This window comes from Micromonospora sp. NPDC049282 (assembly GCF_043197045.1).
Taxonomy (GTDB): Bacteria; Actinomycetota; Actinomycetes; order Mycobacteriales; family Micromonosporaceae; genus Micromonospora.
Genome location: NZ_JBICSL010000001.1, coordinates 624,282 through 738,040, shown reverse-complemented (window position 1 = coordinate 738,040; position 113,759 = coordinate 624,282). Strand labels below are relative to the sequence as shown.

General features: G+C 72.9%; 103 protein-coding genes, 1 tRNA gene, 1 other RNA gene and 2 pseudogenes (2 of these 107 cut by a window edge). 65 read left to right on the top strand and 42 right to left on the bottom strand.

Annotated elements, in window-relative coordinates:
• On the bottom strand, window positions 1-3,213 hold the 5' portion of the coding sequence (locus tag ACGFI2_RS03415; RefSeq protein WP_393509852.1) for an SCO7613 C-terminal domain-containing membrane protein. It extends 1,701 nt beyond the left edge of the window; 3,213 of the gene's 4,914 nt are visible here — the first part of the coding sequence; it begins with the start codon at window positions 3,211-3,213; the stop codon falls past the left edge of the window.
• Between the two features lie 162 nt (window positions 3,214-3,375).
• On the bottom strand, window positions 3,376-4,803 hold the full coding sequence (locus ACGFI2_RS03410; RefSeq protein ID WP_393509849.1) for a UDP-glucose dehydrogenase family protein: 1,428 nt from the start codon (window positions 4,801-4,803) through the stop codon (window positions 3,376-3,378).
• A 245-nt stretch (window positions 4,804-5,048) separates the two neighbouring features.
• On the opposite strand from ACGFI2_RS03410, the gene ACGFI2_RS03405 reads away from it, so the two are divergent.
• Window positions 5,049-6,212, top strand: a complete 1,164-nt coding sequence (locus tag ACGFI2_RS03405; RefSeq protein WP_393509846.1) for an acyl-CoA dehydrogenase family protein — start codon at window positions 5,049-5,051, stop codon at window positions 6,210-6,212.
• A 238-nt stretch (window positions 6,213-6,450) separates the two neighbouring features.
• Here ACGFI2_RS03405 and ACGFI2_RS03400 read toward each other — a convergent pair whose 3' ends face one another.
• Window positions 6,451-7,104, bottom strand: a complete 654-nt coding sequence (locus ACGFI2_RS03400; protein WP_393509843.1) for a hypothetical protein — start codon at window positions 7,102-7,104, stop codon at window positions 6,451-6,453.
• A gap of 23 nt (window positions 7,105-7,127) precedes the next feature.
• Here ACGFI2_RS03400 and ACGFI2_RS03395 point away from each other — a divergent pair, with 23 nt between their 5' ends.
• The gene (locus ACGFI2_RS03395; RefSeq protein WP_091060500.1) at window positions 7,128-7,643 is read left to right on the top strand and encodes an acyl-CoA thioesterase; all 516 of its coding nucleotides are present in this window, start codon (window positions 7,128-7,130) and stop codon (window positions 7,641-7,643) included.
• 169 nt (window positions 7,644-7,812) lie between these two features.
• A complete protein-coding gene (locus ACGFI2_RS03390) occupies window positions 7,813-9,801 on the top strand; it encodes an acetoacetate--CoA ligase (RefSeq protein WP_393509840.1) in 1,989 nt (662 codons plus the stop codon).
• 99 nt (window positions 9,802-9,900) lie between these two features.
• On the opposite strand, the gene ACGFI2_RS03385 is transcribed toward ACGFI2_RS03390, so the two are convergent.
• Window positions 9,901-10,590: a TIGR03089 family protein gene (locus tag ACGFI2_RS03385; protein WP_393509837.1), complete on the bottom strand. Its 690-nt coding sequence runs from the start codon at window positions 10,588-10,590 to the stop codon at window positions 9,901-9,903.
• Window positions 10,591-10,740: 150 nt separating this feature from the next.
• Between ACGFI2_RS03385 and ACGFI2_RS03380 the strand changes: the two genes are divergently transcribed.
• Both ACGFI2_RS03380 and ACGFI2_RS03375 read left to right on the top strand, forming a co-directional pair.
• The gene (locus tag ACGFI2_RS03380; protein WP_393509834.1) at window positions 10,741-11,886 is read left to right on the top strand and encodes a glycosyltransferase family 4 protein; all 1,146 of its coding nucleotides are present in this window, start codon (window positions 10,741-10,743) and stop codon (window positions 11,884-11,886) included.
• A gap of 64 nt (window positions 11,887-11,950) precedes the next feature.
• The gene (locus ACGFI2_RS03375; protein ID WP_393509832.1) at window positions 11,951-13,042 is read left to right on the top strand and encodes a mannose-1-phosphate guanylyltransferase; all 1,092 of its coding nucleotides are present in this window, start codon (window positions 11,951-11,953) and stop codon (window positions 13,040-13,042) included.
• Between the two features lie 30 nt (window positions 13,043-13,072).
• Here ACGFI2_RS03375 and ACGFI2_RS03370 read toward each other — a convergent pair whose 3' ends face one another.
• Window positions 13,073-13,651: an NUDIX hydrolase gene (locus tag ACGFI2_RS03370; protein WP_393509829.1), complete on the bottom strand. Its 579-nt coding sequence runs from the start codon at window positions 13,649-13,651 to the stop codon at window positions 13,073-13,075.
• A 91-nt stretch (window positions 13,652-13,742) separates the two neighbouring features.
• Between ACGFI2_RS03370 and ACGFI2_RS03365 the strand changes: the two are divergent.
• Both ACGFI2_RS03365 and ACGFI2_RS03360 read left to right on the top strand, forming a co-directional pair.
• Window positions 13,743-14,462: pseudogene (locus ACGFI2_RS03365) on the top strand (hypothetical protein); the annotation flags it as partial.
• Window positions 14,463-14,704: 242 nt separating this feature from the next.
• Complete coding sequence (locus ACGFI2_RS03360) at window positions 14,705-15,703, top strand: ArsR/SmtB family transcription factor (RefSeq protein ID WP_393509826.1); 999 nt, start codon at window positions 14,705-14,707, stop codon at window positions 15,701-15,703.
• A 55-nt stretch (window positions 15,704-15,758) separates the two neighbouring features.
• Here ACGFI2_RS03360 and ACGFI2_RS03355 read toward each other — a convergent pair whose 3' ends face one another.
• Window positions 15,759-16,844 carry a coenzyme F420-0:L-glutamate ligase gene (locus ACGFI2_RS03355; RefSeq protein WP_393509823.1) on the bottom strand — a complete coding sequence of 362 codons (1,086 nt, stop codon included), beginning with the start codon at window positions 16,842-16,844 and terminating at the stop codon, window positions 15,759-15,761.
• Window positions 16,841-17,788 (bottom strand): 2-phospho-L-lactate transferase, encoded by a 948-nt coding sequence (cofD, locus tag ACGFI2_RS03350; RefSeq protein WP_393509820.1) that lies wholly within the window; start codon window positions 17,786-17,788, stop codon window positions 16,841-16,843. Before cofD ends, ACGFI2_RS03355 begins: the two co-directional genes overlap by 4 nt.
• A gap of 99 nt (window positions 17,789-17,887) precedes the next feature.
• Here cofD and ACGFI2_RS03345 point away from each other — a divergent pair, with 99 nt between their 5' ends.
• The 6 genes from ACGFI2_RS03345 (at window position 17,888) to ACGFI2_RS03320 (ending at window position 24,587) form a co-directional block, all read left to right on the top strand.
• Entirely contained in the window at window positions 17,888-18,922 is a 1,035-nt protein-coding gene (locus ACGFI2_RS03345; protein ID WP_393509817.1) for a hypothetical protein, read from the top strand.
• Between the two features lie 143 nt (window positions 18,923-19,065).
• Window positions 19,066-21,600 carry a bifunctional FO biosynthesis protein CofGH gene (locus ACGFI2_RS03340; RefSeq protein WP_393509814.1) on the top strand — a complete coding sequence of 845 codons (2,535 nt, stop codon included), beginning with the start codon at window positions 19,066-19,068 and terminating at the stop codon, window positions 21,598-21,600.
• 150 nt (window positions 21,601-21,750) lie between these two features.
• Window positions 21,751-22,041, top strand: a complete 291-nt coding sequence (locus ACGFI2_RS03335) for a hypothetical protein (RefSeq protein ID WP_269693697.1) — start codon at window positions 21,751-21,753, stop codon at window positions 22,039-22,041.
• 71 nt (window positions 22,042-22,112) lie between these two features.
• Window positions 22,113-23,510, top strand: a complete 1,398-nt coding sequence (locus tag ACGFI2_RS03330; RefSeq protein WP_393509811.1) for a DUF4331 domain-containing protein — start codon at window positions 22,113-22,115, stop codon at window positions 23,508-23,510.
• A gap of 63 nt (window positions 23,511-23,573) precedes the next feature.
• A complete protein-coding gene (locus tag ACGFI2_RS03325) occupies window positions 23,574-23,867 on the top strand; it encodes a phospholipase (RefSeq protein ID WP_393510086.1) in 294 nt (97 codons plus the stop codon).
• Between the two features lie 459 nt (window positions 23,868-24,326).
• Window positions 24,327-24,587 carry a WhiB family transcriptional regulator gene (locus tag ACGFI2_RS03320; protein WP_013284161.1) on the top strand — a complete coding sequence of 87 codons (261 nt, stop codon included), beginning with the start codon at window positions 24,327-24,329 and terminating at the stop codon, window positions 24,585-24,587.
• Window positions 24,588-24,646: 59 nt separating this feature from the next.
• Here ACGFI2_RS03320 and ACGFI2_RS03315 read toward each other — a convergent pair whose 3' ends face one another.
• Entirely contained in the window at window positions 24,647-25,096 is a 450-nt protein-coding gene (locus ACGFI2_RS03315; protein ID WP_018787548.1) for a metallopeptidase family protein, read from the bottom strand.
• A gap of 154 nt (window positions 25,097-25,250) precedes the next feature.
• Here ACGFI2_RS03315 and ACGFI2_RS03310 point away from each other — a divergent pair, with 154 nt between their 5' ends.
• Complete coding sequence (locus tag ACGFI2_RS03310; RefSeq protein ID WP_393509808.1) at window positions 25,251-25,628, top strand: DUF3499 domain-containing protein; 378 nt, start codon at window positions 25,251-25,253, stop codon at window positions 25,626-25,628.
• Window positions 25,629-25,647: 19 nt separating this feature from the next.
• On the opposite strand, the gene ACGFI2_RS03305 is transcribed toward ACGFI2_RS03310, so the two are convergent.
• On the bottom strand, window positions 25,648-26,994 hold the full coding sequence (locus tag ACGFI2_RS03305; protein WP_393509805.1) for an aspartate aminotransferase family protein: 1,347 nt from the start codon (window positions 26,992-26,994) through the stop codon (window positions 25,648-25,650).
• A gap of 739 nt (window positions 26,995-27,733) precedes the next feature.
• Here ACGFI2_RS03305 and ACGFI2_RS03300 point away from each other — a divergent pair.
• Together ACGFI2_RS03300 and ACGFI2_RS03295 are read left to right on the top strand one after the other, a co-directional pair.
• Window positions 27,734-27,877 (top strand): hypothetical protein, encoded by a 144-nt coding sequence (locus ACGFI2_RS03300; protein ID WP_393509802.1) that lies wholly within the window; start codon window positions 27,734-27,736, stop codon window positions 27,875-27,877.
• A 21-nt stretch (window positions 27,878-27,898) separates the two neighbouring features.
• Window positions 27,899-28,102 (top strand): DUF397 domain-containing protein, encoded by a 204-nt coding sequence (locus tag ACGFI2_RS03295; RefSeq protein ID WP_393509799.1) that lies wholly within the window; start codon window positions 27,899-27,901, stop codon window positions 28,100-28,102.
• Here the strand turns inward: ACGFI2_RS03295 and ACGFI2_RS03290 are convergent.
• Window positions 28,081-28,593, bottom strand: coding sequence for an Lrp/AsnC family transcriptional regulator (locus ACGFI2_RS03290; RefSeq protein ID WP_393509797.1), 513 nt, complete (start codon window positions 28,591-28,593; stop codon window positions 28,081-28,083). The two genes, ACGFI2_RS03295 and ACGFI2_RS03290, sit on opposite strands and share 22 nt — an antisense overlap.
• 206 nt (window positions 28,594-28,799) lie before the next feature.
• Here ACGFI2_RS03290 and ACGFI2_RS03285 point away from each other — a divergent pair, with 206 nt between their 5' ends.
• Genes ACGFI2_RS03285 through ACGFI2_RS03245 form a run of 9 tightly spaced genes read left to right on the top strand, consistent with a single transcriptional unit; the run spans window position 28,800 to window position 37,256 of the window.
• Complete coding sequence (locus tag ACGFI2_RS03285) at window positions 28,800-29,984, top strand: extracellular solute-binding protein (protein WP_393509794.1); 1,185 nt, start codon at window positions 28,800-28,802, stop codon at window positions 29,982-29,984.
• 5 nt (window positions 29,985-29,989) lie between these two features.
• Window positions 29,990-31,210, top strand: a complete 1,221-nt coding sequence (locus ACGFI2_RS03280; RefSeq protein ID WP_393509791.1) for an ABC transporter ATP-binding protein — start codon at window positions 29,990-29,992, stop codon at window positions 31,208-31,210.
• On the top strand, window positions 31,207-32,118 hold the full coding sequence (locus ACGFI2_RS03275) for an ABC transporter permease (protein ID WP_393509788.1): 912 nt from the start codon (window positions 31,207-31,209) through the stop codon (window positions 32,116-32,118). The genes ACGFI2_RS03280 and ACGFI2_RS03275 overlap by 4 nt, the downstream gene beginning before the upstream one ends.
• Window positions 32,115-32,948: an ABC transporter permease gene (locus tag ACGFI2_RS03270; RefSeq protein WP_393509785.1), complete on the top strand. Its 834-nt coding sequence runs from the start codon at window positions 32,115-32,117 to the stop codon at window positions 32,946-32,948. Before ACGFI2_RS03275 ends, ACGFI2_RS03270 begins: the two co-directional genes overlap by 4 nt.
• Complete coding sequence (locus ACGFI2_RS03265) at window positions 32,945-34,366, top strand: NAD(P)/FAD-dependent oxidoreductase (protein WP_393509782.1); 1,422 nt, start codon at window positions 32,945-32,947, stop codon at window positions 34,364-34,366. The genes ACGFI2_RS03270 and ACGFI2_RS03265 overlap by 4 nt, the downstream gene beginning before the upstream one ends.
• Window positions 34,366-35,568, top strand: coding sequence for a saccharopine dehydrogenase family protein (locus ACGFI2_RS03260; protein ID WP_393509779.1), 1,203 nt, complete (start codon window positions 34,366-34,368; stop codon window positions 35,566-35,568). The genes ACGFI2_RS03265 and ACGFI2_RS03260 overlap by 1 nt, the downstream gene beginning before the upstream one ends.
• On the top strand, window positions 35,565-36,578 hold the full coding sequence (speB, locus tag ACGFI2_RS03255; protein WP_393509777.1) for an agmatinase: 1,014 nt from the start codon (window positions 35,565-35,567) through the stop codon (window positions 36,576-36,578). The genes ACGFI2_RS03260 and speB overlap by 4 nt, the downstream gene beginning before the upstream one ends.
• A 39-nt stretch (window positions 36,579-36,617) precedes the next feature.
• Window positions 36,618-36,923, top strand: coding sequence for a hypothetical protein (locus ACGFI2_RS03250; RefSeq protein WP_393509775.1), 306 nt, complete (start codon window positions 36,618-36,620; stop codon window positions 36,921-36,923).
• A 21-nt stretch (window positions 36,924-36,944) separates the two neighbouring features.
• Window positions 36,945-37,256, top strand: coding sequence for a helix-turn-helix domain-containing protein (locus ACGFI2_RS03245; RefSeq protein ID WP_393509772.1), 312 nt, complete (start codon window positions 36,945-36,947; stop codon window positions 37,254-37,256).
• Here the strand turns inward: ACGFI2_RS03245 and ACGFI2_RS03240 are convergent, their stop codons facing one another.
• The 4 genes from ACGFI2_RS03240 to ACGFI2_RS03225 form a co-directional block, all read right to left on the bottom strand.
• Window positions 37,257-37,709 (bottom strand): hypothetical protein, encoded by a 453-nt coding sequence (locus ACGFI2_RS03240; RefSeq protein ID WP_393509769.1) that lies wholly within the window; start codon window positions 37,707-37,709, stop codon window positions 37,257-37,259.
• A 100-nt stretch (window positions 37,710-37,809) separates the two neighbouring features.
• Complete coding sequence (locus ACGFI2_RS03235) at window positions 37,810-38,157, bottom strand: DUF779 domain-containing protein (RefSeq protein WP_393509766.1); 348 nt, start codon at window positions 38,155-38,157, stop codon at window positions 37,810-37,812.
• Window positions 38,157-39,662 (bottom strand): aldehyde dehydrogenase, encoded by a 1,506-nt coding sequence (gene adh / locus ACGFI2_RS03230; RefSeq protein ID WP_393509763.1) that lies wholly within the window; start codon window positions 39,660-39,662, stop codon window positions 38,157-38,159. The genes ACGFI2_RS03235 and adh overlap by 1 nt, the downstream gene beginning before the upstream one ends.
• A gap of 40 nt (window positions 39,663-39,702) precedes the next feature.
• Window positions 39,703-40,986, bottom strand: coding sequence for a transcriptional regulator (locus ACGFI2_RS03225; RefSeq protein ID WP_393509760.1), 1,284 nt, complete (start codon window positions 40,984-40,986; stop codon window positions 39,703-39,705).
• Window positions 40,987-41,142: 156 nt separating this feature from the next.
• Here ACGFI2_RS03225 and ACGFI2_RS03220 point away from each other — a divergent pair, with 156 nt between their 5' ends.
• Window positions 41,143-41,802 (top strand): hypothetical protein, encoded by a 660-nt coding sequence (locus ACGFI2_RS03220; protein ID WP_393509757.1) that lies wholly within the window; start codon window positions 41,143-41,145, stop codon window positions 41,800-41,802.
• A 63-nt stretch (window positions 41,803-41,865) separates the two neighbouring features.
• Here ACGFI2_RS03220 and gabT read toward each other — a convergent pair whose 3' ends face one another.
• Together gabT and ACGFI2_RS03210 are read right to left on the bottom strand one after the other, a co-directional pair.
• Window positions 41,866-43,155 (bottom strand): 4-aminobutyrate--2-oxoglutarate transaminase, encoded by a 1,290-nt coding sequence (gene gabT, locus ACGFI2_RS03215; RefSeq protein ID WP_393509754.1) that lies wholly within the window; start codon window positions 43,153-43,155, stop codon window positions 41,866-41,868.
• A gap of 62 nt (window positions 43,156-43,217) precedes the next feature.
• Complete coding sequence (locus tag ACGFI2_RS03210) at window positions 43,218-44,657, bottom strand: gamma-aminobutyraldehyde dehydrogenase (protein ID WP_393509751.1); 1,440 nt, start codon at window positions 44,655-44,657, stop codon at window positions 43,218-43,220.
• 142 nt (window positions 44,658-44,799) lie between these two features.
• On the opposite strand from ACGFI2_RS03210, the gene ACGFI2_RS03205 reads away from it, so the two are divergent.
• Window positions 44,800-46,239 (top strand): aldehyde dehydrogenase family protein, encoded by a 1,440-nt coding sequence (locus tag ACGFI2_RS03205; RefSeq protein WP_393509748.1) that lies wholly within the window; start codon window positions 44,800-44,802, stop codon window positions 46,237-46,239.
• Between the two features lie 6 nt (window positions 46,240-46,245).
• Here the strand turns inward: ACGFI2_RS03205 and ACGFI2_RS03200 are convergent, their stop codons facing one another.
• Window positions 46,246-47,481, bottom strand: a complete 1,236-nt coding sequence (locus ACGFI2_RS03200; RefSeq protein WP_393509745.1) for an SUKH-3 domain-containing protein — start codon at window positions 47,479-47,481, stop codon at window positions 46,246-46,248.
• A 78-nt stretch (window positions 47,482-47,559) separates the two neighbouring features.
• Here ACGFI2_RS03200 and ACGFI2_RS03195 point away from each other — a divergent pair, with 78 nt between their 5' ends.
• The 14 genes from ACGFI2_RS03195 (at window position 47,560) to efeB (ending at window position 64,126) form a co-directional block, all read left to right on the top strand.
• The gene (locus ACGFI2_RS03195; RefSeq protein ID WP_393509742.1) at window positions 47,560-47,973 is read left to right on the top strand and encodes a YbaB/EbfC family nucleoid-associated protein; all 414 of its coding nucleotides are present in this window, start codon (window positions 47,560-47,562) and stop codon (window positions 47,971-47,973) included.
• A complete protein-coding gene (locus ACGFI2_RS03190; RefSeq protein ID WP_393509739.1) occupies window positions 47,963-48,334 on the top strand; it encodes a hypothetical protein in 372 nt (123 codons plus the stop codon). The genes ACGFI2_RS03195 and ACGFI2_RS03190 overlap by 11 nt, the downstream gene beginning before the upstream one ends.
• 18 nt (window positions 48,335-48,352) lie before the next feature.
• Window positions 48,353-52,633, top strand: coding sequence for a toxin glutamine deamidase domain-containing protein (locus ACGFI2_RS03185; protein WP_393509736.1), 4,281 nt, complete (start codon window positions 48,353-48,355; stop codon window positions 52,631-52,633).
• Window positions 52,630-53,097 (top strand): hypothetical protein, encoded by a 468-nt coding sequence (locus ACGFI2_RS03180; RefSeq protein WP_393509733.1) that lies wholly within the window; start codon window positions 52,630-52,632, stop codon window positions 53,095-53,097. Before ACGFI2_RS03185 ends, ACGFI2_RS03180 begins: the two co-directional genes overlap by 4 nt.
• Before the next feature lie 33 nt (window positions 53,098-53,130).
• Window positions 53,131-53,784, top strand: coding sequence for a deoxyribonuclease V (gene nfi, locus ACGFI2_RS03175; RefSeq protein WP_393509730.1), 654 nt, complete (start codon window positions 53,131-53,133; stop codon window positions 53,782-53,784).
• Between the two features lie 113 nt (window positions 53,785-53,897).
• Window positions 53,898-54,851, top strand: coding sequence for a hypothetical protein (locus ACGFI2_RS03170; protein ID WP_393509727.1), 954 nt, complete (start codon window positions 53,898-53,900; stop codon window positions 54,849-54,851).
• A 182-nt stretch (window positions 54,852-55,033) separates the two neighbouring features.
• Window positions 55,034-55,240, top strand: coding sequence for a Trm112 family protein (locus ACGFI2_RS03165; protein ID WP_393509724.1), 207 nt, complete (start codon window positions 55,034-55,036; stop codon window positions 55,238-55,240).
• Window positions 55,237-56,433: an SIS domain-containing protein gene (locus tag ACGFI2_RS03160; RefSeq protein WP_393509721.1), complete on the top strand. Its 1,197-nt coding sequence runs from the start codon at window positions 55,237-55,239 to the stop codon at window positions 56,431-56,433. The genes ACGFI2_RS03165 and ACGFI2_RS03160 overlap by 4 nt, the downstream gene beginning before the upstream one ends.
• A 28-nt stretch (window positions 56,434-56,461) precedes the next feature.
• Window positions 56,462-57,502 carry a cation diffusion facilitator family transporter gene (locus ACGFI2_RS03155; RefSeq protein ID WP_393509718.1) on the top strand — a complete coding sequence of 347 codons (1,041 nt, stop codon included), beginning with the start codon at window positions 56,462-56,464 and terminating at the stop codon, window positions 57,500-57,502.
• A 3-nt stretch (window positions 57,503-57,505) separates the two neighbouring features.
• On the top strand, window positions 57,506-58,666 hold the full coding sequence (gene manA / locus ACGFI2_RS03150) for a mannose-6-phosphate isomerase, class I (RefSeq protein ID WP_393509715.1): 1,161 nt from the start codon (window positions 57,506-57,508) through the stop codon (window positions 58,664-58,666).
• A 278-nt stretch (window positions 58,667-58,944) separates the two neighbouring features.
• Window positions 58,945-60,444, top strand: a complete 1,500-nt coding sequence (ahcY, locus tag ACGFI2_RS03145) for an adenosylhomocysteinase (protein WP_393509712.1) — start codon at window positions 58,945-58,947, stop codon at window positions 60,442-60,444.
• Window positions 60,445-60,635: 191 nt separating this feature from the next.
• Window positions 60,636-61,646 (top strand): iron uptake transporter permease EfeU, encoded by a 1,011-nt coding sequence (gene efeU / locus ACGFI2_RS03140; protein WP_393509709.1) that lies wholly within the window; start codon window positions 60,636-60,638, stop codon window positions 61,644-61,646.
• A 30-nt stretch (window positions 61,647-61,676) separates the two neighbouring features.
• Complete coding sequence (gene efeO, locus ACGFI2_RS03135) at window positions 61,677-62,807, top strand: iron uptake system protein EfeO (RefSeq protein WP_393509706.1); 1,131 nt, start codon at window positions 61,677-61,679, stop codon at window positions 62,805-62,807.
• Window positions 62,804-64,126, top strand: coding sequence for an iron uptake transporter deferrochelatase/peroxidase subunit (gene efeB / locus ACGFI2_RS03130; protein WP_393509703.1), 1,323 nt, complete (start codon window positions 62,804-62,806; stop codon window positions 64,124-64,126). Before efeO ends, efeB begins: the two co-directional genes overlap by 4 nt.
• Before the next feature lie 16 nt (window positions 64,127-64,142).
• Here efeB and ACGFI2_RS03125 read toward each other — a convergent pair whose 3' ends face one another.
• Window positions 64,143-65,090 carry an RDD family protein gene (locus tag ACGFI2_RS03125; protein ID WP_393509700.1) on the bottom strand — a complete coding sequence of 316 codons (948 nt, stop codon included), beginning with the start codon at window positions 65,088-65,090 and terminating at the stop codon, window positions 64,143-64,145.
• Window positions 65,091-65,096: 6 nt separating this feature from the next.
• Between ACGFI2_RS03125 and ACGFI2_RS03120 the strand changes: the two genes are divergently transcribed.
• The gene (locus ACGFI2_RS03120) at window positions 65,097-66,068 is read left to right on the top strand and encodes a stage II sporulation protein M (protein ID WP_393509697.1); all 972 of its coding nucleotides are present in this window, start codon (window positions 65,097-65,099) and stop codon (window positions 66,066-66,068) included.
• Between the two features lie 83 nt (window positions 66,069-66,151).
• Here ACGFI2_RS03120 and ACGFI2_RS03115 read toward each other — a convergent pair whose 3' ends face one another.
• The 5 genes from ACGFI2_RS03115 to ACGFI2_RS03095 are packed head-to-tail and all read right to left on the bottom strand — an operon-like array spanning window position 66,152 to window position 71,181.
• Window positions 66,152-67,462, bottom strand: coding sequence for a DUF58 domain-containing protein (locus ACGFI2_RS03115; RefSeq protein ID WP_393509694.1), 1,311 nt, complete (start codon window positions 67,460-67,462; stop codon window positions 66,152-66,154).
• The gene (locus tag ACGFI2_RS03110) at window positions 67,459-68,448 is read right to left on the bottom strand and encodes an AAA family ATPase (protein WP_393509691.1); all 990 of its coding nucleotides are present in this window, start codon (window positions 68,446-68,448) and stop codon (window positions 67,459-67,461) included. The genes ACGFI2_RS03115 and ACGFI2_RS03110 overlap by 4 nt, the downstream gene beginning before the upstream one ends.
• Window positions 68,445-69,713, bottom strand: a complete 1,269-nt coding sequence (locus ACGFI2_RS03105; RefSeq protein WP_393509688.1) for a DUF4350 domain-containing protein — start codon at window positions 69,711-69,713, stop codon at window positions 68,445-68,447. Before ACGFI2_RS03105 ends, ACGFI2_RS03110 begins: the two co-directional genes overlap by 4 nt.
• On the bottom strand, window positions 69,710-70,342 hold the full coding sequence (locus tag ACGFI2_RS03100; protein WP_393509685.1) for a DUF4129 domain-containing protein: 633 nt from the start codon (window positions 70,340-70,342) through the stop codon (window positions 69,710-69,712). Before ACGFI2_RS03100 ends, ACGFI2_RS03105 begins: the two co-directional genes overlap by 4 nt.
• Window positions 70,339-71,181, bottom strand: a complete 843-nt coding sequence (locus ACGFI2_RS03095) for a hypothetical protein (protein WP_393509682.1) — start codon at window positions 71,179-71,181, stop codon at window positions 70,339-70,341. Before ACGFI2_RS03095 ends, ACGFI2_RS03100 begins: the two co-directional genes overlap by 4 nt.
• A gap of 211 nt (window positions 71,182-71,392) precedes the next feature.
• Here ACGFI2_RS03095 and mtrA point away from each other — a divergent pair, with 211 nt between their 5' ends.
• From mtrA to hpf, 5 genes are all read left to right on the top strand, one after another.
• Window positions 71,393-72,082, top strand: a complete 690-nt coding sequence (gene mtrA / locus ACGFI2_RS03090) for an MtrAB system response regulator MtrA (protein WP_091060316.1) — start codon at window positions 71,393-71,395, stop codon at window positions 72,080-72,082.
• A gap of 13 nt (window positions 72,083-72,095) precedes the next feature.
• Window positions 72,096-73,850, top strand: a complete 1,755-nt coding sequence (mtrB, locus tag ACGFI2_RS03085; protein ID WP_393509677.1) for an MtrAB system histidine kinase MtrB — start codon at window positions 72,096-72,098, stop codon at window positions 73,848-73,850.
• 20 nt (window positions 73,851-73,870) lie between these two features.
• Window positions 73,871-75,673 carry an LpqB family beta-propeller domain-containing protein gene (locus ACGFI2_RS03080; protein ID WP_393509674.1) on the top strand — a complete coding sequence of 601 codons (1,803 nt, stop codon included), beginning with the start codon at window positions 73,871-73,873 and terminating at the stop codon, window positions 75,671-75,673.
• A 49-nt stretch (window positions 75,674-75,722) separates the two neighbouring features.
• On the top strand, window positions 75,723-76,382 hold the full coding sequence (locus tag ACGFI2_RS03075) for a ComF family protein (protein WP_393510083.1): 660 nt from the start codon (window positions 75,723-75,725) through the stop codon (window positions 76,380-76,382).
• A gap of 250 nt (window positions 76,383-76,632) precedes the next feature.
• On the top strand, window positions 76,633-77,277 hold the full coding sequence (hpf, locus tag ACGFI2_RS03070) for a ribosome hibernation-promoting factor, HPF/YfiA family (protein ID WP_393509671.1): 645 nt from the start codon (window positions 76,633-76,635) through the stop codon (window positions 77,275-77,277).
• A 48-nt stretch (window positions 77,278-77,325) separates the two neighbouring features.
• Here the strand turns inward: hpf and ACGFI2_RS03065 are convergent, their stop codons facing one another.
• Entirely contained in the window at window positions 77,326-78,432 is a 1,107-nt protein-coding gene (locus ACGFI2_RS03065) for a GNAT family N-acetyltransferase (RefSeq protein ID WP_393509668.1), read from the bottom strand.
• Entirely contained in the window at window positions 78,429-79,586 is a 1,158-nt protein-coding gene (locus ACGFI2_RS03060; RefSeq protein WP_393509664.1) for a GNAT family N-acetyltransferase, read from the bottom strand. The genes ACGFI2_RS03065 and ACGFI2_RS03060 overlap by 4 nt, the downstream gene beginning before the upstream one ends.
• A gap of 170 nt (window positions 79,587-79,756) precedes the next feature.
• Here ACGFI2_RS03060 and secA point away from each other — a divergent pair, with 170 nt between their 5' ends.
• Window positions 79,757-82,654 carry a preprotein translocase subunit SecA gene (secA, locus tag ACGFI2_RS03055; RefSeq protein ID WP_393509661.1) on the top strand — a complete coding sequence of 966 codons (2,898 nt, stop codon included), beginning with the start codon at window positions 79,757-79,759 and terminating at the stop codon, window positions 82,652-82,654.
• 235 nt (window positions 82,655-82,889) lie between these two features.
• On the opposite strand, the gene ACGFI2_RS03050 is transcribed toward secA, so the two are convergent.
• Together ACGFI2_RS03050 and ACGFI2_RS03045 are read right to left on the bottom strand one after the other, a co-directional pair.
• Window positions 82,890-83,561: an Rv3235 family protein gene (locus ACGFI2_RS03050; RefSeq protein WP_393509658.1), complete on the bottom strand. Its 672-nt coding sequence runs from the start codon at window positions 83,559-83,561 to the stop codon at window positions 82,890-82,892.
• Window positions 83,562-83,663: 102 nt separating this feature from the next.
• Window positions 83,664-83,891, bottom strand: coding sequence for a helix-turn-helix domain-containing protein (locus ACGFI2_RS03045; RefSeq protein WP_114919504.1), 228 nt, complete (start codon window positions 83,889-83,891; stop codon window positions 83,664-83,666).
• A gap of 197 nt (window positions 83,892-84,088) precedes the next feature.
• Here ACGFI2_RS03045 and ACGFI2_RS03040 point away from each other — a divergent pair, with 197 nt between their 5' ends.
• Complete coding sequence (locus ACGFI2_RS03040; RefSeq protein ID WP_393509655.1) at window positions 84,089-84,598, top strand: DUF6912 family protein; 510 nt, start codon at window positions 84,089-84,091, stop codon at window positions 84,596-84,598.
• A 12-nt stretch (window positions 84,599-84,610) separates the two neighbouring features.
• Here ACGFI2_RS03040 and ACGFI2_RS03035 read toward each other — a convergent pair whose 3' ends face one another.
• Complete coding sequence (locus tag ACGFI2_RS03035; protein WP_393509652.1) at window positions 84,611-85,621, bottom strand: hypothetical protein; 1,011 nt, start codon at window positions 85,619-85,621, stop codon at window positions 84,611-84,613.
• A 539-nt stretch (window positions 85,622-86,160) separates the two neighbouring features.
• Between ACGFI2_RS03035 and pruA the strand changes: the two genes are divergently transcribed.
• The 9 genes from pruA (at window position 86,161) to ACGFI2_RS02990 (ending at window position 94,048) form a co-directional block, all read left to right on the top strand.
• Entirely contained in the window at window positions 86,161-87,789 is a 1,629-nt protein-coding gene (pruA, locus tag ACGFI2_RS03030; RefSeq protein ID WP_393509649.1) for an L-glutamate gamma-semialdehyde dehydrogenase, read from the top strand.
• Between the two features lie 133 nt (window positions 87,790-87,922).
• The gene (locus tag ACGFI2_RS03025) at window positions 87,923-88,438 is read left to right on the top strand and encodes a PadR family transcriptional regulator (RefSeq protein WP_393509646.1); all 516 of its coding nucleotides are present in this window, start codon (window positions 87,923-87,925) and stop codon (window positions 88,436-88,438) included.
• A gap of 45 nt (window positions 88,439-88,483) precedes the next feature.
• Window positions 88,484-89,605: a peptide chain release factor 2 gene (prfB, locus tag ACGFI2_RS03020; protein WP_393509643.1), complete on the top strand. Its 1,122-nt coding sequence runs from the start codon at window positions 88,484-88,486 to the stop codon at window positions 89,603-89,605.
• A 118-nt stretch (window positions 89,606-89,723) separates the two neighbouring features.
• The gene (gene ftsE / locus ACGFI2_RS03015; RefSeq protein WP_013284225.1) at window positions 89,724-90,404 is read left to right on the top strand and encodes a cell division ATP-binding protein FtsE; all 681 of its coding nucleotides are present in this window, start codon (window positions 89,724-89,726) and stop codon (window positions 90,402-90,404) included.
• A 66-nt stretch (window positions 90,405-90,470) separates the two neighbouring features.
• The gene (gene ftsX / locus ACGFI2_RS03010; protein WP_393509640.1) at window positions 90,471-91,346 is read left to right on the top strand and encodes a permease-like cell division protein FtsX; all 876 of its coding nucleotides are present in this window, start codon (window positions 90,471-90,473) and stop codon (window positions 91,344-91,346) included.
• A gap of 131 nt (window positions 91,347-91,477) precedes the next feature.
• Window positions 91,478-91,957, top strand: coding sequence for an SsrA-binding protein SmpB (gene smpB, locus ACGFI2_RS03005; RefSeq protein ID WP_393509637.1), 480 nt, complete (start codon window positions 91,478-91,480; stop codon window positions 91,955-91,957).
• Window positions 91,958-92,063: 106 nt separating this feature from the next.
• Window positions 92,064-92,439: a transfer-messenger RNA gene (gene ssrA / locus ACGFI2_RS03000) on the top strand.
• Between the two features lie 202 nt (window positions 92,440-92,641).
• A complete protein-coding gene (locus ACGFI2_RS02995; protein WP_393509634.1) occupies window positions 92,642-93,040 on the top strand; it encodes a hypothetical protein in 399 nt (132 codons plus the stop codon).
• A 42-nt stretch (window positions 93,041-93,082) separates the two neighbouring features.
• The gene (locus ACGFI2_RS02990) at window positions 93,083-94,048 is read left to right on the top strand and encodes a hypothetical protein (protein ID WP_393509631.1); all 966 of its coding nucleotides are present in this window, start codon (window positions 93,083-93,085) and stop codon (window positions 94,046-94,048) included.
• 1 nt (window position 94,049) lies between these two features.
• Here the strand turns inward: ACGFI2_RS02990 and mdlC are convergent, their stop codons facing one another.
• Window positions 94,050-95,645 carry a benzoylformate decarboxylase gene (gene mdlC, locus ACGFI2_RS02985; protein WP_393509628.1) on the bottom strand — a complete coding sequence of 532 codons (1,596 nt, stop codon included), beginning with the start codon at window positions 95,643-95,645 and terminating at the stop codon, window positions 94,050-94,052.
• 50 nt (window positions 95,646-95,695) lie between these two features.
• On the bottom strand, window positions 95,696-96,496 hold the full coding sequence (locus ACGFI2_RS02980) for an S-methyl-5'-thioadenosine phosphorylase (protein ID WP_393509625.1): 801 nt from the start codon (window positions 96,494-96,496) through the stop codon (window positions 95,696-95,698).
• A gap of 149 nt (window positions 96,497-96,645) precedes the next feature.
• On the opposite strand from ACGFI2_RS02980, the gene ACGFI2_RS02975 reads away from it, so the two are divergent.
• Window positions 96,646-97,236: a YqgE/AlgH family protein gene (locus tag ACGFI2_RS02975; protein ID WP_393510080.1), complete on the top strand. Its 591-nt coding sequence runs from the start codon at window positions 96,646-96,648 to the stop codon at window positions 97,234-97,236.
• An 88-nt stretch (window positions 97,237-97,324) separates the two neighbouring features.
• Window positions 97,325-97,397: transfer RNA gene (locus ACGFI2_RS02970), tRNA-Ala, on the top strand.
• 761 nt (window positions 97,398-98,158) lie between these two features.
• Here ACGFI2_RS02970 and ACGFI2_RS02965 read toward each other — a convergent pair.
• The 3 genes and pseudogenes from ACGFI2_RS02965 to ACGFI2_RS02955 form a co-directional block, all read right to left on the bottom strand.
• Window positions 98,159-98,320: pseudogene (locus ACGFI2_RS02965) on the bottom strand (IS630 family transposase); the annotation flags it as partial.
• A 274-nt stretch (window positions 98,321-98,594) separates the two neighbouring features.
• A complete protein-coding gene (locus ACGFI2_RS02960) occupies window positions 98,595-98,849 on the bottom strand; it encodes a Txe/YoeB family addiction module toxin (protein WP_393509622.1) in 255 nt (84 codons plus the stop codon).
• Window positions 98,846-99,130: a type II toxin-antitoxin system Phd/YefM family antitoxin gene (locus ACGFI2_RS02955; protein WP_018787151.1), complete on the bottom strand. Its 285-nt coding sequence runs from the start codon at window positions 99,128-99,130 to the stop codon at window positions 98,846-98,848. The genes ACGFI2_RS02960 and ACGFI2_RS02955 overlap by 4 nt, the downstream gene beginning before the upstream one ends.
• Window positions 99,131-99,810: 680 nt before the next feature.
• Between ACGFI2_RS02955 and ACGFI2_RS02950 the strand changes: the two genes are divergently transcribed.
• Window positions 99,811-100,266, top strand: coding sequence for a DUF3592 domain-containing protein (locus ACGFI2_RS02950; protein ID WP_393509618.1), 456 nt, complete (start codon window positions 99,811-99,813; stop codon window positions 100,264-100,266).
• A 327-nt stretch (window positions 100,267-100,593) separates the two neighbouring features.
• On the opposite strand, the gene ACGFI2_RS02945 is transcribed toward ACGFI2_RS02950, so the two are convergent.
• From ACGFI2_RS02945 to ACGFI2_RS02910, 8 genes are all read right to left on the bottom strand, one after another.
• Complete coding sequence (locus ACGFI2_RS02945) at window positions 100,594-101,334, bottom strand: hypothetical protein (RefSeq protein ID WP_393509615.1); 741 nt, start codon at window positions 101,332-101,334, stop codon at window positions 100,594-100,596.
• Window positions 101,327-101,839: a SigE family RNA polymerase sigma factor gene (locus ACGFI2_RS02940; protein ID WP_393509612.1), complete on the bottom strand. Its 513-nt coding sequence runs from the start codon at window positions 101,837-101,839 to the stop codon at window positions 101,327-101,329. The genes ACGFI2_RS02945 and ACGFI2_RS02940 overlap by 8 nt, the downstream gene beginning before the upstream one ends.
• A gap of 94 nt (window positions 101,840-101,933) precedes the next feature.
• Window positions 101,934-102,446, bottom strand: a complete 513-nt coding sequence (locus ACGFI2_RS02935; protein ID WP_393509609.1) for a hypothetical protein — start codon at window positions 102,444-102,446, stop codon at window positions 101,934-101,936.
• A 54-nt stretch (window positions 102,447-102,500) separates the two neighbouring features.
• Window positions 102,501-102,689, bottom strand: a complete 189-nt coding sequence (locus ACGFI2_RS02930) for a hypothetical protein (protein WP_393509606.1) — start codon at window positions 102,687-102,689, stop codon at window positions 102,501-102,503.
• 6 nt (window positions 102,690-102,695) lie between these two features.
• Window positions 102,696-103,247 carry a hypothetical protein gene (locus tag ACGFI2_RS02925; protein WP_393509604.1) on the bottom strand — a complete coding sequence of 184 codons (552 nt, stop codon included), beginning with the start codon at window positions 103,245-103,247 and terminating at the stop codon, window positions 102,696-102,698.
• A gap of 33 nt (window positions 103,248-103,280) precedes the next feature.
• A complete protein-coding gene (locus tag ACGFI2_RS02920) occupies window positions 103,281-103,766 on the bottom strand; it encodes a hypothetical protein (RefSeq protein ID WP_393509601.1) in 486 nt (161 codons plus the stop codon).
• Window positions 103,767-104,471, bottom strand: a complete 705-nt coding sequence (locus ACGFI2_RS02915; RefSeq protein WP_393509598.1) for a hypothetical protein — start codon at window positions 104,469-104,471, stop codon at window positions 103,767-103,769.
• 211 nt (window positions 104,472-104,682) lie between these two features.
• A complete protein-coding gene (locus ACGFI2_RS02910; protein WP_393509595.1) occupies window positions 104,683-105,171 on the bottom strand; it encodes a DUF1772 domain-containing protein in 489 nt (162 codons plus the stop codon).
• Between the two features lie 71 nt (window positions 105,172-105,242).
• Between ACGFI2_RS02910 and ACGFI2_RS02905 the strand changes: the two genes are divergently transcribed.
• A complete protein-coding gene (locus ACGFI2_RS02905; RefSeq protein ID WP_393509592.1) occupies window positions 105,243-106,205 on the top strand; it encodes an AraC family transcriptional regulator in 963 nt (320 codons plus the stop codon).
• 63 nt (window positions 106,206-106,268) lie between these two features.
• On the opposite strand, the gene ACGFI2_RS02900 is transcribed toward ACGFI2_RS02905, so the two are convergent.
• Complete coding sequence (locus ACGFI2_RS02900; protein ID WP_393509589.1) at window positions 106,269-108,434, bottom strand: DUF4153 domain-containing protein; 2,166 nt, start codon at window positions 108,432-108,434, stop codon at window positions 106,269-106,271.
• A gap of 163 nt (window positions 108,435-108,597) precedes the next feature.
• On the opposite strand from ACGFI2_RS02900, the gene ACGFI2_RS02895 reads away from it, so the two are divergent.
• The 3 genes from ACGFI2_RS02895 to ACGFI2_RS02885 all read left to right on the top strand — a co-directional run.
• The gene (locus ACGFI2_RS02895) at window positions 108,598-109,515 is read left to right on the top strand and encodes a lytic polysaccharide monooxygenase (RefSeq protein ID WP_393509586.1); all 918 of its coding nucleotides are present in this window, start codon (window positions 108,598-108,600) and stop codon (window positions 109,513-109,515) included.
• Window positions 109,516-109,619: 104 nt separating this feature from the next.
• Entirely contained in the window at window positions 109,620-110,930 is a 1,311-nt protein-coding gene (locus ACGFI2_RS02890; RefSeq protein ID WP_393509583.1) for a hypothetical protein, read from the top strand.
• Window positions 110,931-111,361: 431 nt separating this feature from the next.
• Window positions 111,362-113,759 carry the 5' portion of a glycosyltransferase gene (locus ACGFI2_RS02885; protein WP_393509580.1) on the top strand. Its footprint extends 53 nt past the window's final position, so only the first 2,398 of its 2,451 coding nucleotides appear in the window; the start codon lies at window positions 111,362-111,364; its stop codon lies beyond the right edge, outside the window.

The window sequence follows — 113,759 nt, the reverse complement described above, 5'->3', positions numbered from 1 at the left end:
GGCCAGCGCGGCGGTGAGCACCACCTGGGCGGGACGGCCGAACTCGACGGACAGCGCGGCCACCGCGCCGGGCAGGGCGAGCAGGGCCGCCCCCGCGGCCGCGCCGCCCACCTGAACCAGATGCGGCGGCATGCCCTCGGCGCGGACGTCCTCCACCAGGTTCGGCGCGAACGACCGGGCCAGGGCCGCCACCGTCACCCCGATCAACGCGATGCTGCCCAGCGCCAGCGCGGTGGTCCAGGGCCGGACCAGTCCGGCGCCGGTGGCGTGCAGCGCCACCACCCCGGCCACGGTGGCCCGGGACAGCGCGGCCCTCGGGTCCGCGGCGGCCACCGCCGCCATCCCGTAGACCGTGGCCACCATGGCGCCGACCAGCACCGGCGACCACCAGGGCAGGTCGAACGCGGCCGGCGCGCCCACCGTGGCGAGCACCGCGGCCACCCCCGAGACGTCGTACTTCCACGGTGGCGGGAGCAGGATGGCGGCGGTCACCGCCAGCAGCGCCAGTGCCACCGGCGCCTGCCAGGTCGTCCCACCGGTGGGCGCGGCCGGCCAGCCGCTCAGGTCCCCGGCCCAGATCGGTCCGGGAGTGGCCAGCACGCCGACACCGCCGCGCAGGGCGCTCCAGGCGGCGATGAGCCCGATCAGGGTGCCGCCGGCCGCGATGCCGAGGATCGGCCCGCGTCGCCACTCCACCGGCAGGGCCCGGGCCGCGACCGCCACCACCAGCACCAACGCGGCCGCCACCACGAGCTGGCCACCCGGCGCGAGCACCGCGGCGATCCGGGCCAGCGTGGCGACCAGCGCCACCGTGCTGGCGGCGAGGGCCAGGTCCGACCCGTCGAGCGACATGTCGGCGCGGCGCCCGGCGTCGATCCGCGGGGCCAGCGCCAGCAGCGCGGCGCTGATCAGCAGCAGACCACCCACCCAGGCGTCGGCCGAGGTGGCGCCGGGCGCGCCGAACCCGGCGGCGGCGACCGCCACCGCGCCGAGCACCGTGCCGAGCGCGTGCGGCATGCTCAGCTGCCGCTGCGCCACCTGGACCAGGGCGGCGTAGGCAAGCGTCACGCAGACGGCGAGGAAGCTGGCGGCGAGGATCGGGACGGTGATCTCGCGCAGGTTGGCCGGGGTGGGCGCCGGTGGCGTCGGCACGGTGGCGGCGACGAACGCGGCCACCGCGCCGGGCAGGGCGAACGCCGCGCCGCCGGCGGCCCAGGCGCAGACCGGGTCCGTCGCGGCGGCGGCGATACGGACCCGGGGCGCGAGCGAGACCAGCGCCCCGGCCAGGAAGAGCAGGGTCAGCGCGGCGGCGGTGAGCGCGGGCCGGGCGAGCGCGGCTCCGGCCCCGACCAACCCCAGCCCGGCCGCGGTCGCCGCGTGCACCACGGCGGCGCGTTCGGTGCCGGCGGTGAGCCCGAGCACCCCGACGGCGACCGCGGTCAGCAGCATCGGCCAGCAGGCCGCCGCCCAGCCCAGACCGAGCGAGGCCGGCACGGCGAGCGCGGTGAGCGCCGCGCCGACCACCGCGAACTCGCGCCGGATCGTGATCGGCAGCGCGACCACGGCGGCGACGGTGAGCAGCAACGCGCTGGCGGCGAGCTGCCAACCGGTCGGGCCGACCGCCCGGGCCAGCTCGGCGTGCCATCCGCTCAGGTCGGCCGACCAGGCCGGCAACGCCGCCCGGACCGGGGCCAGCCCGGCCCGCAGCGCCCCGCCGGCGACCACCAGGCCGCTGACCGTGAGCGCCACCGCGGACGCGAGTTGCGGGCCCCGGCGGGCCGCCTCCGGCATCGCCCGGACGGCGAACCCGGTGAGCGCGATGACCGCGGCGATCAGCAGCAGGGACCGGCCGGGCAGGGCCACCGAGGCGACCCGGCCGAGCGCGCCGATCACCGCGAGCGTGACGATGCCGGCGCCCACGTCGGGCAGCGGCGGCCGGCGCAGCATCAGCGTGCCGGCCAACGCGGTCAGCGCGGCCAGCAGCAGCACCGTGCCGGCGGCCGCGGCGCCCGGCACGGTCGCGGAGCGCAGCAGGGCGGTGACCGCGTACGCCAGGGCGACCGCGACCGCCGCGCCGTGCAGCAGCCAGGTCAGCTCGCGTAGCCACGGCACCGGTCGGGCCGCCGCGGCGGTGTCCGGGCCGGCCGGCGGCTCCGCGCCGAGCACCTCGGCGGACTCCTCCGGCGCGGACTCGGGCCGGTCGTCGTCGGCGCGCGGCCGGGGCGGGGCCGGAACCCGCGGCGCGGTGGTGGGCAGATCGAACCGGACCGGCCGCTCCAGCACCACCGCGGAGCGGGCCAGCGCCAGGTCCAGCACGGCCACCGCGGTGAGCACCAGGGCCCAGCCGGCCGGCCCGGTGATCCGCTCGTACGCCAGCAGCGGCAGCACCGGCTGGGCGGCCAGCACGGTGGCGAAGCGGGGCGCGCGCAGCCCCGTGCCGTACGCGTAACCGACCGCGACCACGGTGGTGACCAGGAAGATCGACCCGGCGAACGCGGCCCCCGAGGTGCCGCCGCCGATCCGGTCGACGGCCCAGACCGCGTACCCGGCCAGCGGCACCAGCAGCAGCCCGACCGCGGCGATGGTCTCGGCGGTCGAGGTGAGGCCGCGGCGGGCCAGCACCGGCGGGGCGAGCAGCATCAGCACGGTGGCGACCAGCAGCACGCCGAGCCGGGCCAACGCGTCCATCGAGCTGGTGGCGACGGCGGCGAAGACCACCGCCGCGACGCCGAGCAGCAGCGCGCCGAGCCCGAGGGGGATGTTCTGCACCTCGCGCGAGGACGCCTCCGGCGGGTGCTCCGGGTCGTCCGCGTCGAGCCACTGCGGGCGACCGCGGGGCGGCGACGGGGGCAGATCGTCGGGCGCGGGTGGTGGGTTGCCCTGCCGGGGCACCCGGGGCGGGGCGCCGGTGGCGGCGGTGGGCGGGCGACGCCCCGGACGCCGGCGCAGCACCTTGCGGGGCCGGGTGGCCTGCTTGATCCGCTCCTCACCGGCGTGCGCCAGGATGTCGCGCTGGAAGAGGGCCGCCTGCATCTTGGCGGCGATCTGCCGCTGCTCGCGGGCGATCTCGGCGTCGCGGGCCTTCATCTCGGCGATCGAGCGTTCGATGTCGGCCAGGTGCTCGGCCCACTGTGGCTGTCCCGCGCCGCAGTGCGGGCAGACGGCGGCGGGTTTGATCTCCCGCCCGCACGCGGCGCACCTGAAGCTCTCCACGACAGTCTCCCGTCCGCCCGCGCCCCCGCACTGTGGACCTCTCAGAGGCAGCATGCCTTGACCGGGCCGGGATTTCGACAGTTGCCGGCGCGTTCCGGACAACAAAAAGGGCCGGCCTGCCGGGGAGCTGGTCCCCGGCCGGCCGGCCCGATGTCGATCGGGTCAGGGGCGGCCCAGGCCGCGGTACTCCCAGCCGGCCTGCGTCCACAGTGTGGAGTCCAGGCAGTTGCGCCCGTCGACGACCTTGCGGCCGTTGACCAGCTCGCCCATGGCCACCGGGTCGGCGTTGCGGAACTCGGCCCACTCGGTGAGCACGCAGACCAGGTCGGCGCCCTGGACGGCGTCGTTCATGGTCTCCTCGTAGGCCAGGCCGGGCACCGCGCGGCGGGCGTTCTCGATCCCCTGCGGGTCGAAGACGTGCACGTCGGCGCCGGCCTTGCCGAGCAGCGCGGCGACCGCGAGGGCGGGCGCGTCGCGTACGTCGTCGGTGTTGGGCTTGAAGGTGGCGCCCAGCACCGCGACCCGGGTGCCGGAGAGGTCCGGGCCCGCCGGGCCGGAGCGGCGGCCGAGCAGCTCGGCGGCGAGCTGCACCACCCGGGTACGCCGGCGCATGTTGATCAGGTCGACCTCGTGCAGGAACCGCAGCGCCTCACCGGCGCCGAGCTCCTGGGCGCGGGCCTGGAAGGCGCGGATGTCCTTGGGCAGGCAGGCGCCGCCGAAGCCGAGCCCGGCCTGCAGAAAGCGGTTGCCGATCCGCGGGTCGTAGCCGATCGAGCGGGCGAGCTGGGTGACGTCGCCGCCGGCGGCCTCGCAGACCTCGGCCATCGCGTTGATGAAGGAGATCTTGGTGGCCAGGAACGCGTTCGCGGCGACCTTGACCAGCTCGGCGGTGGCGAAGTCGGTGACCACCAGGGGCACCTCGCGGTCCTCGGTGGCGGCCAGGTCGAAGACGCCCTTGTGGGCGGCGAAGAGCATGCCGTTGGCCCACTCGCTCTTGACCCCGACCACGATCCGGTTGGGGCGCAGCACGTCGTCGACGGCGAACCCCTCCTGCAGGAACTCGGGGCTCCACGCCACCTCGACGCCGAGGTCCGTCGGGGTGTGCTTGCCGACCAGCTGCTCCACCCACTCGGCGGTGCCCACCGGCACGGTGGACTTGCCGACGATCAGCGCCTTGCGGGTCAGGTGCTGGGCCAGGCTGGTCACCGACGCCTCGACGTACGACAGGTCGGCGCCCATGCCGTCGGCCCGCTGCGGGGTGCCGACGCAGATGAAGTGCACGTCGCCGAAGTCGGCGGTCTCCTGGATGTCGGTGCTGAACCGCAGCCGGCCGGCGGCCAGGTTGCGCCGCAGCAGCTCGTCGAGGCCGGGCTCGTGGATCGGCACCTCACCGGCGTTCAGCTTGGCGATCTTGTCCGCGTCGACGTCGAAGCCGAGCACCTCGTAACCCAGCTCGGCGTAGCAGATGGCGTACGTCGCGCCGAGGTAGCCGGTGCCGAGGAAGGTCACCCGGGGCCGGGCCGAGCCGGAGGGCGGGGTGACCGCGGCGATGGCGGGCATCGGCTGGGAGTTCGGGTACGGGATCGTCACGCCTGTCTTCTCCGCTCGCGCTGGCGGCGCATCCTCGCGTCGCATCTGCTGGGGCGCCTAGGCCGGGCACCGAGGGGACTGATTCTGGTGTGAGGGTAGTGGGTCGGGTGGGCGACGCTCGGCCGCGAGCCTACCCGCCGGTAGGGTTCGGTCCGAGCCTGGTGGCTATTCTTCAGTCTGCGGCAGTCGGCGGCCCCCGGGCGGCACAGACTGCGCATGATAGCGGTGAAAAGGGGAGGGCCGACATGGCCGCAGAGCAGTCGTTCGACGTCTACCGGTTGCCGGAGGAGCACGAGGCGATCCGGGAGGCGGTCCGTGAGGTCTGTACGGCCAAGGTGGCTCCGCATGCCGCTGAGGCGGACGAGACAGGTGAGTTCCCGAAGGCGTCCTACGACGCGCTGCGGGCGGCCGACTTCCACGCCCCGCACGTCCCGGTGGAGTACGGCGGCGCCGGCGCGGACGCGCTCGCCACGGCCATCGTGATCGAGGAGGTGGCCCGGGCCTGCGCCTCGTCCTCGCTCATCCCGGCCGTGAACAAGCTGGGCACCATGCCGCTGCTGCTGGCCGGCTCCGAGGAGCTGAAGCGGAAATACCTGACCCCGGTCGCCTCGGGCGACGCGATGTTCTCCTACTGCCTCTCCGAGCCGGAGGCGGGCAGCGACGCGGCCTCGATGACCACCAGGGCGGTGCGTGACGGCGACCACTGGGTGCTCAACGGCGTGAAGCGCTGGATCACCAACGCGGGCATCTCCGAGTTCTACACCGTCTTCGCCGTGACCGACCCCACAGCTCGCTCGAAGGGCATCTCGGCCTTCGTGGTGGAGAAGTCCGACCCGGGCGTGAGCTTCGGCGCCCCGGAGAAGAAGCTCGGCATCAAGGGCTCGCCGACCCGCGAGGTCTACCTCGACAACGTCCGGATCCCGGCCGACCGGATGATCGGCGCGGAGGGCACCGGCTTCGCCACCGCCATGCGCACGCTGGACCACACCCGGGTCACCATCGCCGCCCAGGCGATCGGCATCGCCCAGGGCGCGCTGGACTACGCCAAGGGCTACGTCCAGGAGCGCAAGCAGTTCGGCAAGGCGGTCGCCGAGTTCCAGGGCATCCAGTTCATGCTCGCCGACATGGGCATGAAGCTGGAGGCGGCACGGCAGCTCACGTACGCCGCCGCCGGCAAGTCCGAGCGGGGTGACGCGGACCTGACCTACTTCGGCGCGGCCGCGAAGTGCTTCGCCTCGGACGCCGCCATGGAGATCACCACCGACGCGGTCCAGCTGCTCGGCGGCTACGGCTACACCCGCGACTATCCGGTCGAGCGGATGATGCGGGACGCCAAGATCACCCAGATCTACGAGGGCACCAACCAGGTGCAGCGCATCGTCGTGGCCCGCCAGCTGCTCAAGGGCTGACCGGCCGGCGCCCGGCCGGCGCGGTCAACCGGACGGTCGTCCGGCGGACCGTGCCGACCGAAGGGCGACATGCCGCAGCGGTCGTACTTCCAGCCGGTCGAGGCCACGCTTGCCGCCGCGGGCGTGGGGATCTGGGGGTCGGCTGACCGGACCGGTCGGCGCGACGGCAGCCGGGTTCGACCGGGCCGGCGCGGACGACCGGGGCGGGCGGGCCGATGCCGGCCCGCCCGCGGCCGTCTCAGCGGTCGTCGGTGGGGTGGTCGGAGCCGTACCGGGGCGGGGCGGACCACGGCGACTCGCCGCCGGTGCGGCGGGGCAGGGGTTCGGTGGGGGTTTCCGGATAGGCGAGCGTGAGCGGGGCCGTGTCCGGGTCCTTCGGCGGGCCGGGCGGGGGCCAGTCGGTGGGCGCGGGCCGCTGCTCGGCCGGCGTGACGGCCGGGGTCAGCTCCGCCCCGTCCGTCCGCGGCGCGGGTCCACGCCGCCACCGCCCGGCGCTGAACACGGCCATCAGCAGCAGCATGCCGATGAGGAACAGCGTGCCGTTGTCCAGCGGCTGGCGCAGCGGCAGCGGATCACCCAACAGCTTCAGATCGCCGGGGACCCGGTCCCGCACGCTGAACGGCGCGACGAACAGCCCGACGTAGGGGACCACCAGCAGCAGCCCCGCCACGAGCGGGCCGAGCGGTGAGAAACGCAGCGTGCCGAGCAGGCCGAGCAGGACGCCGGCGACGCCGAGGTAGACGGCCGGCTCGATCAGGTTCGGGGTGCTGTACGTACCGATCTCCACCCAGCGGTTGACGGTCCGCCCAGATCCGTCCTGACCGAGGGTGACGAGCACCCAGGTGACGGGTGCCACCACCAACCCGGCGAGGAAGCTCCAGAGATGTCGCATCCGCGCACCGTACCGTTTCCGGCATGACAGATCATCCCGCGGTCCCGCCGGGTAAGCCGACCTCGTACTCCCGCGTCACGCTGAGTCGCATCATGACCGCCGTCGATGTCAATCTGTACGGGACCGTGCACGGTGGGGTACTGATGAAGTTCGTCGACGACGTGGCGGGCGCGGCGGCGGCCCGGCACAGCGGCGGCACCGCGGTCACCGCCTCCATCGACGAGATCGTCTTCTCCGAGCCGGTCCGGGTGGGGGATCTGGTGCACGCGCACGCCCAGGTCAACTGGACCGGCAACACCTCCATGGAGGTCGGCGTGCGGGTGGTCGGCGAGCGCTGGGACTCGGCCGAGGACGAGCCGGTGCGGGTCGCCACCGCGTACCTGGTCTTCGTGGGGGTGGACGTCGGCGGCGCGCCCCGCGCGGTGCGCCCGGTGCTGCCCGAGACGCCCGAGGACGAGCGCCGCTTCCGGGAGGCGGAGATCCGACGCGCCCACCGGCTGGCCCGCCGCCGTGCCATCCAGGCCCACCGCGCCGCCTGAGGTGTAAGGAGGGGCCCCTCCTTACACCCACATGGGGAGGGGGCGGGGGGTGTGGGGTGGGCACGCCCCGTAGCCGGCGCCCGGTGCGGAGAATGGCGGCACGAGGTAGGGCAAGATGGCGCCACGGCCCATGCACAGTGTCGTGCCGGGCCCCAGGGAGGGTGGAACTGTGGGTGACGTGCTCTGGACGCCGCCGGCCGACGTGCGTGAACGGTCCCGGATCGGTGACTACCTGCGCTGGCTGACCGAGCACCGGGGGCTGGAGTTCGTCGACTACGACGCGCTGTGGCAGTGGTCGGTGACCGACCTGGACGCGTTCTGGCGCTCGATCTGGGACTACTTCCAGGTGCTCGCGCACACCCCGCCGACCGCCACGCTCGCCGGGCGGGCCATGCCCGGCGCCCGCTGGTTCCCCGGCGCGACGCTCAACTACGCGGAGAACGTGCTGCGCATGCCCGGGCTCGGCGACGACGACCCGGCGGTGATCGCACACGGGCAGACCCGCGCGCCGGAGACGCTCACCGTGGCGGAGCTGCGCGACCGGGTCCGCCGGGTGGCCGCCGGCCTGCGCCGGCTCGGCGTGGGCCCCGGCGACCGGGTGGCCGCGTACGCGCCGAACATCCCGGAGACCTACGTCCTGCTGCTCGCCACCGCGAGCCTGGGCGCGATCTTCTCCTCCTGCGCGCCCGAGTTCGGCACCCGCAGCGTCACCGACCGCTGGCAGCAGATCGAGCCGTCGGTGCTGGTCGCGGTGGACGGCTACCGGTACGGCGACAAGCCGGTCGACCGGCGCGCCGAGGTGGCCGCCATCCGGGCCGCGCTGCCGTCGCTGCGGCACACCGTCGCCGTCGCGTACCTCGATCCGGCCGGTGACGCGCCGGAGGCCGCGATCTCCTGGGCGGAGCTGGCGGCGGAGACGGACGAGCCACTGTCGTTCACCCCGGTACCGTTCGACCATCCGCTCTACGTGCTCTACTCCTCCGGCACCACCGGCCTGCCGAAGCCGATCGTGCACGGCCACGGCGGCATCCTGCTGGAGCACCTGAAGATGCTGGCGTTGCACCACGACCTGGGCCCGGCGGACCGGTTCCTGTGGTTCACCACCACCGGCTGGATGATGTGGAACTTCCTGGTGTCCGGGCCGGCGGTGGGCGCGGCGATCGTGCTCTTCGACGGCAACCCGGGCCACCCGGACCTGGGCGCGCTGTGGCGGACGGCGGCGGAGACCGGCACCACGTACTTCGGCACCTCGGCCCCGTTCCTGCTGGCCTGCCGCAAGGCCGGGCTGGTGCCGCGGGACGTCGCCGACCTGTCCGCGCTGCGCGGCCTCGGCTCGACCGGCGCGCCGCTGCCCGCCGAGGGCTTCACCTGGGTGTACGAGAACGTCAACGACCGCCTTCAGCTCCAGTCGCTCTCCGGCGGCACGGACGTCTGCACCGGTTTCGTCGGCGGGGTGCCGCTGCTGCCGGTGCACGCCGGTGAGATCGCCTGCCGGGCGCTCGGCGCGAAGGTGGAGGCCCGCTCCGCCGACGGTTCCGCGGTCATCGGCCAGCTCGGCGAGCTGGTGATCACCGAGCCGATGCCGAGCATGCCGGTCGGGTTCTGGAACGACCCGGACGGCGCCCGCTACCGGGAGGCGTACTTCGAGGTCTATCCCGGGGTGTGGCGGCACGGCGACTGGATCACCGTGAACGAGCGCGGTGGCTGCGTCATCACCGGCCGGTCCGACGCCACGCTCAACCGGGGCGGGGTACGGCTCGGCACGGCCGAGTTCTACTCCGTGGTGGAGGGGCTCGACGAGGTGGTCGACTCGGTGGTGGTGCACCTGGAGGACGACGAGGGCGGCGCGGGGGAGCTGCTGCTGTTCGTGGTGCTCGCCGACGGTCTGGAGCTGGACGACGCGATGCGGAGGAAGATCTGCCGCGAGCTGCGTACCGCCCTGTCGCCGCGGCACGTGCCGGACGAGATCCACCAGGTCCGCGCCGTGCCGCGCACGCTGAGCGCGAAGAAGCTGGAGGTGCCGGTCAAGAAGATCCTCACCGGCACCCCGGTCGACCGCGCGGCGGCGAAGGGCGCCCTGGCCAACCCCGAGTCCCTCACGGCGTTCGCCACCCTGGCCCAGCGCCGCGCCACCCCCGACGCCCCCACCCCGGCCTGAGCCCTCCGGCTCCTGCGACCGTGCACTGTCCGCCCCGACGAAAGGGGCGAATGCCCCGGCTCCGGACCGTAGGCGCACGATCGCGGGGCAGCGGGCGGGTCAGGGCAGGGTGTGGGTGGTTTTTTCGGTCCCGGCGCGGGAGTTGAGGCGGGTCGGGTCGGTGTTGGCGCAGGCCACGATGCTGGCGCGGGCGGTCAGCGGGGCCAGCAGCCAGTCGACCGGGTCGGGGTGCCGGGTCACGTCGACCAGGAGGCGGTCACCGGGGGTGAGGCCCAGCTCCGCGGCGCGGGCCTCCGCGCGGGCCAGCAGCGCCGCGTCCGCCTCACCGGCGGAGGGGTACGGGGTGAAGTGGTCGCCGTGGGCGCGTACCGCACCGACGAAGTCGGCGCACCCGGCCGGCACCTGACGCATCGGCAGCGCGAACGGGTCCAGCGCCAGCGCGTACCGCTCGCCGGCCGGCCACCGGCTCGCCTCGTCGACCCGGTCGACGGCGGTGAACAGCACCTCCACCGGACCCGGGGAATCGACCACGGTGAGTTTCGCCGACCAGCAGCCGAGCAGCACCGCGGCGGTCTGCCAGTGCGGCGGCAGCAGCACGGCGGCCGGATCGCCGGGCGCGCAGCCGACCTCGTCCACGAGCAGGTTGGCGGTCTTCGCCACCCAGTTCGCCAGCGTCGCGCCGGAGAGTTCGGTGCGTTCGCCGGTGGCGTCGTCGTACCAGGTCAGCAGCGGTCGGGTGGGGTCGCTCGCGATCGCGGCGGCGAACACCCGGGCAATGTTGTCGGCCATCGGCGCGAACGATACGCGCTCCGGGTGCGTACTCGATGACAACGACAAGTCGGCGTACCGTCGGGTCGCAGTCAGCGTCGGACACCCCGCCCGGCGTAGGCTTGCCGACAGTGTTCTTCCCCACATCCGCGCCACCTGAGGAGTTGCCCCGTGACCGCCGGTCGCCCGCCCCGCGTTCTCATCGACGCCACGAGTGTCCCCGCCGATCGCGGCGGCGTCGGTAGATACGTCGACGGCCTGCTCGGCGCGCTCGGCCGGGTCTGCGGCGACGGCGTCGACCTGGCCGTGGTGAGCCTCCGCACCGACCTGGAGCGCTACACTCGGATGCTGCCCGGTGCCGAGATCATCCCCGCGCCGGCGGCGGTGGCGCACCGGCCGGCGCGCCTCGCCTGGGAGCAGACCGGCCTGCCGCTGCTGGCCCAGCAGGTCGGCGCGGAGGTGCTGCACTCGCCGTTCTACACCTGCCCGCTGCGGGCCGGGTGTCCGGTGACGGTGACCGTGCACGACGCGACGTTCTTCACCGAGCCGGAGCACTACGACAAGTCGCGCCGGACGTTCTTCCGCAGCGCGATCAAGACCTCGCTGCGCCGCGCCGCCCGGGTGATCGTGCCGAGCAAGGCCACCCGGGACGAGCTGATCCGGCTGCTGGACGCCGACCCGACCCGGATCGACGTGGCCTACCACGGCGTCGACCAGGCCGCCTTCCACGCGCCGGGCGACGAGGAGAAGGCCCGGGTCCGGGCCCGCCTGGGGCTGGGCGACAACAGCTACGTCGCGTTCCTGGGTGCCAAGGAGCCGCGCAAGAACGTACCCAACCTGATCCGGGGCTGGGCCCGGGCGGTGGCCGACCGAACCGACCCGCCGGTGCTGGTGGTGGCCGGCGGCCAGGGGCACGACGACGACATCGACCGCGCGGTGGCCGAGGTCCCGTCGCACCTGCGGCTGCTCCGCCCCGGCTACCTGCGCTACGCCGACCTGCCCGGTTTCCTCGGCGGCGCGCTGGTGGCCGCCTACCCGTCCTACGGCGAGGGCTTCGGGCTGCCGATCCTGGAGGCGATGGCGTGCGCGGCGCCGGTGCTCACCACGCCGCGACTGTCCCTGCCCGAGGTGGGCGGCGACGCCGTGGCGTACACCAGCGAGGACCCGGACCAGATCGCCACCGACCTGGCCGCCCTGCTCGACGACGAGCAGCGGCGGCTCTCCCTGGCCAAGGCCGGCTTCGACCGGGCCAAGGAGTTCACCTGGGAGTCCAGCGCGGAGGTGCACATCGCCGCCTGGCGGCGGGCACGTTCCTGAGCGTCCGTCGCGGCGCGCCGCCGACGCACCGTGGCGGCTCGCCCGCTTCGGGCATGATGTGCTGATGTTCTACGCCGTCATCCCGGCGGGCGGCAGCGGCACAAGGTTGTGGCCGCTGTCCCGCGCCGGCCATCCCAAGTTCCTCCACCCGCTGACCGGCACCCCCGCCTCGCTGTTGCAGGCCACGGTCGACCGGTTGGCGCCGCTGACCACACCGGAGCGCACGCTCGTGGTCACCGGAGCCGCGCACGCCGCGGCGGTGGCCCGGCAACTGGCTGGCCTGCCGGAGGAGAACGTCCTGGTGGAGCCCTCTCCGCGGGACTCCTGCGCGGCCATCGCGCTGGCCGCCGCGGTGATCGCCCAGCGCGCCCCCGACGCGGTGATGGGCTCGTTCGCGGCCGACCACCTGATCGGCGACCCGGACCGCCTGACCGAGGTGGTGCGGCAGGCGATCCGCGGCGCCGAGCAGGGGCTGTTGGTGACGGTGGGCATCACCCCGACCCGGCCGGAGACCGGCTACGGCTACCTGGAGACCGGCGACCCGGTGGGCGACGGGCCGCTGCGACCGGTACGCGAGTTCAAGGAGAAGCCCGCGGCCGAGGTGGCCGAGGGTTACCTCCGCTCCGGCCGGCACCTCTGGAACGCCAGCATGTTCGTCTGGCGGGTGGACGTCTTCCTGACCGAGCTGGCCCGCCAGCAGCCGGCGTTGCACGCCGGGATCACCGCCATCGCGGCGGCCTGGGGCACCTCGGAGCAGGACGACGTGCTCGGCAGGGTGTGGCCGACGCTGCCGAAGATCTCGGTCGACTACGCGGTGATGGAGGGCGCGGCGACCGCCGGCCGGGTGGCGACCGTGCCGGGCGACTTCGGCTGGAACGACGTCGGCGACTTCCACACCCTCGGCGAGGTGCTCCCGGCCGATGCCGCCGGCAACGTGGTGCTCGGCGGCGACGCGAAGCCCGGCGTGCTGCTGCACGACACCACCGGCACCGTGGTGGTGCCGCACTCCGGTCGGCTCGTCGCCACGGTCGGCCTGCACGACCTGATCGTGGTGGACACGCCGGACGCGGTGCTGGTCTGTCCCCGCGACCGGGCGCAGGACGTCAAGAAGATCGTCGACCAGCTCAAGGAGCGTGGCGAGGAGGGCCTGGTCTGACCGGGCGCCCGCCGGGCCGTCGGCGTGTCCTCAGCCGGCGGCGCGGCGGGCCAGCGCGGCCAGCGCCGGCGCCACCAGCTGGGCGGTCGCGTGGGCGAGCGGCTCCGGCAGGCGGTCCGGCGGGAACCAGCCCAACGCCTCGGACTCGTCGCTGACCCGCTCGGTCGCCCCGGTCGGCGCGAACACGGCGTACCGGACGTCGTGGTGCAGCGAGCCGCCCTGGCAGGCGACCGGGTGGATGTCCACGTCGATCGGAACCGGGTCCAGGGTCAGGCCGGGGATCCCGGACTCCTCGGTCGCCTCCCGCAGCGCGGCGGCAGCGAGGCTCCGGTCGCCGGGCTCGCAGTGCCCGCCCAACTGCACCCACCGGCGCATCTTGCCGTGCAGGCAGAGCAGCACCCGGTCGCCGGTCGGGTCGAGGACCAGCGCGCTGGCGGTGACGTGCCCGGGCCGGTGCGCGCGGCTCATCGCCACCGGCCCGGCGGCCAGCAACGCCAGGGTGCGGTCGCGGTTGGTGGCGGTGGCGGGGCTGGTCGCCGTCCAGCGGCTCAGCTCCGCGACGGCGTCGGCGTGCAGGTCGGCGTACGTGGTGCGGGAGGTGTCGGGCACCCGGACACTGTACGAGCGCCGCCTCCGTACCCTGGCCCGGTGACCCTGCGACTCGTCGAGTTCCTGGTGGCCGGCAACGAGGCGAGCGACCTGCTGCGCGCGGTTCCGGGAGGACGACGCGGCGACCGGGCCGCTCGCCGTGCGGGTGGTCCGCAACCGTTTCCGGCTGCACCGGGCGGTCAACGACGCGCTCGTCGCCACCCCGCTGCCGCTGCTGCCGCCGGGCGAGGAGGTCCGGCGACGGTTCATCGTGGCGACCCGGGACCGGGGCGCCGCCCGGGCCAAGGGTTGGGTGACCCGGCTGGCGGACGACGACCTGCCGCTCAACGTCGAGGCGGCGGCGTTCACCCCGGCCGGCACCGCGCTGCTCGGCCTGCGGTTCCCGGTGACCGCCGACGGTGAGCCGATCTACGTCGAGCTGGCCGGGGTGGCGGAGATGTTCGACGACAGCGGCCCGGCGGGCTGGCCGCGGGCGCTCGGGGCGTACGCGCTCAGCGGGGTGACGCCGGCCGGCGCGCTGGCCGGTTTCCGCGCGATCACCCCGACCGGCGACGGTGGCTACGCGGCGGTGATCGGCTCGATCGACGCGCTGGGCAAGGGTTCGGTGCTGCTCGACGACCACCCGCACGGCGGTGAGGTGACGTCGCGGCACGTGCGGTTCCACCACGTCCCCGGCGGCGGCGCCCGGGTGGACGCCGAGCTGGTGGCCGAGTTGGCGCCGTTCCACCAGGTGGAAGGGCTGGCCGAGGTGGCGGGAGGCTGGTGCTACGTGACCGACGAGGACCACCGGGTGGCGCTCTGGATCGGATGAGCGAGGGCCGGACGGCACCCCTGCGGAGCGAATCCGCAGACCCTCGTGGTGCCGTCCGGCCACGCCCGTCGGCCGGCAACCGGGTCGACACTGCGCCCCGGCGTCGGCGGGCAATCCAGAGTCTGCCGAACCGCCGTCCTGGCGTCGAGGTCTTTCACGTCACGCTTAAAGATGGAGATTAGTGCCGGCGGGTAAAGTGCCAGGGGTGGCGGGCACCTCCGCCGTCCACCCGGGAGCGCTCCATGTTGAAGATCATTTTCTCGAGCGAGGACATTCTGCGGACCCGGGTCGCCCCGGCCGCGGACCCGCTCTGGGAGTTGGTCCTCAGCCTGCACCTGCTCCAGGGGCGCAGCCGTGACCCGCTGTCGAACACCTGGCGGCGTGGCGTCGCGCGGGGCCTGCGGACCGACACCGGTGCCGAGCGCTACCGGCTGCTCCTCGCGCTCAACCCGCCGCGCGGCTACTTCCCCGACTTCCTCACCCCGTCCGCCAGCCGGGACGGGTTCGAGGCCGGGCTGGAAGCGGTGCGGGGCACCCCGCTCGGCATGCTGCGCCGTGACCTGACCGTGCTCGCCGGGGAGACCCCGCTGCCACCGTCGGCGACGGCGCTCGCCCGGGGCGAACCCGAGGTGTTGCAGGACCTCACCGACACCATGGCGCGCTACCAGTCGCTGGCGGTGACGCCGTACTGGGCCCGGGTCCAGGCCGCCGTCGAGGCGGACCGGGCCCGCCGTGCCCGGGCCATGCTCGACGGCGGCGCGGAAGGGTTGCTGGCCAGCCTCAAGCCCACCATGCGCTGGGCCGACGGGGTGCTCGAGGTGCTCGACTACCCGGATACCCGGGAGCTGCACCTGGACGGCCGGGGCCTGCTGCTCGTCCCGTCGTTCTTCTGCTCCCGCACCCCGGTGGCGCTGCTCGATCCGAGCCTGCCCCCGGTGCTGGTCTATCCGGTCGACCGGCTCGGCGGCCTCACCCCCGAGACCGGCGGCGGCCGGGAGAGCGACGCCGCCCAGCGGGAGGCGCTCGCCGCGCTGCTCGGGCGCACCCGCGCGGCCGTGCTCCAGGTCGCCGACGAGGGCTGCACCACCGGCGAGATGGCCCGGCGGCTGCACATCTCCGCCGCCGCGGCCAGCCAGCACACCACCGTGCTCCGCAACGCCGGGCTGCTGGTCAGCCACCGCGACCGCAACCGGGTGCTGCACACGCTGACGCCGCTGGGCCGCGCGGTCCTCGACGCCTGACCCGCCGGCCCGGCGAGCGGCCGGATCGTCCGCCCGGGACCGGCCCGGGGTGCGGTCAGAGGGCCAGGGTGGCGCTGGCGGTGGTGCCCACCGGAGGCGGCAGCAGGGTCGAACCGACACCCTCGGCGGCCAGCGCGGTGCGCAGGCGTTGCAGGTCCGCGCCGAACCGGACCAGATCCGCCCGGTCGACCGGGGTCGGCGCCGCGCCCAGCACCAGATCGGTGGCCGTGGCGGGCCAGCCGGGCACGTTGGCGGCGAGTCCGGCGCGTACCTCCTGGTCGGTGACGTGGGTGAAGACGGTGCCGGGGGCGATCACCTCGGCGACCGCGGCGATCGCCCGTTCCACCGCGGCCGGGTCGGCGGGCTCCGGGCCGATGCCGTCGGCGAGGGTGGCCGCCGCACGCAGGCCGGCGGCGCGCGCCTCGGCGGTGCCCAGCGAGAAGAGGTCCAGCGAGGCGTCCCGTACCAGCGTCCGGGCGCCCTCGTCGTCGTCCCGGGTCGCGTCGAGATAACCGCGGACGACCGCGACGGGCACCTGGTCGCACTTGCCCTTGATCAGCTCGCCGGCGCCGGCCAGCTCGTCGACCACGGCCATCTGGGTGAGATGGAGTTCGTTGCCGTACGGATCGACCTCGCCCCGGTGGTCGCGGATCGCCGGCATGCCCGCCACCCCGAGCGCCACGTCGGTGAGGCCGTTGCGCCACGGGCGGCCCATGGTGTCGCTGACGACGACCGCGACGTCGACGCCGTACCGGTCGCGCAGCGCGGCCCGCAGCGCCCGGGCGGAGGCGTCCGGGTCCACCGGCAGCAGCACCAGCCGGGTCTTGTCCACGTTTGACGCGTCGATGCCGGCGGACGCCATCACGAACCCGTGGTGGGTCTGCACGATCCGGGTCGTGCCCCGGGTGGCGACCACCCGGGCGGTCTCGCCGGCCAGCACCCGGTCCCGCTCGGCGAGGCGTTCCGGGCCGTCCGCCGGCACGTCGACCAGCCGGCCCTCCGCCTTCGACACGATCTTGCTGGTGACCACCAGCACGTCGCCGTCGCGCAGCCACGGAGCCGCGCCGGCGATCAGCGCCGCCAGGTCGTCGCCCTCGGTCACGTGGCCGATGCCCGGCACCGGCAGGATCTCCAGCCTCACATCAACTCCAGCGCGGCGCGCACCATCGCGGCGGCGGCCGCCTCGTCGGTCATCCGCAGCGGCGCCGGAGCGACCACCACGTCCGGCACCACCGTCCCCGCGTCCTCCGGCGCGACCAGCCAGCCGTCGAGCAGCCCGCCGCCCGAGCGGCCGCCGTAGAGGCCGCCCACCCCGGCCGCGCTGCACTCGACACCGAGCACGGCCAGGCAGCGGTCGGCCATGCCGCGTACCGGCGCGCCGCCGATGATCGGCGACACCCCGACGACCGGGGCCGGGCCGCCGGCCACCGCGTCGCGCAGGCCGGGTACGGCCAGCACGGGGGCGATGCTGACCACCGGGTTGCTCGGCGCGATCAGCACCACGTCCGCGGCGGTGATCGCCTCGACCACGCCGGGAGCGGGCTTCGCCGCGTCCGCGCCGACGAAGACGAACTGGTGCGTCGGTACGTCGGCCCGGTACCGCACCCACCACTCCTGGAAGTGGATCGCCCGCCGCCCCTGTTCGTCGGAGATGACGACGTGGGTCTCCAGGCGCTCGTCGGTGGCCGGCAGCAGACGTACGCCGGGCTGCCAGCGGGCGGCCAGCGCCTCGGTGACCTGGGACAGCGGGTAGCCGGCGTTGATCATCGTGGTGCGCACCAGATGGGTGGCGAGGTCCTTGTCGCCGAGGCCGAACCAGCTCGGCTCCGCCCCGTACGCGGCCAGCTCGGCCTTGACCGTCCAGGTCTCGCCGACCCGACCCCAGCCACGGTCCGGGTCGGCGCCGCCACCGAGCGTGTAGAGCACGCTGTCCAGGTCGGGGCAGACCTTCAGGCCGTGCAGCAACAGGTCGTCGCCGACGTTGACCACTGCGGTCACCTCGGCGCCCACCTCCCGGGCGTACGCCCGGACGCCGAGCAGGAAGCGGGCGCCCCCGATGCCGCCGGTCAGTACCACGATGCGCATGCCGTCCATCCTTCCGCACGTGCCGCCGTCGATCGCCCGGTGGCCGGAGAGACTAGGCTCACTTCGCCAACTGTCCGCTTTCGTCCCCTGGGGGAGTCCGTGACCAGCCCCGCCGAGCCCGCGTCCGGTGACGCCGCGCAGGCCAGCCAACTGACCAAACCGCTACGCGAACTGGCCGCGCTCGTCCTGCTCGGCGCGAACGCCGTGCTGCTCTTCGTGGCCCTGCTGCGCCTGCTGGTGCCGGCCGACGACTACAGCACGTTCAGCGGCCGGGCCGGGAGCGCCTTCTTCGCCTTCGTCGGGCTGGAGGCGACCGTCCTGCCGCTGCTGGCCGTCCTGCTCGCCACGCACGTCCGTCCGGTGCTGCCGAGGGCGAAACTGATCACCCAGGTGGCGTTGGTCGAGTACGCGGTCTCCGCCGTCTTCGGCGCGCTGACGTTCCTGTCCTGGCTGGTCGGCCGGCTCGCCGACGGCGAGGTGCTGGACGCGTTCCTCGGGCTGCTCACCCGGGTGGCCTGGCTGGCGATCTTCGCGGTCGCCGGGTACGTGGTGTTCAAGATCTGGCGCACGCTCTACTACGTGCCGAGGCCCAAGCCGCAGCCCGGCGTCTACGGCCAGGCCCAGCCCGGCTGGCCGCAGCAGCCCGGTCAGCCCGGCGGCTACCCGGCCCCGGGCGGCTACCCGCCGGCCGGTGTGCCCCCGCAGCCCGGCCAGCCCCCGGCGGGTTATCCGCACGCGGGCGCGCCGCCGCAGCCCGGCTGGCCGCAGGCCGGCCCGTACGGGCAGCCGCAGTCGGCCCCGCCGTTCAACACCGCGCCGCCGCACGCCCCGCAGTCGGCCCCGCCGTTCGGGTCCCCGCAGCCGGGTTCGCAGCCCGGCCCGCAGTTCGGCGCCCCGTCGGCCGGCGGGCAGCCCGGCGGCCCGCAGTTCGACGCTCCGTCGGCCGGCGGCCCGCAGGCCGGCACCCCGCAGTTCGGCTCGCCGTCCCCGGCGCCGCCGTTCGGCCAGCCGCCGTCGGCCGACCCGACCCAGGCGATCCCGCGCCAGCCCGCCGAGCCGGGTCGGCCGGCGTCTCCGGCCGACGAGGAGCGCACCCAGCGCTTCGACCGCGAGGACCCGAACCAGCCCCGGTGACCCGGTCGGCGGGCGGCGGACCACCACCACCGCCCGCCACCGCGTTCCGTGCCGGGGCGCGGTGTCAAGCGGGGCCCCTTCCTCTACCGGAGGCGTTGACAGGGGGCCCCGCCTTGCGTCTGGGGAGCGCATAGGCTGGGCCGATGGTTGATCGCAGCGACTCCGTCCCGACCGAGGCGAGCGTGCGGCGGGCGCTCGGCCGCGCCGCCACCGGTCGAGCGCTGGACGCGGACGAGGCGGCCACGCTGCTCACCGCGCGCGGCCCGGCGCTCGACGAGCTGCTCCGGGTCGCCGGCGACATCCGCGACGCCGGATTGCGCGACGCCGGCCGTCCCGGCGTGGTCACGTACTCCAAGAAGGTCTTCATCCCGCTGACCCGGCTCTGCCGGGACCGCTGCCACTACTGCACGTTCGCCACCGTGCCGCACCGGCTGCCCGCCGCCTACCTGGAGCGCGACGAGGTGCTGGCGATCGCCCGCGAGGGTGCCGCGCAGGGCTGCAAGGAGGCGCTCTTCACGCTCGGCGACCGCCCCGAGGAACGGTGGCCGGCGGCCCGGCGGTGGCTGGACGAGCGGGGGTACGACTCGACGCTCGACTACCTGCGCGCCTGCGCGGTGGCGGTGCTGGAGGAGACCGGCCTGCTGCCGCACCTCAACCCGGGCGTGCTCTCCTGGTCGGAGTTGCAGCGGCTCAAGCCGGTCGCGCCGAGCATGGGCATGATGCTGGAGACCACCGCGACGCGGCTCTGGTCGGAGCCGGGCGGCCCGCACTTCGGCTCACCGGACAAGGAGCCCGCGGTGCGGCTGCGGGTGCTCGACGACGCCGGCCGGGTCGGCGTGCCGTTCACCACCGGCATCCTGATCGGCATCGGCGAGAACCGGGCCGAGCGGGTCGACGCGCTCTTCGCGGTCCGTCGCGCCATGCGGGAGTACGGCCACCTCCAGGAGGTGATCGTGCAGAACTTCCGCGCCAAGCCGGACACCGCGATGCGCGGCATGCCGGACGCGGAGCTGCACGACCTGGCCGCCACCGTCGCGGTGGCCCGGGTGCTGCTCGGCCCGAGGGCCCGCATCCAGGCGCCGCCGAACCTGATCGCCGGCGAGTACGACCTGCTGCTGCGCGCCGGCATCGACGACTGGGGCGGGGTCTCGCCGGTGACGCCCGACCACGTCAACCCGGAGCGGCCCTGGCCACAGCTGGACGAGCTGGCGGCCCGTACCGCGGGCGCGGGGTTCACGCTGCGCGAGCGGTTGACCGTCTACCCGGAGTACGTGCGGGCCGGCGGTCCGTGGCTGGACCCGCGCCTGCTGCCGCACGTCACCGCGCTCGCCGACCCGGTCACCGGGCTGGCGGTCGAGGAGGCCCGCCCGGTGGGGCGGCCCTGGCAGGAGCCGGACGAGGTCTACGGCGGCCGGACCGACCTGCACGCCACGATCGACGTCACCGGCCGGACGGAGGACCGGCGGGGCGACTTCGACAGCGTCTACGGCGACTGGTCCGAGGTGGCCGGCAAGGTGACCGCGGAGGCGCGCGCGGTGCGCGCCGGCGTACCCGGGACCGGCGTCGCGGACGGCGACCTGCGCGCGGGGCTGCGGCTGGCGGCGGACGACCCGGCCGCGTTGCTGGCGCCGGCGCACGAGGCGAAGGCGCTGGCGTTGTTCGGCGCGGACGGGCCGGCGCTGGACGAGCTGTGCCGGATCGCCGACGACGCGCGTCGCGACGCGGTCGGCGACGACGTGACCTACGTGGTCAACCGGAACATCAACTTCACAAACGTCTGCTACGTGGGCTGCCGGTTCTGCGCGTTCGCCCAGCGGGAAAGCGACGCGGACGCGTTCCGGCTCTCCCTGGAGCAGGTGGCCGACCGGGCCGAGGAGGCGTGGACGGCGGGTGCCACCGAGGTCTGCCTCCAGGGCGGCATCGACCCGAAGATGCCGGTGACCGGGTACGCCGACATCGTCCGCGCGATCAAGGCGCGGGTGCCGGGGATGCACGTGCACGCGTTCTCCCCGATGGAGATCGTCACCGCGGCGGCGAAGGCCGGCGTGCCGGTGCGGGAGTGGCTGAGCCGTCTGCGCGAGGCGGGCCTGGACACCATCCCGGGCACCGCCGCCGAGATCCTCGACGACGACGTGCGCTGGGTGCTCACCAAGGGCAAACTGCCGGCCGCCGCCTGGGTCGACGTGGTCAGCACGGCCCACGAGCTTGGCATCCGGTCCAGCTCCACGATGATGTACGGCCACGTCGACCACCCCGGCCAGTGGCTGGCCCACTTCCGGGTGCTGGCCGGGGTGCAGGACCGCACCGGCGGGTTCACCGAGTTCGTGGCGCTGCCGTTCGTGCACACCAACGCGCCGATCTACCTGGCCGGCATCGCCCGGCCGGGGCCGACCTGGCGGGAGAACCGGGTGGTGCACGCGATGGCCCGGTTGCTGCTGCACGGCCGGATCGACAACATCCAGTGCTCCTGGGTGAAGCTCGGCGACGCGGGCACGGTGGAGATGCTGCGCGGCGGCTGCAACGATCTCGGCGGCACGCTGATGGAGGAGACCATCTCCCGGATGGCCGGGTCGGGCAACGGTTCGGCCCGGACCGAGGAGCAGTTGCGGGCGATCGCCGCCGCGGCCGGGCGACCGTTCCGCAAGCGGACGACCGCGTACGGTCACGTCGGCGCCTGACGTCGAACCTTTCCCCGCGCCGCGCCGTACCTGTGGATGCCGGCGGCGGTTGCGGCGAGGACCGCCGCCGGTGACCCCAGCCCGGGGACCCGGCGGCGTCCGGGTGCCCGGCTCCCGCGGCGCTGCGGCGCCGGTCCGGAAAGGTTGCCGATGAGCACTGACGAGACCACCGACGCGCCGAAGCGGCGGGCCTGGCCCCGGTTGACCCGCCGGCAGACGTTGACCGCCGCCGCGAGCGCCACCCTCGGCGCGGCCGCACTCACCGTGCCGGGTCTGTCCGCCGCGCAGAACGCCCCGTCCGCGAGCCGGCGCGACGAGCCGATCGTGGTCCATCTCCGCGACGCCGCCACCGGCACGATGGACGTCTTCGTCGGCACGACCCGGGTCGAGGTACGCGACCGCGGTCTGGCCGACCGCCTGGTACGCGCCGCCCGTCGCTGATCCCCGCCCCTCCCGGCGCGGGCTCCCGACGCCGGTCCGTCAAACGTTTCCCGACGAAGGTGTGGTCCGCCATGTCCTCTCACCGCGAGGCCCCGGAGATCGCCAAGGATCCGGTCGCCGACAGTTCCGACCTGTACGCGTTCGTCAGCCCGAGCCGGCCCGACACGGTCACGTTGATCGCCAACTACGTGCCGGTGCAGCTCCCGTCCGGCGGCCCCAACTTCTTCGAGTTCGGCGACGACGTCCGGTACGAGATCCACGTCGACAACGACGGCGACGGTTACCCGGACGTCACCTATCGTTTCGAATTCACCACCGAGATCACGAATCAGAACAGCTTTCTCTACAACACCGGCCCGATCGAGTCGCTGGACAGCAAGAACTGGAACCGGCGCCAGTTCTACCGGCTGACCCGGGTGGCGGACGGTCGCGAGCACGTGCTGGCGACGAAGCTGCCCTGCCCGCCGTGCAACGTGGGTCCGCTGTCCACCCCGAACTACCAGAACCTGGTGAAGCAGGCGACGTTCAAGCTGTCCACCGGGGAGAAGGTGTTCGCCGGCCAGCGGGCCGACGGCTTCTTCGTGGACCTGGGCGCGGTGTTCGACCTGGGCACGCTGCGGCCGTTCCAGCAGCTGCACGTGGCCGGGAAGAAGCTGTTCAAGACCGAGGGCGAGCCGGTCAACGCGCTGGACCGGCTGAACGTGCACAGCATCGCCATCCAGGTGCCGTTGGCCAAGGTGCGCCGCAAGGCCGGCCGGTACGGCTACGCCGACCGCGCGTCGACCATCGGCGTCTGGACCAGCGCGTCCCGCCAGCAGGTGCGGGTGCTCGGGGACCGGGTGTCGGCGGACGTCGCCACCGGCCCGTTCACGCAGGTGTCGCGGCTCGGCAACCCGTTGTTCAACGAGGTGATCGTGCCGATGTCCAAGAAGGACCTGTGGAACGCGTTGCCGCCGTCGGAGGACAAGCGGTTCGCCGGGTTCGTCGAGCGCCCCGAGCTGGCCGCGCTGCTGCCGGTGCTCTACCCGGGCGTCTTTCCCGCTCTGGACGCGTTGAACAAGGCGAAGAAGCCCCGCGCGGACCTGGTGGCGATCCTGCTCACCGGCGTACCGGCCGGGTTGATCGACGGATTCGCGAACACCACCGGCGACACCCAGGCCGACATGCTGCGGCTGAACACGGCGATCCGGCCCAGCGCCAAGCCGGACCGGTTCGGGGTGCTCGGCGGCGACCTGGCCGGCTTCCCCAACGGCCGGCGAATCGGTGACGACGTGGTGACCATCGCGTTGCGCGCGATCGCCGGGCTCACCGTGCCGTTGGTGGACAAGACGTTCAAGCCGGACGCCGCGGCGGCCGCCGTCACGCCGGGTCTGGACGCCACCGACGTGACCGCGCCGTTCCTCGCCGACTTCCCCTTCCTCGGCACCCCGTACGACGGGTTCAACAACCCGCCGGCGAAGAAGTCCTGACGGGAGCGCGGCGTGCAACAGCACCAGCACCACGACCTCGGCCCGTCGTACCGCGGCACCGTCATGCTCGACCTCGGCGGCGACTGTGGCGCGCTGATCATCCACACCGGTCGGGACCTGCACGGACGAGAGATCGAGATCAGCCGCGCGGACCGGGACGCCCCCCGCACCCACTCGGCGGTACGTGAGCGGCACGTCCTGGACGGCGTCTTCCACAGTGCCGTCTACCCGGACCTGGAAGCGGGCGTGTATACCGTCTGGTGGGACGAGGACACGCCGGCCGGCACGATCTCCGTCACCGGCGGGTCGATCACCGAGTTCGTCTGGCCGACCAGCTCACCGTCGCGAAACGACTGACCGGCCACGCCGGCCGACCGACGCGCCCCGTCCACATGTTGGACGGGGCGCGATCGGCGTTGACCGCCTCGACGGGCGGTACCGCGCCGGGCGCGTTACCCTTTGCCCCACCATTGGTGATCTTGGACGACGGCCGGCGGGGGCGCCCGGCCGGCCCGTCCGGCGTCGCGCCACGGCAGAAAACTTGGGGCAACTCGCCGGGGAGGGCGTTACTCGTCCGGGGTCTGAATCGATAGGGCAGGTTGCGAGGCTACGGGCGGCCGCGGCGGCTGTCCCGGACGTGTCGGGAGGGCGACTCCATTATCAAGTTTGGCTTGACGGCGCACGCATTACACGCGTGTAATTTGAATGGGGTTGTTCGCACGGAAGCGCACCAATTGGGCCCGTACGAACAAGCACGCCTTTCGCGTGGGGGGTTGCAGCGGCGAATGACGCCGGTGCGCGACAAGGAGGCAATCGATGGACGGCCAGCTCGAGGTGGCCGACCTGCTCGGGAACGCGCCGGAGTGGCAGGAGCGGGCGCTCTGCTCGCAGACCGACCCGGAGGCGTTCTTTCCCGAGAAGGGCGGCTCGACCCGCGAGGCGAAGCGCATCTGCTCGCGGTGTGAAGTGAAGACCGAATGTCTGGAGTACGCGCTCGGCCACGACGAGCGATTCGGGATCTGGGGCGGCCTCTCCGAGCGGGAGCGGCGCAAGCTCAAGCGGCGGGTCGCCGCCTGACCCGCGTACGGGCCGGGGCGGTGGGGGCCGCCCGGCCCGTGGGGTACGACGTGCGGCGCTCAGGCCAGTTCGTCGGGGTCGACCCCGAGCAGGTTCGCCACCTGCTCGATGATCACGTCGTGCACGAGATCCGCCAGGTCCTCCCGGTCCATCGCGCGGAACTCCAGCGGCCGCCGGTAGAGCACGATCCGCGGCGGCACCTCCTGACGGCCGGGCCGGCCCGGCAGGAGCCGGGCGAGCGGCACCTCGCCGTCCTCCAGCACGTCGGAGTCGTAGACGTTCAGGTCCGGCGGGACGTCCTCGACGGCGAACTCCACCCCGGCCAGCTCCTTGGCGAACCGGCGTTCGAGCGTCTCCACGGTGTCGAGCACCAGGTCGTCGAAGACCTCGGCCTTGGTCCGGGCCAGCGGCACGGTGGCCGGCACCAGCCGCCCGCGCAGCCCCCGACCGTGCCGGTCGCGATGGGTGCGCCGGCCGGAGCCGGGGCGGCGGTTCTGCGGGCTCGTCATGACGGACAGGGTAGCCCGGTGACCGGGCCCCACCGCCGTCGCGCGGTCGCCCGGCGTGCCGGTGCGCCGATCGGGCGAATTGTGATCATCATGACGGGCGTGTCGTAACGCGAAGCGGTGCGCCGGACCCGGTAATGGGGATACCCTGCCGCACGTGAGGTCACCACGGCGCTGCTCCCGTAACGGCTGCCCCCGGCAAGCGGTCGCCACATTGACCTATGTCTACAACGAGTCGACGGCGGTGGTGGGCCCGCTCGCGGCGTTCGCCGAGCCGCACACGTACGACCTGTGTGAGCAGCACGCCCGCAGCCTGACCGCCCCGCGCGGCTGGGACGTGGTGCGGCACGAGGGCGAGTTCGAGCCGCCGCCGCCCACCACGGACGATCTGGTCGCGCTGGCCGAGGCGGTCCGCGAGGCCGCCCGGCCGGCCCCGCCGCGCCCGCCCGAGGACGACCAGTCCCGCCCCCAGTCCCAGCCCCCGCACCAGCAGGGCCGCCGGGGCCACCTCCGGGTGATCCCGCCCAACCACTGACGGCCTCTCGCCGCTGCGGTCAGAGTTGGGACCAGGCCTCGGTCAGCACGGCGCGCAGGATCTGCTCGATCTCGTCGAACTGCTGCTGCTCGGCGATCAGCGGCGGGGCGAGCTGGATCACCGGGTCGCCGCGGTCGTCGGCGCGGCAGTAGAGGCCGGCGGCGAAGAGCGCGGTGGACAGGAAGCCGCGCAGCAGCCGCTCGGACTCCGCCTCGTCGAACGTCTCCCGGGTCGTCTTGTCCTTGACCAGTTCGATGCCGTAGAAGTAGCCGTCGCCCCGCACGTCGCCGACGATCGGCAGGTCGTGCAGCTTCTCCAGGGTGGACCGGAACGCGTCCTCGTTGGTCCGCACGTGCCCGACCAGATCCTCGCGGGCGAAGACCTCCAGGTTGGCCAGGGCCACCGCGCAGGAGACCGGGTGCCCGCCGAACGTCACGCCGTGGGCGAACATGCCGGTCTCGGTGAGGAACGGCTCCATCAGCCGGTCGCTGGCGATCATCGCACCGAGCGGGGCGTAGCCGGAGGTGATGCCCTTGGCGGTGGTGATGATGTCCGGCTGGTAGCCGTAGCGGGTGGCGCCGAAGTACTCGCCGAGCCGACCCCAGGAACAGATCACCTCGTCGCTGACCAGCAGCACGTCGTACGCGTCGCAGATCTCGCGGACCCGCTCGAAGTAGCCGGGCGGTGGCGGGAAGCAGCCGCCGGAGTTCTGCACCGGCTCCAGGAACACCGCGGCGACCGTGTCCGGCCCCTCCCGCTCGATCGCCCGGCCGATCTCGTCGGCGGCCCACCGGCCGAACGCCTCGGGGTCGTCGCCGTGTTCCGGGGCCCGGTAGAAGTTGGTGTTCGGCACCTTGATCCCGCCGGGCACCAGCGGCTCGAAGTCGCTCTTGATGCCGGGCAGTCCGGTGATCGACAGCGCGCCCATCGAGGTGCCGTGGTAGGCGATGTAGCGGCTGACCACCTTGTACTTGTTCGGCCGGCCGGTGCGCTTGTAGTAGGCCCGGGCGAGTTTCCACGCCGCCTCGACGGCCTCCGAGCCGCCGGTGGTGAAGAAGACCCGGTTCAGGTCGCCCGGGGTGAGCGCGGCGATCCGCTCGGCCAGCTCGACCGCGCTCGGGTGGGCGTACGACCAGAGTGGGAAGTAGGCCAGCTCGCCGGCCTGCTTGGCGGCGGCCTCGGCCAGCTCGGTCCGGCCGTGGCCGGCATTGACGACGAAGAGCCCGGCGAGTCCGTCGAGGTAGCGGCGGCCCTGCGCGTCCCAGATGTACGCGCCCTCGCCCCGCACGATGGTCGGGACCTCGCCGGCGGAGTAGCTGGCCATCCGGGTGAAGTGCATCCAGAGGTGGTCGGTGGCGTTGGCCATGTCAGCCCCATCGGGTCGCGGGCCGGTCCGGGGTGACACCGGCCGCTCTGCCCACGGTTATCCCACAGCCGGTGCCGATATGGCAAGTGAGTGAGTGTTTACGCGACGGATTCAGCGACACCTGTTTGCATCTGCGACGGATTTCGCGGCCCTTGCGGTGGGGTCCTTCCGGGCGGGCAGGTGGGATCGGACTCCCTTTAGAGCTGAGTCGTTGGTGATATCGCGCAGGCGGCACGTAGCGGCACCGCTCTCGCCCGTGCCGTCGTCCGGTCCGCCGTCCCGCCGCCTGCCCGCCGCCTCTTCCGCCGTCCGGCCCGCCGCCGGAGCCGGCCTCCAGGCCGCCGCGTCGATCGCAAGTTCCGCCACCTCGCGCTCACAGGCTCTGAGTCGTTTGCGATATCAGCTCTAAAGGCTCGCTCGGGAGGACGTGGACCTCGGCCGGTGAGGACACCTCGGGGGCCTTTCCGGGGCACCGGTCGCCGACCTCCGATGTCGGCAAGAGATCCGGGCACGACACGCCGGGTGAGTGCGGACATCGATACGGAGCGTCGTTACGGTGCCGCCCATGGGTGACCGGACAGGAGGCGCGGATGGCGAACGAGGTGCTGCGGGTGGCGATGGCGGAGCGAGGGGAGACGGTCGAGTCGCTCGCCGCGAAGGTGCGGGTCGACCCGAAGATGGCGGCGCGCTGGCGGCCGGCCGCATCCCGCATCCGCATCCCCGGGTCGCGGTCGCCGAGGTGCTGGGCCGCGCGGTTGCCGAGCTGTGGCCGGAGCCGTCGCGCCGCCGCGACCTGCCGTGGTTCCGCCCGTGGGCCGAGCTGGAGCAGGACGCCGTCTCGATCCGCTCCTACCAGCCGCTGCTGGTGCCGGGCCTGCTTTAGACCGACGGGTACGCCCGCGCGGTGCTGGGCACGGGCGCGCTGCTCGCCCCCGCCGAGGTGGACGAGATCGTGGCGAGCGGCGGCGACTGTGTCGAGGTGGCCGACAACCTGCCCGGTCGGGTGCTGGTGCGCGACAGCAAGGACCGGGCCGGCGGCGCGCTCAGCTTCACCCCGGCCGCCTGGCGGACCTTCGTCGGCCAGGCTCAGGCCGTGCCCCAGGTGTAGGTCTGCTTGCGCAGCTTCAGGTAGACGAACGCCTCGGTGGAGAGCACCCCGGGCACCCCGCGCAGCTTCTGCAGGATCTCCAGCAGGTGCGCGTCGTTGCGGCAGACCACCTCGGCCAGCAGGTCGAACGAGCCGGCGGTGATCACCACGTAGTCGATCTCCTCGAACTCGGCGAGCCGGTCGGCCACCGGCTCCAGGTCACCGTCGGTGCGCAGTCCGATCATGGCCTGGCGGGGGAAGCCGAGCTGGAGCGGGTCGGTCACCGCGACGATCTGCATGACGCCGGCGTCGAGCAGGCGCTGCACCCGCTGGCGGACCGCCGCCTCGGAGAGGCCGACCGCCTTGCCGATGCTCGCGTACGGGCGCCGACCGTCCTCCTGGAGCTGCTCGATGATCTGCTTGGCCACGTCGTCGAGCAGAGCGTGATTGGAGCCGTCACGCACGGTGACCCGGCGGGTGCCGTTGCCGTTCTCCGGTTGTCGGTTGGCCATCGCCGCTCCCCATGTCCGATTCTCTGTGCTGAGCGTAGTGCCCCGGCGCAGTCTGGCGTATTTCGTGGCGCTTAGCTATTTCGGCAACGGAATCCCTTGTAAGGGAGGGTTTCTCATGTCAGGATCAGTGCCCCATCGCCACTGACCCTCCCGCCGGCGAGCCGCCCCCGTCCCGCCGCCGACGATGCCCCCCAAGGAGTCGTCACATGCGTAGTCCCCTCCGGACGCTCACCCGGCGTGGTCTGCTCACCGGGACCCTCGGCTCGGCCGCGCTGCTCGCCACCGTGGGCACGCTCGCCGGCTGCGGTACCAAGGGCGCCCAGCAGACCGAGGCCGGGTGCAAGAGCGACGACCTGTCCGCCACCGAGAAGAAGCTGGCGTTCTCGAACTGGCCGCAGTACATGGACACCGACGAGAAGAACGCGGCCAAGCGCCCCACGCTGGACGCCTTCGTCGCCGCCTCCGGCATCCAGGTGACCTACACCGAGGACGTCAACGACAATAACGAGTTCTTCGGCAAGGTGCAGAACCAGCTCGCCGGCTGCCAGAGCACCGGCCGGGACATCATGATCCTCACCGACTGGATGGCCGCCCGGATGATCCGGCTCGGCTGGATCCAGAAGCTGGACAAGTCGAAGATCGGAAACGTCGAGGCGAACCTGCTGCCGTCGCTGCGCGGTCGCTCCTTCGACAAGGACACCCAGCTCGCCGTCCCCTGGCAGTCCGGTCTGGCCGGCCTGGCCTACAACGCCAAGGTGACCAAGGAGATCCGCACCGTCGACGAGCTGCTCACCCGCGCCGACCTCAAGGGCAAGGTGACCGTGCTGTCGGAGATGCGCGACACCATGGGCCTGCTGCTCCAGGCCGGCGGCCACGACCCGGCCAACTTCACCCCGGCCCAGTTCGACGACGCTTTGAACAAGCTCAGGAAGGCCGTGGACAGCAAGCAGATCCGGCGCTTCACCGGCAACGACTACGCCCCCGACCTGGCCAAGGGCGACATCGCCGCGTGCATCGGCTGGTCCGGCGACGTGATCCAGCTCGGCTTCGAGGACGCCAAGATCAAATTCGTGGTGCCGGAGTCCGGCGTGATGCTCTGGTCGGACAACATGCTGGTGCCGAACAAGGCCACCCACCGGGCCAACGCCGAGGCGCTGATGAACCACTACTACGAGCCGGCGGTGGCGGCGAAGCTCGCCGCGTACGTCAACTACATCTGCCCGGTCCAGGGCGCGCAGGCCGAGATGGAGAAGATCGACCCGGACCTGGCCAAGAACCCGCTCATCTTCCCCGACGACGCGATCCTGGCGAAGTCGAAGGTCTTCATGGCGCTGGACGAGCAGCGCGAGAAGGAGTACGAGACCAAGTTCCAGCAGGTCATCGGGGCGTGAGGCAGATGGCGCAGGAAGCACCGGCCGGCGATCTGCGACTGGCCGACCTCACCAAGCGGTTCGGCGTCTTCACCGCCGTCGACGACCTCAGCCTCACCGTCCCGCAGGGCTCGTTCTTCGCCCTGCTCGGCGCGTCCGGCTGCGGCAAGACCACCACGCTGCGGATGATCGCCGGGCTGGAGGCGCCGACCAGCGGGCGGGTGCTGCTCGGTGACCGCGACATCACCGGGCTGCGGCCGTACAAGCGGCCGGTCAACACCGTGTTCCAGAGCTACGCGCTCTTCCCGCACCTCGACATCCACGAGAACGTCGCCTTCGGGCTGCGCCGCCGCGGCATCCGCAAGGTGGCCGAGCAGGTCGAGCGGATGCTCGCGCTGGTCCAGCTCGAAGGGTACGGCCGGCGCCGGCCGGCCCAGCTCTCCGGCGGCCAGCAGCAGCGCGTGGCGCTGGCCCGGGCGCTCATCAACCACCCGCAGATGCTGCTGCTCGACGAGCCGCTCGGCGCGCTCGACCTGAAGCTGCGCCGGCAGATGCAGATCGAGCTGAAGCGGATCCAGGCCGAGGTCGGCATCACCTTCCTGCACGTCACGCACGACCAGGAAGAGGCGATGTGGATGGCCGACACGGTCGCGGTCATGAACGCCGGGCGGATCGAGCAGCTCGGCGCGCCCGCCGACATCTACGAATACCCGGCCAGCCCGTTCGTGGCCAACTTCCTCGGCCAGTCCAACCTCATCGAGGCCGAGGTCAGCGGCCACGACACGGACGACCTGCTGGTCACCGGGCACGGCACCCGGTTCACCACCCCGCTCGACCGGGCCCGGTCCCGCCAGGGCCCGGTCTGGCTCGGCGTACGGCCGGAGAAGCTGCGACTGGTCGCCGACCGCACCCGGGTCCCGGACGGCCGCAACGCGGTCAGCGGCGTGCTGACCGACATCTGCTACGCCGGCGTGAGCACCGAGTTCCTGCTCCGCACCCCCTGGGGGCAGGAGATGTCGGTGTTCACCGCCAACAGCGACCCGGACGCCCGGCTGGTGCCCGGCGCCGAGGTCACCGCCCACTGGCATCCGCGGCACTCCTTCGTCCTGCCCCGCGACGACTCCGCCCGCGACGACCCCGAGGACAGCGCCACCCGGGCCGGAGCCACCGGCGGCGGCCAAGCGCCCGGCGGTCCGGCGGACGGTGATGTCGGCGCGCCACCGCAGCGTCTCGAAGCCGCGACATGACGGCGCTGGCCCACCTCGGCGGGGCGCCGCCCACCACGCCTGCCGCGCCCGAACCCGAGCGGAGACGGCGGCGCCTCCTGCCGTACCTGCTGCTGCTGCCGGGCGCCGCCTGGCTGCTGGTCTTCTTCGCGCTGCCGCTGCTCCAGCTCGCCGCGGCCAGCCTCTACGACCCGGCCGGCTCGCTCTCCACCGGCTACGCGATGACCTGGGCGGTCGGCAACTACCCGGACGCGTTGCAGGCGTACTGGCCGCAGTTCGTCAGGTCCTTCCGCTACTCGGCGATCGCGCTCGTGCTCGCGCTGGTGATGGGCTACCCGCTTGCGTACGCGATCGCGCAGAAGGCCGGCCGGTGGAAGAACCTGCTGCTGGTGGCCGTGGTCGCGCCGATGTTCACCAGCTTCCTGGTACGCACGCTGGCCTGGAAGACCATCCTGTCGGACAACGGCGCGCTGGTCGGGCTGCTGCGTGACGTGCACCTGCTCGGCCCGGACGGCCGGCTGCTGGCCACCCCGGTCGCGGTGGTGCTCGGCCTGACGTACAACTTCCTGCCGTTCCTGGTGCTGCCGCTGTACGCGAGCCTGGAGCGGCTCGATCCCCGGCTGCTGGAGGCGGCGAGCGACCTCTACGCGAGCCCGCTGCGCGCGTTCGGCAAGGTCACCCTCCCGCTGTCGATGCCCGGCCTGATCGCCGGCACGCTGCTCTTCTTCATCCCGGCCACCGGCGACTACATCAACGCCGAACTGCTCGGCACCCCGAACGAATACATGATCGGCAACGTCATCGACTCGGCGTTCCTGGTCCGGCTCGACTACCCGCAGGGCGCGGCGCTGTCGTTCCTGCTGATGGCCGCGATCCTGGCGATCGTCTTCACCTACCTGCGCAAGGCCGGCACCGAGGAGGTCCTGTGACGGAAGTCAGGCGCTGGCTCGCCGACCGGTGGGTGATGGGCGTGGCCCTGCTCGTCCTCGGCTACCTCACGCTGCCGATCGTGGTGGTCGCCGGGCTCTCCTTCAACCGCCCCTCCAGCCGGCTCTCCTACGACTTCGACGAGTTCACGCTGGACAACTGGGCCCGCCCCTGCGCCACCGCCGACATGTGCGACGCGGTGGTGCGCAGCATGGAGATCGGCCTGATCGCCACCGTGGTCTCCACCGTGCTCGGCACGCTGATGGCGTTCGCCCTGGTCCGGCACGGCTTCCGGGGGCGGTCCGGGATCAACGGCCTGATCTTCCTGCCGATGGCCACCCCGGAACTGGTGATGGGCACCTCGCTGCTCGCCCTCTTCGTCGCCGCCGGGGTGCCGCAGGGCTTCTGGACCATCGTCATCGCGCACGTGATGTTCTGCGTCTCGTTCGTGGTGGTCACCGTGAAGGCCCGGCTCGCCGGCATGGACCGGCGGCTGGAGGAGGCCGCGATGGACCTCTACGCCAGCGAGTGGCAGACGTTCCGCCGGATCACGCTGCCGCTGGTGCTGCCCGGCATCGTGGCCGCCTCGCTGCTCGCCTTCTCGCTCAGCTTCGACGACTTCATCATCACGAACTTCAACGCCGGCACCACGGTCACCTTCCCGATGTACGTCTGGGGCGCCGCCCAGCGGGGCATCCCGCCGCAGGTCAACGTCATCGGCACGGCCATGTTCGCGATCGCGCTGCTGCTGGTCGGGGCCAGCTCGCTGCGCGGCCGGCGAGCCCGTCGGGCCGCCCTCGCGGTGATCGCCACCCCGGCGGGGAAGCCGTGACCCTCCCGCATCCCGGCCGGGCGCTGGCCGACGCCGCGCCCGTCCCCTACTGGCTGGACCGCCCGGTTCGCCCCGACCCGCGGCCCTCGTTGACCGGCGCGCACACCGCCGACCTGCTGGTGATCGGTGGGGGGTACGCCGGGCTGTGGACCGCGCTGCTGGCCAAGGAGGCCGACCCGGACCGCGACGTGCTCCTGGTGGACGCCGGCACCTGCGGCTGGGCGGCCTCCGGGCGCAACGGCGGGTTCTGCGCGGCGTCGCTCACCCACGGCCTGGCCAACGGCGTCGAGCGGTTCCCCGGTGAGATCGGCGAGCTGGAACGGCTCGGCCGGGAGAACCTGGACGCGATCGCCGCCACGGTGGCGCGGCACGGCATCGACTGCGACCTCGAGCGCACCGGGGAACTGGCGGTGGCGGTCGAGCCGTACCAGCTCGACGGGCTCGCCGCCGACGCCGAGCTGGCCCGCCGGTACGGCCGCGACGTGCGGCTGCTCGACCGCGACGAGGTACGCGCCGAGGTGGCCTCACCGACGTACCTCGGCGGGATGTGGGATCGGGACCGGACGGCGCTGCTCGACCCGGCGAAGCTGGCCTGGGGACTGCGCCGGGCCGCGCTCGGCCTGGGCGTCCGGATCCACGAGCACACCCGGGTCACCGGGCTGGCCGCCGACGGCGCCGCGCTGCGCGCCACCACGGCCGGCGGCGCGGACGCCGCGCCCGGCGCGGTGCGGGCCGCCCGGGTGGCGCTGGCCACCAACGCGTTCCCGCCGCTGCTGCGCCGGCTGCGCGCCTGGACCGTGCCGGTCTACGACTACGCGCTGATGACCGAGCCGTTGAGCCCGGCCCAGCGGGACGCGATCGGCTGGCACAACCGGCAGGGGCTGGCGGACACCGGCAACCAGTTCCACTACTACCGGCTCACCGCGGACAACCGGATCCTGTTCGGCGGCTACGACGCGGTCTACCACTACGGCAACCGGATGGCCCCCGAGCTGGAGCGGCGGGAGGCCACCTACCGCATCCTGGCCGCGCACTTCTTCCACACCTTCCCGCAGTTGGAGGGGCTGCGCTTCAGCCACCGCTGGGGCGGCGTGATCGACACCTGCACCCGGTTCTGCGCGTTCTTCGGCACCGCGCACCGGGGGCGGCTGGCGTACGCGGCCGGGTACACCGGGCTCGGTGTCGGGGCGACCCGGTTCGGCGCGCGCGTGACGCTCGACCTGCTCGACGGCGCGGACACCCCGCTGACCCGCCTCGACCTGGTGCGGCGCAAGCCGCTGCCGTTCCCGCCGGAGCCGTTCCGGGCCGCCGGCATCAACCTCACCCGCTGGTCGCTCGCCCGTGCCGACGCGCGGGACGGGCGGCGCAACCTCTGGCTCCGTACTCTCGACCGCTCTGGACTGGGGTTCGACTCCTGATGCGTATCCTGCTCGTCGGCGCCGGTGGCGTCGGCTCCGCCGCCGTATCCATCGCCGCCCGCCGCTCCTTCTTCGAGACCATGGTGGTCGCCGACCACGACCCGGCGCGCGCCGCCCGGGCGGTCGCCGGTCACGGCGACCGGTTCGTCGCCGCCACCGTCGACGCGTCCTCCGCCGACGCGGTCACCGCGCTCTGCCGGGAACACCGGATCACCCACGTGCTCAACGCGGTCGACCCGCGCTTCGTCATGCCGATCTTCGACGGCGCGTTCGCCGCCGGGACCGACTACCTCGACATGGCCATGTCGCTGTCCCGACCGCACCCCGAGCGCCCCTACGCCGAGCCCGGGGTCAAGCTCGGCGACGAGCAGTTCGCCGTCTCGGCGCGGTGGGCGGACGCCGGCCGGCTCGCGCTCTGCGGCATCGGCGTCGAACCCGGCCTCTCCGACGTGTTCGCCCGCTACGCCGCCGACGAGCTGTTCACCGAGATCGACGAGATCGGGGTACGCGACGGCGCGAACCTCACCGTCGCCGGTTACGGGTTCGCCCCCTCGTTCTCCATCTGGACCACGATCGAGGAGTGCCTCAATCCGCCGGTGATCTGGGAGGCCGATCGCGGCTGGTTCACCACCGAACCGTTCAGCGAGCCGGAGGTCTTCGACTTTCCGGCCGGCATCGGCCCGGTCGAGTGCGTCAACGTGGAGCACGAGGAGGTGCTGCTGATCCCGCGCTGGGTTTCGGCGAAGCGGGTCACGTTCAAGTACGGCCTCGGCGCCGAGTTCATCGAGGTCCTGCGCACGCTGCACAAGCTCGGCCTGGACTCCACCGCCCCGGTCCGGGTGCGCGGCGTCGACGTGTCGCCGCGCGACCTGGTGGCCGCCGCCCTGCCCGACCCGGCCACGCTCGGCGACCGGATGAGCGGAAAGACCTGCGCCGGCACCTGGGTCACCGGCACCGGGCCGGACGGCCGGCCCCGCCGGGTCTACCTGTACCACGTGGTCGACAACGAGTGGTCGATGGCCGAGTACGGCCACCAGGCGGTGGTCTGGCAGACCGCGGTCAACCCGGTCGTGGCGCTGGAGCTGCTGGCCACCGGCGCCTGGTCGGGCGCGGGTGTGCTCGGCCCCGAGGCGTTGCCGCCGACGCCCTTCCTCGACCTGCTCGCCGGCTACGGCTCGCCGTGGGGGATGGAGGAGCGATGACCCGGTACGGCCCGATGTACGGACCGGACGTCACGTTCCTCGGCGTGCCGCCGTGCACGGTCGAGGAGCCGGTCACCTACGCCGACGCCGACGTGGTGGTGATCGGCGCGCCGTTCGACGGCGGCACCTCGCACCGGCCCGGCACCCGGTTCGGCCCGTCCGCCATCCGGCAGGCCTGCTACCTGCCGCACGACGGCTCCCGCCCGTCCCTGGCGCTGCGCGTGGACGCGCTGAAGGACCTGTGCGTCCACGACGCCGGGGACGTGGAGATGTTCGGCGGCGACATCGAGCGTTCGCTGGCCGCCCTGGAGACCGCCGTGCACGCGGTCGCCGCCGCGGGGGCGATCCCGGTGGTGCTCGGCGGCGACCACTCGATCGCGTTGCCGGACGCCACCGGGGTGGCCCGGCACCACGGGCTCGGCCGCGTGTCGTTGGTGCACTTCGACGCGCACGCCGACACCGGGGACCTCGAGTTCGGCTCGCTGCACGGGCACGGCCAGCCGATGCGGCGGCTCATCGAGTCCGGCGCGGTACGCGGCGACCGCTTCCTCCAGATCGGCCTGCGCGGCTACTGGCCCGGCCCCGACACGCTGGCCTGGATGGCGGAGCAGCGGATGCGCTCCTACGAGATGACCGAGATCGTGGCGCGCGGGCTGGACACCTGCCTCACCGAGGCGTTCGGCATCGCGACCGACGGGTGCGAGGGCGTCTTCCTCTCCGTCGACGTGGACGTGGTGGACCCCGGCATGGCGCCCGGCACCGGTACGCCCGAACCGGGCGGGCTGACCTCCCGCGAGCTGCTCGACGCGGTCCGCCGGGTCTGCTACGAGCTGCCGGTGGTCGGCCTGGACGTGGTCGAGGTCGCGCCGCCCTACGACCACGCCGACATCACCGCCTACCTGGCCAACCGCGTGGTGCTGGAGGCCCTGTCCGCGATCGCCCGCCGCCGCCGCGACGCCGCCGGCGGCCCCCCGTGGAACCCCACCCAACCCCTCCTCGACGCGCGCTGAACCTGGTCCGTCGGGTTTAGTCCGAGCTATAGTCGAGGCATGGGTGCGGACGGGAAGCGTTGGTCGGTCAGGGTCACCGGCGAAGTCCGGCACTGGCTGCGCGACCTGCGGCACGACGATCCGGCGTCGTACGAGAGCGTGCGCGTGGCAGTGGACAAGCTGGCTGAGGTCGGGCCGGGGTTGGGGCGTCCGCTCGTGGATACGTTGCGCGGGAGCAACCTCCGCAACCTCAAGGAGTTACGGCCCCGCTCGGGTCGCGGGCAACAAGGCGGGCAACTGGAGCCGCTGGTACCAGCGAAACATCCCGGCGGCGGAGATTGCCTACAAGGCCTGGCTCGACAATGAGCGTGAGCGAAGGGGGGAGTCGTGACGGAGTTCCACGACTGGGACGAGGTCCGCGCCGAGCTCGGCGGTGACGACGAGGCGTACGAGCAGGAGCGCGCCCGGACCGAGGCGTGGGTGAGCGCCTTCCACCTGGCCGAGGAGCGCAAGCGGTTGGGGCTCACCCAGCGGCAGGTGGCCGAGATCATGGGGGTCACGGCGGGTCGGGTGAGCCAGATCGAGAACGGCGATCTCGACGTCAACGAGGTGGCCACGCTGAGCCGGTACGCCAACGCGCTCGGCGCCCGGTTGCGGATCATCTTCGACTACGGCGACGACCTCCGGCAGATTGCCTGATCAGGGGCGAGGGCAGTAGGACCGCAGGCGAACGGGCTCGGTGGTTTCGGTGAGGGAGTTGGGCTCGACGACCAGGCGGGCGGTCGTCGTCGCGCGCCCGGGACGGAAGGCGCCCGCGTCGGCGGGGACGGTGGCGGTCCAGGTGCCGGCGGTACGCCCGTCGGTGCACGCGCCGATCACGCCGAACCCGAAGCCCGTGACCGAGGTGCGCCGCAACCGCTGACCGAGGTGCACCTCGATGTACGCCAGGCCGCGCTCGTCGCCGCACTCGAACCGGCCGCGCACGGTGGCGGTGTGGGCGCGGACGTCGGCGGCGCCGAACCAGTCGACCGAGATGGCCGGGGCCGAGGCCGCCGGGGCGGCGACGGCGGCACCCGGCGCGAGCCCGAGCGTGGCGGCGGTGGCGGCGGTGGCGAGGCCGGCGGCGAGCAGGGTCGGGCGGACCGGGCGCATGGGCGGGCTCCTGTCGGACGGTGGTGGGACGCGGCTCCGATGTGGACGGCGTCAGCATCCCACCGCCGCGATGTCCGTGAGCTGCAAGATCTTGGACAGGTCAGCGGGCGAGCCGGGAGCGGATGAGGAAACGGACGCCCTCCGGGGCCTCCAGCGAGAATCCGCTGCCCCGGCCGGGCACCACGTCGACGGTGAGCCGGGTGTGCTGCCACAGCTCCCACTGGGCCTTCGACATCCAGAACTCCACCGGCTCGGGCACACCGTCGACGGCCAGCGAGGCGAGCAGCACGTCCGAGCCGCCGGTGCGGAACTCGCCGGCCGGGTAGCACATCGGGGCGCTGCCGTCGCAGCAGCCGCCGGACTGGTGGAACATGAGCGGGCCGTGCTGCCCCCGCAGCGACCGGAGCAGGCCGGCCGCCGCGGGAGTCAGGGTCACCGGGTCACCCATCAGAAGAAGCCCAGCTTCTTCGGGGAGTAACTGACCAGCAGGTTCTTGGTCTGCTGGTAGTGCTCCAGCATCATCTTGTGGTTCTCCCGGCCGATGCCGGACTGCTTGTAACCGCCGAACGCGGCGTGCGCCGGGTAGGCGTGGTAGCAGTTCGTCCAGACCCGGCCCGCCTGGATCGCCCGCCCGGCCCGGTACGCGGTGTTCATGTCCCGGGTCCACACGCCGGCGCCGAGCCCGTACAGCGTGTCGTTGGCGATCTTCACGGCGTCGTCCAGGTCGGCGAAGGAGGTCACGGACACCACCGGCCCGAAGATCTCCTCCTGGAAGATCCGCATCGAGTTGTCGCCCTCGAAGATGGTCGGCTGCACGTAGTAGCCGCCGGCCAGCTCGCCGCCCAGGTCGGCCCGCTCGCCGCCGGTGAGCACCTTCGCGCCCTCCTGCCGCCCGATGTCCAGGTAGGACAGGATCTTCTCGAGCTGGTCGTTGGACGCCTGCGCGCCGATCATGGTGTCGGTGTCCAGCGGGTGCCCCTGCGTGACCTGCCGGGTCCGGTCCACGGCGGCGGCCAGGAAGTCGGAATAGTGCCCCTGCTGGATGAGCGCCCGGGACGGGCAGGTGCACACCTCGCCCTGGTTGAGGGCGAACATGGTGAAACCTTCGAGCGCCTTGTCCAGGAAGTCGTCGGAGGCGGCGCTGACGTCGTCGAAGAACAGGTTCGGGCTCTTGCCGCCCAGCTCCAGCGTGACCGGTCTGATGTTCTCGCTGGCGTACTGCATGATCAGCCGCCCGGTGGTGGTCTCGCCGGTGAACGCCACCTTGGCCACCCTCGGCGAGGACGCCAGCGGCTTGCCGGCCTCCACCCCGAAGCCGTTGACCACGTTCAACACGCCCGGCGGCAGCAGGTCGCCGATCAGCGAGAGCAGATAGTGGATCGAGGCGGGCGTCTGCTCGGCCGGCTTGAGCACCACCGCGTTGCCGGCGGCGAGCGCCGGGGCGAGCTTCCAGACCGCCATCAGGATCGGGAAGTTCCACGGGATGATCTGCCCGACCACGCCCAGCGGCTCGTGGAAGTGGTAGGCCACGGTGTCGTCGTCGAGCTCGCCGAGCGAGCCCTCCTGCGCCCGGACCGCGCCGGCGAAGTAGCGGAAGTGGTCGATCGCGAGCGGGATGTCGGCGGCCAGCGTCTCGCGTACCGGCTTGCCGTTCTCCCACGTCTCGGCGATCGCGAGGGACTCCAGGTTGTCCTGCATCCGGTCGGCGATCCGGTTCAGGATCAGCGACCGCTCGGCCACCGGGGTGCGGCCCCACGCGTCCGCCGCGCCGTGCGCCGCGTCGAGCGCCTTCTCCACGTCCTCGGCGGTGCCGCGGGCCACCTCGCAGAAGGTCTGCCCGGTCACCGGGGTCGGGTTCTCGAAGTACTTCCCACCGTGCGGCTTCACGTACTCGCCGCCGATGTAGTGGTCGTAGCGGTACTGCCAGTGGGTGGGGGCGTCGTAGCGCGTCACGGGTACCTCCGCCGTCCGTTCAGGGGTGGATGGCGGGACGCTAGTTTCCGCGACGTTGCAGCAACGTTGCGCGCGGCAGCGCGTACTCCTCGGCGAGCTGGCGAACCCGCGCCACGGCGAGCGGCCGGCGCGGCGCGCCCGGCGGCAACGCCCGGGCCAGCGCCTGCCAGGCGGTGAGGTCGTCGGCGCCGGCGGGCGTCGCGGTCCAGGTCGCGAGCAGGCCCGGGTCCGCGCTTGCCAGCACCGCCGCGCGCACCTGGCCGTCGACCAGCCGGCGCAGCCGCGCCACCCCCGGCGCGTCCGACCCGGGCAGCAGGGGCCCGGGGTACGCGCGCAGCGCCGCTGCCGGGTCGCCCCGCTCCAACAGCTCGGTGACGGTGCGGAAGTCGGCGCGCACCGGCCCGCGCAGCCGGTAGGGGCGGGAGTCGAGCAGGTCCGGACCGAGCGCGCGGCGCAGCCGGGACAGCTCGGCGCGCAGCGTGACCGGGTGCAACCGGTCGTCGCCGTAGAGGTCGAGGCCGAGCTGCTCGCCGGTGCGCCCCTCCGGGTGGTCGACGAGCAGCACCAGCAGCTCGCTGTGCCGGCGGCCGAGCCGGACCTGCCGACCGCCGACGCGCAGCTCCGCCTCGTCGCGGCCGAGTGCGGCCACATGTGGCACCCCCGGGGCGGCGGGCGTCGCGGCGGCCAGGAACGCCTCGGCGGCGCGGGCGGTGGCCCGGACCAGGGCGAGGCTCTGCGGGCTGGCCAGGTGGTCGCCGCCGGTGATGTCGACGGCGCCGAGCACCAGGCCGGTGGCCGGGTCGTGGATCGGGGCGGCGGCGCAGGTCCAACGCTGCACCGGCCGGACGAAGTGCTCGGTGGCGAAGATCTGCACACTGTGGTCGACCGCGAGGGCGGTGCCCGGCGCGTTGGTCCCGGCGTTCGCCTCGTCCCACCTGGCGCCCGGCACGAAGTTCATCCGCTCGGCGTGCCGGAGCACGCCCGGGTGGCCCTCCACCCAGAGCAGCCGCCCGCCGGCGTCGCAGACCGCCATCAGGTGCGCGCCGTCCTGCGCGATGCCGCCGAGCAGGTCGCGGAAGAGCGGCAGCACCCGGGCCAGCGGGTGCGCGGCACGGTAGCTGTCCAGCGCGTCGTCGGTGAGGTCGACCGGCGCGGTGGCCTCCGGGTCGAGCCGCGCGGAGCGTTCCCAGGACCGGCGGACCACGTCGCGGACCCGGCCGGTGGTGGCGCCCGCGGTGAGGAACGCCTCGTGGGCGGCGCCGACCTGCGCGATCCGCTCCGCCGGATCCGCGCCGAACTCCAGAGCGAGCCAAGGGTCAGCCACCAACCGACCTCCTTCCACCCATGGTAGGGGCAAGGAAGGGGCCCCGCTTAACGCATCTGGTACAGGCGGGGGCCCCGCTTGACACGCGGGCCGGCTGAACGGTCCGGCCCTGGCATCCGTATCAGGCGTCGAGGGACACCGACGACGGGAGTGAACGTGAGGGTGCAGCGTAAGCACGTGCTGGCGGCAACCGTGGCGGTGGCCGCCACGGTGGTCGTCTCGGTGGGCACCGGAATGGGATTCGCCGAGACCGCGCCGGCCGGAAAGTCGGTCTGTGCCGGGTCGGTGACCTTCTCGGCCGAGGGCGGAGGGCCGGCGGCCACCAGCGACCGGTTCCCGGCGGGCACCCGGCTGCGGGTGACGAACCTGGACAACAACAAGGCGACCACGGTGACCGTGGTCGGGCCGTCGGGCAGCTGCGTGCTGCTCAACGCCGCCGCCATGGACCTGGTCCGGGAGCCGGGCAAGAACGTCATCCGCCGCAACGTGGTGGAACGCCTCGACGGCGCCGCCCCGGCCCCCGGGGGCGCGCAGCCCGTCGAGACCCGGCCGGGCAACGCCCAGCCGATCGGCGGCAGCGTCTGCACCGGGCCGGTCACGTTCTCCGCCGAGGGCGGGGCGCCGGCCGCCACCAGCGGGCAGTTCCCGGTGGGCACCCGGCTGCGGGTGACGAACCTGGACAACAACCGGGTGGTGACCGTGACGGTGACCGGGCCGTCGGGCAGTTGCGTGCTGCTCAACTCCGCGGCCATGGACGCGATCCGCGAACCGGGCAAGAACCTGGTCCGCCGCAACGTGGTCCAACTGCTGCGCTGAGGCCGAAGGGGTGGAACACCACGGGCGAAACCTGGGGGGATCTACGCCCGTGGTGTTCCACGATCAGGGGGCCGACCGGGGTCGGCCGAAGGCGGCCTCAAGGATGTCGAGGCCCCGGCCCAGCTCGCCGTCGGAGATCACCAGCGGGGGCAGGAAACGCAGCACGTTACCGTAGGTGCCGCAGGTCAGGGTGAGCAGCCCGGCCGCGTGGCAGGCCGCCGAGAGCGCCGCCGTGGCCACCGGATCGGGGACGATCCCGCCCGGCTGCACGATCTCCACGGCGAGCATCGCGCCCCGGCCGCGTACCTCGGCGACCCGCGGGTCGCGGGCGGCGATCACCCGCAGCCGTTCGCCCATCGCCGCGCCGATCCGCCGGGCGGCGGCGGCCAGGTCCAGCTCGTGCATGGTGGCGATCGCCGCGAGCGCGGCGGCGCAGGCGATCGGGTTGCCGCCGTACGTGCCGCCGAGGCCGCCGACGTGCACGGCGTCCATCAGGTCGGCCCGCCCGGTCACCGCCGCCAGCGGCAGCCCGCCGGCCATGCCCTTGGCCAGCGTGACCAGGTCGGGCTCGACGCCCTCGTGCTGGCAGGCGAACCAGTCGCCGGTGCGGCAGAAACCGGTCTGGATCTCGTCGGCGACGAAGACCGCCCCGGCCGCCGTCGCCCACTCGCGCAGCGCCGGCAGGAACCCCTCCGCGGGTACGACGAAGCCGCCCTCACCCTGGATCGGCTCGATCAGCAACGCGGCCACGTTCTCCGCGCCCACCTGCTTCTCGACCATCTCGATCGACCGGGCCGCGGCGGTCGCCCCGTCGAGCCCGCCGTCGCGCAACGGGTACGACATCGGCACCCGGTAGATCTCACCGGCGAACGGCCCGAACCGGTGCTTGTACGGCATGTTCTTCGCGGTCAACGCCATCGTCAGGTTGGTCCGGCCGTGGTAGGCGTGGTCGAACACCACCACGGCGGACCGACCGGTGGCGTGCCGGGCGATCTTGATCGCGTTCTCCACCGCCTCGGCGCCGGAGTTGAACAACGCCGACCGCTTCTCGAAGCCGCCCGGCGTCACCGCGTTGAGCTGCTCGCAGACCGCCACGTACGACTCGTACGGCGCGACCATGAAGCAGGTGTGGGTGAACCGCTCGACCTGGGCGCGGACCGCCTCGACCACCTTCGGGGCGGAGTTGCCGACGTTGGTGACCGCGATGCCGGCGGCGAAGTCGATCCACTCCCGGCCGTCCACGTCGGTCAGCGTGCCGCCGCTCGCCCGGTCGACGTACGCGTCGACGACGCTGCCCACGCCCCGGGCCACGGCAGACCCGCGTCGCTTGTGCAGCTCCTCGCTGGAAGGCATGAGATCTCAGCCTTCTTTCGTTCGCGACTGCGGGGCTCGCAAAACCGGCTCACTCCTCGCGCTCACCAGGCCTCGATGTGGTGCATGACGTGCTTGACCCGGGTGTAGTCCTCCAGGCTGTAGACCGACAGGTCCTTGCCGTGGCCGGAGTGCTTGAAGCCGCCGTGCGGCATCTCCGAGACGAACGGGATGTGGGTGTTCACCCAGACGCAGCCGAAGTCGAGACGGCGGGTCATCCGCATGGCCCGGCCGTGGTCGCGGGTCCAGACCGAGGCGGAGAGGCCGTACTCGACGCCGTTGGCCCAGCGCACCGCCTCCTCCTCGTCGGAGAACCGCTGCACCGTGATCACCGGCCCGAACACCTCGTCCTGGATGATCTCGTCGGCCTGCCGGACGCCGGAGACCACGGTCGGGGCGTAGAAGAAGCCGCGCTCGCCGATCCGGGCGCCGCCGGTGGTGACGTCCGCGTGGTCGGGCAGGCGGTCCACGAAGCCGCTGACCCGGGCGAGCTGGTTGGCGTTGTTCAGCGGGCCGTAGAGCACGTCCGCGTCGTCCGGACCACCGGTGCGGGTGTTGCGGGCCTGCTCGGTGAGCGCGGCGACGAAGTCGTCGTGGATGCCGGGGCCGGTGAGCACCCGGGTGGCGGCGGTGCAGTCCTGACCGGCGTTGAAGTAGCCGCCGACCGCGATCGCCTCGGCCGCCGCCGCGACGTCCGCGTCGTCGAAGATCACCACCGGGGCCTTGCCGCCCAGCTCCAGGTGGGTCCGCTTCAGGTCCGGCGCCGCCGCGGCCGCGACCTCCATGCCCGCCCGGGTCGAGCCGGTGATCGACACCAGCTGCGGGGTGGGGTGGGAGACCAGCGTACGACCGGTGTCGCGGTCGCCGCAGACCACGTTGAACACGCCGGGCGGCAGGTGCTCGGCGGCGATCTCGGCCAGCAGCAGCGTCGACACCGGCGTGGTGTCCGACGGCTTCAGCACCACCGTGTTGCCGGCGGCGAGGGCCGGGGCGATCTTCCAGACCGCCATCATCAGCGGGTAGTTCCAGGGGGTCACCTGCGCGCAGACGCCGATCGGCTCCCGCCGCACATATGACGTGTGGCCGGCCAGGTACTCCCCGGCCGAACGCCCTTCCAGCAGGCGCGCCGCGCCGGCGAAGAACCGCAGCTCGTCCACGGCCGGCGGCAGCTCCTCGTCGGTGGTGAGCTGCCGGGGCTTGCCGGTGTTGCGCACCTCGGCGTCGACCAGCTCGGCGGCCCGCGCCTCCACCGCGTCGGCGAACTTCAGCATCGCCCGCTGCCGCTCGGCCGGGGTGGCGTCCCGCCAGCTCTCGAACGCGCTGGCGGCGGCCGTCATCGCCGCGTCCACGTCCGCCGGCCCGGACACCGGCGCCCGGGCGAAGACCTCGCCGGTGCACGGGTCGACCAGATCGGCGTAGCCGCCGTCCACCGGGTCGACGTACTCGCCGTTGACGAAGTTGCGCAGCTGCTGCTGGTCGCTCATGTCAAGTCTCCGAGAGGGTGGCCGGGTGGAAGGTAAGCGGAGGTTCTCGCAATCTGACTGCCATCTTGGCTACTGAATCCGAGGCAGACAAGGGTTTGGGCAACTGTTTCCGCGTGGGCGTCTCTGGTCTACGCTGCCGGACGTGGAGCCGAGAGCTTTCTATGTCGCCGGCCGCCCCGCCCACGGCGAGGGGGAGTTGACCGTCACCCACCCGTACGACGGGCAGGCGGTGGGGCGTACCACGCTCGCCACGACCGAGCAGGTCGAGGCCGCCGTCGCCGGCGCCGCCCGGGTGGCCGCGGCGGCCGCGGCCCTGCCCGCGCACGTCCGCGCGGCGGCCCTGGACCACGTCACCCGGCGGCTCGCCGAACGCGCCGACGAGGTCGCGGCGCTGATCACCGCCGAGAACGGCAAGCCGGTCAAGTGGGCGAAGGCCGAGGTCGGGCGCGCGACCTCGGTGTTCCGCTGGGCCGCCGAGGAGGCCCGCCGCTTCTCCGGCGACCTGCAACGCCTCGACACCGACCCGGCCGCGACCGGGCGGATCGCCCTGGTCCGGCGGGTGCCGCGCGGGCCGGTGCTCGGCATCACCCCGTTCAACTTCCCGCTCAACCTGGTCGCCCACAAGGTCGCCCCGGCGCTCGCCGTCGGCGCCCCCGTCGTGGTCAAGCCGGCCCCGGCCACCCCGCTCACCGCGCTGCTGCTCGGCGAGATCCTCGCCGAGACCGACCTGCCCGAGGGCATGTTCTCCGTGCTGCCGCTGCCCAACGAACGCGCCGCCGAGCTGGTCGCCGACCCGCGGCTGCCGGTGGTGTCGTTCACCGGCTCCGGGCCGGTCGGCGCCGCCGTCCGCCGGGCCGCCTGGGACAAGCACGTCACCCTGGAACTGGGCGGCAACGCGGCGGCGGTGATCTGCGCCGACTGGTCGTCGGACGAGGACCTGACGTTCGCAGCGCACCGCATCGCCACGTTCTCGAACTACCAGGCCGGGCAGTCGTGCATCGCGGTGCAGCGGGTCTACGTGCACGAATGGCTCTACGACGGCTTCCTGCCCCGGCTCGTCGCGGCGGTCGAGGAACTGCGCACCGGCGACCCCCGCGCCGAATCGACAGACGTCGGCCCGATGGTCTCCGTCGAGGCGGCGCAACGCGTCGAGACCTGGGTGCACGAGGCGGCCGCCGCCGGGGCCACCATCGAGGTCGGCGGCCGGCGCGACGGCGCGACCTTTCCACCGACCGTGCTCAGCGGGGTGCCCGCCGACGCCAAGGTCTGCGCCGAGGAGGTGTTCGGGCCGGTGCTGGTGGTCGCACCGGTCGCGGACGACCGGGCCGCGTTCGCCGCGGTCAACGACTCCGCGTACGGGCTGCAGGCCGGCGTCTTCACCCACCGCCTCGACGTGGCGTTCGCCGCCGCCCGCACGCTGGAGGTCGGCGGCGTGATCGTCGGCGACGTGCCGTCCTACCGGGCCGACCAGATGCCGTACGGCGGGGTGAAGGGATCGGGCGTCGGGCGGGAAGGGCTGCGCAGCGCCATGGAGGACTACACCGAGCAGCGCGTCACGGTGCTCACCGGGGTGGAGTTGTAGGGCCGGTCACCAGGTGCCGTCGTCGCGTACCCGGGCGGGGGCGCGGCCGAGCAGCAGGGTGGTGAGGGCGGCGTCGATGTCGGCGCCGAGGAACCACTCGCCGGCCTGGTCGAGGACGAAGACCCGGCCGTGCTCGTCGACCGCGAGGATGCTCTCCTGGCGTTCGCTGCCCAACGGGAAGAGGCGGGTGCCCAGGACCGCGCCGAAGTCGGCGAGGGTGTCGGCGGTGTGCGCGACCTTCCGCGGTCGCACCTCGAAGCGCGAGATCCACACCGCTTCGCCGGGACCTTGACGAGCACTGACCAGGCCGGGGAAGGCGGTGAGTGTCGACAGGGCGGCCGGGAAGGAAGCGTGGCCGTGCTGGATGCCGCTGACCTCGGTGACCTTCCGTACGGAGGTGGCAGCCGACACCTCGTCCCCGAAGTGCGGTCGCCAGCCGGCGACCACGAGCGCGTTCGCGACCTCGGCGGGGAACCGGTCGGGATCGGGCGGCGTCTGGGGCTCCGGGTGCCACGCCTCGGCATAGGCCAGTTCGGGCCACGGGAGCACGTCGAAGTGCACGAGAAATCTGATGCACGACTCGCAGCGAAGTTCAGCCGGTCCGCCGGCCGGGTCGCCGGACTCGCGAATGCGGAAGAATTCGATGCGGCTCGTCCCCAGCAGCTCGCGTGCCTCCTCGAAGGTCAGCGGTGCGAGCCCGTCGGTGGCCCGTCGGTGGTCGTGCTCGTGCAGCGCGTCGGAGACGACGATCATCTCGGCGTGCCGCTCACCGCCCCGGACCAGATGGCCGGTGGGTAGTTCGTCCAGGTAGGACCGCACGAGCGGATGGTGGCGCAGCTCGACGTCGCCCTTGGCCCCCTGCGCCACGTGCAGTTGGCCGTCGAGCGTGAGGTGGGCCGCGGCGCCGGGAGTCGGCAGCCGGGTCAGCTCGCGGAGCAGTTGCCCGGCCGGGTCGACGGTGCGGGCCGCGCGCGGTTGGGTCGGGCGGCGTTGCCGGTACATCTGCTCGACCGCGTCCGCCGGGATCCGGGGCCAGGTGGACACCTCGCCGGTCTCCTTGTCGATGACCGTGGTCGGCAGGTCGCCGGGCAGGGCGCGGGCCCCGGTGGACACGGTGGACACGATCACGTAACCCAGGTCGAACTCCTCGACCACTGGGGTGCAGGGGAAACCGAGACGGTCGGAGTCCCGCCGGGCCCACACGGAGGCGATCTGCTCGGCCTGCTGTCGCTCGATCACCACCTGAAATTACCGGACCCCATGGATTTCGTGGCACCCGGTATGGTCGGCCCTACCCACGGTGACGGAAGGGGAGCGGCGGTGGCTGAGAGTGCGGACCGGGATGCGAACCGTGCACTGCGCGCGCGGTTCGACGAGGTGTACGGCCAGTACCAGCGCCTGCGGTCCGGGCTGGACGAGCTCCAGACCAGGCTGGCCGAGCTGCGGGTGACCGAAAGCTCCGACGACGGCCAGGTCACCGCGGTGGTCGGTGCGCGCGGCGAGCTGATCAGCGTCGAGGTCACCCCGGCCGTGTTCCACGACCGCGACGCCCGGGCGTTGAGTCGGAAGATCACCGAGACCGTGTTGCGGGCCAACGCCGCCGCGGGCACCGCCACCCGTGAACTGGTCTCCGGCTATCTGCCGCCCGGCTCACCGTCGGTCGAGTTCCTGCGTACCCATGACTTCGGCGCGTTGCTGGGCCGGGCCGACGCCGTCACCTCGCGTGGCGAGTGACCCGGTGGCCGGGGACGAGATCTGGCTGGACCCGGACCGGGCCCGGCGCGGTGGCGCCGACCTGGCCGTGACCGGCCGGGCGGTGACCGGGGCGCGGCGGGAGACCGGTGATCCGATCGCTGCGGCCGGCGCGCAACGGCCGTGGGGGCGGGACGACATCGGCGCCGCGTTCGACAAGCACTACCAGGGCTACGCCGAGACGCTGCTGCGGGCCTGGGAGCTGCTCGGCCGGTCGCTCGAAGGGATCGGCTCCGACGTGGTCCGCTCGGTCACCGCGACCGTCGAGACGGACCTGGGCAATGCCCGTGACCTCGGGCAGATCCCGCACCAACGGCACAACCCGCATCGGCCCTGGCGCTGACCACCGGAGGATCCGCGCGTGAGCTTGCTGCCCAGCCCGATCCCGCATCCGCTCGACTACTGCCCCTGGGACGTGCCCGGCTGGATCTACGAGGCCCTCGACTGGGTGGTCGGCGTGGAATGGCCCGAGGGCAACGAGCGCGCCGTCTGGGACCTGGCCGACCAGTGGTACGGCGTGGCCGGCGTCCTGGTCGGCCCGCGCGACGACGCCGTGACCGCCGCCGGCGAGGTGAAGAGCGGGTACGGCGGGGTCGGCCTGGTGGCGCATGCGTTCGACACGGCGTGGGACAAGGTGGCCGGGGGCGAGGACGCCCCGCTGCACGTCCTGGTGGCGGCCACCGACGAGTTGGGGCGGTTGGTCGACTCCTGCGGCTGCGACATCGAGGGCGCGAAGCTGGAGGCCTGGATCGAGCTGGGCATCCTAGTCGTGGAGCTGCTGTCCCTCGTGGTGGTCACCGTGCTGACCCTGGGCACGGCGTCACCGGCGGCCGGGGCCGCGATCGCCGCCACCCGGGTCGCGGTGCAGCAGATCTTCAAACGGTTGGTGGCCCAACTGGCCCGCAAGGCGATCCGGGAAGGTCTGAAGGAGGCGGGCGAGCGGGCCGCCAAGGAGGTCGTCAAGAGCGGCGCCCGTGGGCTCGCCCGCAAGGCGGTGCTCGGCGGGCTGGTGGAGGCCGGGCAGGAGGCCGGCACCAGCCTGGCCACCCAGGCCTACCAGAACTCCACCGGTCGCCGGGACGGCCTCGACCTGACCGACGTGGGCGCGTCGGGGCTCGGTGGTTTCGCCGGTGGCGCGGCCGCGCCCCTCGCCGGCCTCGGCCGGCACGCGAGCGGACGGTTCGCCCGGATCGGCGAGCACCTCGGGCGGGAGATGGCCGGCGAGAGCCTCGCGGAGACTGCGGCAGGGCTGGCCACCGGCCAGGGCCCGTCACTGGAGGACCTGGCCCGCGCCGCGGCGTCAGGTGTGAGCGGGTCCGCCACCGGGCAGGCCGACACGGCGCTGCACCACCGGCTCGACGGGAAGCTCGGCGGCCTCACGGCTCCGCCGGTCGGCCTGGACGTGCCGCCCGGCACCGATCCGGCCGCGCTCGTCCCGACGCAGCGACCGCCCGAGCCGCCCTCGCCCGTCCAGACTGGTGTGCCGGTGGCCGGTGAGACTCGGGCGGATCTCGCCGCCGCCCCATCAGCCGCCATGCCGGTGGCCGACGCCCTGACCGCGACGCATCACCCGTCTCCAGTGGACCCGGCGCGACCGACGCCGGAGATGATCGCCTCAGCGCTGCCCACCGCGGAGAGCGCCGGTTCCACTACGGTGACCACCGGCCCGGCACCCGCTGCGGTCGCGAGCACCCCGACCCTGTCCTCGGTGACCGTCGAGGCGCCCGCCACCTCCCTGGCCGTCCCGGCCGACCTCCGAGGGGGCGCAACCCTCGCGCCCGGCACCCCAGACACCGGGGTTCCACATCAGCCGGCCCCGATGCACCCAGCGGCGGCTGCGCCGGCGACGCTGGGCACCTCGGTCACGGACGCTTGGCACTCGACGGTGCCGCAGTCGCCGGACCGAGCATCGCCGGGGGTCGGCACTGTGCGATCAGGCTCGCTGACCGTCGCCCCGGCTCATCCGCCACCACCACCGGCGTCAGGGTCGGCAACACCCGATCCGGACGTGCGTCCCGTACCGAATACTCGCTTCCCGCTGCTCGAGACACTGTCCCCCGCGACCTCGCCGAGCCCGTCGCCCAACATCTTTCATCCGCAGCACTCTCCCTCGCCGAACGACGATGCGCTTCGAGAACGGGCCGAGCGTCTGGCGGCCGACCGGGAGGCATTCGAGCGACGCCGCTACCGCGGCTATCTGCGGTCCCAGCGGGACTGGTTCGAGGACCGCCGACGACAGACCCGGGCGGACTGGCTCCACGAACGCGCCGACTACCACGAGGAACGGGCAAGTGACTGGGCGGCGCAGGCTACTGAGCTGCGCCGAGCGGGGCGGACGCTGGCCGCCGAACGGTGGCACCGCGAAGCGCACGAGGCCGGCCTGGAGGCGTCCGAGCTGCGTGACGAGGCGAGGCGCGTCCTCGCCGGGAGGGTCGTGCCGGAACGGGTGATGGTCGAGGACGACCTCGACTTCTACCGGATCAACGACGACGTGGCCGACCTGGCGCTCGGTGCGGTGGAGACGGCCGACGAATCCGCGCTCAGCGGCCACGGCCATCCACCACCCGTCGACCGCTCGCGCCCCTACGGTCGCCGTGGTGGACTCCGGCCGCCGCTCGCGCTGCACCAGACCGACCTCGAACGGCAGATGCCCCGCAACCCGGACGGCAGCGTGGTCCGGGCCGCCGACCCCCGGCGCGGCGGGTGGTTCCGGCTGGCGAACGACGGCGGTCCGGCCGCCGACGCCACCCGGGGCATCAACTGCCTCGACTGCACGCTGTCGTTCTTCGAGACGTGGATGCACGGCCGGCCGCGTGTCGCCGCGCCGCGTACCTTCGACGGCTACCTGGCGGGCGACGTCCGCCGGCCGGTCGGCGGTGAGGTGGACGGTCCGCTGCGGGTCGAGGAGACGACCGGCGGGCGGTTCCAGGACCTGTGCGCGCCCGATCGGTCCGGGGTCGACGGCGACGACCGGCGGAGGCTGGTCGAGCGCGGCTACCGCGACCTGCACGCCCAACTGGCGTCGGGCGGCCACGGCAGTTACGCCTTCCTCATCACCAGCTTCGAGGGTGGTGGCTCGCACGCCTGGGTGGCGCTGAACCAGAACGGCACGGTCCTCTACCTCGATCCGCAGAGCGGGACGGTGGCGGACCAGCCGCTCTACCGCCACAGCGGGGTACCGTTCGCCGGCAACGTGGTGGACGTGGACGCCCTGGTCCTCGGCCCGGACGGCCGCCCGATGCCGCTCGCGGGCCGGCCGCCCGGCAACTTCAACGTGCTGCCCGAGCCACTGCACCGTCCGGCGCCGCCCCGACTCCCGGACCCGCCACCCCAGTACGTCGGGACCGTGCCGGACTTCAACCGCGTCCACCTGCTCGGTGAGTCGACCACGTTCCACCGCCCGCCGGGCACTTCACTCCCGGGCAGCGCGCCGCCGGTCGAACCGAAACCGGAACAGGTACGCGGGGCGCACCGCGAGGCGCACGCGGCCCGGATCGCCTCCGGGCTCTACGTGCGCGACGCGCTGGCGACGAGCGGCAGCCTGGACGACGCCTTCGCCGCCGGGGTGACGCCGGTCGAGTTGGCGCAGCACGCCGACGGGCCGACACTGCGACGGCTCGTGCCGGGCATGGATGAGAGCGCAGCCGGTGACCTGAAGCGGCTGTTCACCGACCCGCGCGTCCAGCGGATGCTCGACCAGAGCTGGGAGGCGCCGCCTCGGCGCGAGGAGTTGCTGGCCGAGACGCTGGTGCGGCAGCTCGCGGAACGGCCCGACCTGGTCCGGATGATCCTGGCGACTCCGGAACTCGCCAACTCCCTGACGGCCAGACCGGTGACCCTGCACCACCTGGCCAGCCACCAGGAGGCCATCGACGTACTCGGCGACGTGCTCCAGGAGATCCGGGATCGCGGCGGGAAGGCAGTCGCCTCGGCTCCCACACCTGCTGTTGAGCCCACCCCGCTCACCCGAGAACAGATCGGGGTGAGCCTGCAATTCGAGGGCGATCGCCCGTTGGCCCTCCAGCCCGGATTCGACAAGGCCCGATCCGGTGACCTGGCTTACCGGAGGTCTTACCTGGATCAGTTGTATCGGGATGCGGTGATCGCGCAGAGCGAACTCGACGCGCTTGGTCGTGAGCTGGCTGGTCTCTCGACCAACGGGGCCGAGTACAAGCCACGACCTGGGCCGAAGGATCGTGCCCGAGCCGAAGACAAGATCGCGCGCAACGGCGGGCAGGCCGATCGTCTCCGTGATCTTGCTGCGGGCAGAGTTTCGTACCAGGCGGTGGACGATCTCTACGCCGGGCTCGCGAGTCTCTGCACCAATCCACATCTCCGGGTGGCGAGATTCGAGGACCGGTTCCGTAAACCTCAGGACAGTGGATATCGAGATATCCAGTTCTTGGTGCGAACCTCTACCGGCCATATCGGTGAGTTCCGGTTGCAGTTGGGCGCACTGGATCAGGTGGCGGAATGGGAGCATTCCCTGTTCGAGGTGTCCCGTGACCTGGAGGCGGTGTCCCGGAGTCAGGGCCGTAGCCTCTCTGTCGCGGAAACAGCGATCCGGAAGGGCATCGTTCGGCGTCAACGCGATCACTTCTGGGCCGCACTTCAATCAACCCTGAGCGGCGGGCAGCAATGACGGAAGCGGCGGACGGACTCAGCCTCGCCGGCTACTACGACTACTACGACACCCCGGTGAAGATCCTGCCTACCACGGAGGGTGGCCTGGCCGCGTGGCGGTTGGATCGCGGGACGGGTGGTTGGCAGCGGGCCAACGACATCATCGACGAGATCGCCTACGCCATGGGAGGCGAGATCTTCGTCCGGTCGGCTGGCCGATTCGTGCAGCGAGTCGAAGAAGAGCGAGGTCTGAGCCTGAAAGGCGACGGACCGGTCTTCGCGCTCTACGAGACCGTGCGGGCGATCGAGGAGCAGGCCGTCGCCGAGCGGCGCGCGTACACACCGGACGAGGCGGCGCTCATCCGGGGCATTCGGCGGCGGACCTTCGTGATGTTCGAGGAGCAGCTCCAGCGGGCCGGTGACCCCGGTGCCGACCCCACCATCGCGAGCGCCGCGACGGGCGGGGACGCCGAGCGGTCGTGACGGTGCCGTACCGGCCGCCGGCCGCCGGCCGACGTGGCGGAGGCGCGACGCGTACAGGAGGAGTTGCGGTCCCGGGTCGAGCTGGTCGGGCCCGGTCCGAGCGCGCCCGCGACGGTGGCCGGGCTGGACGTCGCGTACGCGCAGAGCGGTGACCGGCTCGCGGCGGCCGTCACGGTGCTGGACGCCGTCGGTCTCGACGTGGTGGACGAGGCGGTGCACGTGGGCCGGCCGGCCTTCCCGTACGTGCCGGGGCTGTTCGCGTTCCGCGAGATGCCGGCGTTGCTGGCGGCGCTGGACCGGCTGACCGTCTGCCCCGAGCTGCTGGTCTGCGACGGGCACGGGGTGGCGCATCCGCGCCGGTTCGGGCTGGCCTGCCACCTGGGTCTGGTGACCGGGCTGCCGGCGATCGGCGTGGGCAAGACGCCACTGGTCGGCTCGTGGACCGGGCCCGGCCCCCGGCGTGGCGACTGGGCTGCGCTGCGTGACGGGGACGAGGAGGTCGGGCGGGTGCTGCGTACGCAGGACGGGGTCCGTCCGGTCTTCGTCAGCGTCGGGCACCGCATCGGGTTGGACGAGGCGGTCGAGCGGGTACTGGGTCTGACGCCTCGCTTTCGGCTGCCGGAAACCACCCGGACGGCTGACCGGCTCTGCCGGCGGGCGCTCGCGGCGGGTGGTGACCCGGGCTGACGGCGTTCGCGTGTCGCGGCGCACATGTCGAGCGTTCGATGAGCAGGGGTGCGGGTGGCCCGGTAGTAACCTGACCGGCGGATCCCGTCCGGGGCGGAAACGGTGAGGTGGAGATGTCGGTGAGGCGGCACGCGGCACGCTGGGTCACGGTCGGCGCGTTGCTGGGTGGCCTGGTGGCCGCCCCGGCGTCCCCGGCGATGGCCGAGGGCGACCGGGTCGGGCTGCGCTCGGCGGGCAGCTTCACCGCCGGCGGGTCGGCGGGCGCGGTGGCGATCGAGGTGCGCAAGCGCACCGAGGGGTGTGTGCAGCTGCGCACCGTGCTCGGGCTGAGGCTGGACGGCCTGCGCGCGGACCAGGTCCGGGTGCAGGTGGCGACCGCCGGCCGTTGGGTGGCGGTGCCGGTGGCCGATGGCGGTGGCGGTGGTGTCATCACCACCGGTCAGGTGGCGCCGGTCGACCGACCGCTCTGCAAGGGCAAGGGCGCCACCGTGCGCTACCGGGTGACGTTCCTGGCCGGTGCCGTCGGCGGTCGGCTGGAACTCGCGGGTGAGGCGAGCGCCGCGAACGGCCAGGTGCTCGGCCGGGCCGGCCGGTCGGCCCGGCTGGTGGGCGCGGAGCGTACGCCGAGCCCGAGCCCGACGCCCTCCCGCAAGCCTTCGCCGACCCCCACGCCCAGCGCGGCCGCCTCCACGGCGGCCGAGACGGCCAGCACGTCGCCGGTGGTCGCCGCCGTCGACCCGGCCGCCGGCGCCGCCGACGACGACTCGTCCTCCGGAGGTTCCCTCATCATGTGGTTCGGCATCGCGCTGGTACTCGTCGGCGCCGCACTCATCGTCCTGCTGGTGCGCCGCAGCCGCACGGACCGGACGGACGGCGGCCCGGCCGCCGACCAGCCGCCGGTCCCGCTGCCCCGCACCAGCACCACCTACCGCTCGGGCACGCCCGGGCCGGCCCCGACGGTGTACGGCGGCGCGACGCCGCCCCGCCCGGCCGGCAACGTGTACGGGGCGCCGCCGGCCCAGCCGGTCGAGGACGCCACCAGCGTGTTGCCCCGCTTGCCGGACTGAGCCGGAACCCGGTGGGTCACCGGGGTTACGGTGACCCTGAGTGGCGGCGGCATGACCCGGCCGCCGGGCCGATCGGCGGGTGTCGAACGGGCCCCGGTGCCGGGCCCGGTTCGCCGTTAAGATCGCGTGCGCCGGACGGCACCGCCGACCGGTGAGACCGCATACGTGGAAGGAGCCGCGCCGTGGCCCTGGACCCGCAGTTGCTCGAGATCCTCGCCTGCCCGGACACGCACCACGCCCCGCTCGACTACGACCCGCAGGCGCAGACCCTGACCTGCACGAAGTGCGGTCGCGTCTTCGAGGTGCGCGACGACGTCCCGGTGCTGCTCCTGGACGAGGCGCGCGGTGGACCCGCGGCCGACGACGCGCGGGGCGGGTCGTCGCGGTGATGGACGGTACGGCCGGGGTCAGCGGGCACCGGCACGCGGACGAGGCACTGCTTGACGATCCCGCGCTGCTGGCCGAGCGCGATCCGGGCGGCATGCTCCGGTTCACCGCCTCGGCCGGCGCCCAGGTGCGCGAGTCCGCGGCGCTGGCGGCCGAGGCGAACCTGTCCGTGCTCGGCGACGACGGACGCCCGCGGGCGGTGGTCATCGCCGGCATCGGCACCGCCGGGCGTACCGGTGACGTGCTGGCCACGGTCGCCGGGCCGCGCTGCCCGGTGCCGGTCATCCCGCACCGCAGCGCCGGCGTGCCGGGCTGGGTGGGCGCGGCGGACGTGGTCATCGCGGTGAGCGCCTCCGGCCGCAGCCCCGAGGCGTTGGGCGCGGCCGAGGCGGCGCACCGGCGCGGGGCCCGGCTGGTCGCGGTCGGCGCTCCGGACTCGCAACTCCAGTCGGTGGCCGAGCGGGCCCGGGCGCCGTTCATCCCGGTGCCCCGGCGCGCCCCGGCCCGGGCCAGCCTGTGGGCGCTCACCGTGCCGGTTCTGCTGGCCGCCCGTACGCTCGGCCTCGTGAAGGTCAACGAGGCGGACCTGGCCGAGACCGCGGCCCGGTTGGACGCCGACGCCGACCGGTGCCGGCCGACCGCGGAGTCCTTCGTCAACCCCGCGAAGTCGCTCGCGTTGGGCCTGTCGGGGTCGATCCCGATCGTCTGGGGCTCGTCCCCGCTGGCCACCGTGGCCGCCCGCCGGTTCGGCGACACGTTGTCGGCGAACTCCCGCTACCCGGTGGTCAGCGGCGCGTTGGGTGAGGCCGGCCGGGGCCGGGTGGGCCTGCTCGACGGCGTCTTCGGCGGCCTGGCGGAGGGTGAGCGGGACATCTTCGCCGACCGCGACGACGGTGACGACGGCGGCATCCGGCTGCGGTTGGTGCTGCTGCGCGACGGCGGGCTCAACGCCGACGACGACACCGACGAGCCGCTGGCGGTGGAGGAGCGCCGCGCGGACGCGGTGCAGACGCTCGCCGAGCGGCGCGGGGTGCGCTGCGACGTGGTGACCGCCGAGGGCGGCTCCGCCCTGGAGCGCCTCGCGTCGCTGGTGGCGGTCCCCGACTTCGCCTCGATCTATCTCGCCCTGGCACACGGGCTGGACCCGATGGCGGTTCCGGCCATCACGGAAATGAAGGAGCTGGCAAACCAGTGAGCACGTGCGGCATCGAGCGAGGCGGGGAATGAGCGCAAACGGGGGCACCAAGGCGATCGTCGCCGCCCTGGCGGCGAACGTCGGCATCGCCGTCACCAAGTTCATCGCGTTCCTGCTGACCGGCTCGTCGTCGATGCTGGCGGAGTCGATCCACTCGGTGGCCGACTCCGGCAACCAGGGTCTGCTGCTGATCGGCGGCCGGCGGGCCAAGCGGGAGGCCACGCCGCAGCACCCGTTCGGGTACGGCCGGGAGCGCTACATCTACGCGTTCATCGTGTCGATCGTGCTGTTCAGCCTCGGCGGCCTGTTCGCCCTCTACGAGGCCTACCACAAGGCGTCCGACCCGCACGGGATCGACAGCTGGCAGTGGGTGCCGGTGGTGGTGCTGCTCGCCGCGATCGTGATGGAGGGCTTCTCGTTCCGCACCGCGATCAAGGAGTCCAACCTGATCCGGGGCAATCAGACCTGGATCAGGTTCATCCGCCGGGCCAAGGCCCCGGAGCTGCCGGTGGTGCTGCTGGAGGACCTCGGCGCGCTGATCGGTCTGGTCTTCGCGCTCTTCGGCGTCGGCATGACGCTGGCCACCGGCAACGGCATGTGGGACGCTGCCGGCACCGCGATGATCGGTGTGCTGCTGGTGGTCATCGCGATCACGCTGGCGATCGAGACGAAGAGCCTGCTGCTCGGCGAGGGCGCCGAGCGGGGCGAGCTGGCCAAGATCGAGCGAGCCGTCACCGGCGGCCCGGAGGTCGAGCGGATCATCCACATGAAGACGCTCTACCTCGGCCCGGAGGAGCTGATGGTGGCCGCGAAGATCGCGGTGCCGGCCTGCGAGAGCGCCGAGGAGCTGGCCCGGGGCATCAACGCCGTCGAGGCGCGGATCCGCCGCGAGGTGCCGATCGCCCGGGTGATCTACCTGGAGCCGGACATCTGGAGCGCGGCGGCGGAGCGGGCGGGCACCGGCCAGGCCGCCGACACCGCGGTGCCGGAGGCGGCGGTGAACGGCGCCGGCGCGACCGCGCCGGAGGCCGGAATGGCCGACGAGGTGGCCGGACGACCCGGGAGCTGACCGATGGAGTTGCTGCAGGGCCGGATCCGGGACTACGCCTGGGGCTCGCGGACCGCGATCGCCGAGTTGCAGGGTCGGCCGGTACCGAGCGCCGGGCCGGAGGCCGAGCTGTGGCTGGGCGCCCACCCGGGCGCCCCGGCCACGGTCGACCGGGACGGCCGGCCGGTGAGCCTCACCGAGCTGCTGGTGGCCGAGCCGGGGCACTGGTTGGGCGAGCGGCTGGTCCGCCGGTTCGGCACCCGGCTGCCGTTCCTGCTGAAGGTGCTCGCCGCGGACGCGCCGCTGAGCCTGCAGGCGCATCCGGACGCCGAGCAGGCCCGGACCGGGCACGCGGCCGACGACGGGCGGGTCAACTACGTCGACCCGTACCACAAGCCGGAGCTGCTGGTGGCGCTGGAGGAGTTCGAGGCGCTCTGCGGCTTCCGTGACCCGGTCGAGTCGGCGGCGGTGATCGCCGGGTTCGGCGTACCCGCGTTGACGCCGGTGGTGGCGATGTTGCGCACCGGGCCGGCGGGGCTGCGGGAGGCCGTACGCGCGCTGTTGAGCTGGCCGGAGGCGGAGCGTGCGGGGCTGGTGGCGGCCCTGCTGGCGGCGGCGACCGCCGGGCCGGCGTCGCCGGACGCCGCGCTGGTGCGCACGCTTGCGGTCGGCTATCCGGACGACCCGGGCGTGGTGGTGGCGCTGCTGCTGCACCACGTCCGGCTGGCGCCGGGTGACGGGATCTGGATGCCGGCCGGCAACCTGCACGCCTACCTGCGCGGCACCGGTGTCGAGATCATGGCGGCCAGTGACAACGTGTTGCGCGGCGGGCTGACCCCGAAACGCGTCGACGTGGACGAGCTGCTGCGGGTGCTGCGGTTCGAGGTGCTGATCGACCCGGTCCTCCGGCCGGAGCCGGTGGCGCCGGGGGTGCTGACGTGGCCGGTGCCGGTGGAGGATTTCGCGTTGCACCGGGTGGTGGTGGGCGCCGGGGCCCCGGCGGTGCGGCTGACGCTGCCCGGTCCGCGGGTGGTGCTCTGCCGGGCCGGCAAGCTGTCCGTGGACGACGGCGTCGGCGTGGTGGCGTTGGGCGCGGGCCAGTCCGCGGTCGGTACGGCGGCCGGTGGCCCGCTGGCGCTGGCCGGGGACGGCGAGGCGTTCGTGGCCACGTGTGGCCTGCGCTGAACCGCTGATTTCCCCGAACCGACCCGACGTCCCGGTCGCTTACGGTAACTTCATGGGTACGCAGCGTTGTCGCGACGAAGGTCCGGGAGCGCGCGGGGAACCAAACCGGGGGGATGCACGGGGCGGCCGGGCCGTGGGCGGAATATCCGTTCACGACCGACCGCCCCGTGCGCTGTCCACGGACCGGCCGCCTCCTCGTCCGCCAACCGACCCCGGGTGAGCGGGCCCACGCGCGTAAGGTGGAAGGCTGCGCAGCACTTCCTTCGACAGGAGCTTCCATGACCAGCACCCTCCCGGCGGCCACCAGCGGCCCGTCGTCCGGCGCCCGGCCGAGCACCCTCGCCGAGGGCGACTACAAGGTGGCGGATCTGTCGCTCGCCGAGTTCGGCCGCAAGGAGATCCGGCTCGCGGAGCACGAGATGCCCGGCCTGATGGCGATCCGGCGCGAGTTCGCCGACGCCCAGCCGCTCGCCGGCGCCCGCATCACCGGCTCGCTGCACATGACCGTCCAGACCGCCGTCCTGATCGAGACCCTGGTCGCGCTCGGCGCGCAGGTCCGCTGGGCGTCCTGCAACATCTTCTCCACCCAGGACCACGCCGCCGCGGCGATCGTGGTCGGTCCCGAGGGCACTCCCGAGGCCCCGGCCGGCGTCCCGGTCTACGCCTGGAAGGGCGAGACGCTGCCGGAATACTGGTGGTGCACCGAGCAGGCGCTCGCCTGGCCGGACGGGGCGGGCCCGAACATGATCCTCGACGACGGTGGCGACGCCACCCTGCTCGTCCACAAGGGCGCCGAGTTCGAGAAGGCCGGGGCCGTGCCGTCGGTCGAGTCCGCCGACTCCGAGGAGTACGCGGTCATCCTCGAGCTGCTGCACCGCTCGCTCGGTGAGGACGCCCAGCGCTGGACCCGGATCGCCGCCGGCATCAAGGGCGTCACCGAGGAAACCACCACCGGCGTGCACCGACTCTACGAGATGCACCGCGCCGGCACCCTGCTCTTCCCGGCCATCAACGTCAACGACTCGGTGACCAAGAGCAAGTTCGACAACAAGTACGGCTGCCGCCACTCGCTCATCGACGGCATCAACCGGGCCACCGACGTGCTGATCGGCGGCAAGATGGCCGTCGTCATGGGCTACGGCGACGTCGGCAAGGGCTGCGCCGAGTCGCTGCGCGGCCAGGGCGCCCGGGTCGTGGTGACCGAGGTCGACCCGATCTGCGCGCTCCAGGCGGCGATGGACGGCTACCAGGTGGCCACGCTGGACGACGTGGTCGAGCAGGCCGACATCTTCATCACCGCGACCGGCTGCTTCGACGTGATCACCAACGAGCACATGGCCCGGATGAAGCACCAGGCCATCGTCGGCAACATCGGCCACTTCGACAACGAGATCGACATGGCCGGTCTGGCGAAGCGGAGCGACGTCACCCGGGAGAACATCAAGCCGCAGGTCGACGTGTGGCGCTTCGACGACGGCCACGCCATCATCGTGCTCTCCGAGGGCCGCCTGCTGAACCTGGGCAACGCCACCGGGCACCCGAGCTTCGTGATGTCGAACTCGTTCGCCAACCAGACCATCGCGCAGATCGAGCTGTTCACCAAGACCGACGAGTACCCGATCGGCGTCTACGTGCTGCCCAAGCACCTGGACGAGAAGGTCGCCCGGCTGCACCTGGCCGCGCTCGGCGCCAAGCTGACCACGCTGACCAAGGAGCAGGCCTCCTACCTGGGCGTCTCGCCGGAGGGCCCGTTCAAGGCCGAGCACTACCGCTACTGAGTTCCGCGCCCGGAGGGGACCGGGGTCGGCCGCCGCGCGGCCGTCCCGGTCCCTTTCGCGTACGCGGGCTGTCGGCCCTCGGTCGGCCCGGTGACGTTGCCGTGAACGACTTGACGTGGGCGCCGGAACAGGAGCAAGGTATGGCTGCCCTAAGTTAACTGAGGCATACCTGACCTACGACGGAGTAACTGATGTTCGCCACGTACCTGATCGGCCTGCGGGAGGGCCTGGAAGCGACCCTGGTGGTCAGCATTCTGGTCGCCTTCCTGGTGAAGTCGCAGCGGCGTGACCGACTGCCCCAGGTCTGGGCCGGTGTCGGCCTGGCCGTGGCGCTCTCCGTCGTCTTCGGCTCGCTGATCCAGTACACCTCGACCTCGCTGCTGCGGACCTCCGAGTCGCGCGAGTTCTTCGAGGCGGTCACGTCGGTCGCCGCCGTGGTCTTCGTGACCTGGATGATCTTCTGGATGCGCAAGGCGGCCCGGTCGATCGCGGGCGAGCTGCGCGGCAAGCTCACCGAGGCGCTCGCCGTCGGATCGCTTGCGGTCGCCGGGATGGCCTTCCTCGCGGTGATCCGGGAGGGTCTGGAAACCGCGCTGATCTTCTATGCCGCCGCGGAGAGCGTGGCCGGCGGCACCGGGGCGGGCTCGCTGCTCGCCCTGATCGGCGGCATCGTCACCGCCGTGGTGATCGGCTTCGGGCTGTACCGCAGCGCCCTGAAGATCAACCTGAGTCGCTTCTTCACCTGGACCGGCGCGTTGCTGATCCTGGTGGCCGCCGGCATCCTCAAGTACGGCGTGCACGACTTCCAGGAGGCCGGTGTGCTGCCCGGCCTGAACAACCAGGCGTTCGACATCTCCGCCACGCTCGACCCGAACGCCTGGTACGGCGCGCTGCTCGCCGGCATGTTCAACATCACCGCCGCGCCGACCGTGCTGGAGCTGGTCGCCTGGGTCGCCTACGCGGTCCCGGTGCTCGTGCTCTTCCTGCGCAAGCCGGCCCGGCCGGCCGCGCCCGCCGCGCCCCCCGCCTCCCCGGCGACGTCCGTCACGACCCCGACCGCGCCCGTCGCGTCCCCGGCCGAGCCCGTCGCGTCCCCGGCCGAGCCCGTCGCGACGCCCGCCGAGGCCGCCGCCCCGGTCGAGGAAACCGCCCCGGTCGAGCGGCCGCAGCCGGCCGCCGCCGCCCCGTCCCCGCGCGCCTGACCGGCCCGTCTCCGAGGAGAACCCGCACCGATGCGTAACACTCGATTCGTCGCGCCCGCCGCCGCCGGGTTGCTCGCCGTCGCCGGACTGGCCGGTTGCGGGGGCGGTGACGACGCCGACGCCACGGCGGGCGGCCCGATCGCCGTCAAGGCCACCGACACCGCCTGCGAGGTCGGCAGCACCGCGATCGACGCCGGTCAGGTGACCTTCAAGGTGACCAACTCCGGCTCCAAGGTCAACGAGTTCTACGTCTACGCCGCGGGCGACCGGGTGATGGGCGAGGTCGAGAACATCGCCCCCGGGCTGAGCCGCGAACTGCGGGTCGAGTTGCCCGCCGGGACGTACGAGACCGCCTGCAAGCCGGGGATGAGCGGCCGGGGCATCCGGGGCGCGCTGAAGGTCAGCGGCACCGCCGCGACCGTCGCGCCGGACGCCGCGCTCGCCGAGGCCACCGCCAGCTACCAGCGCTACGTGCGCAGCCAGACCGCCGCCCTGCTCACCAAGACCGAGGAGTTCGTGGCCGCGGTCAAGGCCGACGACGTGGCGAAGGCCAAGGCGCTCTACCCGGTGGCCCGCACCTACTGGGAGCGGATCGAGCCGGTCGCGGAGAGCTTCGGCGACCTCGACCCGAAGATCGACGGCCGCGAGGAGGTGGTCGAGGAGGGCATGGAGTTCACCGGCTTCCACCGGATCGAGAAGGACCTCTGGACCACGGGGGACATCAGCAAGGACGGCCCGATCGCCGACCAGCTCCTGGTCGACGTCAAGGCGATCGTGGCCAAGGCCGACGCCGAGAAGCTCACCCCGCTCCAGCTCGCCAACGGCGCCAAGGCGCTCCTCGACGAGGTCGCCAGTGGCAAGATCACCGGCGAGGAGGAGCGGTACTCGCACACCGACCTCTGGGACTTCAACGCCAACCTGGAAGGCTCGAAGGCCGCCGTCGCCGCGCTGCGCCCGGCCCTGGAGCAGCGCGCGCCCGACCTGGTCAAGCAGCTCGACGCCGAGTTCGCCAACGTCGAGGCCGCGCTCGGCAAGCACCGGGCCGGCGACGGCTGGAAGCTGCACACCCAGCTCAGCAAGGCGGAGCTGAAGGAGCTGTCGGACACCATCAACGCGCTGGCCGAGCCGGTCAGCAAGATCGCGGCGGCCGTCGCGCGATGACCAATCCGGCCGGCGGTGACGCGACGAGCGAGCCGAACGACTCCCAGGCCGGACGCGGCGTCTCCCGACGTCGGGCGATGACCCTCGCCGGTGTCGGCGTGGCCGGGGTGGCCGGAGTGGCGGCCGGCGCGGGCGCCCTGCTCGCCGGCGGCGACCAGGCGTCCGCCACCGGGACGGCCGCCGGGGCGGTGCCGTTCCTCGGCGAGCACCAGGCCGGCATCACCACCGCCGCCCAGGACCGGCTGCACTTCGTCGCGTTCGACGTGGTCACCAAGGACCGGGACCGGCTGGTCGCGATGCTCCAGGAGTGGACCGCGGCCGCGGCCCGGATGACCGCCGGCAGGGACGCCGGGCTGATCGGCGCGGTCGGCGGCATGCCGGAGGCCCCGCCGGACGACACCGGCGAGGCGCTCGGGCTGCCCCCGTCGCAGCTCACCGTCACCGTGGGCTTCGGCCCGACGCTGTTCCGCGACGCCCAGGGCCGGGACCGCTTCGGCATCGCCGACCGCCGCCCCGCCGCGCTGGCCGAGCTGCCGCACTTCGCCGGCGACGCGCTCAAGCCGGAGCTGTCCGGCGGCGACATCTGCGTCCAGGCCTGCGCCAACGACCCGCAGGTGGCGGTGCACGCCATCCGCAACCTGGCCCGGATCGGCATGGGCGTGGTCAGCGTCCGCTGGTCACAGCTCGGCTTCGGGCGTACCTCGTCGACGTCGCGGGACCAGGCCACGCCGCGCAACCTGTTCGGCTTCAAGGACGGCACCGCCAACCTCAAGGCCGAGGACGCCGGCCTGCTCCGCGAGCAGCTGTGGGTGCAGCCCGGCGACGGCCCGGACTGGATGGCCGGCGGCTCCTACCTGGTCACCCGCAAGATCCGGATGCTGATCGAGACCTGGGATCGCAGCCCGCTGGCCGAGCAGGAGACGATCACCGGCCGGACCAAGGGCAGCGGCGCCCCGCTGGGCCGCCGCGACGAGTTCGACGAGCCGGACTTCGCCGCCAAGGGCGACGACGGCCAACCGGTCATCGCGGAGAACGCGCACGTGCGGCTCGCCCACCCGGACCAGAACGGCGGCGCCCGCCTGCTGCGCCGCGGCTACAACTTCGTGGACGGCTCGGACGGGCTGGGCCGGCTCGACGCCGGACTCTTCTTCATCGCCTACCAGCGGGACCCGCGCAAGCAGTTCGTGCCGATCCAGACCCGGCTGGCCCGCAACGACGCGATGAACGAATACCTGCGGCACGTCTCCAGCGGCCTGTTCGCCTGCCCGCCCGGCGTGCGCGACGCGGCCGACTGGTGGGGCCGCACGCTGTTCTCCTGAGCCGGCCCGCCCGCGCTCAGCGGCGTACCGGATCGGGCTCGGCGGGCTCCGGCGCGGCCCGCCGCAGCGGGGCCGGGATCGGCGTGGCCGGCGCCGGGGCCAACTCCGGCCAGAGCGTGTCGGTGACCGCGCGGGTGCGACCCGACCGGTACGCGGCCCGGCGCCCCCGCTCGGCCAGCACGGCCGTCAGGTAGGCCCACTCCGGGGCGTGCCACGGCGGCGGCGGTGACGTCACGGCGGCCACCTCCGCCCACAGCTCCCGGCCCAGCCGGATCCGGTCCGGCGCGGCGAGCTGCGGCAGCCGGTGCACGTACTGCCGGACGGCCAGGGCCAGCCCGTCGTCCACCCGGGTCAGGTCGAGCGTGGTCGCCCAGGCGAGCAGCGGCGGCACGGCCGGCGGCAGTGGCCGCCACACCGCGGCGGCCCGGGTGTGCACCACGAGCGTGCCGGCGACCAGGTCGCCCAGCCGCCGGCCACGCCTGTCGGTGAGCATCACCGTCACGGTCGCCGCCCAGCTCAGCAGCGGCAGCACCAGGCCGGGCCACTCCACCGCGACACCCACCAGCGCCCGGGTGAGCGACTGCCCGGCACCGACCGGCCCGCCGTCGGCCCGCACCACCCGAAGCCCCACCGCCAGCTTGCCCACCGTCCGACCACCGGCGAACCGTTCCATCACCACCGGATAGCCGACGAACACCAGCACCAGCAGGACGACCTGGAGGCCACCGGCCAGGGCGGCGTCCATCACGTCCGGGGGCAGCGCGAGCACCAGCATCGACAGCGCCGCGCCGAGCACGAGCGCGAGGCCGAGCTGGACGATCAGGTCGACCAGCAGAGCGAGCACCCGGGAGCCCAGCCGGGCGACCCGGACGTCCAGCTCCACCGCCTCGCCGCTGACCAGACCGGCGTCGGCCCACCGGGACGGCGGGGGAGGTTGCGCGCGCACCCCGACAGTGAACACCATGGACGAGTGGATCTCGACGCGTACGTGGCGGAGCATGGCGCCGAGTGGCGGCGGCTGGAGCAGTTGACCGGCCGGCGTCGCCTGGACCCGGCCGAGGTCGACGAGTTGGTCACGCTCTACCAGCGGACCGCCACCCACCTCTCCACGCTGCGCAGCCGGGCCCCCGAGCCGGCGCTGGTCGGGCGGCTGTCCCACCTGGTCCTCGGCGCCCGCGCCCGGATCACCGGCCGCCCCCGGCCGTCCTGGGCATCGGTGCGCCGGTTCCTGCTGGCCGACCTGCCGGCCGCGCTCTACCGGGCCTGGCCGTGGTGGTGCGGCGTCGCCACCGGATTCAGCGCGCTGACCGCGTTCCTCATCTGGTTCGTCGCCGGCCACCCGGACACCGCCGCCGCGTTCATCGGCGCCGAGTCGGCCCGGCAACTCGTCGACTCCGGCTTCGCCGGCTACTACACCGAGTTCGCCGCGCCGACCTTCGCCTTCCACCTGTGGACGCACAACGCCTGGCTGGCGGCCCAGTGCCTGGCCGCCGGCGTGCTGGTGCTGCCGGTGTTCTGGCTGCTGTGGCAGAACGCGCTGAACCTCGGCGTGGTGGGCGGGGTGATGATCTCCTACGACCGGGCGGACGTCTTCTTCGGCCTGATCACGCCGCACGGCTTGCTGGAGCTGACCGGCATCCACATCGCCGCCGGGGCCGGCCTGCGGACCGCCTGGGCGTGGATCGCCCCGCCCGCGCATCTCGGGCGCGGCCGGGCGGTGGCCGAGGCCGGTCGGGCGGCCATCGTGGTCGCGGCCGGTCTGGTCGGGCTGTTCGCGGTGTCCGCGCTGCTGGAGGCGTTCGTCACCCCGGCCCCGCTGCCGGTGGCCGCGCGGGTGGCGGCCGGCGCCACGGTCTGGGCGGCGTTCCTGGCGTACGCCCTCCTCCTGGGCCACCACGCCGCTCGCCGCACCACCTCCACCGCCGGCCCTGCCGGCCGCTGATTCACGGAAACAGTGGCCATTGAGCCCGCCACAGCCACTGTTTCCGTGAATCAGGGCGAAAGTGGGGGTGGGTGGGCGGGCGGTCAGAGCTGGCCGGTGGCCTTCAGGCGCAGGTAGGTGTCGGCGACGGCGGGCGCGAGCCGGTCGGCGGCCACGTCCACCACGGTCACCCCGTGCCGGGACAGCGCGGCGCGCACCCGGTCGCGTTCGGTGAGCGCCCGCCATGCCGACGCGGCCGCGTACGGGTCGTCGGGGCCGGTCGGCGTGGCGGTGGCGAGGCCGGTCAGCACCGGATCGTGGGTGGCCGCCAGCACCACCCGGTGCCGGGCGGCCAGCCGGGGAAGGACCGGCAGCAGCCCTGCCCGGAGCGCGGCCGGGTCCAGGGCGGTGAAGAACACCACCAGGCTGCGCCGTCGCTCGCGACGCAGCACCTCGGCGGCGATCAGCTCGAAGTCGGTCTCGGCCAGCGCCGGCTGGAGCGGCGCCATCGCCTCGACCAGGCGGGTGAGCAAGGCCGGCCGGCCGCTGCCGGTCACCCGCGCCCGCACGGCGGTGTCCACCGCCAGCAGGTCGACCCGGTCGCCGGCCCGGGCAGCCAGTGCGGTGAGCAGCAACGCCGCGTCGATGGCGGTGTCCAGCCGCGGCTCGTCGCCGAGCCGGACCGCCGAGGTGCGGCCGGTGTCCAGCACGCAGACGAGCCGCCGGTCCCGCTCCGGGCGCCAGGTGCGGACCAGCACGTCGGCGCGGCGGGCGCTGGCCCGCCAGTCGATCGACCGGACGTCGTCGCCGACGGCGTACTCGCGCAGGGTGTCGAACTCGGTGCCGTGGCCGCGCCCGCGCGTCACCTGGACGCCGTCGATCACCCGCAGCCGCGCCAACTTCTCCGGCAGGTGCCGCCGGGAGTCGAAGCGCGGCAGCACCCGCAGCGTCCACGCCGGTGTGGCCGGTCGTCCGGCCCGCTGCCGGAAACCCAGCCGCATCGGCCCGAGCGAGCGCACGGTGAGCGCCACCGCCGGCCGGTCGCCGCGCCGGGTCGGGGTGAGGCGGACCGGCAGGGTGGCCGTGCCGCCGGGCGGGACGGTCAGCACCTCGTGCTCGGACCGTTCGGGGTGCGCCCCGGCGGACGGCACCCACGCGTCCCGTACCTGGGCGTGCAGCGTGCGGTCGGTGGGGTTGGCCAGGTGCAGGGTGACGGTGGCGGTGCCGCCGAGCCGGACCGTCCGGTCGCCGGCGCGGTGCACGGTGAGCGCGTGCGGCGGGGCCGCGAGCGCCCGGTCGAGGGCCACCAGCAGCAACACCGCCGCGGTCAGCACGGCGACGCCGAGGAACGGCGCCGGCCAGGCCGGCAGCGTCGCGGCGCCCGCCGCGAGCAGCAGGCCGGCCCGCCAGGTCATCGCGGCGTCGGCACGGTGGCCAGCACCGAGTCCAGCACGGCGTCCACCGTGACGCCCTCCAACTCCACCTCCGGCCGGGGCCGGAGCCGGTGTCGCAGCGTGGGGCGGGCGACCGCCTTCACGTCGTCCGGCGTGACGTGGTCGCGGCCGGCCAGCCAGGACCACGCCTTCGCGGCGGCGAGCAGCGCGGTGGCGCCCCGGGGCGAGGCGCCCAGCTCCAGAGCGGGCGCGGACCGGGTGGCACGGCAGAGGTCCACCATGTAGCCGAGCACCGGTTCGGCCACGTGCACCGCGTGCGCCTCCGCGCGGGCGGCGGCCAGGTCGGCCGCGCCGGCCACCGCGCGTACGCCCGCCGCGCGCAGGTCGCGTGGGTCGAAGCCGGCGTGGTGCGCGCGGAGCACCCCCAGCTCCTCGTCTCGGCCGGGCAGCGGCACCGTCAGCTTGAGCAGGAAGCGGTCGAGCTGCGCCTCGGGCAGCGGGTAGGTGCCCTCGTACTCGACCGGGTTCTGGGTGGCCGCGACGATGAACGGTTCGGGCAGCGGGCGGCGCTCGCCCTCGACGGACACCTGCCGTTCCTCCATCACCTCCAGCAGCGCCGACTGGGTCTTGGGCGGGGTCCGGTTGATCTCGTCGGCGAGGAGCAGGTTGGTGAAGACCGGCCCCTCGCGGAACGTGAACGCGGCGGTGCGCGGGTCGAAGATCAGCGAACCGGTGACGTCGCCGGGCATCAGGTCGGGGGTGAACTGCACGCGCTTGGAGTCGAGGTCGAGCGCGGTGGCCAGGGCGCGCACCAGCAGCGTCTTGGCCACCCCCGGCACGCCCTCCAGCAGCACGTGCCCCCGGCAGAGCAGCGCGATCACCAGCCCGGTGACCACGGCGTCCTGCCCGACGACGGCCTTGCCCACCTCGGCGCGCAGCCGGTGCAGGGCGGCCCGGGCGTCCGACGGGGCGGTGGGCGACGCGGCGGCGATGACGGGTCCGGTCACCGGAGTTCTCCTTCGCTCGGATGCGGGGCCAGGGTACGGGTCAGCGTGTCCAGCTCACGGGCCAGCTCCAGCAGCTCCCGGTCGTTGCCCGGCGCGGGGCCGTGCAGCAGCTCGGCCACCCGTTCCGGGTCGCCACCGGTCCCGGCGGCGACCCGGGCCGCCACCTCCTCGTCCGGTGTGTCGGGAGGCAGGTTGAGCCGGGGCAGGATGCGGTCCAGCGCGGCGTCCCGCAGCGTCCCGGCGACGGTGTCCCGCGCGCCCGCCCGTCGGTAGAGCCGGGCCCGACCGCGAACGGTCTCGGCGGAGCGGACGGCCACCGGCAGCGGCTCCGCCACCGGGGGCCCCAGCCGGCGGGCCCGCCAGAGGACCACCAGCAGCCCGGCCAGGGCGAGCTGCGCCAGGATCGCCCAGAACCAGGCCGGGAACGCGCCCCACAGCGGGTTGTCGGCGCGCGGCGGCGGATCCGTCCGGTCGGGACGTTGCTCGGCGCTCCCGCCGGGTGTGGGCGCGCCGTCGACCTCGCGGGTCGGCGACGGGCTCTGGCGGGTCGGCGCCGCCTCGGGCGCGGGCAGGTCCAGCCACACCACCGGGCGGCCGCCGCCGAGCAGGCCGGTCGCGAGGGCCCGGTTGCCCCACTCGTCGATCCGGTCGTTGCGGAACGGGTCGCTGGCGCCCACCAGCACCACCTCGGTGCCGTCGGCGATCCGCAGGAGCGCGCCGCCGTAGCAGCGATCGGCGCGGTCCGGCCCGGCGTACCGCTGGTGGTCGACCGCGGCGGTGCCGGCGCGGACCGCCTCGGTCAGCCGGCAGGGCGCGCCGTCGGCGTCCGGGGGCAGGGCCCGGGTGGCCCAGCGCCGGCCGGTCGGCTCGACCGGCGTGCCCAGCTCCGCCAGGACGCGGCGGGACGGCTGGACCAGCACCAGCCGGCTGCCCGGCGGCAAGCCGGTCAGGTCGACGAGGGTGTCCGGGCGCACCAGCTCGGGTGCGGGCACGAACAGCGTGCTCGGCGCCGCGCGGGCGGTGCCCAGCGCGCCGGCGGTGTCCGTCGCCCGGCGCACCGGCACCCCCTGCGCGGCCAGCGCCTCGGCGAGCCGGCTGCCCCCGTCGTCATCGGTGGCGACGGGGGAGAGGAAGCCGCGCTCGCCCGGGTCGGGCTGGTCCACCTCGTGCAGGACCAGGGTGATCACGATCAGCAGCACGCCCAGCCCGATCGGGGCCAGGAACCGGTGCCACCGGCGGCGGACCGGCGTCGGGGCGGCGGTCACGGCTGCTCCTCCCCGCCGGTCAGTTCACGCCGCAGGTCGGCGGCGAGGGCGCGCATCCGCTGGTCGTGACCGGCGGTGGCGGGACGCTGGGCGTACCAGAGGTCGGCGAAGATCGTGCCGGCGGCGTGCAGGGTGGGCCGCAGCGTCGGCCGGTTCCGGGCCGCCGCCTCGGTCACCTCGGTGACGGTGAGCCCCGCCCGTGGCTCCACCAACTGCCGCGTGACCAGGAGCCGGACCATCTCGCGCAGCCGTTCCCGGACGGCTTCGGCGTACCGGCCCTCGGCGGCCAGCCGGTCGGCCGCCCCGGGACCGTCGGCCGGCCCGGGCGGCGCCTCCCGGGGAGCGGGCACGCGCGCCGCCGGCAGGTCCGTCCGACGTCGGCGGGCGGGCCGGCGCAGCCGGGGCAGCCGGAGCCGGGGCAGTCGGAGCCGGGGCAGTCGGAGCCGGGGCAGTCGGAGCCGCCGCAACCGGGGCAGCGTGAGCCGGGGCAGCCGGCGGGGCACCCAGGCCGGGAAGGAGTACCAGGCCAGGGCGGCGAGCAACGTGGCGGCCAGCAGGAGCAACGCGACCAGCGGCAGGGGCACCACGTCGCCGAGCGCGGCGACCGTCTCGGTCCACCACCGGCTCACCGCTGGGCCGCCAGCAGCACGGGCTCCGGCACGCCGGCCGGCGCCCGGGAGAGCCGGATGTCCAAGCCCTCGGTGCGGATCCGGGTCTCCAGGTGCAGCACCGCGTCCAGGCAGGCCAGCGCCGGGTACGCGAGTGTGTTCACCGCCACCTGGGCGGTGACGGCCACCGGCAGCGCCCAGGCCGACACGTCGAACAGGCCCAGCAGCCCGAGCCCGTAGGGGACCCCCAACCCGATGCCGAGCCGGACCAGCCACCAGCCCAGGTAGCCGAGCAGCCGGACGGCGGCGGCGCGCCCGCCGACCCGGCCGGCCAGCCGGATCGCCCGCCCCGGGGCCCGGTGTGCCGGCACCCCGTCGAGCACCAGCACCGGCACCACCAGGCCGAGCAGCCCGTACGCCACGAACCAGGCGGGACCGGCCAGCCCGGCGAGGCCGACGACCAGCCCGACCGTGACCGCGACGAGCAGGGTCGCGCCCGGTCGGGCCGCGCGCAGCAGCTCCGACGGCGCGAGGCGGCGGCCGAGCAGCGCCGCCCCGCCGCCGCGCGCGGCCGGATTGCCCAGCAGCGCGATGATCATGGCCTCGGTGGCGGCGCCGACCGCGAGCAGCAGCCAGTACCAGCCGAACCGTGGCTCGCCGCCCGGCCACCAGCCCGGCGGGTGGGCGCCGGCCAGCACCCGCATCGGGTGGAGCAGGGCCTGCTCGGCCAGCGCCAGCGGGACGGCGAGCGGAAGGAGCACCCGGGCCTGGTCACGCAGCAGCAGGACGGCGGCGTCCAGCAGTTCGCCGACGGTCAGCGGGCGGCGCGGGAGCACCGCGATCGGGCCGGCGTCGGACACGCGTACTCCTGGGCGGCGGGGTAAAGGTGGCGGGCGGGGCGGCACCCGAGGGATCATGGTTGCACGGCGGGTCCGCATCCGGTTGACCCGTCCGCCGTGGCGCGCCACGCTGGCCGGGCGCGCCGCGGGCTGTGGTGCGCGGGCGCGCTCGGCGCTACCGTGCCGGAAAGACTCCGACCTCCGACCGAACGGAGATGGAACGATAAACCCCATGAGAGCCCGCGTACTCGTGGTCGACGACGACCCCGCCCTTGCCGAGATGCTCGGCATCGTGCTGCGCAGCGAGGGCTTCGTGCCGTCCTTCGTCGCCGACGGAGAACGGGCATTGGCCGCGTTCCGCGACAGCCGGCCCGACATCGTCCTGCTCGACCTGATGCTGCCCGGGATGAGCGGCATCGACGTGGCCCGGGCGATCCGGGCCGAGTCCGGCGTGCCCATCGTGATGCTGACCGCCAAGAGCGACACCGTCGACGTGGTGCTGGGGCTGGAGTCCGGCGCCGACGACTACGTGGTCAAGCCGTTCAAGCCCAAGGAGCTGGTGGCCCGGATGCGGGCCCGGCTGCGTCGCGGCGAGGACGTCGCGCCGGAGCTGCTCACCATCGGCCCGCCCGGCAACCAGATCACCATCGACGTGCCCGCGCACACGGTCAGCCGGGACGCCGAGGAGGTGAAGCTGACCCCACTCGAGTTCGACCTGCTGGTCGCGCTCGCCCGTAAGCCGCGCCAGGTCTTCACCCGCGAGGTGCTGCTGGAGCAGGTGTGGGGTTACCGGCACGCCGCCGACACCCGGCTGGTCAACGTGCACGTGCAGCGGCTCCGCGCCAAGATCGAGCCGGATCCGGAGCGACCCGAAATCATCCTCACCGTTCGGGGCGTGGGCTACAAGGCGGGCACCGGATAACCTGGGCAGCACTGTGGTGACCGCCTCGCTGCCCGACCCGCCGACTCACGCGTCCCGCCGGCTGCACGCCGTGCGGGCGCTCTGGCGCGACCTGGCCGGTCGGTCGGCCCGGTTCGTCGCCGGCGTGCGCCAGGCCTGGCGGCGGTCGCTCCAGGTCCGCGTGGTCACCATCACGCTTGTGGCGTCGAGTCTCCTGGTGGGCGGTTTCGCCTACCTGATCGCCGACAAGATCACCAACATCCTGCTGGAGAACGCCGAGACCGACGTCCGGCTGCGGCTGAGCAACGGCAGCGAATACGCCGCGAAGCAGTTCAACCTCTACAGCCAGCCGCAGGAGGCCCAGCTCCAGGACACCATCGACGGCACGGTCAACTACCTGGCCGGTGGGGACCCGACGCAGACCAGCGGCGTGGTGGTGGCGATCACCGCCGACAACTTCGCCGAGTTCATCGAGCCGCGGGTGTCTCCGGACGTGCCGGTCCGGTCGGTGATCGGCGACGAGCTGCGGGGCACCGTGGCGTCCGGCAAGGTCGCCCACCAGATCCGCACCGGCACGCTCGGCGGCGGTGAGCGCACGAAATACCTGGTCTACGGCTCGCCGGTGCCGACCAAGTTCGGGCAGGTCGAGCTCTACTACCTCGTACCCCTGGCCCGGCAGGACGCCACGGCGGCCGACGCCCGCGCCACGGTGGTCGCCACCGGCGTCGCCCTGGTGCTCCTGCTCGGCCTGCTGGCCGCCCTGGTGACCCGCCTGGTGGTCACCCCGGTCCGGGTCGCCGCGCGCACCGCCCAACGGCTCTCCGCCGGGTTGCTCGACCAGCGCATGGTGGTCTCCGGCGAGGACGACCTGGCCCTGCTCGCCGCCTCGTTCAACCAGATGGCGACCAACCTGCAACGGCAGATCCTCCGGCTGGAGGAGATGTCCCGCCTGCAACGCCGGTTCACCTCGGACGTCTCGCACGAGCTGCGGACCCCGTTGACCACGGTCCGGATGGCGGCCGACCTGATCTTCACCGAGCGGGACGAGTTCGACCCGGCGGTGGCCCGCAGCGCCGAGCTGCTCCAGGCCGAGCTGGACCGGTTCGAGGAGCTGCTCACCGACCTGCTGGAGATCAGCCGGTTCGACGCCGGCTTCGCGGTGCTGGACAGCGAACCGACCGATCTGGTGCCGGTGGTGCACCGGGTGACCGAGCGGCTGGCCGGGCTGGCCGAGCGGGTCGGGGTCGCCATCGAGCTGGACCTGCCGGGCACGCCGGTGATCGCCGAGGTCGACCCGCGCCGGGTCGAGCGGGTGCTGCGCAACCTGGTCGGCAACGCGGTCGAGCACGGCGAGGCCAAGCCGGTGCGGATCACCCTGGGGATGGACCAGAACGCCGTGGCGGTCACCGTGCGGGACCACGGCGTCGGCCTCAAGCCGGGCGAGGAGAAGCTGGTCTTCAACCGGTTCTGGCGCGCCGACCCGTCCCGGGCCCGCCAGACCGGCGGCACCGGCCTGGGCCTGTCGATCAGCGTGGAGGACGCCCGGCTGCACGGCGGCTGGCTGGAGGCGTGGGGCGCGCCGGGGCAGGGCGCCCAGTTCCGGCTGACCCTGCCGGCCCGCGCCGGCGACCGGCTCACCACCTCGCCGCTGCGACTGGTGCCGGCCGACGCCACCCTGCCGTTCGGCGGCCCGCGCGACGGCGGCCTGCTCGCCATCGGCCCGGGCAGCGGCGCCGGGGCGCTGGCCGTCGGGCCCGCGGACGCCGAGCCGGCGGAGGCCCGGCCGTGAGCACGGGGAGCACCCGGGGGGTGCGAGCGTCGCGAGCCCGACGTCTGGTGGTCGGGCTGCTGGCCGGCGTGCTGCTGCTCCCCGCCGGCTGTGGCATTCCGGCCGAGACGGACGTCCAGGTCGACGGCTCGGTGCCCGTCGCCGAACCCGGTTCGCTCAACGGCCCCCCGGCCCCGCCGCCGGCGCCGACCGACAGCGACGAGCCGGTGCCGTTCATCGAGAACTACCTGAGGGCGGCGGCCGCCGGGGAGCGCGACCAGGCGTACGCCCGGGCCCGGACGTTCCTCGCCGACGAGGCCCGCGACCAGCTCCCGGGCAAGCCGCAGACCAGCGAGATCGAGTTGACCGTGGTCCGGCTGCGGGCGAAGCCCGAGAGCACCCCGCCGAACAACCAGGGCACCAGCACCGTCCGGCTCAAGGTGCAGCAGGTCGGGGTGCTGCGCGCCGACGGCACGCTGGGTCCGCCGGCGGCCACCGACACCGAGTACGTCTTCGAGCTGCGCCGGGCCGAGCCCGCCGGGACCGGGCTGCTGATCACGAGCCTGCCGACCGTGCTGCTGACCAGCGACTCGGCGCTGCGCGAGTACTACCGCCAGCACAAGGTCTACTTCTGGAACTCGGACCTGACCCGCCTGGTGCCCGATCTGCGCTACCTGCCGGCGGTGCCGACCGAGCGTCTCGTCACCGAGGTGGTGAAGTGGCTGGCCGGCGGCCCGTCCGACTGGCTGGCGCCCGGGGTGACCGGGCTGCCCGACCGCACCCGGCCGATCAACAACGCCACCGGCGGGAACTCCCAGTGGGAGGTCAACCTGGACATGCCCGGGGCGAACGAGGGGCGGCTGGCCCGGCTCGGCACCCAGCTCGCCTGGTCGCTGCCGGAGCTGACCGGCCAGCTCGACCTGAAGATCCAGAACCAGAAGCGGTTCAGCGTCGACCTGGAGCGGGAGCGCGGCACCCATGCCGCGTATCCACCGGGCGCGGATCCGACGCGGTTCAGCGTCTACGACGGGGTCATCCATCCCCTCGCGCTCGGCAGCGAACGGCGGGGCGCCGTTCCGCTCCCGCCCGCCGAGAACCGGAACGTGGTCTCCGCGTCGATCGCCCGCGCCGACGAGCAGGTGCTGGCCGCGCTGGTGGTGGCCGCCCCGGGGCGGCGGCTCCGGCTCAAGGCCGGAACCGGGGCCGAACAGGTGGCGGTGCTCCATCCCAGCGCCGCGACGTTCCGCGCGATGAGCCGGCCCACCTGGCTGCGTTCGCTGAGCGATGCGCGGCCGGCCGGTCTGGTGGCCGCCGACGGCAAGCTCTACCGGTTCGACGGGTCGGGCGGGCTCAGCCCGGTCCCGCTCAACGTGGCCGGGAACGTGGCGGCGGTCGCCGGGTCCCTCGACGGCCACCGGATCGCGCTGGTGAGCGGCGGCGCGGTCTACGTCGCGCCGGTGACCGTCGAGGGCGGCGTGGTCAGCCTGGGCCAACCGCGTCGGCTGCCGACACTGCTCACCGGCGTGACGGCCGCCGACTGGATCTCGGAGGACCAACTGGTCCTCGCCGGCAACGACCCGGACCGGCGCTCGGCCATCCACCAGCTCAGCGTCGACGGCGGCTTCGAATCCCCGCTCAACCCCGAGGTCGGCGCGGCGGTGACCCAGCTGGCGGGATATCCGGGCGGTGGGGACCGCGGGCTGTCCTCGTTTTCCTTCATGTACGAGACGAACGGCGCGGCCTGGCGGAACAACCCGTTCGAGTTCATCAAGCGCCAGCAGGTGCTGGACGTGCCGGCGGGCAGTCGGGTGGTCAACCCGACCGCGCCCTTCTTCGTCTACTGAGGCCCCGGTGCCGGACCTGGGCGGGCTCTGGTCGGACCTGACCGATCTGGTGCTGCCGGCCGGGTGTGCCGGCTGTGCGACGCGTGCGCCCGGGCTGCGGCAGGGCTTCTGCCCGCGCTGCGTCGCCGAGTTGGAGTCGCTGCGTCCGGGGCCGACCCGGCCCGTTCCGGCCCCGCCCGGCCTGCCGCCCTGCGTCGCCCTCGGCCCGTACGCCGGGGTGCTGCGCGAGGGGCTGCTGGCGTACAAGGAACGGGGCCGGCACGGGTTGTCCCGCCCGCTGGGCGCGTTGCTGGCCGAGGTGGTGGCGGTGGCGGTGGGGGAGCCCGGCCCGGTGACCCTGGTGTGGGTGCCGGACACCGCCCGGGCGGCCCGGGCGCGTTACGGCGACCACCTGGAGCGGATGGTGCGTCCCGCCGCGGCCCGGCTGCGCGCCGCCGGCTGGCCGGTACGGGTGCTGCGACCGCTGCGGGCGTCGCCCCGGCCGGACTCGGTGGCACTGGACAGCGCCGGCCGGGCCGCGGCGGCCGAGTCGGCGTTCCGGCTGCGCCGGCCGGCGTCGGCGGGGCCGGCCGGATCCGTGGTGCTGCTCGACGACATCGTCACCACCGGCGCGACGCTGGCGGCGGTGAGCCGGAAATTGCACGGCGCGGGAATGACACCAAAGGTCGCGGCGGTGCTCGCCGCAACGCAAAAACGGCGGCGTTGGTGACGCTTCGTGTATCCCTTTCACCCCAAGGTGTATGAGGTGTTAAATTTCGCGACCGCTCTCGGCAACCGGGGGTGACTGGTGGCCCGACACGAGTTAGCGTTTCGGTGGCGGGGGTAGTGAGGATGCCAACCTTCCCCCGGCATTGGAAGGAGGCGTAGCCGTACACCACCGGTCGACGCCGAGCGGAGCTCTCCCAGGCGCGTCGACCGGAAGATCCGGACCGAACGACCGTCCGAACAAGGGAGGTCACGTGGACATCGTGGTCAAGGGCCGTAACGTCGAAGTGCCGGACCATTACCGGGTGCACGTAGCCGAAAAGCTCGCAAAGATCGAACGCTACGACCACAAGCTCATTCGCGTGGACGTCGAGTTGTTCCACGAGCGCAATCCGCGCCAGGCCGACCACTGCCAGCGGGTGGAGATCACCTGCGTCACGCGCGGCCCGGTGATCCGGGCCGAGGCCTGCACGAACGACTTCTACAGCGCGCTCGACGCCGCCATCGCCAAGCTGGACACCCGTTTCCGCCGGGCGGCCGACCGCCGCCGGGTGCACCGTGGGCGGCACGCGCCGCTCTCGGTGGCCGCCGCGACCGCCGGCCTGCCGGTGGCCGACCTCGACGGGCCGGGGCTGGCTACGCTCGACGGGCACGGCACGGCCACCGCGGTGGCCGAACGTCCGGACCGGAGCGGCTACGAGGAGCCCGACGACCAGCCGTGGCACATCGCCCGGGAGAAGGTCCACCCCGCCGAACCGATGACCGTCGACGACGCGCTGTTCCAGATGGAACTGGTCGGCCACGACTTCTACCTGTTCCTGGACAAGGAGTCCGGCCGCCCGAGTGTGGTCTACCGCCGCCGCGCCTACGACTACGGCATCATCTCGCTCGACACCTGACCCGTTGACCGCCGATCCGGGGCCCCCACGCGCTCGCGGGGCCCCGGATCAGTCCCGGTCCGAGGCCAGCCGGCCGAAGACCACCGAGTCGGTGCGGGCGCCGGCCACGCCGGGCATCCGCCCGCGCAGCAGCCCCTCCCGCCGGAAGCCGGCCCGCTCCAGCACCCGCTGGGAGACCACGTTCTCCACCCGGGCGCCGGCCCACAGCCGGGCCACCCCGACGTCGAACGCCCAGCCGGCGAGGAGCCGTACCGTGCGCGTGGCCAGCCCTCGGCCGCGGGCCTCGGGCAGCAGGCTGTAGCCAAGCGTGGCCTGGCCGGTGGCCGGCTCGTCGTACCCCAGGGCGCAGCCGCCGACCAGCGTGCCGGTGGCCGCGTCCAGGATCGCCAGGTCGGCGGCGTCGCCGGCCAGCCAGTAGCCGGCCGCGAGCCGGCAGCGGCGCGCGATCGACTCCCGGTCCGGCGGCGTCGGCGGCACCCGGTTCGCCACCACCTCCGGCAGCGTGTGCAGCCGGTGCAGCGCGTCGGCGTCCGCCGGCTCCAACCGGCGCAGCGTCACCACGCCGTCGGTGAGCCGGCCGCCGGGCAGGTCCGGCAGCAGCCGGGCGGTCGGCCCGGCCGGGTCGTCGGCCAGCCGCACCCAGGCGACCAGGTCGTGACGTACGCCGTCGCGTGCCGCGCTCGCCGCCCGGCGGACGCCCTCGCGTCGGTAGCCGCAGGACAGCGCGGCCCGTTGGCTCGGTTCGTTCTCGAGGTGGGTGAGGAGTTCCAGCCGGGCCGCGCCGGCGGCGAAGGCGCGCTCGCCGAGTGCCCGGGTGGCGGCGGTCGCCACGCCCCGCCCACGGGCCCACGGCACCACCCAGTAACCGATCTCGTAGTCCGCCCGGGCCACGGCGAGCCGGGTCAGCCCGATGCCGCCGAGCAGCCGGTCGGTGTCCGGGTCGGCGATCGCGTACGCGCAGCCGCCGGCGGCCCACACGGCCGGCTCGCCCTCGGTGATCCACCACCGGGCGCTCGCCGCGTCGTACGGATCGGGCATGGCCGGGATGAACCGCCGGGTCTCCGGGTCGCCGCAGCCGGCCACCAGGTCCGGCACGTCGGCCGGTCGCGTCGGTCGCAGGCGTATCCCGTGCGCCTCGACCGTCTCCGGGATCACCGCAGGTCCTGCGGCAGCAGCCCGCCCACCCACACGTCCTGCCGCTCGTCGCGGTGCTGGATGCCGCCGCGCAGCGTGCCCTCGACGGTGAAGCCGGCCTTCTCGGCCGCCCGGCGGGACGCGGTGTTGCCGACGTGGGCCCGCCACTCGACGCGGGCCAGGCCGAGCGTGGTGAAGCCCCAGGCGCAGACCGCGGTGAGCGCGGCCGGCAGGTAGCCCCGGCCCCGCGCGTGCGGGGCGGTCATGAAGCCGATGTCGGCCACCAGCGGGTCGGTGGGGAAGATCCGCAGGTCGAGCGAGGCGACGTAGCGGTCCTCCGGGTCGGCCACCGCGAACATCGCGGCGGTCCCCCGGGCCCAGGCCGGCTGCACCAGGTCCCGCAGGTAGCCCTCGGAGTGCTCGGGTCGGTAGGGGTGCGGCACGGTGGTCCAGCGCACCGTCTCCTCGTCCTGGCAGGTCCGGGTCACCTCGGCCAGGTCCTTCTCCTCGAGCGCGCGCAGCCGCAGCTCGGTGTCGCCGGCGGTGGCGAACAGGACCGGTTGCGGCCGGCCGAAGACCGCCGCCCGGCGGGCCTGGAGCGTGGCCGGCCCGTACGGCACCGGATCGCCCGGTGCGGCCAGGTCGGTCGGGAGGAGGGAGCCGATCCACCCTTCCGGCCGACCCCCGTCGGCGGGGTGGGCCAGCCGCAGCTCACCCTCGACCCGGAAGCCGGCGCGCAGCGCGACCAGCCGGGAGGCGTGGTTGCCGATCTCGGCCTGCCAGGTCAGCCGGCGCAGCTTGAGCGTCTCGAACGCCCAGCGGGCGACGGCTCGGGTGGCGCGCACCGCGACGCCCCGCCCACGGGCCCACGGCGCGGTCCAGTAGCCCACCTCGGCCGAGTCCAGCGCGCGGTCGACGGAGACCAGCCCGCACGAGGCGAGCAGCTCGCCGGTGTCGGCGTCGCAGACCGCGAACGGCGCCCCGGTGCCCTGCGCCCAGGCCGCCGCGCTGACCGTGGTCACGAACGCGAGGGCGTGTTCGGGTAGGTACGGGCGAGGTACGGTGGTCCAGCGCTGAATGTCCGGGTCCTGGCAGGCGCGGTGCACCTCGTCGGCGTCCGTCGCCCGCCAGGGGCGCAGCAACAGCCCGTCCTCGACGATCTCCACAGGCTCCATCCGAGCCATGGTGCCGGATCGTTCGCGGACGGCGTAACCCGATTAGCGACCGCCGGGCACCCGGTCGCGGTGTTATGTCGGGTTCGCGGGTCCGGACCGCCGCCACCAGTGACCATCGCCGCGCCGGAGCGCCTACGATGGTTCGAGACCGTCTAGGGGAGCGTTGATCCGTGTCGATTCTGGAAAAGGTCCTTCGCGCCGGCGAAGGCCGCATGGTGCGTCGGCTGAAGGCCATCGCGGCCGCCGTCAACTCGATCGAGGACGACTACGTCAACCTCGACGACGACGAGCTGCGCGGTATGACCGACCAGTTCAGGGAGCGGCTCGCCGACGGCGAGACCCTCGACGACCTGCTGCCCGAGGCGTTCGCGGTGTGCCGCGAGGCCGCCTCGCGGGTGCTCGGCCAGCGGCCCTACGACGTCCAGGTGATGGGCGGCGCGGCGCTGCACTTCGGCAACATCGCCGAGATGAAGACCGGTGAGGGCAAGACGCTCACCTCGGTCATGCCGGTCTACCTGAACGCGCTCGCCGGCAAGGGCGTGCACGTGATCACCGTGAACGACTACCTGGCCGAGCGCGACGCCGCCTGGATGGGCCGGGTGCACGAGTTCCTCGGGCTCGAGGTCGGTGTGGTGCTGCCCAACCGGCCCGCCACCGAGCACCGCGCGGCCTACGAGTGCGACATCACCTACGGCACGAACAACGAGTTCGGCTTCGACTACCTGCGCGACAACATGGCCTGGTCGAAGGAGGAGCTGGTCCAGCGCGGCCACTTCTTCGCGGTGGTCGACGAGGTCGACTCGATCCTCATCGACGAGGCCCGGACCCCGCTGATCATCTCCGGCCCGGCCGAGCACTCCGCCCGGTGGTACCAGGAGTTCGCGACCGTGGTGGCCCGCCTCCAGCCGGGCACCGACGGCGAGGGTGACTACGAGGTCGACTACGCCAAGCGCACCATCGCGGTGACCGAGCGCGGGGTGGCCCGGGTCGAGGACCGGCTCGGCATCGACAACCTCTACGAGTCGGTCAACACGCCGCTGGTCGGCTACCTGAACAACGCGATCAAGGCCAAGGAGCTCTACAAGCGCGACAAGGACTACATCGTCAGCGACGGCGAGGTCCTGATCGTCGACGAGTTCACCGGCCGCATCCTGCACGGCCGCCGCTACAACGAGGGCATGCACCAGGCGATCGAGGCCAAGGAGGGGGTGGAGATCAAGCAGGAGAACCAGACCCTGGCCACCATCACCCTCCAGAACTACTTCCGCCTCTACGAGAAGCTCTCCGGCATGACCGGCACGGCCCAGACCGAGGCGGGCGAGTTCAACAAGGTCTACAAGGTCGGCGTCGTGACCATCCCGACGCACCGGCCGATGGTCCGGATGGACCGGCCCGACGTGATCTACAAGACCGAGAAGGCCAAGTTCAACGCCGTCGTGGAGGACATCGCCGAGCGGCACGAGCAGGGCCAGCCGGTGCTGGTCGGCACCGTCTCGGTGGAGAACTCCGAGATCCTGTCGCACATGCTGCGCCGCCGCGGCATCCCGCACTCCGTGTTGAACGCGAAGTTCCACGCCAAGGAGGCGGAGATCGTCGCCCAGGCCGGGCGTAAGGGCGGGGTCACGGTCGCCACCAACATGGCCGGCCGGGGCACCGACATCCTGCTCGGCGGCAACCCCGAGTTCCTCGCCGCCAACGAGCTCCGCCAACGCGGCCTCGACCCGGTCGAGCAGCCGGAGGAGTACGCCAAGGCGCTGGAGGAGATCCTGCCGACCTGGAAGCAGGCCTGCGACGCCGAGGCGGAGGAGGTGGCCGCCGTCGGTGGGCTCTACGTGCTGGGCACCGAGCGGCACGAGTCCCGCCGGATCGACAACCAGCTGCGCGGTCGCGCCGGCCGGCAGGGCGACCCGGGCGAGTCCCGCTTCTACCTGTCGCTGCAGGACGAGCTGATGAAGCGTTTCCGGGCCGGTGCGGTCGAGGCCGTGATGGACCGCTTCAACATCCCGGAGGACGTGCCCATCGAGTCGAAGATGGTCACCCGGCAGATCAAGAGCGCCCAGGCCCAGATCGAGGGGCAGAACGCCGAGATCCGGAAGAACGTCCTGAAGTACGACGAGGTGCTGAACAAGCAGCGCCAGGTGGTCTACGCCGAGCGTCTCCGGGTGCTCAACGGCGAGGACCTCTCCGACCAGGTCCGCAACATGATCGACGACGTGACGGCCGCGTACGTGGTCGGCGCCACCAGCGACGGCTACGCGGAGGACTGGGACCTCGACCAGCTCTGGTCCAGCCTGAAGCAGCTCTACCCGGTCGGCGTCACGGTCGAGGAGCTGGAGGAGGAGGTCGGCTCCCGCGCCGGCCTCGACCAGGACTTCCTGCTCGCCCGCCTCAAGGAGGACGCGAACGCCGCGTACGACCGGCGTGAGGAGCAGCTCGGCGAGGAGGCGGTGCGCCAGCTCGAGCGGATGGTCCTGCTCCAGGTGATCGACCGCAAGTGGCGCGAGCACCTGTACGAGATGGACTACCTGCAGGAGGGCATCAGCCTGCGGGCGTACGCCCAGCGCGACCCGGTCATCGAGTACCAGCGCGAGGGCTTCGACATGTTCGCCACCATGATGGACGGCATCAAGGAGGAGACGGTCGGCTTCCTCTACAACCTGGACGTGCAGGTCGAGGAGGCCGAGGCGGAGGCCGAGGAGGTGGAGCTGCTGGAGAAGCCGGTGGAGATCCGGGCCAAGGGTCTCAACCGCACGCCGCAGCAGCAGGGCCTGCAATACTCCGCGCCCGCCGTCGACGGCGAGGCCGGTCGCGGCGCGCCGGTGATCGAGCGGGCCGAGCAGCAGGCGCCGGCGCTGGGCATCGGCCAGCCCTCCTCGGAGCGTCCCGCCGGCTCGACGCCGCGCCGGGCACCGGCCGGCACGAGCGGTCAGGCGGTCGCCGCGAGCACCGCCCGGCGCGCCACGTCGCCCCAGGTCGACGGCGAGGGTCCGTCCCGGAACGCGCCCTGCCCGTGTGGCTCCGGCCGGAAGTACAAGCGCTGCCACGGCTCGCCCAACGGCGGCAACTGACCTCTGGCGCATCGCCCGACGGGCCCCGGCCAACCCGGCCGGGGCCCGTCGGCGTGCCGCCGTCCCGCACATGCGGCGCGCCGCCTTCGCGGCCCTGTGGGCGGCACGTCGGCCCGGTCGGCCGGCGCCTGAGCCCGTCCGCCTCCTGGCGCAGGTAGCCGGCGCCATCTCGGCGAAGTGGCGGCATCCGGCAGCGGGGAAGGCGCCGTTTCCCGAAGTGGTGTGGATCAAGGCGTCACAGGACGTCCAACACGAGGCAGAGCCAGTTGCCTCGACGGTGTTCCAGGCGCACGGCGACCGCCCAACTGGCCCCGCCGGCGCCGGTGAACACGGCGGTGGCCTCGACGGCACCGGCCCGGGGTTCGCAGACCCGCAGGCGGCGCAGGTGCAGGGCGGGCCGGGCGTGGCGGCGGCGGACCGGGGTCACCCGGCGGGCCGCCCGGCTCAGCTCGGCCGACACCTGGCCGGCGGCCTCGGGCAGGCAGAGCGGTCGGAGCTGCCCGGGTGGCCGGAAGCCGTTGACGATCTCCAGGAACGTGCGGACGAACCGGTGGGCCGCCCGGGCGGCCTCGGGCGTGGCGGTGGCGAGGGCGGTCGGTGGTGGCCCGGCGGTGGCGAGGGCGGACGGCGGTGGCCCGGCGGTGGCCGGCCGCCCGGCGCCCTCCGCGCTCGCGGTGCTGCCACGGGTCGCGCCGGAGGCGGACCAGCGGGGCCATCCAGGGGCGCGGTCGGGGGCACGGCCGGCGGGCCGTCCGGGATCCCGGCGGCGTTGGTCGAGCAGGTCGAGGGTGAGCTGACCGGCATGGCCCCAGGCCGGGTCCTCGTCGGTGCAGGGCGGGTCGAGCGGCGGGGCGGGCCGGAGACGGACCGGTGGGCGCGGTGACCGGGGACGGCGGGTGTCGACCATGTCAGCCCTCGAATCCTTGCGTTTGCCTTCGTTTGCCTGTGATGAGGTTTCATCTTCGGCCACGACAACCGCGCGCGTCAATGGCCGACGGTCAGCGTGGGGTCACTCCCCGTCGCGCTCGCCGAGGGGATTGCCGCGCACCCACTCGGCGGTCTCGGCATACTTACGCTCGATGTATTCCTCCAGTCGAGCGCGCTCGACCCGCCACTGGCCCCGGCCGCCGATCTTGATCGCGGGCAGCTCGCCGCTGCGCACCATGTGGTAGACCTGCGAGTCCGAGACGTTCAGCTCGGCGGCGACGTCGGACAGCAGCAGGAACCTCGACTCCACGCAGACTCCCGGGATTGACTTCGTTTGCCTCAGTTTGCCATCAGACAGCGACCCCGCCCAGGCCCGCCTCGGCGGACACACCGGCGGGAAACTTCTCCTGGGCCGGTGCGGGGTGTATGACGGTCACGGCGTACGGCATGATCGGCGCCCGGAGCCGGCGCCCGCCGGCGAGCGGCGGAGAGTGCGGGGAGAGACCGGTGACCGACGAGCTTGTCCGGGTGTACCTGCCGGGGACCGTGCCGATGCTCGCCCGGCTGCGCGACGAGGGCCTGACCGTGGAGGCGGCGCACGCCGTCACCCCGGAACTGCGCGAGTGGTATGCCGAGGGTGACGAGGAGGAACTGGAGTACGTGGCCTTCACTCGGGCCGCCCAGGACGCGCTCCTCCTGTTGCGGGCCGATCCGGCCGCCCCCCGCCGGCGCGTGGTGGTCTCGGCCGACCTGCCCGCCCGCGCGGTCGGCCGGGGCGACGGCGAGCTGGGTTCCAGCGTGATCCGTCCGGCCGGGCCGGTGCCGGTGAAGTCGATCGCGGCGATCCACGTGGACGGTGCGGAGGCGGCCGAGGACGTGGCCGCCGCCGTCGACGTGGCGGCGGAGGCGCAGGCCGGCGATCCGGACGCCCGGTTCACCGTCGACGGCGTCGAGGACCACGAGCTGGAGTGGTACGACGTGACCGAGCTGGACCTGCTGCTGCGTGAGGTCGGCTGACCGCCGAGCGGCTCAGGCGGCCGGCTCGTCCTCCTCGTCGGAGTCGACGCGTGGGCCGAGCGTGCGTCCGAAGGCGATGAGCGTGGTGAGCGCGCCCACGAAGAGCACCCAGATCCCGTTGTCCACCCGGGAGGTGCCGAGCGCGGTCTGTGCCACCTGATCGGCCTCGCTGAGCGCGGCGGCCAGGTCGAGCAGCCCGCGCCCGCCGATCCGGATGATCACCTCGGTGAGCAGCAGGAGCAGCCCGGCCCCCGCGCCGGCCACCAGGTACGCCGGCCAGCGCAGCGGCGTCGCCGCGCCGTCTCGGCGCTCGGCCCGCCGGCGCGACCAGGCGAGGTAGAGGTAGGCCGCGAGGCCGGCGATCAGGCCGGCGAGCAGCGACTCCGTGCGGGAGACCCACTTGGCGGCGTCGAGCACCGACTGCTGCGTCTCCCCGGCGCCGAACAGGTCGGAGAGCGGATCCCGGGCCCGACTGAAGAGCACCACGAAGATCTGCGCGGCGAGCGTGGCGGCGGCGAAGCCGGCCACCACCCGCGCCTGGCGCGCGCCGGCCGTCGCGGCGCCGATGATCGCGGCTGCGGCCGTGGTGCCGGCGATGGTGTTGGTGGTGGCGTTGTCGGCGTACGTCAGGTTGATCGCCACCGCGGCGGCGAGCCCGACCAGCAGCCCGGTGCCGACGGTGGCCAGGAAGCGCAGGGAGGCGCGGCCGAGTCGGTTGGTGGCGGCCAGCGCGACCGCCGCGCCGGTGACCAGCGCCGCCGTGATCACGCCGGGCAGCGCGTACGCGGAGAGGCTGATCGCGGTGACCCCGGCCGCGGTCGAGGTGATCGCCTCCCGGGTGGACCAGAGCATGGCCGTCAGCCAGGCGAGTGAGAGCAGGGCCAGCGGCAGCGCGCCGGGCGCGTACTCCGGCCGTCCGGCTGCCGGCGTGGCCTCGTCGACGACATGGTCGGCGGCGGGCGGCTCGACGGCCTCGGGCCGGTCCGGCTCCGCGGCGGTGGAGCTGCCGGGCTGGTTGCTCATCGTCTCCCTTTCGACGGACGCCGGATCTCCCCGCGCCGGGCCGGGCAGGTCACCGGCCACCCAGCGTACGCGGCGCGCCCGGCCCGCCCGGGCGGGCCAGTCTTGATCGACACCACGTCGCCGAGGTGACGCCTTCCGTCGTTCGATGATGCCGCCACCTCGCCGGAGTGGAGTGGATCAACCTCGGAAAGCGGCCGGCCGGCGCGGGCGCGGGTCGGTCCGGGACGGTGACCGGCGTGGGGGAGCGAGGCGGGGCCGGCCGGGCTGGCGGGGTCCGAAGAATCGCTGGTCTAGTGAGCCTGTGGCCGACGTTTCGTCAGACGCGAGGGGGTTGGGCCGAGGGTCCGGAGACCCGGATTGTGCGCGTCGAGCGGTGCCGCACCCGGGGAGCCCGGGTCTTCGAGCGGGTCGCGTGAAACAATCGGCGCAGGTCCCGCCGCCGCGACCGGTCCGCCGCGCGGTGTCCGGCACCCGGCCGCCCGGCCGGTGCCCGCGGGTCCGGTTTCGCCATCGCCGTCGAGATCGCACAGGAGCCTGTGATGGACGCCGTCTTCTCCGTCCCCGAGCCGCGCAACGAGCCGGTCCACACCTACGAGCCCGGCAGCGCCGACCGGGAGCGGCTCCAGCGGCGGCTGGCCGAGCTGGCCGCCGAGCGGATCGAGCTGCCGATGACCATCGCCGGCGAGCAGCGGATGGCCGGCGGCGAGTCGATCGACGTGGTCCAGCCGCACAAGCACACCCACGTGCTGGGCGTCACCGGGCACGCCACCCACGACGACGCCCGCGCCGCGGTCGAGGCGGCCAAGGCCGCCGCGCCGATGTGGCGGGCGCTGCCGTTCGAGGAGCGGGCCGCGATCTTCCTGCGCGCCGCCGACCTGCTCGCCGGCCCCTGGCGCGACACGCTCAACGCGGCCACCATGCTCGGCCAGTCCAAGACCGCGGTGCAGGCCGAGATCGACGCCGCCTGTGAGCTGATCGACTTCCTCCGGTTCAACGTCCACTTCGCCCGCCGGCTCCTGGCCGAGCAGCCGATGTCCTCGGCCGGCGTGTGGAACCGCTTCGACCACCGGCCGCTGGAGGGCTTCGTCTACGCGGTCACCCCGTTCAACTTCACCGCCATCGCCGGCAACCTGCCGTCCGCGCCGGCCATGCTCGGCAACACCGTGGTCTGGAAGCCGGGCCCGACGCAGCAGTTCGCCGCGCACTTCACCATGCGGCTGTTCGAGGCGGCCGGCCTGCCGCCCGGCGTGATCAACATGGTCACCGGGCGCGGCGAGGAGGTCTCCGACGTCGTGCTCGCCGACCCAGACCTGGCCGGCATCCACTTCACCGGCTCCACCAAGGTCTTCCAGCAGTTGTGGCGGACCGTCGGCGACAACATCGGCCGCTACCGGGGCTACCCCCGGCTGGTCGGCGAGACCGGCGGCAAGGACTTCGTGGTCGCGCACATGAGCGCCGACGTGGACGCGCTGCACACCGCGCTGCTGCGGGGGGCCTACGAATACCAGGGGCAGAAGTGCTCGGCCGCCTCGCGGGCGTACGTGCCGCGCTCGATCTGGGAGGGCGGCCTGCGGGACCGGCTCGCCGCCTCCGCCGACGCGCTGACCTACGGCGACGTGACCGACTTCAGCAACTTCGGCGGCGCGGTGATCGACGACAAGGCGTTCGGCCGGCACACCGCCGCGCTGGAGCTGATCAAGGGTGACGACAGCTGCCGCGTCCTGGCCGGCGGCACCGCCGACGACTCGGTCGGCTACTTCGTCCGGCCGACGCTCTTCGAGTGCTCGGACGCCGCGCACGAGACCTTCACCACTGAATACTTCGGCCCGATCCTCGGCGTGCACGTCTTCGACGACGCCCGGTTCGACGAGGTGGTCGCCCAGGCCGAGTCGATCGCGCCGTACGCGCTGACCGGGTCGATCTTCGCGACCGACCGCCGGGTGGTCGACCGGGTGGCGGAGAAGATGCGGTACGCGGCCGGCAACTTCTACATCAACGACAAGCCGACCGGCGCGGTGGTCGGGCAGCAGCCGTTCGGCGGTGCCCGGGCCAGCGGCACCAACGACAAGGCGGGTTCCTGGCACAACCTGGTCCGCTGGACGTCGCCGCGGACGATCAAGGAGACGTTCGTCCCGCCGACCGACCACACCTACCCGCACATGGGCTGAGGTGTACGGAGGGGCCCGTCTCGACCGGGAGGCGGGCCTCTTCCCTACCCGACAGTGCACTTCGGACCGCCTAGGAGTGGCGAAAACGGCAAATCGTGGACGCCACAGCCGACAAAGTGGCAGCTTAGAGGGCATGGCGGAATCCGGAGTCAACCCGACGGCGGCGGCCCTGCTGGGTCTGCTGCACGACGGCCCGATGACTGGCGGTCAGTTGATGGCCGCTGCCGAGCGCCGGCTGGCGCCGTACTGGTCGATGACCCGCAGCCAGGTCTACCGGGAACTGCCGGTCCTGGCCGAGAAGGGTCTGGTGCGGCTCGGCAAGCCCGGGCCGCGGATGAGCCAGCCGTACGCGCTCACGGCGGCCGGGAAACGGACATTCTCCCGCTGGCTGGCGGAGAATCCCGGCCGGGACACCATCCGTAACCCGATCGCGCTACGGATGGCGTTCGGCAACCTGCACTCGTCGAGCCAGCTCAAGAACCTGTACGTCTCGGCGAACGAGTACCACACCGAGGCGCTGGCGGCGGTGCGGGAGCAGGTCAAGATCGCGAAGAAGGAGGGCGACAGCTACGACGCCAGCGCGCTGGAGTTCGCCGTCGCCTACCACAAGGCGGCGCTGTCCTGGCTGAAGACCGCACCGGTCGGCTGACCACCTGCGGCGAAGGCGCTGGCCTAGGCAGTAGTGTTGTGTGCCGTGACCGCTGCCGATTACGCCGAACAGCTCAAGGAACTCGACGCCACGCTGCGCAACATCGAGGCCGTGCTCGACCTCGACAAGCTGCGCGAGCAGAAGGCCCGCCTGGAGCAGGAGGCCTCCGCGCCCGACCTCTGGGACGACCAGGCCAAGGCGCAGCAGGTGACGTCGCAGCTGTCGTACGTCAACGGCGAGATCGGCCGGCTGGGCGACCTGCGCTCCCGGCTCGACGACGCCGGGGTGCTGCTGGAGCTGGCCGAGGCGGAGTCCGACCCGGGCGCGCTGACCGAGGTCGAGTCGGAGATCACCGGGCTGACCAAGGCCATCCAGGAGATGGAGGTCCGCACGCTGCTCTCCGGCGAGTACGACTCCCGGGAGGCGCTGGTCGCCATCCGGGCCGGCGCCGGCGGCGTGGACGCGGCGGACTTCGCCGAGATGCTGCTGCGGATGTACCTGCGCTGGGCGGAGCGCCACGGCTACCCGACCGAGGTCTACGAGACGTCGTACGCCGAGGAGGCGGGCCTGAAGTCCGCCACGTTCACGGTGAAGGTGCCCTACGCCTTCGGCACGCTCAGTGTGGAGTCCGGCACCCACCGGCTGGTGCGGATCAGCCCGTTCGACAACCAGGGTCGCCGGCAGACCAGCTTCGCCGGCGTCGAGGTGCTGCCGGTGGTGGAGCAGACCGACCACATCGACATCCCCGAGAACGAGATGCGGGTCGACGTCTACCGCTCCTCGGGCCCGGGTGGGCAGAGCGTCAACACGACCGACTCGGCGGTCCGGCTCACGCACATCCCGACCGGCATCGTGGTGACCTGCCAGAACGAGAAGTCCCAGCTGCAGAACAAGGCGTCCGCGTTGCGGGTGCTCCAGGCCCGGCTGCTGGAGCGCAAGCGGCAGGAGGAGCAGGCCAAGATGGCCGGCCTGAAGACGGACGCCGCCGGCTCGTGGGGCGACCAGATGCGGTCGTACGTCCTGCACCCTTATCAGATGGTGAAGGATCTGCGTACCGAGCAGGAGACGGGCAATCCGTCCTCGGTCTTCGACGGTGAGCTGGACAGCTTCATCGAGGCGGGAATCCGCTGGCGGAAGCGGCAGCAGCTCAGCGCTGACGGTGCGTGATCACGCTCCGACGCAGCGCGTCATCGATCTCGTTCTGACCCGGTAAATCGATGACGCGCACCGCATCTATGGGGCGTAGGGCTTGGCTCTGCGGTTACACCGCGTAGACTCTCGACCCGTGATTCAGCTTGAGCAAGTGACGAAGACGTACCCGAAGGCGTCCCGGCCTTCGCTCGACAACGTGTCCGTCTCGATCGAGAAGGGCGAGTTCGTCTTCTTCATCGGTCCATCCGGCTCCGGCAAGTCCACGATCATCAAGTTGCTGCTGCACGAGGTGACCCCCAACAAGGGCCGCGTCGTGGTCAACGGCAAGGACGTCACGTCGATGCGTTCCTGGAAGCGACCCCACTTCCGGCGTTCCATCGGCTGTGTCTTCCAGGACTTCCGGCTGCTGCCGAACCGCACCGCGTACGAGAACGTGGCGTTCGCGCTGGAGGTGATCGGCAAGACGAAGGCGGTCGCCCGTCGGGTCGTGCCGGAGGTGCTGGAGCTGGTGGGTCTCGGTGGCAAGGAGCACCGTTACCCGCACGAGCTCTCCGGTGGTGAGCAGCAGCGTGTCGCGGTGGCCCGGGCGTTCGTGAACCGGCCGCTGATCCTGCTGGCCGACGAGCCGACCGGAAACCTGGACCCGGACACCTCGATCGAGATCATGCGCCTGCTGGACCGGATCAACCGCACCGGCACGACCGTCGTGATGGTCACGCACGACTCCAACATCGTGAACCAGATGCGCCGCCGGGTCATCGAGATCGAGAGCGGCCGCATCGTGCGCGACCAGGCACGCGGCGTCTACGGCTGAGCCTGACGACGGCTCGTAGACCCTGACGACGAACACCTCACGCCGGAGAGCCGGAGGAATATCCCGATGCGGATGAAGTACGTCCTGTCCGAGGTACTGGTCGGACTGTGGCGCAACGTCACGATGACGGTTGCCATGATCATCACCATGGCGGTGTCGCTGTTCATGCTGGGCGGCAGCGGCCTTCTGTACCAGAAGGTCGGCGACATGAAGGATCTCTACTACGAGAACGTCCAGGTCTCGATCTTCCTGAAGACCGACGCGCCACAGGACCAGCGCGACGCGCTCGACGCCAAGCTCAAGGCCGACCCGCTGGTCAAGGACGTCGAGTTCGTCGACAAGGACCAGGCGTACAAGCGCTTCCAGCAGATGTACGCCGACGCGCCCGACCTGGTGAACGCGGTCAAGGCCGACCAGCTGCCGGAGTCGTTCCGGATCACGCTGAACGACCCGCAGCAGTACAAGCAGATCTACGACCAGTACAAGACCGCCGAGGGCATCGACACGATCGTCGACCAGTCCAAGCTCCTCGACAAGGTCTTCGGCGTGCTGACCGGCATCCAGAACGGCGCGCTGGCGCTGGCGATCGTGATGGCCGCCGCCGCCCTGCTGCTGGTGGCGAACACCATCCAGGTGGCCGCGTACAGCAAGCGGCGTGAGGTCGCGGTCATGAAGCTGGTCGGCGCCTCCAACTGGTTCATCCAGGCGCCGTTCGTGCTGGAGGCGGTGGTGGCCGGTCTGATCGGCTCCATCCTCGGCCTGCTCGCGCTGATCGGCGTGAAGACGCTGGCGGCCGGCAGCTCGATGGCGGCACTGGAGGGGCTGATCACCCCGATCTCCTGGTCCGAGATCTTCCTGACCTTCCCGCTGATGGCCGCCGTCGGTGGCCTGGTCAGCGCGATCACCGCCTGGGTCACGCTCCGCTTCTACCTGCGGGTCTAGGTACCGTACGGCTCTCGCCGAGAGCCCTCCCGTGCCGGAATAAACGGCGCGGGAGGGCTCTTGTGGTTCCGGTAGCATGATCTTCGCTCGCCGGCCGCCGGTCGGGAGCCGATCGGAAGGGGGTGGCGCCGGTGCCACGGGAGAAGGGGCGCAAGGTGGTCGCCTCCAACAAGAAGGCACGCCACGACTACGCCGTCCTCGACACCTACGAGGCGGGCATGGCGTTGACCGGCACCGAGGTCAAGTCGCTGCGGGCCGGGCGGGCGTCGCTCGTCGACGCGTTCGCCCAGGAGCGTGACGGCGAGCTCTACCTGCACGGCATGCACATCCCGGAGTACGCGCAGGGCACCTGGACCAACCACGAGCCCCGACGGACCCGCAAGCTGTTGCTCAACCGGCTGGAGATCGACCGGCTGCTGGGCAAGCTCAAGGAGAGCGGCCTGACGTTGGTGCCGTTGCAGGTCTACTTCTCCGACGGCTGGGCGAAGGTGGAGATCGGCCTGGCCCGGGGTAAGAAGTCGTACGACAAGCGGCAGGACCTCGCCAAGCGGGACGCCGACCGGGAGATCGCCCGGGCGGCGGGCCGGCGGGGCAAGGGCATGGACGACTGAAACATCCGGTTCGTCCGGTTGCCAGCTCGCCGGGCCGGCCTCGGGATGAATCCGGTTGCGGCAGGCGTTACGCTAGTCGGTGCCACCACAAGCGGTGGCCTGTCGAGGGGGTGACTGGTTTCGACTTCGTACGCAGCGACAGGGGAAGCGAGCCGAGGAAGCCGACGTCGTCTCGAGAATCGGTCGTCGGAAACCAATAAGCGCCAAGAACAATCGCGCTGACTTCGCTCTCGCCGCCTGAGGCGAGTAGCAAGTCTGTCGGCCTGGGAGCGCCTTCGACCCAGTTAGCCGGCATCAGCTAGAAGGCTGGCCAATCGGACCCGGTCGCGGGGTCCGTGCGGCGAGATCAATCAGCGACTGGGCCCGTCACACCAACTTGCTCGCGTGAGCGGTGGGGCCGAGTAGAGGCACAGCGAGCTGCGCTCGGAGAAGCCCTGACAAACCGGCGAAGGACCCGGGTTCGATTCCCGGCACCTCCACCACCCGGCCTGTGCGCCCCGGTCCACCGGACCGGGGCGCACAGCCGTCTCCGGCGGTCGGTATCCGGTTCTGGCGTGGCCAGCGGGGTGCTCGGGGCCGGTGGGACGAATGAGGCAGATGAGTTGTCGCCGATGCCTGGACACGGCGGGCGGGCAGGCTCACCATCGCGGTACGCGGTTTCGCGCGCAGCGCGGGAGGTGTCCGATGGCCACCCATCCGATCCAGCAGCCGACCACGGTGCTCAGCCGGGCGCTGGCCGCCCCGGGGCAGCGGTGGCGGGAACAGCTCGTCGTTCAGCTCGGCCCGGTCCGGCGCGGCTTCACCGAACACGTCCGGGTCACCGAGGGGCCGTCCGGACGGTACGCCGACCTGCTGCGCACCGCGCCCCGGCTGCACCGGGGCGTACGCCTGCTGGTGGGCGAACACACCGCGATCGTCGCGGCGCTGGCCGCGCTCCAGCACGCCGCCGTGCTCCCGTCGGTCTCCGCCGAGGAGCTGCGTGAGCAGACCGGCAACCTGCTGCGCGCGCTCGACCGGCACCGGCGGCGCGGCGCCGACCTGCTCTGGGAGGCGTACCAGGCCGACCTGGGCGGCGAGGACTGAGGAGCCGGGGAACCGATCGGGCGGGCGCGGCGTCCGATCCGTATGCGCCGATCTCTCGCCCTGCTCGGGCTGCCGCTGCTGGTCCTCTCCGGTTGTGCCGCGCCCGGCGCCGGATCCGGCTCGGCGCCGCCCGCCGGCCCCGACCGGCGTCCCGCGTTCACCCAGCGGGCCGAGGAGGTGGCCGGGCGCTGGCGCCCCGGGCCGCAGTGGCGCGCCGGATACGTCCCGCTCCAGGACGCCACCGTGCTCACCGGCGACCCGGGCTTCACCGACGAGACGAAGGTGGCCTTCGCCGCCGGTTGGTACCGGGACCAGATCCGGATGCCGGCCGCCGTGCCACCGGACGGCACGATCCGGTTCCCCGACGGCGTGCTGCGGGTGCCGCTGGTCAGCGCCGCCGACGCGTACGCCCAACTGGACCAGGGAGACCCGCCGACGTGCGACGGCCGGCCGGGAGCGCCGTCGGGGCCCGGACGACCGGGGGCGGGTGGCCCCACCGTCGAACCCGGCCCGGACGCCCCGATGTCGACGACCGCGCCCACCCCGTGCGTCCCGCTCACCGTGACCGCGGCGCGGCTGGGCAGCGCGCCGGTGTGGACCAGTCGGGGCCGGGTCGAGGTGCCCGCGTGGCTGTTCACGGTGGACGAGCTGTCCGTACCCGTGGCCCGGCTCGCGGTCGCGCCACGCGCGGTCGGCGAGGCGCCCGGAGGCGCGGCCGACGGCCGCCCGCTGCCGGACGGTCTGGCCGCCGCGCAGGAGCTGCGGGCGGTGGACGGCAACCGGCTGGACTACGTGGTCGGCGTCGGGGCCTGCGACGGCGCGCCCACGCCGCTGCTGCTGGAACGGCCGGACGTGGTGGTGGTCGGCGCCTCGGTGGTCAGGTCCACCGGCATCTGCACCATGCAGCTCGCCATGAAACCGGTGAGCGTCACGCTCGCCGCCCCGCTCGGCGCCCGGACCGTGCTGGACGTCGGCACCGGCGCCCCGCTGATCGTCCGGGCCGGCTGAGTCACAGGATCCGGGGCACCTCGGTGCTGATCGGCGCCGGCAGCACCGTGGGCCGGTCCGCGGCGAGCGCGTCGGCCAGCGCCGGGCCGAGCCCTTCCGGCGACACCAGCGGCACGGCCGCGCAGCCGTAGCCACGCGCCACCGCGGCCACGTCCAGCCCCGGCAGGTCCAGCCCCGGCACGCCCGGCGTGTGCTTCAGCTCGGCGAACGCCTTGAGGATCGCGTACTGCTGGTTCACCGGGACCACGACGGCGAGCGGCAGCCGCAGCCGCGCGGCGGTCCACAACGCCTGCACGGAGTAGTGGAACGAGCCGTCGCCGATCACCGCGACCACCGGCCGGCCGCGTCCGGTGTCCCGCTCGGCGAGCGCCAGGCCCACCGCCGCCGGCAGTCCGAAGCCCAGGCCGCCGCTGGCCATGGTGAAGTACGAGCGCGGCCGGTCGATCCGGAGCCGGCGACGCAGCGCGGACAGGTTGGACGGTGACTCCTGCACCAGCACGCCGTCCGCCGGCCAGGCGTCGGCCAGCGCGGCGAAGAGCGCGTCCGCGCCGGGCGGCTCGGAGGGCTCCGGCGGTGGCGGCGGGTCGCGCGGCGGTGGCGCCGGCCGGTCGGTAGGCGGCAGCAGCTCCCGTAGCGCGGCCATGGTCAGCCCGGCATCGCCGAGCAGGCTCTCCCCGACCGGGGCCCGGGCCGCCTCGTCCGGGTCGTCGGTGACGTGCAGCAGCCGGGCGTCGCCGGGCAGGTAGTCGCCCGGCACGTGCGGGTAGTAGCGGAACACCGGGGCGCCGACCACCAGCACGGTGTCGTGGCCGCGCAACGCCTCCGACAGCGGCCCGATCGCGTACGGCAGCACGCCCCGGAACTGCGGGTGGCGTTCCGGGAAGACGCCCCGCTCCGGCGCCGGGGCCGCCCAGACCGGGGCGGCCAGCCGCTCGGCCAGCGCGACGGCGGCCGGCCACGCGCCGGCCCGGTCCACCGCCGCGCCGAGCACCAGCACCGGCGCGCGGGCGGCGGCCAGCGCGGTGGCGAAGCCGCGCAGCCGGTCCGGGTCCGGTCCGATCCGGGTGGCGACGGTACGGGCCTGCGGCGGCGGGTCGGCGGTCCGGTCCCAGTCGTCCATCGGCAGGGAGAGGAAGACCGGGCCGGCGGGGGGCTGCACCGCCGACGCGTACGCCCGCATGAAGGCCGCCGGGATGTCCTGCGCGCGGGTCGGCTCGTGGGCCCACTTGACGTACGGCTGGGCCAGCTCGACCGCCCGGGGGCTGGCCAGCCGGGGTTCGATCAGCAGCATCTCCCGGGTCTGCTGGCCGGCGCTGACGATCAGCGGGGTGCGGTTGTGCCAGGCGGTGACCAGGTTGCCCATGCCGTTGCCGGTGCCCGGCGCGGTGTGCAGGTTGACGTGCGCGGGCCGGCCGGTGCCCTGGGCGTAGCCGTCGGCCATGGCGACGGCCGACGCCTCCTGGAGCGCGTGCACGTAGTGGAAGTCGGCCGGGAAGTCGGCGAGGAACGGCTCCTCGGTGGAACCGGGGTTGCCGAAGACGGTGGTCAGCCCGAGCGCGCGCAGCAGGTCGTAGGTCGCCTCGCGCACCGTCGCCATCGCCTGAATCTAGCGGGCGGAAGCCGACTTTTCGGGCGCTTCGCCGGGGCTCAGGGCAGCGGGAACGGGAGTTCGATGCCGTCCAGCGCGGCCCCGCAGGGGCAGTCCCGTTCGGCGGGCAGCGCGGCGACCGCGTCCAGCAGCAGCGCGCGCAGCCGGTCGGTGTTCTCCGCGAAGACCCGGAACACCTCCTCCTGGGTGACCGAATCGCCCGCCTCGACGCCCGCGTCCAGGTCGGTGACCAGCGCGATCGACGTGTAGCAGAGCGCCAGCTCGCGGGCGAGCACCGCCTCCGGATGCCCGGTCATGTTGACCACCGCGCCGCCGATCGAGGTGAACCAGCGCGACTCCGCCCGGGTCGAGAAGCGCGGCCCCTCGACGACCACCACCGTCCCGCCGTCCACCGCCGGCACGCCCCGGCCGGCCGCCGCGTCCAGCAGCGTCCGCCGACCCGCCGGGCAGTACGGATCGGCGAAGGAGACGTGCACCGCGCCCCGGTCGTAGTAGGTCTGCGCGCGCCCGCTGGTGCGATCGATCAGCTGGTCCGGCACCACGAACGTGCCCGGGCCCAGCTCCGGCCGGAGGCCGCCGACCGCACAGGGCGCCACCACCTGGCGTACGCCGAGGGAGCGCAACGCCCAGAGGTTGGCCCGGTAGGGGATCCGGTGCGGCGGGTGCCGGTGGTCGCGTCCGTGCCGGGGCAGGAACGCCACCCGACGCCCGCCCACCTCGGCGATCGTGACCGGATCCGACGGCGCGCCGTACGGGGTGTCCACGACGTGCTCCACCCCGTCGAGCAGGGCGTACAGACCCGACCCGCCGATCACCGCCAGTTCGGCCTCCGCCGCCATCCGATGCTCCCTCGATCCGTTGCGATCACCCGCCGGTCAGACCTTAACCAGCGGGCGGGACGCAAGCTATGGTGCGTGACATGGCGTTGACAGGGTGGACGGTCGACGGCGTCGGGCCCGCACGGGCGCACGACTGACGGGTGTCGGACATGCAGGGTGAGGGGCAGGCGATCGGTGGCCGAGCCATGGAGTCGATGACCGGACGACTGCTGGTCGCGACACCCGTGCTCAAGGACCCGAACTTCGACCGTACGGTCGTGTTGCTCGTCGCCCACGAACCCGGCGGCGCCCTCGGCGTGGTGCTGAACCGGGCCACCGAGGTCCCGGTGGCCGACGTCCTCGGCGACTGGAGCGACCTAGCCCGCGACCCCGCGGTGCTCTTCGAGGGCGGCCCGGTCCAGCCCGACTCCGCCATCTGCCTGGCCCGGATGCGCCACCCGGTCAGGCCGGTGAAGGGTTTCCACCGGGTCTCCGGCGCGGTCGGCACCATCGACCTCTCGGTCGACCCGGAGAAGCTGCGCGACGCCGTCGGCGGGATCCGGGTCTTCGCCGGCTACTCCGGCTGGGGCGCCGGGCAGTTGGAGCGGGAGATCGAGGAGGGGTCCTGGTTCGTGCTGGACGCGCTGCCCGGTGACGCCTTCGTCGACCGGCCGGATGATCTCTGGCCGATGGTGCTGCGCCGGCAGGGCGGGATGATGGCGGCGGTGGCCCACTTCCCGCCCGACGTGGCGCTCAACTGACCCCGTCCGGGGGACCCCCGCGAGATGACCATGCCTGAGGGCGTGTGTATAGTTCTTCCCGTGCCCGGGCGACCGGGGACGATCGCAAGGGGCCGTGGCGCAGCTGGTAGCGCACCACACTGGCAGTGTGGGGGTCAGGGGTTCGAGTCCCCTCGGCTCCACCTTGTGTTTGTGCATGTCAAGCGGCACCTCTCATTGAGAGGTGCCGCTTTTCTTGATCTTTTGGTCACAGTTTTGGTCACAACTACACCCCACACTCCCACTCGGGCGACAAGATCGGCAACCGGTTCCGGACCGCGCCCTACCTGGTGTTTTATGTGGCCCGTGGTGCAAAGGCTTGCAAGAGCGAAAATGTGGGGCATGATCACGCAGTGGAGATGTTTTCTGAGCCGATATATAACGAACGTCGTTTCGCCACCTATGCACAGGTAAAGGGTATTTCGATCTGATTTAGCGCGTGCTGCCGGAAAGATCAGCTCGGCGCTCAGGGTTTGGCTCTGGGCTGCGGGCCGCACAGCCTCTGGGTACGTCTGCAGCAGGATGTGCAGCACGCCAGCATCTGGATCTCCCCGCAACGCCGCAACTACGCCATGACGGACGGCAGCGATCTTGGCGTAGTCATAAAGGTGGCGGCGGACTGAGTCATATCTCTCGCCACTGCGCTTGGATCCGTCGGTGACACGTCGGTTCGGCCTCTACTTCAGGCTGCGCTTGACGATCCTCACGAGGAAGCCCGTCTTGCTGCAGACGAATCAACGACTCGGGACACTAGTTCATCCCCGTCTCGCTGCGACCGGTAACCGCCAAGACCATAGAGCAAGCCGTCGACGAGTGCCCCAGCGTTTCGATCCTGTAGAACACCCGTGGCCGGCGGATGCTCCATTGGGCATCGCCTATATAGCAGACCGCCTAAGAGGACACTTCACCCAATCGCCCAAGCGACCATTCTGCAGTACGCGGCGAGGGATTCGAGGATTTCGGCGGCGGTGCGGGTCCATACGAACGGTTTCGGGTCGGCGTTCCAAGCGTCGATCCATGCGCGCCCGTCGGCTTCGAGAGCGGCTACGCTGCGATGGGTGGAACGACCCGTAACCTGCATGAGGACCTGCCGTTGGAGGTGGCGATCGCGGCGACGGAGACCATCCAGCGGGCGATAGCTGTCAACCCGTATAGGGCAGGCAAGCCTCTCGACGAACCTTTCGACGGTTTAAAAAAGCGAGTCGTTGAGATCCAATCGACGATCCGCCACCGGAGCGACGCCTACCGTTCGTGGCGGAGGAGTCGAGATCATCGGGGACAGTCAGGCACGCAGACCGTAGTAGGGCCGCGTTCCTCGACGGAGGGAGTGGTCCTCTACCTCATTCGTAGTGGTAGCGGCACTGCGCAATCTGCACTGTGTCGTCCATGATCCGGTATACGAGGCGGTGTTCCTGGTCGATGCGTCTCGACCAGAATCCCGCCCAGTTGCCGCGGAGCTGCTCCGGCTTGCCGATGCCTTCGTGGCCGTTGCGTCGGATGTCCTCGATCAACGCGTTCACTCGTTTGAGCATCTGGCGATCTCGTTGCCAGGTCAGATAGTCTTCCCAGCCTCGGCCGGCGAACTGCACCTTCACGCTGCCGACGCCTCGCCTGAACTGGCGTCGGGGTCGATCAGGTCGTGCATCTCCCCACCCCCGTTACGCAGCTCTTCGACGGCTTCGTTCAGACGGCGCGCGTTGGCCGGGCTGGCCATCAGGTAGGCCGTCTCCTTCAACGACTCGTACTCGCGCAGCGAGATGATGACCGCGGCCTCACGGCCGGAGCGGGTGACCACCACCTCCTCGGCGTCGTCCACGACATGGTCGAGCATCTTGGCCAGGTTCTGCCGGACTTCCGAGTAGGGAACGGTGCGCATGCTGCTGCCTCCCAAACGTTACGTACAATAAATTGTACAAGCTTCCCGGGGCTGCTCGTCAGATGGTCCAACGTCTGGCCTTGAACTTGTCGATCAGGCTCACGAGCGGCGCGGGCGTAGCGGGAGCGGATCGCCGGCGATCGTGGCGAAGTGGTTCGCATGGTGGTATCCACCGGACCACCTTGTGTTTATGCAGGTCAAGTGGCACCTCTCATCGAGAGGTGCCGCTTCTCTTGATCTTCTGGTCACGGATTCGGTCACAGCTGCGCCCCACACTCCCACCCGGGCGTACACCACCGAAGCCACCTGTGACCCCGACGGCTCAGCGGCCACGACCATCCCGCCCACGGCCGGCGGCCTCCCAGCCGAAACCCTCACCTACAGCTACAACGACGCCACCTACCACCTACGCCTGGGACGCCACCGTCTCCCGCCGGCTACTTGGGCTCATGGAGGAAACGCCGATGGTGGCGACCGCCGGCCCTGTAGAGCGTAAGTGGCGGCGGGGGCACGTACTACTGGTGGTCGCCTGCCTAATGGGCATGATTGCAACGCCGTCTCGGCTGCGGCCCAGCCATCTGGCTTCGCCTTTCCGGGGTGGCCGGCGTCGCACGCTCCACAACTCGCTTGTCCCGACCGGCGACTGACCGATGAGAACCGAGAAACGAGGAGGGCCGGCAGTGGAGAGCCCGTTCGGCCGGCGAGAGTTGAAGCTGGTCCTCGCGGTTGTCCTGGGCACCCTTCTGATTGGCGGAGGGATGCTGCTCACCGTTCGGCTGAACGAGGCGATCGACGAGCGGGTTCGCGTCGGCGCCGAGACGACAGGCCAAGTGGTCCACGTCGAACGGTTCAGGATCAGCCGGTCGTTCTCCGCCACGAGGTTGACTGTGGACTACACGTTCGACGGCGTGCGGTACCGAAAGCGGTTCTCCAGCGAACTCGACCAGAGTGAGTTCCGCGTCGGGGAGTTACTCGACGTACGCGTCGACCGGACGGATCCGACCCGGGCTGCCACGCCCGACGGGTACGCGACGGAGGATCTGCTCCTGCAGGCGCCGACCGTCCTGGCAGGCCTCGGCATCGTCGTAATCGTGATCTCGCTCGCGTTGATCAGAACGGGCCCCCGGCACGATTAGGCGGGCTGGCGGGACCCGACTGCCGCCCCGGCCCTGGGTCGGGCGGCAGGTCCGCGCGGAGTCGTCGACTCATGGATGGTCAACGAGCCCTGAACCACCTCGCCGAGCGCATCCGAGCGCACCGTAGCCAGCGCCATCGGTGCTCACCCTTCCGAGACGGCTGCCCCCACACTTTGGCGTTTCACAGGGGGCGTCACAAATCAAGCTCGAGTGTGCGGGTCAGGGGTTCGAGTCCCCTCGGCTCCACCCTTGAAATACAGGTCAGCGGCCTGGTCGAGTGATCATCGACCGGGTCGCTGATTCGTCTTCCGGCGCGGTGTCCGTCACTCAGTCGTTCAGCACGGCTCCCGGGGCCCAGACGATCCGATAGCGCTTGCCGTCCGCGGTGGTGGTGGCCCAGACCTGGACGTCCTCGTACGGATCCTCCGCGACCACCTCGACCACCGCGCCGGAGGACGCCTCGCCCACCTGGTGCGGCACGCCCCCGGCGACCACCTCGACCGTCCGCTTCGCCGGGGCCCACACCAGCACGAAGAGCCGCCCGCCCGAGCGGTGGGCCACCGTCAGGCCCAACCCGTCGCCGGCGGACCGGACGGCCGCGCAGACCTCGTCACCGACGGCGCAACCGAGGTCGTACGACAGGTAGTCCGACAACCGGCGCGGCGCACCGCCGTCCGGCACGGCCCACACCTCTGCCGCCTGCCCGCCGAGGGCGCGTTCCTCGGCGCGGGCCGTCCGCCGCACCACGACAAGTGTCTCGGCGCCGGTCCGGCCGCTCGCGACGACCTGGTCCGCGGTGACCGGCCGGCCGCCGGCCCCGGTGATCCCGCTCAACGCCGGGTCGATGCTCGAACCGGCCCGGTCCGCGCCGCCGGTCCCGGCCGGACGGGTCAGCGGCAGCAGCGCGACGCCCGCCGCCAGCACGACGGCGAACGCCCCGACGGAGAGTGCGAGGTTGCGGCGCCGGCGGGCGCGACTGCGGGCGACGACCCGCGTGGCGAGTCCCGGCGGCAGCGTCACCGTCTCCACGGCGCGGTCGAGCAGGTCGGCGACATCGCGTTCACGCATGGTTCTCCTCCTCGACGTCGAACGACAGCGCCCCGGTCCGGGTGAGACCGGTGCGGAGCCGGTACAGCCCTCTCGACGACTGGCTCTTCACCGCACCGACGGAACAGCCCAACTCGGCGGCGGTCTCGCTTTCCGTACAGCCCAACCAGTACCGCAGGACGACAATGGCCCGCATCCGGGGCGGGAGCTGCCGTAGCGCCGCCAACAACACCTGCCGGTCGTCCACCCGACCCAACTCGTCCGGCTGCGCCACATCCGCCGGCAGTTCGGCGGCCCGCCGTTGTCTCCAGGGCGATCGCCAGCGACTGATCAGGCGATTGGTCATCGCACGGCGCAGGTACGCCTCCGGCTGACCGTCCCGAATCACCCGCCAGCGGGGGTACGCCTGGACCAACACCTCCTGGAGCAGGTCCTCGGCGTCCGCCCGCTGACCGGTGATGAGCACGGCGAAGCGGAGCAACCGGGGCCCGCTGTCGGAGACGAAGGTGCCGAAGTCGTCGCTCATGCGGGCTCCATGTCTTGATAACGCCACAGCCGGCTCGAAGGTTGAGTGGCCGGACCGAAGACGCGTGCCCACCTCCCCGGGGCACGTCCGGCCGCTACCGAACCGCCACGATGACGGTCAGCTCGATCAGGACGGCAGCCCAGCAGAGGCCGACGATCAGCATCCGGCGTCGGGCGAACTGGGCGTCCCACCGTGAGGCGTTCCCCGAGCGGACGGCAGACCTGACCATGAAGGTGCGGCCGAGCCCGAAGGAGGCGCCGAGCAGCGGGGCGGCCCACCAGGGGCTGACGAGGATCGCCAACGCAACCAACAGATACGGCAACTGGGTGGGCACGAAGGTGCGTAGCCCGGTACCCATCTCGAAGCCGAATTGCAGCGCGCCCGAGCCTTCGGATCTGACCATGATCGCGCTGGGGACCTGGCGTGCGTTCTGCGGGAGCCGAAAAGGTACCAGTCGTGTTTCGCACAGCAGTGTCACCACGAGCGCAACGAGGAAAAAAATCTCGCGGGCCGTCGCCGGCAGCGTCTGCACGACGGCAGCCGGAAAAAGGATCAGCGTCCCGCTCGCGGCGCCACCGATCACCAAGCCGTAATTGAAGTAGTTCACGTTCTTCGTTCCTCGCCAGACCGACGAGGTCAGCAGCGCCGCTGAATTGTGGCTTCAAACGGAGCCGGACGTGGAGTATCCGGCGCTCACCCCTACCGCGCAGGCCGCGACGAGCACGGTGCCGACGGCGAACGGCGACAACGTGGAGAGAAGCGCGATCAGGACGGCCGTGGCCAGCACGGCCACTGCCATCGACAGGGGTGAGTGCAGGCGCTGGTGCCGCACTCGCGTCTGCGCGGTCATCCCGCGCTACACCAGCTTCTTGCAGCAGGTCGTGTAGGGGCCGTTCTTCTGTCCGGTTGCGTGGTCCATGGTGTAGTAACGCCCGTCCCAGCAACGGGTCTGCACATCGCTGCTGTTGATCCAGTACCAGCCGGCGTAGCCGCCACAGGCGGGCTCCCAGCTGTAGAGCCGGTCATAGGTGCCCATGTTGACCGTGTCATTGCGGTGCCGGCCGTCCGTGCCGCAATAGGTGGAGCTGATGTAGGTGCGGCCCCAGCACGGAGTGTCACCGCTGACGTCGATGCCCATGCACGCCGTCGGGTGCAGCGTGATCCGGTCCCCTTTGGCGGCGAAGGCGGGCACCCGTTCGCCGACCCAGGTGAACATCGTCACCGCCAACGCGCCCCCGCCGACGATCAACGTGCGGAGGAAGGAGCGCCGCTCGATGCCGGTCCGGGGCGCCGGACGTTCAGCGGTCGCGCCGCCGGGCCGACCTGCCATGGGGGTGGCGGCTGTCCCGACGCCCCCTGCCTCCGGTTCGAATTCGATTGTCGGGATGCGGTCGAGCAACGAAGCCATGCGGAACACCTTCCTTCCGTCGGAGCCTGGCGGTCACGGTGAGACGAGGTCGAGAAGCGACGCGCACATGTCCTCGAGCCGGGTGGCCGAGCCGACCGGTTCGGCCGATTCGATCCGCCCGGATGCGTCGATCAGCAGCAACGCCGGCTGGTACGCGAGCAGCAGCGGTGCGGACAGCTCAGAGCCGAGCATCGCGCTCGGCGCGCCTCGGTCGGTCCACACCGTCGAATCGTCGATGCTGAGCAGCACCGTCCTGTGCCCGGCGGCGGTCAGCCGCGGCGCGATGGCCAGCCACGACGGCAGCACCTGCTCGCAGGTGGCGCAGGTGGCGCTGACGACCAGCACGACGGTTCTGCTGGTCGACGTCGACGCGGCCAGCTCGGGGTAGGTGAAGTTGTCGTCGGTGGAGCTGACCGTCCTGAGTTCCTTGATCTGCGTCAGCAGCGCGGTGTAGCCCAGGAAGAGCAGCACGATGGCCACCCAGGACACGGCCACGGCGGCCGCCAGGATCGAGGTCACCTAGGACCACCGCACCGCGAGGGTGGCCAGGAGCGTCTCCTGCCCGCTCCTGGTTACCGTCCGGTCGCGACCCAGGTCGTCGTCGACCACCGCGACCGTGTTGTCGCCGGCCAGGATGAACTTGCTCTGGCCGGGTTCCCCGGTGGGAGAGGATATCGTCTTGCGCCAGAGTTGACCGGCCGCGACCGCGAGACCCGGTTGGTCCGGCACCAGCCCCGTCGCCTCGTTCCGCGGGTACATCGTCACCATTCCCGCATCGCTGAACTTGACGCCGAAGAGACCCCACATGACGACGTCGCTGCCGGCGGAAGGACGGAGGCGTAGGCCGTCGGCGCTGTCCTGCATCCTGAGTTGGTCGAGCAGGAGGATGACGTCGGCGAGCCGGGGTGGGGCACCCGGACCACCGAACACGAGGCTGTGGTGACGGGACTCCCAGGTGACGAGGTAGCCCTCACCCTCCGGCGAGACGGCCAGGATCAGCGGGTGCGACCGGTAGGTGAGCCGCTCCCGGACCTGGTAACCACCCGCCTCGACGGCGCCAGCCGCATAGTCGCGGTGCCCGATCGCCACCGATATCGCGAACGACTTGCTTGTCAGCCTCGCATGCCAGAACCACTCCTCCTGAAGCGATTCACAGGCGCAGGAAATGGTCCACCTGCGGCCGTCGGGCGCCAGCGCGCTCTGCGTCCTCTGCGAGAGGGGCATCCGTCGCTCCTTTCCTCAGTGCCGGACGAGGGTGGCTGGCCGGCGAGCTTTGACCGTCCCGCGCCTCCGAGGAGGCCGACCTTAACCGATATCGATCTCGGTGAGGCGCCCCGGTGAAGAAATTACGCTTATCGCTCTTGACCGCTAATTCGGAATACTCTCCACGAAGGGGGATCGGTGCCCAAGCCTCACGGTGACGACGGCTGACCGGTCAACCGCCCGAACGGCCGGTGACCACCAGGGCCCAGCACAGCGCGCCGAAACCGGCCGTGCTGGCCAGCGCCCGGACCACGTTCCCGGCCACCCAGGTGGCCTCGAAGCGCTGTCGAGCGGCCGCCAGGTCGGCCGCGCCGGCCGCCGCGAGCGCGTCGTTCAGCGGCACGTTGACCGCCGCGGTGACCGCGAACATCACCAGGTAGAGGAGCAGCCCGGCGACGATCCACGGCAGCGCCGGCCGGCTCGCGCCGTACCGGGCCAGGATCGCCGAAAGCGCGGCGAGCACCGGCGTACCCAGGAAGATCAGCAGGAAGAGGCCGTTGACGATGGTCACGTTGATCCGTTGCATCGCGTCCACGAAGGTGCGGTCGTCGGCGCCCCGCAACGCCGGCATCACGGCGTAGGAGAAGGCGGCGAAGAGCCCGGCCATCAGCCCGGCTCCGACCGTGGCCGCGAGCAACGACAGGTGCTGCACGAGTCGCATGTGCTCATCCAACCGCCGCTCGATGAGACGGCCCATGGTCAGAACGCGCGATCCTGTGTGTAATCGTCTCCGTGGACGCCGTTGCCGGCCTGCTCGACGGGCCCCGCGCATGGGGGGCCTTCCTGCTCCGCTCGATCCTGACCCCGCCCTGGTCGATGCTGATCCGGGACGAGGCGCCGCTCACCCTGGTCGCGGTGGTGCGCGGGGACGCCTGGCTCGTGCCCGAGCGCGGCAGCGCGGCGTCGCTCGCCGCCGGCGACGTGGCGATCGTGCGCGGCCCCGACCCGTACACCGTCGCGGACGACCCGGCCACGCCGCCGCAGGTGGTCATCCACCCGGGCCAGCGCTGCACCACGCCGGACGGGCGCGAGCTGTTCGAGATGACGCGGCTGGGCGTACGCACCTGGGGCAACGGCCCGGACGGCCGGACCGTGCTGCTCACCGGCACGTACCCGGTCCGGGGCGCGGTCGGGCGGCGGCTGCTGGACGCGTTGCCGACGCTGGCGGTCGTTCCGCGCGCGTCCTGGGACTCCCCGCTGGTCCCGCTGCTGGCCGCCGAGATCGTCAAGGACGACCTCGGTCAGGAGGCGGTGCTGGACCGGCTGCTGGACCTGCTGCTCATCGCCGCGCTGCGGGAGTGGTTCGGCCGGCCCGGCGCGGCGGCGCCCGCCTGGTACCTGGCGCACGCCGACCCGGTGGTCGGTCGGGCGCTGCGGATGCTGCACCACGATCCCGCCCGGCCGTGGACGGTGGCGTCGCTGGCCGCCGAGGCCGGGCTCTCCCGGGCGGCGCTGGCCCGGCGCTTCACCGGTCTGGTCGGCGAGCCGCCCATGTCGTACCTCACCGGGTGGCGGCTGGCGCTCGCGGCGGACCTGCTGCGCGAGCCCGGCGCCACCGTCGGCGCGGTGGCCCGCCGGGTCGGCTACGGCAGCTCGTTCGCCCTGAGCGCCGCCTACAAACGCCGGTACGGCGTGAGCCCGCGCCAGCACTCGCGGGGCATCCCCGGAGAGCCGATGTGGACGGGCCCCCCTTGATCGGCGGGCCGGCTGGTCCCCGCCGACCCGGGCCACGGCGTGCGCGGCCCGGGTCGGTCGAGGTCAGCGGGGGCGTCGGGTCTTCGGCAGGTCGAACTGGTCCGCGCGGCGGCAGTCCTTCGGGCCGCCGACCGCGGCCGGGCCGACCCGGTCGAGGGCCTGGCGGGCGCGGTGCCGGCCCAGGTTCCAGCCGTACCAGGGGTCGGGCTCGGCGAGTTCGTCGGCGATCCAGCTCAACGTGCAGCGGCGCACCGGGTCGGGCAGCTTGGTCAGGGCGGGCGTGGCGTCGGCGGAGAGCGCCCGCAGGTACCAGGCGTCGATCTTGCCGGTCTGCTCGTACCGGAGGGTGTTGCGCCGGGCCGCGTAGTCCTCCGGGTTGAGCACCGCGAGGCCGAGCAGCATCGCCACGGTCAGCGCCACGGTGGTGCCCGGGATCCACCTGCCCTGCCACCGCACGCCGGCGGCCAGGATCATCAGGAAGACCGCGCCGAGCAGCATCTCGAACGCCATCACGAAGATCCGCTCGCCGGTGAAGCTGTAGACCTTCTGGTAGGTCCACATCCGGGACAGCGCCGACACCACGATCACCACGCTCAGCACACTGAGCAGCCCGAGCAGCACACGCAGCAGCGTGCGCTCGATGGGCCGCTCCCGGACGGCCCAGCGGGTCACGCCGCCGAGCACCGCCACGGTCAGCAGCGTGACGAAGAGCAGCTGCCAGAAGCCGCTGCGCGCGTATTCGGCGTAGCTGAGCCCGGCGACCCGCTGCACGTGCCGCTGGCCGCCGAAGAGCGTGGTGAACTGCACCACCACGAAGCCGGAGAAGAGCAGGGTCAGCGCCCCGATGGCCGGTGCCCACTCCAGCAGGCTGAGCCGACGCCCGTTCGTCCGGTCCACGGTGGACAGGTCGGGCGGGGCGGCGAGCGTGTAGACCGCGGCGACCGCGATCAGCCCACCGACCGCGGCCAGGAACAGGCCACGGAACACCACGCCGAGGTCGATGTCGGGCACGAGCGCGCTCAGCGCCTCGGAGAACGCCGCGTCGGCCGAGGCGAGCAGGCTGCCGAAGACGACCAGCACCACGAGCGTGGCGACCACCGAGACGGTGACCCTGCGGACCGTCGTGGCCGCCGGCGAGGTGGCGATGTGCCGGCGGACCCAGGGCAGGCCGCGCAGCGCCGCGAACGGCGTGGCGACCAGGCCGAACAGGATCGAGCGGACCAGCCGGCCGCCGACGATCGCCAGGGTGGCGCAGCCGAGCGCGCCGAGCACGCAGAACGTCACCAGCCACCAGGCGTTGCGGAACGCCGGCACGGCGAGCAGGGCCAGGGCCGCCGCGGCCCAGCCGGCACGGATCAGCCGGTCGGCGCGGGGCAGCGCGGCGGTCCGGGTCCGGACCGCCAGCAGCACCCCGAGCGTGAGCGTGAGCCAGCCGAGGAACCAGCCGATGCCGACCCGGCTCAGCGGCACGAAGACCGCGCTGCCGAGCGCGCCGGCCAGCACCGCGAGCGGCACCGCTCGCCCGGTGGCCGGCTTCGGCCCGGGCCACCGGGTGCCGAGGAAGGAGGTGCGGGGCGTCGGTGGCCGGGAGCTCCAACCCGGCGGCGGCGGGTAGGTGGCCCAGGGCCGCATGTCCTGGTACGCCCCCGGCGCGCCGGGCGGGGTCGAGGCGGCGTGCGGGCCGGGCGATGCCGGGGCGGCACCCGGTGCGGCCGGGGCTCCGGGCGCGGGCGAGGGCGCGCCGGACGCCGGACCCTGCGCCGGCGGGGTGCCAGGCGTGCCAGGCGTGGCAGGCGTGGCTTCCGCACCGGCGACGGGGGCGGCCCCGGGCGGGCGTGGAGCCAGCCCACCGTCGGCGGACGGGTCCGGCGAGGCCGACTCCGTGGGTCCGGCCGGACTGCCGGTGGCCGGGTTCCCGACGGCCGGCGGGGTCTCACCGGGCCGGCTCTCGACGGCAGGCGCCGCCGCCTGGGCGGGCACGCCGGCCGGGGTGGCCGGCGGGACCAGCGGCACGAACAGCGCGTAGCCCTGGGTGCCGGGCGGCACGGTGACCGGGATGGCCCAGGCGGGCTGCCCCTCCGCGCCGGGCCACGGCATCGCGGGCGGCGCGCCCTCCGTGGTGGGCAGCACCAGCAGGTACGGCTGTGCGCCGGGCGGGATCTGACCGGTCGGGGGCCCCGCCGCCGGTGCGGCGCGGGGCGGCTCGGAAGGCTGTGCCGGCTCGGGCAAGACGGGCTCCTTGATCACAGGGTGTCGTCACTGTAGGGCCCACCCCGGCCGCTCCGCCGCCCCGGTTGTCCGTTCGGCCAGCCGAACCTGACCGCTCGTGGCACCGATGGGGATCGAACCTTTGCCGCCTCCCACACGTACCAGTGCCCGGGAGGTCGATCACATGGGCACACGTCGCGCGCTCGTCGCGTTCGCCGCCGTCGCCGTGACGCCGCTGCTCACCGCCGTGCCGGCGAGTGCACACGGGGCGCCGACCAGCCCGATGAGCCGGGGAGCGGCGTGCGGGCCGGAGGGTGGCCGGGCCGGTACGCCCGCCTGTCGGGCCGCGATCGCGGCCGGCGCGGCGGTTCGTGAGTGGGACAACATCCGGGTGGCGCGGATCGACGGGCGGGACCGGGAACGCATCCCGGACGGGGAGCTGTGCAGTGGCGGGCTCTCCGCCTACCGGGGGCTGGACCTGCCCCGGGCCGACTGGCCGGCCACCACGCTCACCGCCGGCGCCCGGCACACCTTCCGCTACCGCACCACGATCCCGCACAAGGGCACGTTCCGGTTCTACGTCACCACCGACTCGTACGCCCCGGAGCGGCGGTTGACCTGGGCGGACGTGGAGACCAAGCCGTTCCTGGCGGTCACCGACCCACCGATCCGCGACGGCGCGTACGAGATGCCGGGGCGGTTGCCGACCGGGCGCGCGGGCCGGCACATCATCTACGTGATCTGGCAGAACTCGAACACCCAGGACACCTACTACTCCTGCTCCGACGTCGTCTTCCGGGCGGCCTCGGGTGGCTCCGGAGCGCGGGCGACCCGGCCGGCCGCACCGGCGGCGAGCGCGGCGGCCCCGCGTACCCTCTCGACCCCGGCGGCCGGCGGCGAGCCCGCGGCGGGGGTGCCGGTGGCGGCGGTGACCGAGACCGGCCCGCTCTCCCGGCCGATGGTCGTCGGCGCGGCGGCGGTGGTGGTCACCGCGCTGCTCGCGACCGTGGTCGGGCTGCGCCGACGGCGGGCCGGGGGTCCGCCGCCCGGACGGCCGTGCGGTGTTCGCAACCACCGCGTCGGACGCCGCCGGATCTGGTGAGCCCTCGCCCGACGGACCCGGGCGCCGCCCGCCGAGTCACCTGACGCGCCGCTCCCGCGTTGCCCTGATGTCGAATCCGTAGGGCAACGCAGAGGAGTGTGTCCATGTTCAAACGTCTTGCCGTGGTGGCCGCCGTGCTGGTGGCCGCCCTGTCGACCGCGCCGGCGGCGTCGGCGGTTCCGCGCGCCGCCGCCGCCGCCGTCGACGACTTCTCCCTCGCCGTCGTGCCCGCCGCGGTCACGGCGGTGGCCGGGTATCCGGCCCGGTTGACGGTCCGCACGGCGACCGTCAGCGGCGCGCCGCAACCGGTGGCGCTGCGGGTGACCGGCCTGCCCGCCGGGGTCTTCGCCACCGTCACGCCGACCACGGTGACCAGCGGCGCCTCGGCCGTGGTGACGGTGCAGACCTCCGTCTCCGCCCGCGCCGGCACGTTCACGCTTGTCGTCGAGGGTGTCGCCGCGACGCTGCGGCACCAGGCGCCGGCGCGGCTGGCGGTGCGGACGCCGACGGCCGTCCGGGCCGCGTTCTACTACCCGTGGTTCCCGGAGGCGTGGCGCCAGGGCGGGCTGAACCCCTACACCAACTACCTGCCCAGCCGGGGCGCCTACACGGTGGACCAGGCCGTGGTCCGGGACCAGGTGGCGGACATGCAGTACGGCGGCGTCACCGTCGGCATCGCCTCCTGGTTCGGTCAGGGCACCACCACCGACCGGCACTGGCCGGCGATCATGGGCGGCGCCCGGGGCACCGGGTTTGCCTGGGCGCCCTACTACGAGCCGGAGGGGAGGGGCCGGCCGACCCCCGACCAGATCGCCGCCGACCTGCACTACCTGCGCAGCACCTACGGCGGGGACCGCTCGTCCCTGGCGGTGCTGCCCGGGCGGGGCATGGTGGTCTTCGTCTACAACGCCCACGACCTGGACATGGCCGACGGGTGCGAGACGATCAATCGCTGGATCCGCGCCCGGACGTTGCTCCAGCAGCTCTGGAGCGAGTCCATCTATCTCAACCTGAAGGTGTTCTCCGGTTACCGCGGCTGTGCCGGCAGCGCGACGGTGGACGGTTGGCACCAGTACGCCCCGGCCTCTCCCGAGTCCGACTTCAGCCGGGTGCCCGGCGGGGCGTACACCGTCTCGCCCGGCTTCTGGAAGGCGGGGCTGGCGTACGGGCGGTCGCCGTTCCTCGCCCGGAACCTGAACCGCTGGCGGTCCGGGGTGGCCCGGATGACCGCCTCCGGCGCGTTCTGGCAGTTGGTCACCACCTACAACGAGTGGGGCGAGGGCACCTCGATCGAGAGTTCCGTGGGATGCCGGGGCGCGGCGCCGGCGGGAACGCTCTGCGACTGGAGCGACGCGGGCAGGTCCGACTTCATCACCGCGCTGCACGCCGCTCCGCTGCCGGGTCCGGCCGGCTGACCGTCGCCGGAAAGTGTGTCCCCGGCTGTCCAATTAACGCATTGCCGCCAGGCGACGGGGAATCACGTTTCACAAGTGCGCCACGGTCGTGACGAGATTCGTCGCGGCGGTGGCGCTCTTGCTTTGTCCATTCCGCGCGGCGACCTGAACGATCTTCATCATCATGCCTCTGACCTGGCACGGCAGGTCATCTATGTGTGAATCATGGCGATCCACTTCGCTTATTGGATATGTCGACGTCCTGACTTTTCAGGCCCTGGAAGCGCACTGTTAACCCTGCGTACTCTCTGCGTATCCGAGCCGCCACCCCATGTCGGGGCTGATCGCCCCTGCCTGCGCTCCGGGCCGAGGGTGCCATGTCGGCGGACGGTTCCAATCAGTGACTTTCGATGAAGCGGTGTACGCCGCTCATGCCGACCGTGGGGGTTGTCATGGACAGAGTCGGACCAGGAGTCCGGGACCGGCGTGCCGAGCCGGACGAGCGACTCCGAGAGCTGCGCGGGGCGGACGAGGGCCGCCCGCCCCGACTGACCGTCATCGTGCCGACCCGCAACGAGGCAGCGAACATTCCGCTTCTGCTGGCGCGGCTCGGCCCGCTGCTGGCGTCACTCGACGCCGAACTCCTCGTGGCGGACGACAGCGACGACGGCACGCCGGGGGTGCTCACCCAGGTCGCCGCGGAGGCGGCCATCACCGTACGGCTGCTGCACCGGCCGCCGTACGCCCGCTCCGGCGGTCTCGGCGGCGCGGTGCTGGCCGGCGCGGCACATGCCCGGGGCGAGTGGGTGCTGGTGATGGACGCCGACCTCCAGCACCCGCCGGAGGCGGCGGCGACGCTCGCGCGGATCGCCATGCGGCACGACGTCGACGTCGTCATCGGCACCCGGTACGCCGGGAACGGCTCCTCGGGCGGGCTCGACGGGGTCCTCCGGGTGGCCACCTCGTCCTGGGTGACCCGGCTGGTGAAGGGCATGTTCCCGCGCCGGCTGGCGACGGTGAGCGACCCGATGAGCGGGCTGTTCGCGTTCCGCCGGTCCGCGGTGCGCCTGGACCGGATGAACCCGCTGGGCTTCAAGGTGCTGCTGGAGTTGCTGGTACGGCATCCCGGCGCCCGGGTCGCCGAGGTGGCGTACGACATGGCGCCGCGACACGGTGGCCGGTCGAAGGCGTCGGTGCGGGAGGGGATGACGTTCCTGCGGCACCTGGCCAGGTTGCGGGGCCGCCGCCTCGTCGGGCAGATCCGCCGCAGTCCGCGTACCCGGGTGGAGCGCCTGCGGGAACTGGGCCGGATGGTCGCGTTCGGCATGGTCGGACTCTCCGGCCTGGTGGTGAACACCGCCGCGCTCTGGTTCTGCTACGAACCCGCCCGGATGCACCATCTGGTCGGCGCGACGCTGGCCACCCAGGTGTCCACCACGTGGAACTTCCTGCTTGTCGACAGCCTGATCTACCGGCGGAACCGGCACGGCTCGTTCGCCGCCCGGGCGGCCCGGTTCTTCCTGCTCAACAACGCGTTGCTGCTGCTGCGGCTACCCGTGCTCCAGGCGCTGGTCTGGACGGGTGTCGGGGTGCTGGTCGCCAACGGGGTCACCCTGGTGGCGCTCTTCCTGGTCCGGTTCCTGGTCAACGACCGGGTCATCTACACCGCCGTCGACAAGGCCCGGCGCGACCCGGTGCGGCTGCTGGTCGCCGGCGCCTCCGAGGCGCCCAGCACGCCGTCGCGCAAGCGCTACCAGTACCTGAAGTACCGCTACGACGTCGCCGGCGTGGTGACCATCGGTTCGCAGATCATGCTGCCGGAGCTGGAGTTCTTCCGGGCGCAGTGGGTGGCCGACTCCGACGTGGACATCGCGGTGCGGGTGAGCGACGTCGGCGGTCGCGGGCCGCAGCGTCGCGCGGCCATGACCCAGTACGCCGACCAGTCGGTGCTGCGCTACGAGGAACAGCTCGGCCGGTTGGGCGCCAACTTCCGCATCCAGCTCGGGCCACCGATCGAGATCCAGGTCGGACCGCTGCTGGCCCGGTCGCCGCACGTGGTCTACACGAACATCATCGAGGCGCTGCTCCGCTTCGTCATGGTGGCCCGGGGGCACATGCTGCTGCACTCCGCCTGCGTCACGCTCGACGGCGTCGGGGTGATGCTCTCGGCGCTGACCGACACCGGCAAGACCGCCACCGTGCTGCGGCTGCTCCGCGACCACGGCGGTCTCTTCCTCTCCGACGACATGACGATCGTCCGGCCGGACGGGGTGGCCACCTGCTTCCCCAAGCCGCTCACCATCAGCGCGCACACGCTGCGCGCGGTGCAGGCGCAGGACCTGACCCCCGCCGAGTGGCGACGGCTGCAACTGCAGAGCCGCCTGCACTCCAAGGGCGGCCGGTCCCTGGCGTTGACGCTCAGCCGGTTCAACCTGCCGATCATGGGGATCAACGCCCTCACCCAGCTGCTGATCCCGCCGCCCAAGTACAGCGTCGACCGCCTGGTGCCCTGCCGGATCGGCACCACCACCCGGGTGGAGGAACTCTTCGTCATCGAGCGCGGCAAACCCGACATCACCGACCTGGGCGCCGCCGACACGCTCGAGCGGATGATCGAGAACACCGACGACGCGTACGGCTTCCCGCCGTTCCGGTACCTCGCGCCCTCCATCACGATCGACGGCCACGGGTACGCCCAGCTCCGGGTCCGGGAGCGGGAGATCCTCGCCGGCTTCCTGTCGCACGTGCGCAGCCGGGTCATCGTCTCGGACACGTTCGGCTGGGCCGACGACATCCCCCGGCTGCTGCGCGAGGAGCGGGCCGAACGGCGTGCCCCGGTGGTGCCGGCGC

What these genes read in the sequence shown, in the direction of transcription:
- ACGFI2_RS03385 (WP_393509837.1), bottom strand. Translation starts at nt 10,590, where the DNA reads ATGGCCGACAACATTGCCCGGGTGTTCGCCGCCGCGATCGCGAGCGAC.
- mdlC (WP_393509628.1), bottom strand. Translation starts at nt 95,645, where the DNA reads ATGGCGACGGTGCGCGAGGCGACCTACGACCTGCTGCGCGCGCTCGGG.
- ACGFI2_RS02955 (WP_018787151.1), bottom strand. Translation starts at nt 99,130, where the DNA reads ATGCGCACCGTTCCCTACTCGGAAGTCCGGCAGAACCTGGCCAAGATG.
- mtrA (WP_091060316.1), top strand. Translation starts at nt 71,393, where the DNA reads ATGAGAGCCCGCGTACTCGTGGTCGACGACGACCCCGCCCTTGCCGAG.
- ACGFI2_RS03335 (WP_269693697.1), top strand. Translation starts at nt 21,751, where the DNA reads ATGAGCACTGACGAGACCACCGACGCGCCGAAGCGGCGGGCCTGGCCC.
- ACGFI2_RS03170 (WP_393509727.1), top strand. Translation starts at nt 53,898, where the DNA reads ATGTCGGTGAGGCGGCACGCGGCACGCTGGGTCACGGTCGGCGCGTTG.
- ACGFI2_RS03125 (WP_393509700.1), bottom strand. Translation starts at nt 65,090, where the DNA reads ATGGTGTTCACTGTCGGGGTGCGCGCGCAACCTCCCCCGCCGTCCCGG.
- cofD (WP_393509820.1), bottom strand. Translation starts at nt 17,788, where the DNA reads ATGCGCATCGTGGTACTGACCGGCGGCATCGGGGGCGCCCGCTTCCTG.
- ACGFI2_RS03315 (WP_018787548.1), bottom strand. Translation starts at nt 25,096, where the DNA reads ATGACGAGCCCGCAGAACCGCCGCCCCGGCTCCGGCCGGCGCACCCAT.
- ACGFI2_RS02995 (WP_393509634.1), top strand. Translation starts at nt 92,642, where the DNA reads ATGGCCACCCATCCGATCCAGCAGCCGACCACGGTGCTCAGCCGGGCG.
- efeB (WP_393509703.1), top strand. Translation starts at nt 62,804, where the DNA reads ATGACCAATCCGGCCGGCGGTGACGCGACGAGCGAGCCGAACGACTCC.
- ACGFI2_RS02990 (WP_393509631.1), top strand. Translation starts at nt 93,083, where the DNA reads ATGCGCCGATCTCTCGCCCTGCTCGGGCTGCCGCTGCTGGTCCTCTCC.
- ACGFI2_RS03260 (WP_393509779.1), top strand. Translation starts at nt 34,366, where the DNA reads ATGCGTATCCTGCTCGTCGGCGCCGGTGGCGTCGGCTCCGCCGCCGTA.
- ACGFI2_RS03050 (WP_393509658.1), bottom strand. Translation starts at nt 83,561, where the DNA reads ATGGTCGACACCCGCCGTCCCCGGTCACCGCGCCCACCGGTCCGTCTC.
- ACGFI2_RS03290 (WP_393509797.1), bottom strand. Translation starts at nt 28,593, where the DNA reads ATGGCCAACCGACAACCGGAGAACGGCAACGGCACCCGCCGGGTCACC.
- ACGFI2_RS02945 (WP_393509615.1), bottom strand. Translation starts at nt 101,334, where the DNA reads ATGCGTGAACGCGATGTCGCCGACCTGCTCGACCGCGCCGTGGAGACG.
- ACGFI2_RS03405 (WP_393509846.1), top strand. Translation starts at nt 5,049, where the DNA reads ATGGCCGCAGAGCAGTCGTTCGACGTCTACCGGTTGCCGGAGGAGCAC.
- manA (WP_393509715.1), top strand. Translation starts at nt 57,506, where the DNA reads ATGGAGTTGCTGCAGGGCCGGATCCGGGACTACGCCTGGGGCTCGCGG.
- ahcY (WP_393509712.1), top strand. Translation starts at nt 58,945, where the DNA reads ATGACCAGCACCCTCCCGGCGGCCACCAGCGGCCCGTCGTCCGGCGCC.
- ACGFI2_RS03275 (WP_393509788.1), top strand. Translation starts at nt 31,207, where the DNA reads ATGACGGCGCTGGCCCACCTCGGCGGGGCGCCGCCCACCACGCCTGCC.
- ACGFI2_RS02980 (WP_393509625.1), bottom strand. Translation starts at nt 96,496, where the DNA reads ATGGCGGCGGAGGCCGAACTGGCGGTGATCGGCGGGTCGGGTCTGTAC.
- ACGFI2_RS03325 (WP_393510086.1), top strand. Translation starts at nt 23,574, where the DNA reads ATGCTCGACCTCGGCGGCGACTGTGGCGCGCTGATCATCCACACCGGT.
- ACGFI2_RS03115 (WP_393509694.1), bottom strand. Translation starts at nt 67,462, where the DNA reads ATGACCTGGCGGGCCGGCCTGCTGCTCGCGGCGGGCGCCGCGACGCTG.
- speB (WP_393509777.1), top strand. Translation starts at nt 35,565, where the DNA reads ATGACCCGGTACGGCCCGATGTACGGACCGGACGTCACGTTCCTCGGC.
- ACGFI2_RS02930 (WP_393509606.1), bottom strand. Translation starts at nt 102,689, where the DNA reads ATGACCGCGCAGACGCGAGTGCGGCACCAGCGCCTGCACTCACCCCTG.
- ACGFI2_RS02910 (WP_393509595.1), bottom strand. Translation starts at nt 105,171, where the DNA reads ATGCGACTCGTGCAGCACCTGTCGTTGCTCGCGGCCACGGTCGGAGCC.
- ftsX (WP_393509640.1), top strand. Translation starts at nt 90,471, where the DNA reads ATGCGGATGAAGTACGTCCTGTCCGAGGTACTGGTCGGACTGTGGCGC.
- ACGFI2_RS03400 (WP_393509843.1), bottom strand. Translation starts at nt 7,104, where the DNA reads ATGCGACATCTCTGGAGCTTCCTCGCCGGGTTGGTGGTGGCACCCGTC.
- gabT (WP_393509754.1), bottom strand. Translation starts at nt 43,155, where the DNA reads ATGCCTTCCAGCGAGGAGCTGCACAAGCGACGCGGGTCTGCCGTGGCC.
- ACGFI2_RS03305 (WP_393509805.1), bottom strand. Translation starts at nt 26,994, where the DNA reads ATGGCCAACGCCACCGACCACCTCTGGATGCACTTCACCCGGATGGCC.
- ACGFI2_RS03155 (WP_393509718.1), top strand. Translation starts at nt 56,462, where the DNA reads ATGAGCGCAAACGGGGGCACCAAGGCGATCGTCGCCGCCCTGGCGGCG.
- ACGFI2_RS03210 (WP_393509751.1), bottom strand. Translation starts at nt 44,657, where the DNA reads ATGAGCGACCAGCAGCAGCTGCGCAACTTCGTCAACGGCGAGTACGTC.
- ACGFI2_RS03320 (WP_013284161.1), top strand. Translation starts at nt 24,327, where the DNA reads ATGGACGGCCAGCTCGAGGTGGCCGACCTGCTCGGGAACGCGCCGGAG.
- efeU (WP_393509709.1), top strand. Translation starts at nt 60,636, where the DNA reads ATGTTCGCCACGTACCTGATCGGCCTGCGGGAGGGCCTGGAAGCGACC.
- ACGFI2_RS03240 (WP_393509769.1), bottom strand. Translation starts at nt 37,709, where the DNA reads ATGCGCCCGGTCCGCCCGACCCTGCTCGCCGCCGGCCTCGCCACCGCC.
- ACGFI2_RS03360 (WP_393509826.1), top strand. Translation starts at nt 14,705, where the DNA reads ATGTTGAAGATCATTTTCTCGAGCGAGGACATTCTGCGGACCCGGGTC.
- ACGFI2_RS03250 (WP_393509775.1), top strand. Translation starts at nt 36,618, where the DNA reads ATGGGTGCGGACGGGAAGCGTTGGTCGGTCAGGGTCACCGGCGAAGTC.
- ACGFI2_RS02925 (WP_393509604.1), bottom strand. Translation starts at nt 103,247, where the DNA reads ATGGCTTCGTTGCTCGACCGCATCCCGACAATCGAATTCGAACCGGAG.
- ACGFI2_RS02940 (WP_393509612.1), bottom strand. Translation starts at nt 101,839, where the DNA reads ATGAGCGACGACTTCGGCACCTTCGTCTCCGACAGCGGGCCCCGGTTG.
- ACGFI2_RS03035 (WP_393509652.1), bottom strand. Translation starts at nt 85,621, where the DNA reads ATGAGCAACCAGCCCGGCAGCTCCACCGCCGCGGAGCCGGACCGGCCC.
- ACGFI2_RS03280 (WP_393509791.1), top strand. Translation starts at nt 29,990, where the DNA reads ATGGCGCAGGAAGCACCGGCCGGCGATCTGCGACTGGCCGACCTCACC.
- pruA (WP_393509649.1), top strand. Translation starts at nt 86,161, where the DNA reads ATGGACGCCGTCTTCTCCGTCCCCGAGCCGCGCAACGAGCCGGTCCAC.
- ACGFI2_RS03395 (WP_091060500.1), top strand. Translation starts at nt 7,128, where the DNA reads ATGACAGATCATCCCGCGGTCCCGCCGGGTAAGCCGACCTCGTACTCC.
- ACGFI2_RS03060 (WP_393509664.1), bottom strand. Translation starts at nt 79,586, where the DNA reads ATGGAGCCTGTGGAGATCGTCGAGGACGGGCTGTTGCTGCGCCCCTGG.
- ACGFI2_RS02890 (WP_393509583.1), top strand. Translation starts at nt 109,620, where the DNA reads ATGTTCAAACGTCTTGCCGTGGTGGCCGCCGTGCTGGTGGCCGCCCTG.
- ACGFI2_RS03180 (WP_393509733.1), top strand. Translation starts at nt 52,630, where the DNA reads ATGACGGAAGCGGCGGACGGACTCAGCCTCGCCGGCTACTACGACTAC.
- efeO (WP_393509706.1), top strand. Translation starts at nt 61,677, where the DNA reads ATGCGTAACACTCGATTCGTCGCGCCCGCCGCCGCCGGGTTGCTCGCC.
- ACGFI2_RS03340 (WP_393509814.1), top strand. Translation starts at nt 19,066, where the DNA reads ATGGTTGATCGCAGCGACTCCGTCCCGACCGAGGCGAGCGTGCGGCGG.
- ACGFI2_RS02895 (WP_393509586.1), top strand. Translation starts at nt 108,598, where the DNA reads ATGGGCACACGTCGCGCGCTCGTCGCGTTCGCCGCCGTCGCCGTGACG.
- ACGFI2_RS03025 (WP_393509646.1), top strand. Translation starts at nt 87,923, where the DNA reads ATGGCGGAATCCGGAGTCAACCCGACGGCGGCGGCCCTGCTGGGTCTG.
- ACGFI2_RS03235 (WP_393509766.1), bottom strand. Translation starts at nt 38,157, where the DNA reads ATGGGTGACCCGGTGACCCTGACTCCCGCGGCGGCCGGCCTGCTCCGG.
- ACGFI2_RS02915 (WP_393509598.1), bottom strand. Translation starts at nt 104,471, where the DNA reads ATGCCCCTCTCGCAGAGGACGCAGAGCGCGCTGGCGCCCGACGGCCGC.
- ACGFI2_RS03330 (WP_393509811.1), top strand. Translation starts at nt 22,113, where the DNA reads ATGTCCTCTCACCGCGAGGCCCCGGAGATCGCCAAGGATCCGGTCGCC.
- ACGFI2_RS03285 (WP_393509794.1), top strand. Translation starts at nt 28,800, where the DNA reads ATGCGTAGTCCCCTCCGGACGCTCACCCGGCGTGGTCTGCTCACCGGG.
- ACGFI2_RS02975 (WP_393510080.1), top strand. Translation starts at nt 96,646, where the DNA reads ATGCAGGGTGAGGGGCAGGCGATCGGTGGCCGAGCCATGGAGTCGATG.
- ACGFI2_RS03375 (WP_393509832.1), top strand. Translation starts at nt 11,951, where the DNA reads ATGTTCTACGCCGTCATCCCGGCGGGCGGCAGCGGCACAAGGTTGTGG.